Origin of the sequence: Cryobacterium sandaracinum (assembly GCF_004403415.1) — a bacterium.
GTDB classification, from domain to species: Bacteria; Actinomycetota; Actinomycetes; order Actinomycetales; family Microbacteriaceae; genus Cryobacterium; species Cryobacterium sandaracinum.
The window spans coordinates 1-115,343 of sequence record NZ_SOGO01000011.1; the positions used below are offsets into that span (position 1 = coordinate 1).

A 115,343-nucleotide genomic window follows, 5' to 3' on the forward strand; every position below is an offset into this window, starting at 1 on the left:
AATCTGCAAGTTTGAAACTGACAGAACAAATCATTACTGACTTGCTTTGTTGTTTAAATGTTTTCCAAAGGAATCTCTTCCGCGGTACCCCCTAGAAAGGAGCCCTACGACCGAGGTTTTTGGCATTTGACATTGTGCACGCTGTTGAGTTCTCAAGGATCGGACGCACTCGACTTCAAACCCACCAAGGGCTGTCGCTTCGAGGCAACTTGTATAACTTAGCTGCCCGGCCACACCCTGTCAAATCACGGAAAGCAGCCGATTCCAAGTGCGCCAAAGCGACTCGAACAACCACCCACCAGACCAAACACGCAGCCGGAGAGAGTTACCATCTTAGGCCTCCCCCACACCCACCTGAAACAGGAACAAGCATGAGACGAAGCGAAAAACTGTGGTTCCACATGAGGCCGGGAAGCTCTGCGGCTTTCCGCACCTGTGGGGTACGTTTGAATACATTACGGCCGACACACCGGACCGTCAAAACCAGCAACCGCCCGGGCGTGTCACGCCCCAACGGGGCGGAAACACGGCTTCCGTGCAGCCGGGACGGCACCCTATTTCAGCACAGCGGCAGTGCCGCTCGGGGCAAGAGTCTCGGCCTCGTCGTTCTTCACTTCGGCGGAAACCGAGGCATCCGCAACGGGGTGGGCGGCGCTCCTGTCCCCGCGGTACTTCCACAGGCCGATGCCGACCACGACGCCCGCGAGCAGGAGGGACATCAGGAGTTCCATGCGGGTGCGTTCGAGAATGGCCATGCCCGCGAGCAGTGCAACGATGGCGCCGATGGCCAGCCAGGTCAGGTAGGGGAAGGCCCACATCTTCAGGCTCAGGCGACTGGCGGCATCCGTGCCCATGCGCCGTCGCAGGATCAGCTGCGACACGGCGATGACGAGCCAGACGAGAAGCGCGATCGCGCCAGAGGTGTTGACGAGGAGAAGGAAGACCGTGTCGGGCGCGATGTAGTTCAGACCCACCGTGATGAACCCGACGACGGTGGAAGACAAGACGGCGGCGCGCGGCACGCCGCGGACGGAGATTTTCGACCACGCCGGGGGTGCGTCCCCGCGTTCCGACAGGGAGAAAAGCATGCGGCTCGCGGTGTAGAGACCTGAGTTCAGGCAGGAGAGCACGCTGGTAAGCACGATGATGTCCATGATCGTGCCGGCCCCGGGGATTCCGTAGAGCTCGATCACAGCGACATAGGGACTCTTGGCCACGGAAGCGCTATTCCACGGAAGCAGCGTGACGACGACGGCGATGGATCCGATGTAGAAGACGAGGATGCGCCAGACGGTGGATTTGACAGCCTTCTTGACCGCGTCGACCGGGTTCTCGGACTCGCCGGCAGCGATCGTGGCGATTTCGGCGCCGAAGAACGAGAAAACGACCACGAGCACGCCGCCGAGGACGGCGCCGCTACCGCTGGGGAAGAACCCACCGTTGCCGGTGAGGTTGCTCAGGCCGGGGGCCGCGACCCCGGGCATCAACCCGAGGATGGCCACGACGCCGAGCAGCAGGAAGACGGCGATGGCCGCCACCTTGATCGACGCGAACCAGAACTCGAATTCACCGAACATTTTCACGGAGGCGACATTGGTGCCCGTGAGGAGCACCATCAGTAGGAGTGCCCAGACCCACTGGTCGACCTCCGGCACCCAGCGGTGCACGATGGCGGCGCCGGCCGTGGCCTCGATGCCGAGGACGATGATCCAGAACCAGGCGTACAACCAGCCGATGCTCAGCCCCGCCCAGCGGCCGAGGGCTTTGTCGGCGTAGGTAGAGAACGAACCGGTTTCTGGATGCGCTGCCGCCATTTCGCCCAGCATCCGCATGACCAGGATAACGAGCAGTCCCGCGGCCGAGTAGGCCACGAGGATGCCCGGCCCGGCCTGCTGGATGGCAGCTCCGGACCCGACGAAAAGGCCGGCTCCGATCACGCCGGCGATCGCGATCATCGAGAGGTGTCGCGGTTTCAGGGACTTGGACAGCTGCTGGCCTCCCCCGCCCTTTTTTGCGGCAGTGCGGTCTGTGTCTGTCTCGTTGGCCATGTCACTCCAGTTTCAGTGGGATGCTGCCACCCCGACTGTGGGGCCGACTGCTATCCATTGGTGCTTCGTGAGTCAGCGTATGACCGGCGATTACCGGCGCCGAAATCAACCCGCGGGTGGAAACGTGCTTGTAACGTGCGATTAATCGGCGGGCATGAGTGCGAGGACTTCGTCGCGGATGCGCACCATCACCTCAGGGGTCCCGGCCTCCACGGTGAGTCGCAGCTCGGGCCGCACCTGCTTCTGTTGCTGCTGCGGCGCTCGCTCCGGCTCGGTGCGCGATGGGCGCACGTTAAACCACCAGAACGGTTCGTCGACGCTCGTGAGGCCGATGACCGTAAGGCCGTCGATCTCCTCGAAGTCGGCGGAACCCGTGTAGGCGTCGACGACGCGCGCGTAGACCCCGGGCAGGTCGTCGACGGCCATGCTGATCTCGCCGGAATGGGCGTAGGGCATGGCATCCGCCGCCAGCGCCGACAACGGGCGGGGCTGGAATCCGAGCTCCGCCAGAACGTGCAGGGCCGCGAGCAGACCGCTGTCGGCGCACCAGAACTGCGGGAAGTAGTAGTCGCCGGAATACCCGAACCCGAACACTGCCCCGGTGGCCCGCAACTCGGCCCGCATCAAGGATCCGCCGACCGAGGTGGGGACCGCGGCCGCGCCGGCCGCCTCGATCGTCTCCGCCACGAAGCGGGAGACGTTGAGGTCGTGCAGAACCGCCACATCCCGGCCAGGGTCCATAATCCGCGCGCTCGCGATGGCGCGCCGGGCGAGCACGGCGCCGATCGCGGACGAGGGCACGACGCACCCGGTCTCGTCGACCACCACGCAGCGGCCGCCGTCGGCGTCGAAGCCGAGCCCGAGGTCGGCCTCGTGCTGGATCACGGCATTCCGCAGATCGGTGAGGGTGGCCGGGTCGGCAGGGTCGATGGTGTGCGGCGGGAGGTCCGGGCCCTGATCGAAGAAGAGCGGGACGATGGTGAGGGCTGCTGGGCGCGGTGTTTCGGCGGGGTCCGCCGCCGCGGAGGCGCCGCCGGCCGGGTCTCCGGCAGCTTTGCGGACATCGTCGCCGAAAACGTAGGGCACCGTGACGGCGGCGGCGCCGCGGCCGGCGTCGACCACGACGGTGAGCGGGCGGATGCCGGTGAGCCCGACGAGCGCGCGCAGCCCGGCCGCGTAGTCGGGCAGCAGGTCGAACTCGCGGCGGCGGCCGGGTGTCGCCACCGGGGCCGGCCCGGCGGCCAGATAGCCGACGGCGCGGTCACGGATGGCGCCGAGACCGTAGTCGTGCCCGATCTCTTGGGCACCCGCCCGAAGCATGGTGAGCGAGGAGGCGGTGATCCGGGCGGCCGGGGCGTTTTGGGCTCCCGAGCCGAATTGAATTTCGTCGGTGGAGCACACGCCGAGGTCGACGACGGTGGCCCCTCGGGCTTCCGCACCCCGGGTGAAGGCGGCCACGAGCTCGCCCGCCTCGCCCCGGTCGTGACCGAGGAGTACCTCGCGGCTCTGCGCACCGACTTCGTCGACGAAGGCAGCGGCAAGGGCAGCCACCAACTGCGCGGTCAACGGTGCGGCAGTCGTGCCGCACACCTCGCCCGGGCCGACGACGGCGCCCAGGCAGGCGGCGGCATCCGTCTGGTCCGTCATTCCGCGGATCCCGACTCGGCGTCCGGCCCGGCGGCCGGCCCGGCGGCCGGCTGTGCGTCCGGCCCGTCGGTGCGGAGGCGCACCAGCTGCCAGCCCTGCGGGGCTGCGGTCAGCCGGGCGTGCCGGGCGCAGAGGTCGAAGGTGTGCGGCTCGCGCTGCACGGCAAGCGGACCGAGGACGGCCATCGCGTCGGCATAGTCGAAAGTGAGAGTCGCGGCGGATTCCTCCGAGCAGGCGACACGGGAGCAGGGCCGGAATGACATTGGCTACAGGATACCCGTCAACGGGTCGAACTAGGATGAGGGCATGTCTCGAGTTCGCCGTTCCGCCGTGTCGACGCCGGCCCCCGTTCAGCGCGGGCGAGGTCGGGACCGGCACGGCCGGGGCATCCGCAGCTCGGCGACCGGGCCTTATTTGCCGCCTCTGCAGACGCGCATCGACAACTTCGATATGACCGTGGCGTCAACCGTTGACTACCTCCGCTCGGTCTGGCCGGAGCAGCTGGGTGATGTGAGGTTCGTGGTTGCGGCCGGTCCTTCCTCGGTGCTGCCGGCCATCGGAGTGGAGCGCTGGGCCGTGAACGCCGCGGAGCGTCGCGTGGTCTTCTACCGTTTGCCGATCCAGCGCCTGACGCGGCTGCATCGGAACGACGACCTGCACCGGCGGATGGTGATCGAGAGCTGCGTGTTCCGCGCGATCGCCGAGCTGCTCGGCAAGGACCCGTGGGACCTGGCGCCGGATCGGTTCCGGCACTTCTAAGGTTCCGCTCGCGTCTTTTGCTGGCGGCGGCCGGGGTGCGCTCGGTCGCTTTTTTGTGCCCGGATCCCCGTAGTTACGGAGCTTGTGGCCGAAGTTTGCCCCAATTTGAACTAATTCCAAACCGTTTGACGGAGGGGACCGAACCTCATTCAGCACCAAGAACCGCTGAATCCCAACCACAGACCCTAAGGATTTTCTCATGCGCTCATTCACCAAGACCACGCTCAGCCTCGCCACCGCGGGCCTCCTCATCGCCGGCCTCTCCGCCTGCTCGACCACAGCCGATGCGACCGCCCCGGCCGAGAATTCCTCCTCCTCTTCCTCCCCTTCCTCCGAGGGAGCAACCCCCAAGGCCCTCGCTTCGATCCCCGCATTGTCGGGCGTCGACACGTCCGTTCTCCTCGACGCCGACTTCGCTGCGGCGCTGACCAGCCTCGGCCTCACCCCCGGCACCGTGGGCACCGCCACCCTGACCGACGGCAGCCTGCACTTCCCGATCACCGGTGGAAACGTGGACTACTACGACCCCGAAGAGGACTACCGGCCCTTCGTCCAGGGCTCCATCGAGCACGAGGGCTCCGGCTTCTCACTGACCGCCGGCGAGACCACGGTCGAATTGACCAACTTCACGATCGACCCGGGCACCAGCAAGCTGTTCGGTGACGTGAGCGTGAACGGAGAGTCAGCCGCCACCCAGGTCCTCCTCTTCAACCTCTACGGCGGGACCCTGAAGCCGCTCCAGATGGACGGCGATAACGCCATCCTCGAGGGCACCACCGTGCACATCTCGGCTGAGGCCGCCGGCCTGCTCAACGACACGTTCATGACGGATGCTGTCGCTGACCAGCTCCTGGTCGGCATCGCGAAGATCACGGTCGCCACCAAGTAACACCGCTTATCAGGAAGGGCCCGCTGCGCAGATGCGCAGCGGGCCCTTCCTTGTGTTGCTCGCGGTGGTCGAGACGCTGACCCGGCGGCCCGGCGGCCCGGCGGCCCGGTTCTGCCGCCCGGTTCTGCCGCCCGGTTCTGCCGCCCGCCCGGGGCATCCGGGGCGGCCGCGGTCGCAAACTGCGGGGATTTTCGCAACACGCCGCACACCCAGGCGCCACAACCGGCATTTCGCGAAAATCTCCGCGCTTACGTCACACAGCGGATGCGAGGTGAGGGCCGTGTGACCGATGCCAGCGGCGGACAGTTCAACGGATTGCGCCGTGGCCCCTCTTCTCCTTCACAATATGGGCGTCATCGGGTTATCCACAGAGCGATGACTGGTGCCGATCTGGGGCATGGAATGTCAGTGGGTACCCGTAGCGTCTCCCTCATGAAGCCCACTTACAGCGAGAAGTTCGAGTCCCGGGGCGACACTTCGAGGCGATTCAGGCGACGCAGGCGGAGTCCGCCCGAGTCGACGCCCGATTCGCCGCGCAGGTCAATGGAGCCCGCCGGTATTCCGAGATCACGGCCCGGACCGCGACTCGGGGGAGCTCCGTGCACCTGCCCGACGGGACGCTGAAGAAGACGTCACCGACCGGGCGCATCCTCCTCAGCGAACCAGCCACGATCATCCGCCCGGCGGGGCATCCGGCGGAGAAGGAGGAGAAGGTGGAAGAGTAGAAGGTGAAGAAGGCGCGGCAGCCGGATTCGGACGTGCCGGCGCCGTTCTGATCGGGCGGAACAGGCGTAGTGCCACCTCGGGGTGGGCGCGGTGGATCGACATGACGACGATGACGACGATAGCCGTGGCGATGGCCACCCGGGTAAGCGGAATCGACGGGACCAGCAAGCGGAGGGTGAGGGCCATCGGCACCAGAAGCCACTCCCAGCGGCCGCTGAGGGCGATGAACGGCAGCAGCAGCAGGGCATACCAGGAGTACCGCGGGCTCAGAATGAGCAGCGCACTGCCGATCATGACAAGTTGGCCCAGCCAGGGCTGGTCGGGGTCCGTCTTCCAGATCACGAGCACGGCGATGACGAAAAGCAGCACACCGGCAACGATGACGGCCGAGCCGCCCGGGGCGACCAGCGAGAGCAGGGCGAAGCGGGTGCCGTCCTCGTACCCTTCCTCGGAGAGGTAGCCGGGCAGATAGCCGAGCACCCCGATACCGGTGGTCAGCACATACGGCACGTACAGCAGCAGGAAGGTGGCCACGGCGGCCACGGCGACCTTCCACCCCTGGCGCCGCAGCATGGCAGGGGCCGCGAGCGCGGGAATCAGCTTGGTCGCGATCGCCGCGCCGAGCGCGATCCCACCGCTCCAATAGCGCCGGCCGGTGACCAGGAACACCGCGCTCAACGTGAAGACGACGCCGAGCATGTCGATGTGGGAATTCGTGACCGCTTCCGTGGCCACGAGCGGACACCAGGCCCAAAGCGCGGCGAACCGCTGGTCGATGCCGCGGCGGCGCATCCCGACCAGCAGCATCACCGTGGTGCCGACGCTGAGCAGGAGGCCCGTCAGTTGCAGGGGCCAGTACTCCGCATTCGGCCCGGTGACCGCCCGGACGCCGGCGAAGAAGATCTCGGCGGCCGGCGGATAGATCGTGGGCACTCCGGTGCGGTTCAGTGCCGAACAGAGAATCTCGTCGGACTCGCTTTTCAGCGCCGTCTGGATGCGTTCGCCGACGCACACGAGATCGCCGGCCGCGGTCAGCTCCGGAGCCGGAAACAACCAGTCGGGGCGCAGGGCGTCGAGCCGATCGTCGGCCGGCGTGTAGGCATACGGCGAAATGCCCGCGGTGGCGACGATGCCGTCCCAGGCGTAGCGCGCAGAGTCCGTGCTCGTGTTCGGCGGACCGACCATGGCCGCGGCCCCGATCCCGACCGAACCCGCCAGGATCAGCACGACCACGGCCCGGCCCCGCACCCCGCGCAGCAGGACCACGGCGAGCGCGAAAAGCAGCCACAGCCCGCTGGTGCAGATGACCAGAGGCACCGTGTCGCGTCCCGGCTTGAACAGGTCATACGCGAGCACGCTGAAGGCCGTCAGGGCCGCACTGGCGGCAAGGAGGAGGGAGACAACGGCGATACGCACCCTTCCATACTGACGGAACCCGGGCATTCGGGCCCAACCGTCCCGGTGCGCGTCACCGGACCGTAAGGATTGCACCGCCTCTCCGGGCACCCCGGATGATGCAATGGAACCATGAGACGAATGATGTACGAGGCCCAGCGCGCGCTGGCCTCCCCGGTGCGCAACCCCCGGCTGGCGGTCGTGATCGGCCGGCTGCTCGGCGCCGCGTTCATCGTCTGCTTCGGCACCGGCCTGTACAGCCATTTCCTGCAGGAGCCGCTGCCGTGGATGCGGTTCCCGACCCGGCCCGCGTCGCTCTACCAGATCACCCAGGGCACGCACATCGTGGCCGGCATCGCGTGCTTCCCGCTGCTGCTGGCCAAGCTCTACATCGTCTTCCCCGACCTGTTCCAGTCGCCGCCGGTGAAATCGTTCCTACACCTGCTCGAACGAGCGTCGATCGCCCTCTTCGTGGGCGCATCCCTGGTGCAGATCACCATCGGCCTGATCAACACCTACCAGTGGTACCCGTGGCCCTTTCCCTTCCGCGAGGTGCACTACGCCCTTGGCTGGGTGTTGGTGGGACTGCTGGTACTGCACATCGGCATCAAGCTGCCGATCATCACACGGTTCTGGAACGGGCGCGCCGCTGCCGAGCACGAGGCAACGGATGCCGCGAGCGACGTTGAGTCACCGGCCGACGTCGAGGCGGTGCGGCTCTGGGGCAGCGGACGTCCGTCCGGTGTGACGGGCCGGTTGATCGCCTGGATCGACGCCACGCCCTCGTTCGTGAGCGAGACGAAGACCGTGAGCGAGACGACGACCGTGAGTCGCCGGGGCTTCCTCACCACCGTCGGAATCGCCTGCGCCGCCGTGGTGGGGCTGACCGCCGGCCAGACCTTTGCGCCTCTGGACGCGGTGAACGTGTTCGGTCCGCGCAAGAAGGGCGTCGGCCCGCAGGGCCTCCCGGTGAACCGCACGGCCGAAGAGGCGAAGGTCACCGCGTCTGCCGTCGCCGCCGGCTGGGTGCTCACCCTCGCTGCCGGTGGCGTGGAGCGCAGCTTCAGCCGCACCGAGCTCGAGGCCCTGCCGCAGACCGAGGTGGAACTGCCGATCGCCTGCGTCGAGGGCTGGAGCCAACTGGCGCTCTGGCGCGGGGTTCGCCTGTCGGAACTGGCCGACCTGGTCGGCGCCGACACCGGCGCATCCTTTCGCCTGATCAGTCTCGAAGAGCGCGGCAGCTTCAAGAAGACCGAGATGGGACCGGAATACGTGCGGGACCCGCTGACTCTGGTGGCGCTCGAGCTGAACGGCGAGACGCTCGACCTGCAGCACGGTTACCCGGCGCGCATGATCGCCCCGGGACGGCCCGGAGTGCTGCAAACCAAATGGCTGAGCCGGATCGAGGCGATCACCGCATGAACACCGCAGGTATGACAGCAGCAAGCACGACCACCGCGCTCCCCCACGCCGGCGAACGACGGATGCGCGCAGCCCGCACCACGCTGATCCTGCTCGGCACGTCCGGGCTCCTCTTCGGCCTCTACGTTCTGGTCGACACAGTTCGGATCACCCGACTGCCCGGGGTGGCGCTCTGGATCGGCGCGGCGATCGTGTTGCACGACGCCGTGCTGGCGCCCCTGGTCTTCTTCTGCGGCCTCCTGCTGCGCCGCGCGGGGCGCCGCGTCACGGGCACGATCGTGCTGGTCGTGCAGGCCGCCATCGTGGTCGGCTCGATCATGACGCTGATCGTGGTGCCCGCGATCGTCGCCCGGTCTCTCACCTCGAACAATCCGAGCATCCTTCCGCTCGACTACGGTCGGAACCTCGCTCTGTTCTGGGTGGCCGTCGCCCTGGTCGCGACGGTCTGGTCGGTCGTGCTCTACGCTCGCAGCAGGCGCGCGAACCAGCGGCCGTCCAGCCGCCAGTCCTGAGTCACGACCAGACCGGTCGCTCCGGCACGGTCGCGGAGGCCGTCAATGCCGATTTCCGCCCAGGGGAACACGGCGCTGCGGCTCCCGGTTGAATCCTCGATGGTGCCGAGGTAGCTGTCGTCCCGGGCCGGGTCGTGGCTGAGTTCGACCAAGAGAACGCCGTCCGGCGCCAGCAGGTCGGCGCAGCGCGTGAGCAGAACGGATGCGTCGCCGCCGATTCCGATGTTGCCGTCGATGAGCAGCGCGGCCGCCCAGCCACCCTCCAGCGGCAGAGGGTCGAAGACGCTGCCCTGCAACACGTCGAGGCCGGCGTCTGCGGCCATGCGCACGGCGGTCGCCGACACGTCGAGGCCGAGCGCGGTCAGCCCCAGCCCCATGGCGGCCCGCACCATGCGGCCGGGGCCGCAGCCGATGTCGAGCACCGGGCCGGTGATCCCGTCGAGCAGGCAGAGGTCGGTGTCGTCGGCGTCGGCGCTCCACCGGCCGGCATCGATGGTGGCGTGCTCGCCGGAGGATATCCGGCGCAGGTAGAGCACGTTGTCGGCGTTCCGCAGCGCGGCGGCGTAGGGCTCCGCGCCGCCGGCACCGAAGGTGGTCGGTTCGGCCCACTCCCCCTCGAGTTGTGCGGCCAGCAGCGTCATCGGAAATTGTCCGTCGGGATCGGCGGCATCATGGCGGCCAGGGCCGCGGCGAATCTGCCGGTGGGCGCGATCCCCGCCACCCGGTGGGCGTCTTCGATGGTGTCCACATCGGTGAGGGTAGGCAGCAGGTTCACGCGCAACCCGGCATCCGTCAGCCGTTTCAGCTGCACAGCGCCAGTATCGTCCCGGGACATCGGCACGCCGCGGATCAGGTCGCCGGTCGGGTCGTTCAGGGCGAGCGCCCAGAAGCCGCCGTCGTTCGCGAAGCCGAACCAGGCATCCACGTCATCGGTCCAGTCGGTGAAGACGGGTTCAAGCAGGGCGGAGGTGACCTGCGGGGTGTCCATGCCGACCAGCAGCATGGGACCCTCGCAGGCGTCGAACACGGCCGCGAGCCGCAGGTCGAGGGTGCCCTCCACCTGTGGCAGGATCTCGTAGCCGGCGGCTGCGTTCGGCGCAATCACACCCTCGAAGGCCAGGATGCGGCGGGTCGCGGGCAGGGCGGCGACCGCGGCGAGAGTGTCGTCGAGGCTGGCCGCCGCCAGATCGGCGGCCTGTTCGAGGCTCAGCGGCGGGTGCAGCCGGGTCTTCACCCGACCGGGAAGGCATTCCTTGGCGATCACGACGATGGTCGTCATCGGCGCGTCTCCCGGAGGAGGGCGGACATGTCATTGACCGCGGTCAGGGTGCCGCGCACGGTTCCGGTCACCTTGCTGCGGCCGACCCTGGGCGAATACGTCGTGTCAACCTCGAGGATGCGCCAGTTCGCCGACGCCGCCTTCAAGAACATCTCCAGCGGATACCCGCTGCGGCGGTCCTGGAGATTGAGGTCCAGCACGGATTCGCGGAGCGCGGCGCGCATGGGGCCGAGGTCATGGATGTTCACCCCTGTTATTCGGCGCAGACGCCAGGACAGACTGGAATTGGCGAGGCGCGCGTGCAGCGGCCAGGATTTGGCGGTCGCGGGCCGGCGGCGGCCGAGCACCAGGTCGGCGGATCCGGCCCGCACGGGATCGACCAGGAGCGGCAGTTCGGCCGGGTCCATCGACGCGTCGGCGTCGCAGAAGGCAACAATCGGCGCGGTGGCCGCCAGGAGGCCCGCGTGGGCGGCGGCGCCGAAGCCGCGGCGCGCCTCGTGCACGACCTGGGCGCCGGCCATGGCGGCGATCTCAGCCGATCCGTCGGTCGAGCCGTTGTCGACGACGATGGCCCGATACCCCTCCGGGAGTCGCGACAGCACCCAGGGCAGGGCGTCGGCTTCGTTCAGGCATGGCAGCACGAGGTCCACCTGGAACACAGTCATGGGTCGACACTACGGGGGCCGGCTCCGCCGAAACGGCCAAAGAGATTACGGAGTGAGGAAGAAACGGTGTCGCCTGCTCCGGCCCGGCACACCCGGTGCCCGCCGCTCTATCCTGATTTCGTGCCTCCTTCCCTGCCCCCGGGCGATTTGCGCCCGCTACCGCCTCTCGAGCGCCGCATCCTCGTCGTCGACGACGACCCGACGGTGTCCGAGATCGTCTGCCGGTATCTGCGGGCGTCCGGGTTCGTGGTCGACGAGGCGGCAGACGGCTTGGACGGGCTCGCGAAAGCCGAACAGCTGCGGCCAGACCTGGTCGTGCTCGACCGGATGCTGCCACTCTTGGACGGAATCGAGGTGTGCCGGCGCATCCGCGGGGACTGGGAGATCCCGGTGATCATGTTGACCGCCCTCAACCAGGAGGAGGACCGCATCGACGGCCTCGAGGCCGGCGCCGACGACTACCTGACCAAACCGTTCTCCCCGCGCGAACTCGTGCTGCGGGTGCAGTCGGTGCTGCGCCGGAGCACCGCGCCCGCCGTGCCGGCCGGGCTGGTCTCGGCCGGCGACTTCGCCCTGGACGCGCAGGCGCACGAGGTGCGGCTGCGCGGCGAGCCGCTGGTGCTCACCGCGCGGGAATTCGACCTGCTGGCCCACCTGATCGGGCGTCCGCACACCGTGCTCAGCCGGGAGGACCTGCTTCGTTCGGTCTGGGGCTGGGAGTTCGGCGACCTGTCCACGGTGACGGTGCACGTGCGCCGGCTGCGGGAGAAGATCGAGGCTGACCCGGCGCAGCCCCGGCTGCTGAACACGGTCTGGGGGGTCGGCTACCGGTTCGACCCGGTTCCGCTGGCTCCCACGGGGCGGCAGTCATGACACCGGATGTGCTCCTCACGGTCTCCCTGTTCACGCTGGCCTGCGCGGTGGTCGTCGGCGGCGCCGGCCTGCTCACCCTGCGCCTGCTTTCCCGCACCTCCCTCGTACTGCAGCTGATGGTGATCGCCCTTGCCACGGTGGTGTCGGTCGTCGGCGGGATGGCGGCGGTCGCCTCGCAGACATACGTCTCCCGGCACGACCTCACGGTCTTCTACTCCGTGGCCAGTGTCGCCGGACTGGTGTCGCTGGCCATGGCCGCGGTGCTCAGCCGTCAGCTCGCCCAGGACAGCCGCTCCCTGCGCTCGGCCGCGGCCAGCATCGAGCGCGGCGAACGGGTCGCGGCGACCGACCGGCACGGCAACATCGAGTTCACGGCGCTGGCCGGGGAGCTGGCCGCGACCGGGGAACACCTCGCCGAATCCCGCGTCCGCGAGAATCAGATCGAGGAGTCACGGCACGAGCTGATCGCCTGGATCTCTCATGACCTGCGCACGCCGCTCGCGGGCATCCGTGCCATGGCCGAAGCCCTCGAGGACGGCATGGTCGAGGACCCGGAACGGTACTACACGCAGATGCGCGGGCAGGTGGACCGGCTCACGGGCATGGTCGACGACCTGTTCGAGCTGTCGAAAATCCACTCCGGCACCCTGCGCCTGAGGCTGCAGCCGGTCTCGCTCTACGACCTGATCAGCGACACCGTCGCCGGACTCTGGCCGATCGCCCAGGCCAAGTCGCTCGACCTGCGATTCGCCGGAGAGAAGGGGCTGACCATCCTCGCGGACCCGCGCGAACTGTCCCGGGTGGTCGGCAACCTCGTCATGAACGCCATCCAGCATTCGCCGGCCGGCAGCTCGATCGTGGTCTCGGTCACGGCCAGCACCGGATCGGGTGCCGGTGCCACCGACCACGCCGTGATCTCGGTAACGGATGCCGCTGGCGGCATCCCCGAGCAGGACCTCAGCCGGGTCTTCGAAGCCGGCTGGCGGGCGAGCGGTCCGCGCACCCCGGTGGCCGAACCGTTGGGCACCGGCGGCGCTGGCCTCGGCCTGGCCATCGTGCAGGGGATCGTGCGGGCGCACCACGGCGAAGTGCGGGTGCGGAACGTGCCCGGCGGGTGCCGGTTCGAGGTGCTGTTGCCGCGGCATCCGATCGCTACGCGCTGATCCGCGCCGGACGCCCCGAGCGAATTCGACGGAGATTTTGACTGAATCGGCGCCAGAAGCGCCGAAAAAGCCGGTTCACACGAAAATCTCCGTCGAATTGGTTCATACCGGGGCTACCGGGTGACTGCGGCGCGCAGGGGTGCGTTCGCGAAAGCGCGCATGCCCTCCTCGAATGAAATGCTGGGTGCCCAGTCCAGTTCGCGGCGGAGTCGCCCCGAGGAGGCAGTGATGTGGCGCACATCGCCGAGCCGGAATTGCCCAGTGACGACGGGGGTCGGTCCGTCGGTGGCCACGCTGAGGGCCGCGGCCATCTCGCCGATGGTGTGCACGACGCCGCTGCCCACGTTGAAGGGGCGGAAAGTGGACGGCTCGATGCCGGCGGTCCAGTCGAGCGCGGCGAGGTTGGCCGAGGCGACGTCGGCGACGTGCACGAAGTCGCGACGCTGGCCGCCGTCTTCGTAGACCCGTGGGGCCTCGCCGCGTTCCAGCGCCGAGCGGAACAACGACGCGACACCCGCGTAGGGCGTGTTCTGCGGCATCCCCGGCCCGTAGACGTTGTGGTAACGGAGCGCCGCGGCCCGGCCTCCGGTGGCGCGGGCCCATGCCGACGCGAGGTATTCCTGTCCCAGCTTGGTGCTCGCGTAGACGTTGCGCGGGTCGAGCGGGTCGTCCTCGGAGATGAGCAGTGGCTCGAGGGCCTCACCGGTGGCCTCATCGACGGGGTCGAACACGCCTCGCAGCAGATCGGCCTCGCGGCGCGGTCCCGGACGCGTGAAACCCTCCGGGCCGCGATAGCTTCCCTCCCCGTAGACCACCATCGAGGAGGCCAGCACGAACCGGTTGATCCCGGCCTCGGTCATCGCCGCGAGCAGAACGGCCGTGCCGACCTCGTTGCTGTGCACATAGTCGGGGGCGTCGGCGAAGTCCACGCCGAGGCCGACCTTCGCGGCCTGGTGACAGACGGCATCCGTGTCGCGGAGAGCGAGCGCGACGACGGATGCGTCGGTCACGTCGCCGACGATCACGTCAACACCGTTCGGCAGCACCGGGAGTCCACCGTGCACGTCACTGCGGAGGGAATCGAGCACCCGTACCTGCCAGCCGCGGGCGAGCGCGTCCCGGACGATCGCGCCGCCGATGAAACCGGCCCCACCCGTGACGAGCAGGCGCCGGGTCACGCGTCGGCTCCGGCCGGCGCGGCAGGGGCAGGTGCAGGACGACGATCGAGCACGACGCCGACCTGCTCGGGGGCGATCAGCTCGCGAGGGGAGAAATTCTCGGGCAGGGCACGCAGGATGCCGTCGATCGCGGCCAGGATCCGCGGCTGGGCGGCCCGGAGACGCGTGAAGACCAGGCTGGCGGAAACGGTATCCGGGTCGGCCTCGACCTCGGCCTGAGGTGTGTCGGTCTGAGCGGTGTCGGTTTGAACGGTGGGCACCGGGGCCAGGCCTGCGTCGGCGTCGGTGACGAAGGAGAGATTGACCGTGCCCATGTTGAGTTCGGCGGCCAGGACGACCTCCGGGTACTGCGTCATGTTGACGGTGTGCGCGCCCGCGGCGCGGAACCAGAGCGATTCCGCCCGGGTGGAGAACCGCGGGCCCTGAATCACGACGCAGGTGCCGGTGGGTGCGAAGTTCTCCTCCAGCGTCGCGAGCGCGCCGATCGCGAGGCGGCGCAACTCCGGATCGAACGGGTCGGCCGCGGCCAGGTGCGCGACCGTGCCCTGGTCGTAGAAGGTGTCGGCACGGCCCGAGGTGCGGTCGATGAACTGGTCGGTCACCACCAGCATCCCCGGCGGGTATGCGGGGCTGACGCCGCCGACGGCCGACGAGGAGATGATGGCCTTCACGCCCAGCGACGCGAGCGCCCAGATGTTGGCCCGATAGTTGATCAGGTGCGGCGCCACCGAATGGTCGCCGCCGTGCCGGGCCAGGAAGGCGACCCGCCGGCCGGCCCGCAATCCGATGGAGATCGACGCCGAGGGAGGGCCATAGGGCGTGATGATGTCGACGGATGTCTCGGTGCCGGCGTCGAAGAGCCGGTACAGTCCGGACCCGCCGATGACGGCGACGCCCACGTCGGCGGTGCTGGTGGTGCTAGTGGTGGTGCTGGTGGTCTCGATCACGGGATCTCCAGAGGTTGGAAGACGGTTAGCGGGGGTAGACCCGGATCGGGGCCGCCAGCGGCCCGGCCTGGCTCAGCGGGAATGCCGCGAGCAGCCCGTCGCCCGCGTAGGCCACCGAAGCCACGGTCGAGGTGCCGCCGGACACGAGGTAGCGCTGCGACTGCTCCAACGGCATCGTGGCCGAGCCGCCGGCCGGCACCGCCACTGTGCTGGATGTGCCATTGTCGGGGGTGGCCGTGTAGGTGGCGTCGACGGTGCCCATGTTGACCAGGTTGAGTTGCGGGGACGGGCCGTCGGCGGCGGCCACCAGGAACTCGTCGGCGAGAGCGTCGGACGACGCGAACCAGGCGAAGTCGCGGCCTGCGGAACCCGCCGCGGAACTCTGCGCCGCGGCCACGATCGGCTCGCTGGCGGTCAGTTCCAGCGAGTAGGTACCGGGCACGAGCCCGGTCAGGGGCACCTCGGTGGCAACCCCCGGCTGGATGTCGACCTGGACCGAGGCCCCGGCCGCCTGGCCGGTCGCACCGGTCACACCGACCTGGACCGTCGCCGCCACCGTTCCGGGAACAAGCACCCGCACCGAGGTGACGTCGTCACTAAGACCGCCGACCTCGTCGGGGGCATCCGATCCGGCAGCGTTGGAGACGATCACGCCGGCGATCGCCAGGGCTTCGGCGGGGCCGTTTGAGGGACCGAGGAGGTCGACGCCGCCGGGTTCCAGCCCGCGCACGATGCTCTGCTGCAGCGTGGCCGCCACCTGGCCGCCCTTGGATTGCACGTGCAGCACGGGTGAGCGGAGGTTGGGGGCCAGTCCGGCGAGGGAAACGACCCGCTGGGTGCCCGGCTGCACGAGGATTCCGGTGGAGCCGGGGGCATCCACCTGACCGGTCTCGCCGAACACGGCCAGGTCGACGGTGGCCACGACCGTGGTGGGGTTGCTGAGCAGCACGAGGCTGGTGCGGCCGATGTCGGTGGAACCGCCGACGAGCCAGCTATCACCGGCCGCCTCCCCGCAGCCCGCGACGGCCAGGCCACCGAGCGATTCGCCGCCCGCGATCTGGGACTGGCTGCCCGTGACCAGCGGTGCCGCCCCCGACCCGGGCGGGGTCGGAACGCGCAGCAACTGCGGTGCGCCGAACGATTCGGGGTTCGCGTTGTCCGGGGCCGCGATGGCTGTAACCTCCGGTTCGATCCACCCCGGCTCGCCCGACGCCGCATGGGCGCCGAAAACGGCTGCAGCGCTTCCGACGGAACTGGCTGCCTGTGCCTGGCTGGAATCCTCGGCCAGCACGAGGAGCGGCCCCGGGCAAACTCGTTGCTGCTCGCTCGGAGTCGGCGACACGATGATGGACGACGGCCCCTTCTCAACCGTGGGCCAGGTGACGAGGGTTGCCGCGCCGACGGATGCGACGACGACGCCGAGACCGACCAATCCGGCCACCGCCCGCGCCCCGAGCAGGGCGATTCCGCGTTTACTGGGCATGGTCGTGCTCCTCCGAACGGGCGCCGATTTCCGTGTCAGGTCCGGAATCGGGTCCGGTACCGGAACCGACGTCCGGTGACGTTCCAGGGACGGCTTCAGCCGACGTGACCGGTGCGGCTGTGTCGAAGGCGCCCGCCGCCGCGGGCGTCACGGCGCGCTCGGTGGAGGGCCGGAAGCCGGGCGCGGGCTTCCTACGGGCCGCCGCCTTGGCGATACGTTTGTTCTCCCTGGCGCGGGCCTTCGCCGTGTTGCGGATGGCGTCCCGGCTGGCCTGACGCACCGCCTCCGGCCCCGCGCCGGTGGGGATCGACAGGAGCACGGTGGCCCCGACCACAAGCACGGCGATGACGAGGAACACCAGACCGAGAGTGCCGCCGGCGTTGGCCGGGATGGCGCCGTTGGCCGCGGTGGGAACCGGGGCATCCGTCACCTCGTACTGCCAGAGCCGGCCGAAGACCGTGTCTCCCACCGGCGCCAGGGCGGCGTTGCCGTCGAGGGCGGTCGTGGTGCGGCCGGCGGTCTCTTCTGCCGCGGGGGTGACCGGCGCCGTGTTTCCGGGACCGGCCGGTGCGACGGCGGCCGGTCGAAGCAGCACGAAACGGATGCCGAAGTCGGCCAGGCCGGCCGCGGCGTCGAGCCCGCTGCGCGAGGCGAGGTTTCCGGCCAAAGTGGCCAGCTCCTCCTCCCGCGGGCTGAGGGTCACGTCGGTGCTGCTGAGGGTGGACTGGGTGTTCAGGGTGGCGCCGGGACCGCGCACGATGGTCGCGAGGATGCCCCCGTCGGGTTGCGGCACGATCTGCAGGGTGCCGACCCGGGCATCCGTCTGCGCCTCGGCGCTGACGAACGCGGGCTGGGTGCGGTCGATGCCCTCGGCCACGACACTGGTGCCGAGGGGCAGGGCTGCGACCAGCGGCGCCACCACGATCACGAGCAGGGCGACCACGGTGACCGCCGGGGCGATGGCGAAGCGGCGCAGGCCGCGCAGGGCGAAGACGACCGCGCCGACCAGTCCGAGCCAGTACAGGCTGAGCCCGGCGCCGGCCCAGATGCCGACCGGCTGGCCGCCGACCGAGGAAAGGGAGAGCTGGCTGGCGGCGATGGCCGTGCCCGCACCGAGCAGGGCGGTCAGCAGCGCGAAGCTCGCGCCGCGGGCCCCAGGCAGGAAGAGGGCAAGGGCGCCGAGTACGGCCAGCGGGATCAGGAGCACCGGCACGAGCACGGACGCGTCGACACCGGGCAGCCCGAGCGTCTCGAGCAGCGGGGTCCACCCGCCGAGCTCACCGGACGGGAAGCCGAGCAACAGCTGCCACACCGAGACGTCGGGGGCGGGCAGAGGCAGGCCCGGGTCCGCCAGCAGGGCCAGCCAGTTGCCGCGCAGTCCCTGATTCCAGATCAGAGGTGCCGCGAGGGCGAGCGCCGCCAGAGGGATGCCGATGAACCGCATACCGCTGCGCCCACTGAGCAGCATGGCGATCAGCCAGACCACCAGGAGCGCGGGCGCGAGCGACGGCGCCGCAGCCACGATGGCGGCGAACAGCAGGGCCGCGGAGCCGGACGCCGACCACGAGCGGGCGGCCATGAACCCGGCGAAGAACAGCCACGGCAGCAGCAGGTGCACGAGGATCGCAGCCGGACGCCCGGCAGCGAGGGCGCTGAGGAAGGTGGGCGACAGCATCCAGAGCACGGCGGCGATGGCGCGAATGGACGCGCGCTCGGAGAGGCGGGTCGCGGCAAGCCAGGCGCCGAGGGCGGCCAGCGGCAGGGCAAGGAAGTGGAGCAGGACGAGCGAGAAGGACGGCGCCCAGAAGGTGAGCGAGCCCAGCACCGCCAGCACCGTGGCGAATGGGTCGGCGCCGCCGACAAAGCCCAGGCCGATGTCGCGCCAGCCGTAGCCGATGCTCCCCCAGAGTTCGGCGGGGGTGTCCGACAGTGGCAGCAGCCCGCCGCCGGTGAGGGTGCGGGCGCCGATCAGAGGGCCCAGGACGATGAGGCCGGCCACCAGGGCGGCCAACACGGTCCACGCGCCGCCACCGGAGATGAAGCGGATTTCGGGCACCTCGCCGTTCACGCTGGTGAGGCTGGCCTCACGGCGGAGCGCCTGGCGGCGGCGCACCTCGACGGTGGGCACGCGCAGCGAGGCGATCGACGCCCAGCCCAGGGTGCGGGTGGCACCGAAGCGGCGCCGGGCAGCACTCACCCGCAGACCGCTGAAAGCCGCGGCGAACGCGGCGGAGTACTCACCCAGAATCGCCCCGGGTTCCTTCTGCAGCAACTGCCCGAACGAGCGCAGCACCGCGAGGGGAACCAGGGCCAGCCAGTGCAGAGGGATCATCCAGCGCGGGGAGTAGACAAGCCGGCGATGCAGCTGCGCGGCGCGCATGGCACGGAGGCGCTTGCGGCGCGCGCGGCCGCGGGAGGAGCCGCTGGTGCCGGCAACGCCGTCTCCGGCTGAGGCCACCTGAGCCGCGGCGACGCCGGAGACGCGGTAACCGGCCATCCGCACGCGCACACAGAAATCGAGGGAGTCGTCCGCGGACGGCAGGGCCGGGTCGAAGCCGCCGAGCTGCTGCCAGACGAGGTGGCGCACCAGCATGCCGCCGGCGCTCACAGCGAGCACGTCGCCCATTCCATCGTGCTGGCCCTGGTCGAGTTCGCTCTCCACCAGGGTGACGGTCGCACCGCCGGGCGTCAGGGACTGCCCGAATTCGTGGATATAGTCGCCGGCGTCCCAGTCCATGACCTTGGGACCGGCCACGGCAACGGATGGCGCAATCTCCAGTTCGCCGAGCAGGGCCGTCAGGGCGTCGGGTTCCGGCGCACTGTCCTGGGCGAGGAGCCACAGCATTTCGCTATCGGACTCGGCGGGCGCGATGACCCTCTCGGCCGTGACGATGGCCTCGCCGAAGCTGAGTCCGGCATCCGCTGAGATGAAGTGAGTCGGTGCGTAGGCAGCCAGAAGCGCGGCCGTAGTGTCGGTCGATCCGCAGTCGACCGTGATCACGACGTCGGGTTGACGTGTCTGGCGACTCAGCGCCTCGAGAGTGCGGTCGAGGTGCTTGGCGCCGTTACGGGCAACGAGGATGGCGGTGACTCTGGCATGCATATGGAGAACAGCCTAGATTGGTTCGGGCCCGATGAGGAGCAATGGGAGGGGCGAGCCTGAAAAACACTGCTTCGCCTCCGGTGCCGCAGCCGGCGTCGGGTCCGGATACGCATGCCGTGGGTCGTTTTACGGCCCGTCTGAGGCCTAGCTGGCCCGCTTGCGCAGTTTGCGCCGTTCCCGCTCGGACAGGCCGCCCCAGATTCCGAACCGCTCGTCGTTGGCGAGCGCGTATTGCAGGCACTGGGTTTTCACCTCGCACGAGGAGCAGATCTTCTTGGCATCGCGGGTCGACCCTCCCTTTTCGGGGAAGAACGCCTCCGGATCGGTCTGCGCGCAGAGCGAGTCCGATTGCCACGACAGAAGATCGCCGTCGCCCACTTCCTTACGGACCCCGGGAACACCCAGACGAACCGGGTCAATGAACCAGTCCTCCGGTATCCCGGCACGAGACTCTGATAGCGCCATATCGTCATCCACCCCACTGCAAAATGTGCCCAAAATTACGCGTCAGCCCTAATTACAGCCGTGTAATTCCTTGCCGTCAAGTCGCTGATACTAAACCGTCAATATTTGTTGGAGGGTTTCGACTCGCCCAAGAGCGAAAATCGGTGCGATTTGATTGGTCACAACGCTGAGACGGATGCCGCCTGCCGCGATTCCCAGGCGCTTTGCACCATCTCCTCCAGGCTGTGGCGCATGGCCCAGTCCAGATCGCGGGCCGCGAGTTCGCCGGAGGCGACGATCCGGTCGGGGTCGCCCGCGCGGCGCGGACCGATCACGGGCGCGAAGTCGATGCCGGTGACGGCCGCCACAGTGGACATGATCTGCCCCACCGACACTCCGTCGCCGCTGCCGAGGTTGTAGACGGGCAGCACCGGCTCGCCGGCGTCCAGGTGCCGGGCCGCGGCCACGTGCGAGAGGGCCAGGTCTGCCACGTGGATGTAGTCCCGCACGCACGTTCCGTCGGCGGTGGCGTAGTCGTCGCCGTTGATGCTCGGGATGCGGCCCTCCATCAGCGCGTTGAAGACGAGGGGGAAGAGGTTGTGCGGGCTGGTGTCGCGCAGGTCGAGCGCTCCGGACCCGACCACGTTGAAGTAGCGCAGCGCCGTGTAGCGCAGTCCGGCGGCGACGGCCTGGTCGCGCAGCAACCATTCGCCGATCAGTTTGGACTCACCGTAGGGAGATTCGGGGTTCTTCGGGGTTTCCTCGGTGACCAGGTCGGTGTGCGGGGTGCCGTAGACGGCCGCGCTCGAGGAGAACACCATCCGTTTGACCTCGCACTCCTGCATGACCGCCAGCAGGGTGGCCATGGCCGTGACGTTCTGCTCGTAGGTGTGCAGCGGGCGCTGCACCGAGACCCCGGCGTACTTGTAGCCCGCGACGTGCACGACGCCGGTCACGGTGTGCTCGGCGAAGGTGCGCATCAGCAGCTCGCGGTCGAGGAGGGTGCCGCGCACAAACGGCACGTCGGCAGGCACGAATTCAGCGTGCCCGCTGGAGAGGTCGTCGATGACGACCACCTCGATGCCCTCTTTCAGGAAAGCACGAACGATGTGGGAACCGATGTATCCGGCACCTCCGGTGACAAGCCACGCCATCTGAACCTCGCAAGATCTGACGGCAATCAAGCACTGCCGCTCTGCAAGCCTAGCCTCGGTGGCGGGGCTGTAGCTGGTCGATCAGCGCGGCAGGTCGTCGGGGCGGGTCGCCCGGACGCCCGGCGCAGCCTGCCGCTGCCCGGCGCGAGTTCCCGGAGGGTGGCGGACGCGGGGGCGGGCAGGGTCGGGCAACGGATGGGGCCGTGATCGCGACGCGCGCGGGTGCGCCAGGCGGCTCGACCGCGAGCTGATCGGGTGCTCGCCGCGGCGCAGGGGCGACACCTGATGCGGGGGCCGGGAACCGACCCGGGCCCTAGCCGAGACGGTGGCGCGCCCGCAGCATCCGCTCGTGGAACGGCGGAAACGCTGCCGACGGCTCGCGCTGGTAGTCGTACTCCAGCGCCGTGACCATCGCCCGCACACACAACCCCCACTGTTTGCGAAGGAGCGCGTAGCTGAACCTCAGGGTGCGCCCGTTCTGGCTTGCAACCAGCAGATCGCGTTCCCGGTCGACCTCGAAGGCGATCGGATCGTCATGCCAGTCCTTCCCATCGATCTCGACGAAGGTCGACGGCCCGATCTGGCCATCGAGATGCCCGACCCCGCTGACGAACGGTTGCGGAACGAAGGGGATGCCCGCGGCCAGGGCCTTGAGTCGGAATTCCGTTTCCCCACCCGCGGCGGCGCGTCCGTCGACCTCGTCGCGCCAGGACTGAACCCGCAGCGGCGCGCGGGCGAAGATCCAGCCCAGGTCGTCGCGGATAATCCCGACGCCGTTTTCCTGGGCGCTGTGCAACGCGGCATCCAGACACACGATTGCGGTGACCCGGTCGTGGTTGTGCAGAATGCGCACCGGGGCCTCGTGCACGCTGGTACGCCACACGCAGTCGCCCCGTCCGTCGATCGCGTCGTCGCTCCACGTCACGCGACACCGCACACCGTCGAGCACATCCAGCCGTGCGCGCATGTCCGTCGGGCGCCGCAACCCGCGCGCGGCGCTGGGGACGCTGACGTGGAGCCTGCCGGTGGTCGGGGTCCAGATCCCGTAGGACTTCAGGCAGCTCAATCCGGCCAGCCGGCCTCCGATCCGGAACGCCTCGACGGCCGACGGCGGCGCCGACGGAACCGAATACCAGCCCTTGCGCACCCGCACGACCGTTCCCCGGTTGACCTCGCCGCGGAGGTGCCCATCGCTCCAGCCTCGGGCGCGGAGTGCGGCGCGTTTGACGAAGAGTCCGTGGTCAAGGATGTCCCTGGTGGGTGAGCGCATGGCCCGCAGCCTCGCAGCGGAGTCGAACCCGCGCCGCGGCATCCGTCACCTTGGGGATAACACGACGCCCCCACCGGGTGGGGGGGCACCGTTTCCCGCCCGGACGCTACCGATCAGACCGCCCCAGCACCCCCGCGCTGCTGCGCGGAAGGGCGACCGCGAACGAATTCGACGGAGATTTTGCTCCGAACAGCGCACAAACCGGCAAATAGCGGGTTCGAGCGCAAAATCTCCGTCGAATTGGTGGGGAGCCAGGGCTAGGGGGTCGTGGCCAGGAAGACCTCGCCGACGCCGGCGAACGTGAGCGTGCCTTCGTCGGGCGTGATGTAGACGGACTCGCCGCGCTTGAGGGCGACGGATGCCCCCGCACCGGCCACCAGGAATCCCCCGGCCGTGCAGATGGCGATCGCGGGCCCCGTCAGCGTGAACTGCCGCATCGGCACTCCCGCGCGAGAAGCCCCAGCCGCACGAGCACCCGCATCAGCACCCGCACCCCCGGGAGAAGCCGCAGCCGCACCAGCACCCGCATCCCCGGCTTCCGCCGCGATGTGCACGAGCACGAAGTCGTCCACGTCGGGTCGGTACTCCGAGACGCCCGGAGACGACAGCACGGGCGGAAGGTACGGCACGGGCAGCGGTGTGAATTCGAGCACCTCGAGCAGTTCGTCGACGTCGATGTGCTTGGGGCTCAGCCCACCGCGCAGCACGTTGTCCGAGGCGGCCATCAGCTCCACACCGAGGCCGGACAGGTAGGCGTGGATGTTCCCGGCAGGCAGGTAGAGCACCTCGCCTCGGCGCAGCGACACCCGGTTCGTCAGCAGCGAGATCACGATGCCGGGATCCCCCGGGTAGGCACGGGCCAGGTCCCGCACGGTGGCGAGTTCGAGCGGGTAGTCGAGGATCGCGCCGCTCTCGGCCAGGTCGGCCGCGCTGACGGCGAGGGCAACCACCCGCTCGACCAGCCAGGCCACCTCGCCGGAATCGCCGCCGCGGCCGTCGCGCAACAACCAGTCGACGCAGTCGCGCAGAGCGTCGTCGCCGAGCAGGTGCCGCTCGAGCGCATCGAGCGCGCCGGGCTGCGGGTCGTCCGAGGCCACGTCGAGGGCGCGCAGCTCGCCCAGGATGCCGCGGATCTCGACCGGCTCGCGGAACCCGCAGAGGGCCTCGAAGGTGTCGCTCAGGGCGAAAATCACCTCGGGCTTATGGAACGGGTCGCGGTAGTTGCGGTCCGCCGCATCCTGCGGAATACCAGCCGCGTTCTCCAGGCCAAAGCCGATCCGTGCCCGCTCCGCGGTCGGGTGCGCCTGCAGCGAGAGCGGTCCCGCGGCGGCGAGGATCTTCAGGAGATATGGCAACCGCGGAGCAGCGGGCGCGGCGAGCGCGGCGCCGAGGGCCTCCTCCGGGGCTGCGTGGATCCAGTCCAGGAGGGTGTGGTGGCCGCCGACCTGCTCGGGGTCGGTGATGACGCTCGGCGATCCCGGGTGTGCGCCCAGCCAGAGTTCGGCCTCAGCTGTGCCCGACGGATCGTAGCCGAGCAGACCCGCGATGGCGGTGGTCGAACCCCAGGCATAGTGCCGCGGCGTATTGGTGATGCCCACAAACATGGCGCTCTCCTGCACTCTTAGGTTTAGACCAAACTACCAACCGCTTGCGGCGTGCCGGTTCCGCGACCGTAGGCTGCGAACATCCGCCGACCGCCGCACGCCGGCCGTCGCCACCTTTGCAATGGAGCACCTGATGACCTTCGAGCTACTTCCCAGCGACTTCTACGGCTACGAGAATCTGCTGACCGATCAGGAGAAGACCGCGCTCGCCAATCTGCGCGCCTACCTCGAGTCCGACGTTCGGCCCATCGTGAACGGATGCTGGGAGCGCGCCGAGTTCCCGGCCGAGGTCATCCGGCCGCTGGCGGCGCTCGGGGCCTACTCCTTCGGCTGGCCTGAGACCCGGCCCTTCCAGAACTCCGCGGTGTTCCGCGGCTTCGTGGCCCTGGAGACGGCGCGCGTAGACGCGTCCGTCGCCACGTTCGTCGGGGTGCAGAACGGCCTCGCCTGCGGAACCATCTCGGCGACCGGCTCGCCGGAGCAACGCGACGAGTGGCTGCCGCGCCTGGCGAGCGGGGAGCTCGTGGGGGCATTCGGGCTGACCGAGCCGCTCTCCGGCTCGGACGCGGCGCAGGGACTGCGCACGACGGCCACCCGCACCGGCGACACTTGGCTTCTGAACGGCGCCAAGCGCTGGATCGGCAACGCCACCTTCTCCGACATCACCATCATCTGGGCGAAAGACACCGCCGACGGCATGGTCAAGGGCTTCATCGTGACCACCGACACCCCCGGCTACAGCGCCACCCGCATCGAGGGCAAGATCAGCCTGCGCTCGGTGCAGAACGCCGACATCGTGCTCGAGAACGTGGTCGTGCCCGAAAAGAACCGGCTGCAGAACGCGAACTCGTTCAAGGACACCGCCAAGGTTCTGCGCCTGACCCGCGCCGAGGTGGCCTGGGCGGCCGTGGGAACGTCGATCGGCGCCTACGAGGCGGCCGTCGCGTACGCGAAGGAGCGCACGCAGTTCGGCAAGGAGATCGGCGGCCACCAGCTGGTGCAGGACCTGCTGGTGAAGTCGCTGGGCAACATCACCGCAAGCCTGGGCATGGTCGTGCGGGTCTCGCAGATGCTCGACGAGGGCAGCCAGCGCGACGAGCACGCCGCCCTGGCCAAGCTCTTCACGACTGCCCGGATGCGCGAAACGGTCGCCTGGTGCCGCGAACTATTCGGCGGCAACGGCATCGTGCTCTCGTACGACGTGGCGCGCTTCTTCTCCGACGCCGAGGCCGTCTACTCCTATGAGGGCACCCGGGAGATGAACACCCTGATCGTGGGGCGCAGTATCACCGGCCAGGCGGCCTTCGTCTAGGCGAGTCAGGGGCCGCGCCCGCCCTAGCCGCGAGCCCCGAGTCCCGAACCGCGAGCCCCGAGCCGCGAGCCGCGAGCCCCGAACGAATTCGACGGAGATTTTGGCCAAACCAGTCCCCAGAACCCCGAAAAAGCGCTTTTACGGGAGAATCTCCGTCGAATTGGTTCAACGCCGAGCGGGCCCGACTCGCGTCGGGAGGCTACGCCAGCGTCAGGAAGAGCTTCTCCAGCTCCTCGACCGTGAGGGAGTTCTCCCCCTGCGGGTTGTCGAGGCACTCGCGCATCGCCGTGGAGACGATGACGAAACCGGCCTTGTCGAGGGCGCTGGACACGGCGGCGAGCTGAGTGACGACATCCTTGCAGCTGCCGCCGGCCTCGACGGCGGTGATGACCGCCGCGAGCTGGCCCTGGGCCCGGCGCAACCGGTTGAGGATCTTCTTCTGGTTCTGTTCCCCAGCGACGTCGGCAGCAGCGACGTCGGCAGCGGTAGCGGTGATTTCGGTCATGCCGGAATCCTTTCAGACTTGGCGGCGATGACGGGCATCAGGCCGAGAGCGGTTTCGCCGGCGATCCAGGTGCGGTAGCCGCCGTCGAGGTTCTGCACGTCCAGCCCGTTCTGGCTCAAAATGCGTGCGGCCGTGTGTCCGCGCTGGCCCACCTGGCAGTGCACGATCACAGGTGCGTCGGGCAGCTCGGCCAGGCGGTCCCGCAGTTCGTCCACCGGAACGTTGATCGCGCCGGGAATGTTCCCGGCGGCGAACTCCGCCGCCGAGCGCACATCCACGAGCACCGCGCCCGCGGCCCGGGCGGCGACCAGCTCGTGCCACTGCAGCGCACGCGTCGTTCCCGCGGCAAGGTTGTCGGCGACATAGCCGAGCTGGTTGATCGGGTCCTTCGCCGACGCGTACTGCGGCGCGTAAGCCAGCTCGAGGCGGGTGAGAGCGGATGCCGTCAGTCCGCCGGTCATCGCCGTCGCCAGGATGTCGATGCGCTTGTCGACGCCGCTGCCGCCGACGATCTGGGCGCCGAGGATGGCATCCGTCGCCGGGTCGACCAGGAGCTTCATCGACATGCCCTCGGCGCCGGGGTAGTAGGTGGCGTGCGACGCCGGGTGGGTGTGCACGACCCGGTGCGCGCGGCCGCGCTGCACGAGACGCTTCTCGCTCCAGCCGACCATGGCCGCCGTCAGGCCGAAGATGCCGAGGATGGCGGTTCCGAGCACCGGGGAGGCCGACGCGGGCTCGCCGGCGATGCTGTCGGCGGCCGCCCGGCCGTGCCGGTTTGCGAGGCCGGCCATGGTGATCAGGATGCCGCTGTTGTCGACGGCGTCGATCTTCTCGACGCCGTCGCCGACCGCGTAGATCGACGGGTCGTTGGTCTGCTGACTGCCATCGACGGCGATACCGCCGCTCGCGCCGATCGTGATGCCCGCCCGGGCGGCGAGCGAGGTGTCGGGGAGCACGCCGACGGAGTCGATGACGAGGTCTGCCGGAACGACGGATCCGTCGCTGAGCTTGACTCCCGCGTCGGCGGCGGCGACGACGGTCGTGTTCAGGCGTACGTCAACGCCCCGCAAGAGCAGCTCGTCGAAGATCGGCGCGGCCATCTCGGCGTCGAAGGGCCCGAAGACCTGGGAGCCGAACTCGACCAGGGTCACGTGCACGCCGCGGCGAACGAGGTTTTCGACGGCCTCCAAGCCGATGAACCCGGCGCCGATGACGACGGCGGAGGCCTGACCCGTGACGCCGGCCAGCAGAGCGGTGATGTGGTCGACGTCGTCGACCGTGCGCAGGGTGCGAGTGGCGAGGCCGGCCGGGGTGATCCCGGTTCGGGCCGTCGCTCCGGCAGCCAGGATGAGGCGGTCGTACGTCTCGGTGATCTCGGCGCCGGTCTGCGTTTGGCGCACGGAGACCGTCTTCGCCTCCCGGTCGATCGCCGTGACCTCGTGGTCGACGCGCACGTCGAGGCGGAAGCGGGCCCCGAGGGATGCCGGGGTCTGGAGTAAAAGATTGCTGCGGTCCGTGATCACGCCGCCCACGTAATAGGGAAGTCCGCAGTTTGCGAACGAGACATAGTGGCCGCGTTCAAATACAATGATGTCTGCCGTCTCGTCCAGCCGACGCAACCGCGTCGCCGCCGACATTCCGCCCGCAACTCCACCAACAATGATCGTTTTCATTCGAACCTCCGGGGTAAGTATACCCTAGGGGGTATAGAAAATGATCGGTGACCGCCCCGGCACGCTCTAGCCTTAGACACATGCCCGCCGTCCAGAGCCGATTCGTCGTTCGCACCTTCGCGACGCTCGTCTTTTTCTCCGTCCTGGCCGGCCAGTTCTGGCGCAGCCTGTTCGGCTGGTGGGGCTACGGCGCGATCGCGCTGGTCATCGTCGTGAGCAGCGTCGTCGCCCTCGTCAAATTGAACCCGGACTGGATGTGGTCGCGGTTCCCGAAATCGCTCATCGCCTTCCTCGGTCTGGCCACCCTGTCGCTGGCCTGGTCGTTCTACCTCGGCGCCTCCCTGATCGGAGTCACCCTGCAGTGGGCAACCACGCTGGCCGCACTGTTCCTCGCCCTGTGCCTGAGTTGGGCCGAGCTGCTGCGCACGCTCGCCGCCGCACTGCGCTGGATCCTCGCCCTGTCCCTCGCCTTCGAGCTCATCGTCGCCCTGTTCGTGCGGCAGGCCGTGCTCCCCTTCTGGGTCGACTACGGCACCCGCAACGTGCCGGAGTCGTACTACTGGACCCGCGGTATCCTGCTGCAGGGCGGGCCAATCGAGGGCATCGTCGCCAACCGCAATTTGCTCGGGTTCGTGGCACTGATGGCCGTGATCGTCTTCGCCGTTCAGCTCGCCGCCGGCACCGTGAGCCGCAACTGGGGTCTGGCGTGGCTGGGCCTCGGGGCGTTCGTGCTGCTGCTGACCCGGTCCGCGACCGTGACGCTTGCTGCTGCCGCCGTCGCCGCAGCGCTGCTTTTCGCCCTCTGGGCCCGCCGCCGGCCCCCCGAGGGGCGCCGGCCGGTGTACCTGGTGGCCGCGGCATCCGTGGTCGTCGGCGGTGTCGGCCTGGTGGCCCTCACGCCGCAGCTCCTCGCCCTGCTCGGCAAATCCGCCGACCTCACCGGCCGCCTCGACATCTGGCGCAGCGTGGCCGGGCTGGCAGCCGAGCGCCCGGTGTTCGGCTGGGGCTGGGTGAGCTACTGGGCCCCCTGGGTCGAACCCTTCGAGGGTCTCGCCGTGCGCCGCGGCGTCGTCTACCTTCAGGCGCACAACGCTTGGCTCGACGTCTGGCTTCAGCTGGGCGTCCTCGGGCTGATCATCTTCGCCGCCGCCGTTTTCTCCACGCTGTGGCGCTGCTGGTTCCTCGCGGTCGACCGGCCCAGGCGCGCCCTCGCCGACACGGAACCCTACGCGGCCTCCGCCCTGCTCCCGCTGCTGCTCCTGGTAGCCCTGATCGCCCAGAGCCTGGCCGAAAGCCGCATCCTGATCGAGTCCGGCTGGCTGCTGCTGGTCGTGCTCGCCGTGATCACGAAGCGACAGCAGGCAACCAATCAACGGATGCCTTAGGCGGTAGCGTGGGAACGTCATGACCTACCGCGCGTATCCCCCCGCCGTGCCGGACCAGTTCACACGGCTGTTCGCCTCCCCCAAGTTCGCCTCCTCGCTGGCGCTGGTCATCATCGGCTTCGCCTTTTCGACCACTGCCCTGCGCGCCGTGATCGGCCCGCCCGGCGTCGTCGGCATTCTCGTGGGCCTCGTCGTGCTGGCCGCGTTCTCGCTCACCGCCCGCTGGGCCGGCGTCGACTGGCACGGGCTCCTACCGATCTCGATCATGGTCTTCGTGGGCTGGTGTGCCCTGTCGGTGCTGTGGTCCAGCTACCCGCTGCACACCCTCAGCGCCTCGCTCTACCAGCTCGCCTTCACCTTTTTGGCCATCTACATCGCCCTGGCCCGCGACACCATCCAGGTCGTGCGCGCCACTGGCGACGTGCTGCGGGTGCTGCTCGGAGTGTCCCTGGCTCTGGAAGTGCTCTCCGGCCTGCTGCTCGACACGCCCTTCGTCTTCCTCGGCATCCAGGGCAACATCGACTCTTTCGGGCCCGTGCAGGGCCTCTTCGGCTCTCGCAACGTGTTCGGGCTCGTCTCACTGATCGCGGCGGTCACTTTCGCGGTCGAGCTGCGGTCCCGGTCGGTGCGGCGCGGGCTCGGCATCGGCTCCATCGCCCTGGCCGTGTTCGGCCTGCTACTCACCCGCTCCCCCGTCATCCTCGTGGTGGCCCTGTTCGTGGGCCTCGCCGCGCTGGCGCTGATCTGGCTGCGCGCCACGCCCGCCGCGAACCGGTGGCTGCTGCAGATCGGGCTGCTCGGCGGCACCGTCGTGGCCGGCATCATCGCGGTTGCGGCCCGCGCGCGCATCACCGACCAGCTGAACGCGGGCAGCGAGTTCGAGGCCCGCACCACACTCTGGGGCGAAATCTGGCGTCTGGCCTTGCTGAACCCGCTCGAGGGTTGGGGCTGGGCCGGTCGCTGGCCCGTCGACGTCACGCCCTACGGCTGGCTCAGCTTCGTCACCGAGCGCCCGCAGGCCTCCGCGCTGAACGCGTTCCTCGACGTCTACTTCCAGGTCGGACTGGTCGGCCTCCTGTCGTTCCTCGCGCTCGTGATGCTCGCCTTCTGGCGGTCGTGGCTGCTCGCCTCGGACAAACGCTCGATGGTCTACGTCTGGTCGCCGCTGGTGCTGGTGACCCTGCTGGTCACCTCGGCGGCCGAAAGCACCGTTCTGGTCGACTTCGGCTGGCTGCTGCTGCTGATCTGCGCCGTGAAGGCCGCGCAGGGCAAGAGCTGGCGCAGCCTGTTGCAGCCCACCCCGCACCGGCACCCGGAGAACTGAGCAAGGGCCGAGCCCGCGCCGACAACGAAATCTAGGCCCGGCGGATGTCGACCGAGAGGATGCCGAGGAACATTCCCGACATCGCCGTCTGGAAGCCCAGCATCATGAACAGTGCCGCCGGCACCGCCAGGCGCATCGTGTCAACCGGGTCCTGAGGGCCGAAGCCCGATGCGCCCCACGTGGCCAGCTGAACGATCGCGACACCCAGGCCGGCCATGAAGAGAGTGAGCCCGACGACCGCTCCGCTTTCCAGGCTCGCTCGCTCGGCGAACCGCTCGAACGCCTGGCTCCGCGGGAGATGGAACCCCTCGTGCCGGGCGTAGAGCTTGGTCAGCAGGGCGAACAACACCGCCTGGTACCCGACGACCGTCAGTGCGGCCAGATACACCTGGCTGGAGACGTCCAGTCCGACCCGGCCGATCTCCAGTGGCCCGAACACCAAGGCGACGGTAGCGAGCAGACCGACTGCGAACGCCACCGACCCCGGGATCAGGAACAGCCAGCGGGGGTTGAACAACAGCAGGAATCGCAGGTGACGCCATCCGTCGTGCCAGCTCCGCAAATGCGGCGGACGGCTCCGGCCATCTCTGGACAGGGTGGTCGGTACTTCGCTGACGCGTAACCCGTCGAGGGTGGATTTCACGACGATTTCGCTGGCGAATTCCATGCCGGTGGTGATCAGGCCGAGGCTGAGGATCGATTCGCGGTTGAAGCCGCGCAGGCCGCAGTGGAAGTCGCGGATCTCGGAGCGGAACAGCATCCGCCCGATCGTCGACAGAACCGGGTTGCCGAGGTATTTGTGCAGGGGCGGCATGGCCCCGGGTTCGATCCCGCCGCGGAACCGGTTTCCCATCACGAGTTCATCGCCGGCCCGGAGCCTTGCCACAAAGGGGTCCAGGGTGCTGAAGTCATAGCTGTCATCCGCGTCGCCCATGATGACATAGGTGCCCCGCGCGCCGACGATCCCCCCCATCAGGGCGTTGCCGTATCCCTTCGCCGCGACGGGTACAACCCGGGCGCCGTGGTCGAGGGCGATCTGCTGGGATCCGTCGGTGCTGCCGTTGTCGGCGATGACGACCTCGCCCACAATCCCCGCGTCGGAGAGGTAGGCCTGGGCCTTGTCGATGCAGATGGCAAGGGTCTCCGCCTCATTGAGGCAAGGCATGACGATCGAGAGTTCGATCGCGACGACTGCGGATTCGACAGCGGATTCGACAGCGGATTCGACAGCGGATTCGACAGCGGTGGAGTCGGTCATGATGTCCTTTTGCGAGGGAGAACTGTGGAGATGGTGTGAAACGGGTGAAGCGATTGCAGCCTAACGGAGCGTGACCGCCACCGACTGCGGCGACCGAGACCGGGACCGTCGGAACGAGGCGATAACCACGCAGCAGGTGGTCACCGAATATCCTGCGATCACGCCGGCCGCGGCGGCGCCCGACCCGCTCCAGGCGGGAGTGCCGACGAGCATGACGACCAGTCCTGTCACCAGCCCGGCGATGGAGGCGAACGTCGCCACCATGGTTCGACCCGTCGTGAGTAGGAAGGCGGTGGCAACGAGGCCGATCGAAAACGCGAACACGCCGATCAGGAGGAGCGCCATGATCGGCCCCGCAGCCCGGTAGCCGGCTCCGAAGACGATGCTCACGATGAGGGGGCTGGCCAGCGCGACGGCCCCGAACACGATCCCCAGACCGACGAACATCACCCCGAAGACGCCCAGATAGTTCTTCAGTGCTGCCGCCGGGTCGACGGCCGCCCACTCTGAGAACCGCGGAATCAGAACCTGGGTCACCGCCTGGCTCAGCATCGACGCCGGTGTGGCGAGCGCCATCGCCGCCGCGAACAGCCCGGCCTGGGCCGGGGACTCGACGATGAACACGTAGACCATCGCGAACTGGATCAAGCCGTTCGAGGCCAGGAGCCCGAGCGAGTTCCAGGAGATGAGCTTCCAAATGCTGGCCGGTGCGGTGACGATTTCCTGCTTCAGGCTTTCGTGCCCTCGGTGCGCGCCGCGCAGGGAATGCAAGCCGAACAGGGCGTACCCGATGGCGAGCGGCCAGAGCAGGGCCCACGGCAGTTGCGCCGCCAGAACCACGATCAGCAGAACCATGGTCAGTGCGGAGGAGATGACATCCCACACGGCTGCCGAGGTGATTCGTCCCAGACCGACCTCGATGCCGCGCGCGAGAATGTAGCCGGAATATGCGACGATCAGGGCGGCGATCGCGGCCGCATCCGCCGGGTCCGCCCCCAGCGCGAAGATGCTGACCGGGATGCCGATGGCAAGAATGACCAGGCAGGAAATCCAAAAAGAGCGCTGAATCAGGCGCAGGGCGTGCACCGGGGAGTATCCGAGCGCCCGGGCATGGGAAAGAAAATGGGAGGCCGCGTTGCCCGCCCCGGTCGGCCAGAGCAGGGAGAGGATGAGCGACAGCGCGATCCACGCTGACACCTCTGCAAGCTCGCTCGGCCCCATAAACCGACCGATGAGCACCGTGTACGCGAAACGGGACAGGCCCTGAGCCAGGACGCCTACTGTGGAGAGAGCCGCCTGGGACATGAGCGAAGATGGTTTCACTCGTGAATGCTATCCGGCCATCACGGTGATCCGCCCACTCCGACCCTCGTCGGCCACGAAGGAGATCCCGGTGACACTCGACATCATGATGCCGTTCTACGGTCGTGTCGACCATTTTCAGGCTGCGGTGCGCAGCGTGCTCGCGCAGGTCGACCCGGACTGGCGGCTCGTGGTGATCGACGACCACGACCCCGACGAAACGGCCGGCCGGTGGCTGCGGGGGCTGGCAGACCCCAGAATCATCTACCGCCGTAATCCGATCAATCTGGGCATCAACGCGAACTTCCAGGCATCGATCGACCTGGCCGAGAACGAGTGGCTGACAATCTTCGGCTGCGACGACGTAATGCTCCCCGACTATGTCGGCCGGATCACCCAGCTGATCCAGGAGCATCCGACGGTGGCCTTCATCCACCCGGGCACACGCGTCATCGATGAGCACGGGCGGGTCAGCACACCTCTCGTCGACCGGGTCAAGTCCCTGTACCGGCCCCGGTTCCACGGTTCACTCGAACTCGCCGGGGAGCCGCTCGCGGTGAGCATCACCCGAGGGAACTGGATGAACTTCCCGGCGATCGCCTGGAACCGCTTCGCGGTCACGGCGGTCGGCTTCCGGCCGGATTTCAGCATTGTGCAGGATCTCGGGCTGGCCCTCGACCTCGCCGTGCGTGGCGGGAGCCTGCTGCTCGACGACCAGGTCATCTTCGAGTACCGTCGCCACGCGTTCAGCGTCTCGTCCTGGCGGGCGGTCGACGGAAGCCGCTTCGCCGAGGAACAGGGCTTCTTCCGCGGCCTCGCGGTCGAGTTCAACGGCCACGGCTGGCCCCGTGCGGCGCGAGCCGCACGCCTGCACCTGTCGTCCCGGGTGAACGCACTGACCCGAATCCCGGACGCCATCCGGGCCCGCCGCAGCGACGGCATCCGGATTTTACTGCGTCACGCCCTCGGGCTCACCGTCGCCGCGACGCCCAGAGGCTAGGGCGCAACCACCCGGTAGATCGAGAGGCTGGACTTCGGCAGGTCAAAGGTGCGAACCGGGGACAGGCAGTCCAGATCGAGGCGTTTGTCGTCGGCGAGCACGTAGCCGACCTCAGCCTGGGCGAAGGTGGAACAGGCATCGAAGCTCACGCTGATCTGATCGGCGGCGGGATTGGCAACGACCGGTTCGCCCGGCCCGGCCACCCAGCTCACGCCCGCCAGCCGGTTCCATTGCAGCGTGTACACACCGGCTGGATCGATGACGCCCCACATTCCGGCAGAGGGCGCGCCCTGAAAACCGTTGTAGGCCCGCACCCCGGACTCGAGCAGCATGGCCGTGGTCAGCCCGCCGCCGACGCCAACCCAGGTTTTCGGAGCCGCCTCGTCCAGGGCGACGACAGCCTGGGACACGTCAGTTTCCCGCAGGTCGAAAACGCCGCGGTAGATCGGATTGGTCAGGCCGGAGCCGGCAACGGTCACGATCAGAAACGCGGTCGCGGCGAGTTGTGGCCGGCGCCGAGCGACGAAGTAGATAGCCGCGGCCGATAGCAGCGCCCAGAGCCACCACAGCTGCACCGGCTCCAGCATGCCCGGCAGCCGTCGCCAGGCCAGGGCGCCGATGGCAAGCTGGGAGAGCAGGAAGGCGGCCGCAGCGGCTCCGGCGAGCCACTTGCCGGCCCGCGCCCGGTTCTGGTCGAGGTAGGCGATGACGTAGGCGACCAGGGCGATGGAGGCCAGCCCCATCCCGAGTCGGACCCGATTCGGCGTGGTCTTGTCGAGCAGCAGCAACCGAGCGATCGCATCCCAGCCGGGCAGGTAGAGATACGCCAGCAGCACCGCCACGGAAGTGGCGAGGCCGATCATCGCCCACGGAAGGGTTTTGTGCATCCTCGCCTCCCTGGCGATGATCCAGACGACGACAGGAATCAGGAAGATGCCCAGATAGAAGAACGTCGCGGCCTCGGACGAATTGCCACCGAGAAAACCAGCCCGCTGCTCATTCAAGGCCTGGGTGAACGAGGATCCAACGGCGGAGGCGAAACTCATCGGCCCGTTCCCACCCGTGGGGGTTGACCGGTTCCCCGGATACGCGGTGCCCAGAAAAGCCTGAACCGTTGACAGTTTGGTGGCCAGCCACACCACCGCCACGACGGATGCCGCCACGCCGCCGACGAGGACCGGGACAACGCATGCCAGCATCGCCCGCCACCTCGCGCCCCGGCGCAGTTGTTCGATCATCAGGGCAATCCCGAAGAACAAGACCACGACGGCGGCCGGCACGATGAACGGAACGTAGATTCCCATCGCCATCACGACGGTCAGGTAGGCCACGAGGGCGGAGAAGGTCCAGCGGGACCGTCGCGATGGGCTCCGGAATGCCCAGACCAGAGCCGTCATGGTGACAAGCGCCCAAACGGCCGGCCAGAGTGTGGTCGAGAGGTACCACCATTGGAACAACGGGCTGAAGAAGAATCCGACCGCAAGCATCGCCGACACCCCGGGTCGGCGCGGGATGACGGTGAGCAGGAATGCGTACGCTGCGGCTGCGAGAGCAAGCCCGGGCAGCCACCACTTGAAGGCTATGGCGTGGTCGACGTCCATCAGCATGAAGCCCCAGAGGTGAGGCCTGAAGGCGACGGACCAGTCCACCCGGGGGAGGTCCTGCGGCAGGGTCGCGTCCATGCCGCCCGGGAAGGTCTCGTTGGTTAGCGGAAGACCCTGTTCGACCTGCGCGATAGCCCACACCGTCTGCACGTTCCATTCGTCGGAGCGCGTGACCTGCGGGTGGCCGGCGATCAGGTCCGGGTCGGCGCCGTACGACACCTGGCTGAAGAACACGCCGGATGACGAACCGTTGATTCCGAGCGTGACGAGCACGATGCCGAGGATCAGCAGCAGTGCGGGGAATGCGAGCAGGATTCGTAGTCGCGGCAGGCCGTAGGGACCTGGGTCGATTGCGCGACGATAACCGTCCCGCCCTGCACGGTATCTGGAGCCCCAACCGACGGCACGCATTCGAGTGTTGTTCACCACGAACCTTTCAAATCCCTGTGCGGGACTCCCCCACGTCTAAGCCCGACCCCTGCCACGGCGCGGACTTGCCTTCTCAGAGTAAAGGATCACAGACGCTAGAGCGGCTGAACCAGATCCCGCAGAACGTCTTGGGGCCCCAGACCGAACCGCGCGTATCCACCGGTGCGCCACTGACGGAGAACCGGGAGCACACGGCGGAGCCCGGCGCTCGGCAGGGCGCTGCGGGCGCGCTCGTGCGCGGCCTTCGCCGTGATCAGTCGAAGGTACGAGTCGGGCGGAACCGGCATCAGGCCCCGTGCGCGTTCATCCAGCGCCTCGGCCCTGGCCAGCAGACGCGAGTTGCGTAGCGTGCGCGGCGTCCGCAGCCTGGACAGTCGGCCGGCGGCATCCAGACTGGTTACGCCGATCTGATTGCCGCCGTGTTGCCGGTAGTCGACCAAGGCGTCGTCCAGGAAATCCATGGTCCCCGTCGCCGCGGCGACGATCGCCAGCCATTCGTCGTGCACCCACGCTGCCGGGAACGGTCGTGCCCGCTGCACCAGCCCGCGGCGCAGCATCACGGTGGCGCCGGTGACGATGTTGCGGCGTAAGAGCACGTCGAATGCGCGCCCCTGATGCACGTCCCTCTTCTCGTCGGCCGTCACGCCGAGGGTCTGCAGGAGCGTGCTGCCCAGCGGCATCCCCCGGCCGTCGACCAGGCGTGCGTCAGAGTGGAGCAGTTGCAGTTCGGGGCGCCCGGCGAATTCTGCCGCCATGACCTCGAGCCGGCGGGGGTACCAGACGTCGTCCTGGTCGCTCAGAGCACACAACTCGCCGGAGCAGGCGGCCAGGGCCTGCTCGAAATTCGCCGCCACCCCGAGGGGAACCTGATTGCGGATGACCCGCAGGGTGGCGGTCGAATCCGGCCGGACGGAGCGCCATTCGGCGAACGCTCGATCGGCCACCTCGAGGGTGTCATCGGTGGAGGCGTCATCGGACAGGACTACTTCGTGGGGCTGCCGGGACTGGTTCAGGATGCTGAGCAATTGCTCCCGCAGATAGGGCGCGCCGTTGTGGGTGCACAGCGCGACGGACACGGTGAGGCTCAATTCGGTTCCGGTCACTGGTGGATCGTCTTCGGGGAATCAGTGTTCGGAGAAGCAGTGGTCGGGGAAGCGGAGGTTCTCCCGCCGGCGTCCTCCGGCGGGCGAACCTCGAGCGAGAATCGCCACAGGGCTCCCAGGTGGAACGCCAAACCGACGACGGGCCCGACCGAGAGCGCGAGCGCCGCCTTCGCGTCGAGTCCGACCGGCACGAACAACATCCCGATCGAGACGACGGATGCGAGTACCCACCCTGCTGCGTAGCTGCGGTGTCTCCCCCCGGCGAGCAGGGCCGGCCCGGTCACGCAGAGCGCCCCGATGAAGCCCGACGACACGACGAGGGGCACGAGCGCCGCGGTCGGGAGTGCAAAATCCGACCCGATGATCGTGGCGAAGGCCGCTGTGCCCCAGAGGAACGTCGCCACGGCGAGAACCGCCATGGTGAGCACGATCAGGCCGCACGCTCTGCCGATTAGGGGCCAGGGGCTGGCAGGGGACCCGGTGAAGCGGGTGACCAGATAGCTCTGCAACGCCATCAGCGGCACCAGCACCGGTGCCCGGGTGATCGTGATGGCCAGGATCAGCGCGCCCAGTTCCGCTTTCTCGTCCGGGGCGGCGAAGAAGGCCAGCACCAGGGGGAAGCCGTTGATGATCAGCGCCGTCGCCGAGGCAGCGAGCATCGTCTGGGCGGAGTTCGAAATGAGGCGTCGGTACGTCAGCGGTGACGCCGAGAACCGGATCAGCGGTCGCGGCGAGACGAGGAAGACCAGCCCCAGCGCGACGGGGAAAGGGATGATCACGGCCCAGGCGAGCGCAGCCGGATCTCCACCCAAACCGAGCGCGACGACAACGGCGAGAAGTCGCACGACACCATCGAGGGCGATGATCGCGGCCAGGTGACGCCAGAGTCTGGCCCCGGCCAGCACTCCGCTGAGGGTGGCCACGACGGCGTTGGCCGCCGAGCCCAGGGCGACCTGCACGACGAGAGCGGCATTGCCCGTTCCCAGTGTGCGCGGCGCCCACCACAGCCCGGTGAGCACAACGACGACGCCCACGACGAGGGCCACGCCACCGGCGAACATCCACAGGGAGCTCCGGCGCACCGCACCCTCGGGTCGCATCAGCGCGCTCGCCGTGGCACGGGTCGTCTCCTGCTGGATCCCGAACAGCACGCCCACGATCAGGAACAGTGCCGACCAGAACACACCGAAAACCGAGTAGTCCGCGGCGCCGAGCGCCCGGGCAACCAGCCACATCACCAGATAACCGGAGACACCGGAGACGAGGGTGGCGACCAGCACCCACATCACGGAGGGCGACGACGGAACGCGTGATCGGGTAGCCGACTCATCCGTCATGGGGTTCCTCCCTCCCGCAGGGCCGGAATGGTGTTCGTGGCAGTTGCCACGCGCCTGTGCACCGGAGCGGCCGCCCGATTCGCGGACGTCTCCCGGGGGAAACGTAGACTGTCGTAAGGATTGTCGACAGGCACGCACTCATGCTCTGCCGATGATCGCGTCGCTTCCATCGAATCCGTTAGAGAGTCTAGTCAGAATGCCACCACCGCTCCCGACGGCTCCGCCCTCGATCGACCTGATGATGCCTTTCTATGGCGACCCGGCGCTCTTCCGCCTGGCGGTGAAGAGCATCCTCGGCCAAACCGATCCCCTCTGGCGCCTCGTCGTCATCGACGACCAGTACCCGGACGACGAACCGGGACGGTGGCTCGAAGGGCTGGCCGACCCACGCATCAGCTATCTCCGCAACGAGACCAACCTGGGTGTGAGCGGCAACTTCAGGAAGTGCGCCGCCCTGGCCACCGCCGACTTCACCACCATCGTCGGCTGCGACGACCTGTTGCTGCCCAACTATGTGACCCGCCTTCGTCAGTTGCTGGCCACCTTCCCCCACGCGGACTTCGTGCAGCCGGGCGTGCGCGTGATGGACGCCGACGGCGCCGATTCTTTCCCGCTGGCCGACCAAGTCAAGCGCCTCTGCCGCCCACACGCCGACGGTCCGGTGGAACTGTCAGGGGAAGTCCTGGCCGCGAGCCTGATGCGTGGCACATGGACCTATTTCCCGTCCATCGCCTGGCGCACGAGCCTGCTGAAGAGGCACGGTTTCCGGGAAGACCTAGACGTGGCACTCGACCTCGCACTCGAGATCGACATCATCGTGAGCGGCGGTCGGCTGGTGTTGGACGACACGCCCAGCTTCCGCTACCGACGGCACTCCGGAAGCGTGTCCTCCTGGACCGCTCATGACGGCTCCCGGTTCGTCGAGGAGCGCCGATACTTCCTGGAATGTGCCGAGCAGATGACGGCGCTCGGCTGGAATCACGCAGCCCGAGTCGCGGTGCGCCACGTGTCTTCCCGCCTGAACGCGCTGACGCGCGTGCCGGCGTCCGTCAAGGCCGGAGACGTTCATGGTCTCCGGATCCTTGTGAATCACGCATTCGGCAGGCCCTATCTCCGTTCCGGGATCCGTTCCGCTGCTCCGAGGGCGGTGACCCCCGGTGAGTAAACTCGGTCCCATGTCGTCTCGCCTGGACCAAACGCTGATTGTGATGCCCGCGTTCAACGAGGAAGAAGCCGTCGGCGATGTCGTGCGGGAGGTGCTCGCCGCCCTGCCCGGCGTGCGCTGCCTGGTCGTCAATGACGGTTCCACCGACAACACCACCGAGGTCGCGCGGGCGGCCGGTGCCACGGTCGCCGAGCTACCGGTCAATCTGGGTGTCGGCGGGGCCATGCGCCTGGGCTTCAAATATGCGCTCGCCCACGGCCTGGACAACGTGGTCCAGATCGATTCCGACGGCCAGCACGATCCCGCGAATGTGCTGGCTCTCCTGGATCGACTGTACTCGGCCGATCTCGTGATCGGAGCGAGATTCGCCGGGGAGGGCGACTACGACGCACGCGGGCCCCGGCGTTGGGCCATGCGTTTCCTGGCCGCGATCCTGAGCCGTGTCGCGCGCACGAAGCTCACCGACACGACCTCGGGTTTCAAGGCCAGCGGTCCGCGCGCGGTACGGCTGTTCGCCAGCCACTATCCCGCTGAGTACCTCGGCGACACAATCGAAGCCCTGGTGATCGCGGCCCGGGCCGGCTGTGTGGTCGTGCAGGTTCCGGTCGCCATGCGCCCGCGCGCCGGCGGCGTCCCCTCCCACAATCCCTTTCGGGCCGCCGCGTATCTCGGGAGAGCGTTCATCGCCCTGGGTTTCGCGTTGGTTCGCCCTTCAGCCGCACTCCAACCCAAGGTGTAGTCGCACATGAATACCGTCAGTTACGTCTTCGGCATCCTTGCCGCCCTCTTCACGCTCGTCGTGGTGATCGAGATGCTGCGCCGCCGGCGCCTCCGGGAACGACATGCCGTCTGGTGGGTGATCGCGGGCCTGCTGGCCCTGATGGTCGGCATCTTCCCGAGCATCCTCGACTGGGCCGCGGCTCTGGTCGGGGTCGACGTTCCCACGAACCTGGTCTTCTTCGTGAGCATCACCGTGCTCTTCCTGGTCTGCATCCAGACAAGCGCGGAACTGACCGGCATCGAGAGCCAGACCCGCACCCTAGTCGAGATGTCCGCACTGCAGGATCTCCGGATCCGCGAGCTCGAAGCCCGGCTCGAGTCAGAGTCGTCCAGCCGGCCCGACGGCCGAGGTGAAATCTAGTTCATCGGGGCGGGCAGATCTCCCAGAACGACGGTGTACTTCGACGTCGGACAGGCCTCCTCGAGCTCAGCTTGCAGTTTCCCGTCCCTGGTATGGACATTGACGCCACCGCCCCAGGTATCGATCATGGCGCAGAGCTGGATCGGCTCCGTCGCGTTCAAGTAGTAAGAGTGGTACCGGATCGGGTCCTCGGCTGAGGATGCCGAGAGTTGCAGCAACCATCCGTTGACGAAGTAGTCGTCTGAAGGATCCTGGGCATACCGGGCGACAACATTCTTCTCCCCAGGTGTACTCAGTGTGAACAGGGTAGGGATGGCCGCATCGCGCGCGCTGGCCCCGAGCCCTCGGACAATGTCGGCAAGAGGAACCAGTGCCCCGATCCGATTCAGTGAGGGAGGCACACTCCCCAGCACTGCTCCCACGAGCACGAGGATACCGACAACACCCGCGGACGCATTGAGCCCCAGCGTGGAGCTATGACTGAGCCGGCCCAGGACTATGGCGAGTAGCACCACGACAAGTAGAATACTCAGGAACCACACGAACTTTGCTGGGTAATAGCCCCACCACTTCGTGGCCGCATCCCGAAGTTGCCAACCGAGGTAGCCGTAGGCGAGCAGGCCGGCCAGGGAGATCAGGGTGGCCCCGACGAGTTCGTGCCGCGACGTGGCGTCCCCGGTGCCGATCGCACCGGCGAAGACGACCGCGCCGATCAGAATGAACAGGATCGCGGGGATGACCGGGGCCATCGCGCCACCGCCAGAGAGAGCGCCACCGTCGCGGCGCAGGTCGTCGAGCGTCACGAAGACGACATAGGCAGGGACCTGAAGAACCGAGGACGCGTAAATCGCTCGGGTGGGCAACGATGCGTGCCTTAGTTCCGGCCAGGAATATCGGAGAAAACCGACGATCCCCAGAAAAAGGGGGGCGACTGCCAGGGGCGCCCAGGACGCCAGCAGAACGGTTGTGAGCAGAAAGAGGAGGGCAGCCGCCCACAATCTCGCCTGAGGGAGTTCGGTCCAAAGCAGCCAGCAAAGGAAGAGGAGGGCGATACTCGGCGAGACGTTGTAAAAACCGTACTGAAACGAGAATCCAGCCACATACCAGGAGGTGACGAACCCACCGGCAAGCATCGTCGCAAGAAGGCGCAACCACGGATGTTGCCCACTCACGGATCGGGCCACGACAAGGCCGGCAAGAAAACTGGCTACGAGGATGGCGAGGACCCAGAGCTGGGCCGCTCTCGTCACATCGTGATTGAGCAGCTCTGTCGCAGCGGTTGCGTTCCGCCCAGGAGCGAACGATGCGGCCATGAGAACCCCCGTCAAGGGGGAGGAGTTCGGGTGCACCCCCGGGAGCAGTCCCCCGTCGATGAACAGGTTCCGGGCCGTCACCGTGTTCCAGATCGCATCGCTGTTCATCGCCCACGACAGCATGCGGCCGCTCGTGCCGACGCTGAGCAGCACTGCGGCCAGCCCCCCGGCCGCTGGAACGATCGCCGCCAGACCGGCGGTCCGGAGCCCCGCACGGGACGGCCTGCACAGTGGTGCTCCCTGGGCGAGCAAACCAACGACGGCTGTGAGCCCCAGCGCGGCGAGCACCACCGTGTTTCCCTCGGCGAACCCGATACCCAGTATCGGGTACACACGGACTGCGCAAATCAGGAGCAGGAGCGGAATGACCAGGGAAAAGGCGATTGCCACGATCCAGCGAGTGTATTGTCCGGCCCACAGACAGAGCGCGATGCCAGCTGACGCGACGAGCACCCACACGGTCAGCCCGCTCAGTGAAAGCGCCGCACCGGCCGCGATCAGGGCCACGCAAACCCCTGCTAGGCCTGGAAATCGGCCTGCCCGACGGATGGCCACGAGATGTGCCTTTCGATTGGTCTGAATCGTCGACGGAATCGACCATCAACCGGTCTCGACTCTACAATATGAGGGCGCGGCTTCCGTTCGGAGAGCCCTGGATCGCACGCCCCGGAGCCATGCCTAGAACCTATTCGACCCGTGCATCGCACATTCGCCGCTCGCGCCTTCTGACGTTTCTGCTCAGCTTCGCCATGATCTTCGCGCTGACGCTCATCTGGGCCGTGGCGACACCGCCCATGGCGAGTCCCGACGAACCCGCGCACGCAATGCGTGCCGCGGCCGCCGCGCTCGGACAGCTCGAAGGCACACCCTCGACGACGGTTCCGGGATCGGCAGACGTCACGGTGCCACGCTACTTCGCCGAGGCAGAGGAACACCTCAACTGCTACCGACGCCAGATCCTCGTCACTCCCTCCTGCGTAACACCCGTCGGTGACCCGACGGCACTCGTCATCGGCCACACGACTGCGGCGGCTCTCAACCCTCCCCTGTTCTACGTCACCGTCGGGTGGCCCGCTACGTTCCTGGACGGCGCGAAGGCCCTGTACGCGATGAGGGCACTGAGCGCGCTGGTCTGCGCGGCTCTGCTCGCCGTCGCTTTCACAGCCCTGCGTCGCTCCAGCTGGTCCGTCCTGGCCATGGCCGTGGCAACGACACCGATGGTCCTCTTCCTATCTGGCACAGTCAATCCGAACGGGATGGAAGCATGCGCGGCGGTGGCGGCTTTCGCCCTTCTCACGACCACACTGCGCACCGAATCGACCGGATGGATCTTGATTCAGCGCGTTGCTCTGATCACGATGAGCTCGATCCTCCTGATCAATACCCGCAGCCTCTCCCTCGTCTGGTTGTTGATCATCGCCGTGGTCTCGCTGCTACTGGCCAAGCCGGATGTCCTCCGCAGCGTGCTCCGGGCCCCCGCGACCTGGCTGGGTTCCGCACTCATCGGGGCGACGGCCGTCTGGGCGCTCCGGTTCTATCTCCGTCCCCAGGATCTCACTCTGACGTACAGTCCCATTGGCGCCGGAGGCAGCTGGGAGTCGGGATTCTTCACCACCCTCGACCGCACCTTCGAATACGGCCTTGGCTGGATCGGCCATTTCGGCTGGCTGGACACACCGGCTCCCACGTTCACGCTCCTCATCTGGACCCTGACCGCCGGAATGATCATTCTGGCTGGGCTGGTCCTCGGCTCATGGCGCGTACGCACGGGTCTGATTCTCATCGCCCTGGTGATGATTCTGCTGCCGGCTTTGCTTCAGGCCGCTCTCGTTCAGGACGTCGGCTACGTCTGGCAGGGCCGCTACACCATCGCGTTGTTCATGGTGGTCCTCGTTGCGGCTGGAATCGGTTTGGGCGACTCCGTGGTCTTTCCGACTGCCGGATCACCCACTTGTCGACTGATCGTTGCCGGTGCGGTCGCACTCGGACTCGGTCAAATTGCAGCGTTCGTCTGGGCGCTCAAGCGCTACGTGGTCAGCTTGTCCTGGGACCTTACCTGGATCGATATGCTGACCAACCCGACGTGGCTGCCCCCCGGTGGTTGGATACCCCTCGGACTGGCCTATTCCGCTCTGATCGCTGCCGGTACGTTCCTGCTGATCGCGGCTGCAGCCTCATCAGCCCAACTAGGCGAAGAGGACCGCGCCGGCGAAGACAGTGCCGCCGATCGCGAGAGTGACCCAGGGTCCAGTCCTGGAAAAGCGTGAAAAGTACAGGGCGATGCACGCCATAAAAGCAGGCAGGAGCGCCATCCCGTATCTGGCCGGCAAAGGGAAATAGAACCCGGCGCTCAGATAGACGGCCATGGCCAGCGCTGGCCCCAACAGAAGCGCAGCAACCAGCGTGGCCACAGCGAGGCTGGTCGTCGTCGCGGGCCGAGACTGCCACTCGACGATCAGCCCGATGACCGAGGCGATCACCACGAGCGTCAAGGTGTTCGTGAGTACGATCCCGAAAGTGGTCGGCACGGCGTCTGTCTGCCCGACCGTGCGCAGGAACCTGAAGACCTCGTCCAGAAGTCCCTGCAGCGACAGCGGCAACCGAACCGAGTCAACGACTGCGGCCGGTACCCCCGGAACGGCGTTTGCTGATCGAACCAGGAGCCAGCCGACTTGCGCCGCGGCTCCGGACACAACGGCCAGGATGGCACCCAGGACGCGCTTGTCCGTGACCAGTCGGGTCAGAAACCCGCGCCCGGAGGCGCGGCTCTGAGGCCCAAGAGCCTCAAGGAGTCCGAGCACGAGCAGGGCTATCCCCGCGACGATCACTGCGGCCAGATTCTGCACTTTGAATAGCACGGCGACAATACTTATGGCGGGAAGCCAGAACAGATTGATTCGCCGCTTGGCAACGAGCACTGCAACGCACCCCACCGCCGCAGCGATTCCGAGGGTAGGAGCGTCCGTGCTGATGTACACGCTCGCCCAGAGGACCGCCGGGGTCGACAAGACGACCAGCGACAGACCGAGAGCACTCAGACGGTGGATGCGCAGAAGCCGGAGAAGAACGTACACGCCGACGGTTCCCAACGACAGCCAGAGGCCTCCGATGAACCGACCCGCATCCAATAACCCGACGCCCAGGAGCGTCAGCGGCTGGGCTGCGGCCCAGGTAATCGCAAAATACAATGGCGCGTAGATGCTGGCGCCTGTTCCACCGTCGTAGGGATACTTGCCGTCGTTGTTGTGAAAACCGGTGTCACAGCCTTCGCCGTATGCCCCGTAATACTGAACACCGCGGCAACTGATGGCGTTTCGTGCTTCCGCGCCGGTCTCATCACCGGTGTAGACGATTCCCTGAGTGGGTACCTTGGCCAGATAGTCCAGATAAACGAACTCATCGAAGGGAGAAAAGGCAGTCTGTTCGGCCACATGTGACGAGACGAATCCGACGCTGGCGAGGATCAGAACAATGATCGGGAAAACGGCGGAACGTACGATCTTCATTAGCGTGGCTCTCACTGGTCCTACCGTAGCCGACGTGCCGGATTCTCCGTACCTGGTTCGCTGGCGCACGAGCGGGCTCACCGCGTGTGGCGGATGCGGCTCTTGACCTTCTTGAGCACGACGCCTGGCCCCCCGTTGCGGAGGTAGTGGACGAACAGGCCTGCGTCATGGCGAAGTCCGTGCTTCTTCCGCCGCACGGCGGGGCGACGCGAGGAAAGATCCCCCGCACCGACCACGCCGCTGGCCACAAGATCCGCCGCATGAGCTGGCTTCCCCACGAAATCGACGAGGGGAGCGAGCACCGTGTCCCATTCATAGTCAGCTCGCACACGGGCGATGTTCTTCCGGGCTGCCTCGATGAAGGCCTCGTCGAAGAGGACCGTCTCAAGTGCCGAGGCAAGCGCGGCAACGTCGGCCGGCGGCACGACGATTCCCAGTTGCTCCCTTGCAACGAGTTCCGCGAAGTGGTCGCCCTCGGTGACAACCATGGGCAGGCCGGCCCACAGATAGTCGAGGATCCTGGTGCGGAATGAGAAGGTAGTCTCCACATGGGCGAAATGCGTGCTGACACCCGCATCAGCCTCACCGAGGAAGTTGTGCCGGTCAGCATAGTCAACCCAGGAGGGGTTGAAGAAGACGAATCGGTCCAGCGAGCCCAGCTCGCTCGCAAGCGCGCGGGACTCCGCAACGATCCCCATCTCGGGTACCCCAGGGTGCGGGTGCTTGGTGCCTTGGAAGAACAGACGGACGTTGTCGTGCCGCTCCGCCACGTCAGCAACCGCACGAATGAGCGTCTTGGGATCAAACCAGTTGTAGAGGCCCCCGCTCCACAGCAATACCTTGTCCTTGGCTCCAATACCGGGGAGAACGCCCTTGAGTACGGGCTTGGTCGCTGGAGGGAAGATCTCATTGAGGCCGAAGGGAACCACGCTGATCAGGTCGGTCAGATCAGGATCGTTGGCGTAGTTGGCGGGATTGACACGGCCGAGTGCCGCAAGCTGACCCAGGTAGAAGTGCCGCTGACGCTCCGACGCACACAGGAAGAAATCGCCGCGGCTGAGCTGCTCATTGAGCACGTCCGTCGCATCGACCACCTGCTTGTTCCACTGAACTGTTCCCTGCTCTCTGCCCTGCTCAAGCTGCTCAAGGTGCATGGGATCGTAGATGTCGGCGACGATGATCTTGGTCGAGTTTCGAAGCGAATCGAAGAGGGCCATCGCAAGCCCCTGGAAAACGATCACGTCGGCCGACTGTTCCAGGCGGCGCATGGCTCGATCGTCCCCGGGGCGCACATGAACGATGTCGAAGGGCGCGGACACCGGTTCGGCACCGGCGAGGGTGACGAGGGTGACGACGTTGTTGCGTGACAGCGCCTCGGCCATGTTCCAGGCACGGATGGCCGGACCGGCCATCTTTGCGCCAATGGGGTCACCCGTGATGATGAGTACGCGGGTGACCACCGGAGAGGCGGTGACACCGAACGTCGTGACGATCTTGTCGTAGCCCTCGAGGTAGTGCTCGGATTGGTATGACGGAGCATCAACCTCGCCGAACAACTCCCAGATCCGGTTATCGGCGACGACCCGCGAGGACTGGACCTTGTCTCGGGCCTGCTTGAGGGACGGAAGGTTCTCGACGAACTGGTCGATGGCGTAGACGCCCGCCACGGTCTCGCGGGAAATCTGCATGTCCGGCTCGTTGTCACCCCCCTTTCGCAAATCGAATGAGGTCGAGTCGAGGTCGCCGCGCGACACAGCCCGCCGTACTGCCAATGCCAGGGTGGCGGGCAGGAGCCGGGCCAGGGCTTCGTCGCCCAGATTCTTGTATTGCGCGAAGAGTGCATTGCGCTCGAGCAGGTAGGTCTCCTTGAAAGAGCCGAAGGAAGACATCGATGCGTGGTGTTTGTGGAATGCCAGGGAGGCAGGTTCATACACGAACCGCCACCCTCGCAAGTTGAGTCGCCAACCTAGGTCGACATCCTCGAAGAACATGAAGAAGCGCTCGTCGAATCCCCCGAGCGCGTCGTACACGCTTCTCCGGACAAACATCGCGGAGCCCGTCCCGAAGAGCACGTCGTGCACCTGGTCGGGCTGGGACGGCACTTCCTGAGCGGTGAGCGGCTTATAGCCCTGGCCGAACCACGTCATCGCGGAGCCGATGTAGTCGACGAGCTTGCCGTCCCAGTCGAGCACCCGGCTAGCCACGGCACCGATTGCCGGGCTCTCCTCGAAACGCGCGACGGCCGAACGGATCCATCCCGCATCCGGCTTCGCATCGTTGTTGAGGAAGGCGAGAAACTCTCCTGAGGAGGCTTTCACCCCCAGATTGCATCCGCCCGCGAACCCGAGGTTCTTCTTCGACTCAATCAATTTCACCTGGGGAACAGCAGCGCGCAGGCGCGTCACGCTGTCGTCCCCGGATGCGTTCTCGACAACGATGATCTCGAGCCGCTCTGACGGCCAGTCCAGACCGCCCAGTTGGCGGATCGCCTCGATCGTGTCGTCTGTACCCCGAAAATTGACTAGAACGACGGAGACAACTCCCTGTTGCGGGTTTGACATGCAAGCCTTCCTGTTGAGTGCGGCAGGAGCGACTCTACCAATCCGTGCCGATCACGGGACCGTCACGGTCTGGCAGCCGAGCAGTTCCTCGGTGCCGTTCACACACACGGTGTGGGTGCCGGCAGGCTTCGGGACCGTGACGTCGAACCCGTGATTCGGTCCGCTTCCGGGATAGTACGACTCGAACCAGCTCAGGGGGGCGTCTGCCTTAAACGGGCCGCCTTCGCCGTTCACGTTCACCCAGATATACGAGGTCTGGGAAGTGGTGAGGTCCACCGACCAGCCACGGATGCGCACCCCGCCGGGAACGGCTTCCACGGAATCCAGGTGTCCATCCGCCGATTTCTCCACGGTCACGGTGCGACAGCCTAGCTGCGCGACAGCTCCACTGACACAGACTCGGTGGCTTCCCTTACGGGCAGGAACCCGAATTTCAAAGCCGTTGTTCTGGCCGATCCCGGGCAGGTAACCGGGCAACCAGGACAGGGCCTTGTTGGTGCGATAGGCCGACCCGTTGCCGTCTACATCGACCCAGACAAACGAGGAATCCGGCCGGGTGTAGTCCGCCGACCAACCGGACACGACGAGACCACCGGGCACACTCGTCGCGGAGTCAAGCGCCCCGGTTCCCCGCGGGACGGTGACCGTCCGGCACGAGATGAGTTCGCTCACGCCGCCGTAGATGCCGTACGCACAGATTTTTCTGGCTCCCGGGGCGGCGGGAACCTTCACCTTGAAACCGTGATCGGCCCCGGCGCCCGCAAAGAGGGAGTTGATCCACGGCAGGTTGACATCCGCCTTGTAGGCACTGCCCACCCCGTCGACATTGACCCAAATATATGACGGCTGTACGGTGCCGAAGTCCACGGCCCACCCGGATATATCGGCCCCGCCCCAGGTGCCGACAACGGTGTCCAACGAGCCCTGGCCGGCAGGGACAGTGACCCACTTGCAGGAGATCAGACTGTATGTTCCGTAGACACACACCTCATGGTCACCAGCTGTGGCAGCTATCGTCTCCGCGAATCCGTGGTTCGGGCCGAAGCCGGGAAAAACGCTGTCGAACCAAGACAGCGACTTGTCGGCCTTCACGGGGCCACCCTGCCCGTCGACGTTGACCCAGGCATATGCCGAGGCGGCGTTGTTCGGGTCGATGGACCAGCCCGAGATGGCGATGCCTTTGTAGACACCGATCGCACTATCGAAACTCCCGTAGCCGTTCGCGGACGTGGACCCGAACCAGTCCGTGTACATCCGCCAGAAGTTGCGGTTTCCGTAAGCTGAGCACGCATCGCCGGAGCCGTAGAGATTCCCCATGGCCGCGCCGTTCGGCTGGTAGGGCGTGTAGTAATACAGCGCGGCGGTGGCGGCATTTCGAATCCGAACGGCCGTCGACCCACAGGCGCTGTTGGGGTGGAAGAGCACGTTCGAGGCAGCCCCGACCGGGAACCACGTGAAGCGCTGAGTCGTTCCAGGCGGGTTCGCGTAGCGCTTGAATTGCCAGGCCGAGTTATAGACCTGGTTGTAGAAGCCGAAATACTGAGCATCACAGGGGGCCGTGTCCGGGCAGGCGTAACCCATGGCCCGGTCGTACCGGGCCGCCGACGGCGCACTCGCCGAGATCAACGACTGTTCCTTCTGCAGGGTTACCAGAAGCACCTTCGGGCTGATTTTGCAGGCCTGGGCGACTTTGGCGATGATCGCCGCCGAAGTCTCATTGCTGCCGCCCTGGTATGAGGCACACATGGCGTCAGCGGGTCGAGACCAGGTGGACTGACGATAATCCTTGATGCAGGTATAGCCGGCGGCACAAACCGAGCTCTTGTTGTTCAGGAAACTCTGGATCTCGGACTGCGACATTGAAGAACCCGCATAGAAATTCTCATCACTGATGATGTAGCCAGGGTCGAAGTCACTCCCGTTCGCGGCTGTGGCGGGCTGGGATCCAGTACTGAGCGAGAGAGGAACAAACAGTGCGACGAGAAATACCAGCGCCACTGACAGCCCAAAAATCCTTTTCATGCACAACTCGTCTCGCTCGTGTGAATACTCATCTAATCGGTGTGCATTTACCGGGTGCGTCGGAGTTCGACCCTGAAAAAGATCCCACTTGACCCTACGTCAGCATCCGGCACGCCTCCGACCCCCCGTTCTGGGCGCTTGCCAAGGGCCCGAAGACCAGCCGATCGGCAGCGATAGTATTCTTAGTCATGTATGCCTATCGAAACTGACGCGACAGATCGGTTCCAATGTCAAAAGATTCAAGTTCACGGCCAGACGGTGCAAGTGACGCCTTGCTTTCCGCTGAATTGCATGAAGCCCGACTGGAAATCCGTGCCCTTCGGTCTGAACTGGCACAGGTTGCACCAGTCATTGCAGACCTGAAGCGGCAGGTTGTCGCCGCTAAGGCGCAGGGCGAACGGTACCGACGCCAGGTCGAGATTCTGCGACTCTCGCTGTCCTGGCGGGTCACCCAGCCCCTGCGCGTGCTTCGGCGGCGAGGAGCGAATGCCAACCGCTAAGCCAGCGCGGATGTCCGCGCAACGGGTCCTCGAGGCCACCAAATCCTCCATTCGGTTTGATCGCGGCAGCCCTCGGCTCCCGGTCACGGATCGCGTGGCCATAGTGGCGAGCTACGGCCCAACCGCGTCCGTATCGCTGTCACTGGTGACTCTGACCGCAGAACTCGAGCGAAACGGCTACACGGTCATCATCGTGCGGGCATCGGCTGATGACACGCCGCTCGACTGGCCCGCCGACGCAGCATCGAATCCCATCATCGTGCGCCGGTCGAATGTCGGATACGACTTCGGCTCCTGGTCAGTGGGACTTGATCTCTTCCCGGCCGTACGCAAGAAACCCTTCGTCATTCTTGCAAACGACAGCCTCGTCGGCCCGTTCGCCAGCCTGGATCCTGTGATCCACGATTTCGAAACCAGCTCCACTGATGTGTGGGCCGCCACGAACACGTCCCAACTGTTCGACCACGTTCAGAGCTTCTTCGTCGGATATCGCGCGGGCATCCTCAACAACCCTGCGCTGAGGCAGTTCTGGTCGTCCTTGACCGTGGAGACAGACAAGAGCCTCATCATCGACCGGTATGAACTCGGATTGAGCCGAATGCTCTTCGCAGAGGGGCTCACCACTTCCGTCTGTTTCGAGTCGGAACGGCTGGTCTTCCCCACTGAGAATCCGACCATGCAGGGGTGGCGAGACCTGCTCCAGCTGGGCTTCCCCTTCATCAAGCGGGAACTCCTGACCAACCCGGCCGTTGTCGCCGATGGCGGAGACGTTCCCTCCGAAGTCGAATCACGCTACGGAACCGACCCCCGAGATTGGCTGTAGGCCGAGGCGCCTGAGGACTGACATATGAAATCACGCAAACTTCCGCGCGTCCGACGCGAGCTGAGCCGAAGCTTCGGGTTCCTGGCCCGCACTCTGGCTGTGCCGACGGCACACGCATCCATTCCATCCCATCAGGCGGACTTCGCCCGGTGGGTCGAACGGCGTTCGGGCCGACTTCGCCCGAGCATCCCCCAGCCGTGGGTCGGCATGCCCCACTCGCCGGAGTCTCCGGCGCGGATCGCAGTTCTGCTCCACGTGTATTACACGGACCTCATCGACCAGGTCCTTGCAGAACTGCAACACATCCCCGTCGCCTTCGATCTGATCGTGACGAACGCGACCGGCAAGCCGCTCAGCCTCCGGACAACTGAGCTGGACAACCTCTCCCACCTGACGATGCTGGACGTCGAGAACCGGGGCCGGGACATCCTGCCCATGGTCTCCGTCATCAACGCCGACCTACTCGAGCCCTACGAGCTCGTTCTGAAAATCCACACCAAGAAGAGCGAATGGCGGCGGGATCACGCCGAGCTCGGCGGCGACGGCGATGCCTGGCGTGATGGCTTCATCACCGGCCTGCTCGGCTCTCGACCCAACGTGGAGAGGATCCTGTCCGAGTTCGCCGAGGACCCGCGTCTGGGCCTTCTCACCACCGATGGCAACGTGCTCGGGCCGGCCTTCTGGGGAGGCGATCGACGTCTCGCCCGCGAGTTGCTGCTCCGGCTCCAGCTCGAGCTGGATGAAGAGAGCCTCCGCTTCGCGGCCGGTTCCATTTATTGGGTGCGCGGCTTTATTCTTCAGGCGCTGCGGTCCCTCAGCCTCGAAGCTGACGATTTCGACAAAGAAACCGCTCAAGTAGATGGAACGACCGCACACGCGGTGGAACGCCTGATCGGCGTCCTCGCCCTCGAGGCCGGCTATGAATTGCGTGAAACGGGTGAACTGCTCGCCGGCGCTTCCGAGGGATGGTGCCACTTCGAGGAGTCGCAGGAGCGACTTCCGCGTGCCCGCGTCATTCCCTTCTATTTGCCTCAGTTCCATGCTTTCCCCGAGAACGAGTCGTGGTGGGGAGCGGGCTTCACGGAGTGGTCGAACGTTGCCGCTGCCACTCCCGTCTTCCGCGGCCACAACCAGCCGTTCCTCCCCGCGGACCTGGGCTTCTACGACCTCTCGTCCGACACCGTTCGATCCCGGCAGTACGCCCTCGCCCAGATGGCAGGGATCGAGGGCTTCATGTATTACTACTACTGGTTCGCCGGAAAAAAACTCATGGACATGCCCATCGAGAACCTTGTGGCTACCGACGATGATGCGCCGTTCTGTCTCATGTGGGCCAACGAGAACTGGACCCGGCGCTGGGACGGCAGCGCTCAGAACGTGCTGATCGCCCAAGACTACGCCGAGGTCCCGGCGACCCAGTTCATTCACGACGTGCTGCACTTGATCACGGACCCCCGCTACATCCGCGTCGACAACAAGCCCCTCATCTCGGTTTATCGAATCACGCAGATTCCCGACTACGCGAACGTGCTCGACTACTGGCGGACCGTCGCAATGGAGGCCGGACTCGACGGGCTTACGATCATCACAGTGGACGTCGGACATAGCATGGACGGAATCGAAGGCGACCTGGATGCGCATGGTCTCGATGCCTTCCTTGAATTCGCACCGCACAATCGACGTTGGACACCACAATCCCGCGAGCACCTGACAGTGGACCCCCGATTCGGGGGAAATATCCTGAGCTACGCCGCAATGGCCAGCGACTCCGAATTGCAGCTACGGGGCCCCGTAAGCGACCAACGGTTCCCAGGAGTGATGGTCAACTTTGACAACACCGCCCGGCGCCAATGGCAGCCCGACCTGTGGTACGGCTCCAATCCCTTCACGTTCCGACGTTGGCTGAATTCTGCGGTCTCTGCCATCGCGGATCGCGATCGTGATCATCGACTCGTGTTCATCAACGCCTGGAACGAGTGGGCTGAAGGCACCGTGCTGGAGCCTTCCCAGCGTTTTGGGCGCACCTACCTGCTCGCCGTCCGAGACGTTCTGTTCCGCTAGGGACCTCCCCTTCGAGGGGTTTCTGACACAATTACGACGGGCGACGTCTGTCGCCCGCGGCACCAAATGAAAGTTGTTTATGAAGATCGCGATGACCATGATGGTTCGTGACGAAGTTGACATCATCGCTCCCATGATCGAACACCATCTTCGCCAGGGCGTGGACGTCATCATTGCCACCGACAACGGATCGGTGGATGGGACGACCGAGATCCTCGAAAAATACGCCGCCAGAGGGCACGTTGTTCTGCGCCACGATCCGGTTCACCGCAAGCAGCAAGGTGTTGTCGTAACGCAGATGGCGCGGGACGCAGCGTCCATTTACGGCGCAGACTGGGTCTTGAATGCGGATGCTGATGAGTTCTGGATGCCGAAGGACCCAGCCCTTACACTGCGCGATGTGTTCGTCAATCTAAATAAGGGCATCCAGTCATTCCTAGTTGAAGTCGTAGATATGACCGGACCACCCGCGCTGGCCGGCACCGGTCTGCAGCGCCTCCTCTACCGGGACCTTCGCAGCACCAAGGAGTTGAACGCGGTCGGCCTTCACTCTCATTCGACTCCTAATGCCGTCCACGTCGGTGATCCCAGCGTCACTGTCGTGCAGGGGAATCATCTGGTGAGCCTCGCGAGCCTCGGCACGCCACCGCCGGAACTCGCCATCGAAGTGCTCCACTTCCCTTGGCGGTCATGGGCGCAGTTCAGCCGCAAGGTCGACAACTCTGGGCGCGCGTACCTCAATGCCAGCGGACTGACTCCCAGCCCGAACCATCACGGCATGCGCGATTTCCATCGTCTTCAGGACGGGACACTGTTCGCGTCCTACCTGTTCCGACACCCGACGTCGGAGGACCTCGCCGAGGGCATCGCCTCCGGTTCCTACGTAGAAGAGCGGCGGATCGCCGACACGACGACGTCTCCTGCTCCCGACGTCCCGGTCGACCAGGAGAAAAGCGCGAGAGAATGGGCGTTCGGCAAGGTCATCGGTGGTCTGGAGTACCGCGTGCGAACGCTCGAAACTGAAGTCGCCGCGGCGGGTGACCGCAACGCCGAACTGGCCGTCGGTATCCACGAACTCGAAGAGCGGCTGGGTGAGGAAAAGGTGGCTCGAATTCGTGCGCAAACGACCCTTGAGACCACGCTCAATCGGCGCGTCGTGCGGGCCGCCGATCGAATCGTGCACGCCGTTCATAGTTTGCGCCATCGCTGACTACCCTCACTGCGCGGTCTCTCCCTGAGACTGCCAGCAGGCTGGACGAAGAAGTCAGCGCGTATACTTGGCCAGTCCTCTCCTCGAAATGAAGTGAAATCTATGTCTGCTCAAGAGCGATTCACCGCACTCGCCCAACAAAAGCTGGTGATTGTCGGATCAGGTTCACGGAAGGGGCTCGGAACCTGGGACTCCGTGCGCGAGATCTTCACGCAACGCGAGATGCTGGCACTCCTGATCCGCCGCGACCTGAAATCCCGGTACAAGGACAGCACGCTGGGATTCGTCTGGACGCTCGTTCGACCTCTCACGCAACTCTTCATCTACTACATCGTCATCGGCAAGTTCTTGGCCGCAGAGCGGGGTATCCCCGACTTCGCGATCTATGTCTTCACGGGTCTAACCGCCTATGGACTACTGAGCGAAATCATCGGCGGTGGCACGGCCTCCATCGTTGGCAATAGCGGCCTGATCAAGAAGATCTACCTCCCGCGCGAGGTCTTCCCGCTCGCCAGCGTCGGTTCTGCACTGTTCAACTTCGCCATCCAGATGGCAATCATCGTTCTGGCGACGCTCGCGCTCGGCGCATTCCCCGCCACCACCGACATCGTGTACCTGTTTCCCGCGTTCATGGTTCTGGCCGTGTACGCGACCGCCTTCGGCCTCCTGCTCGCTGCAGTCAACGTGTACCTGCGCGACGTGCAGTACCTGGTGGAAGTGCTTCTGATGCTCGCACTCTGGGCCTCGCCCGTCGTCTACTCCTGGTCGATGGTCAAGAACATCCTGGGCGAGGGGCTCGCTCTGGACATCTACACGAACAACCCGATCACGCTGGGCGTTCTCGGCTTCCAGCGTGCCCTGTGGCTCGCCGGGCAGGGCGTCGCAGAGTACCCGCCGGACTTGATGATGCGGTTGGGCGTCGCGTTCGTGATCGGGGTCGTGTTGCTCGGCATCTTCCACCGAGTGTTCGCCCGACTCCAAGGCAACTTCGCCCAAGCACTATGACCAGCAATTCGGAGAACATCATGACGTTTGCAGTCGACGGGGCACCCAGCCTTGACGCATCCCCTGACATCGTCGTCATTGAGAACGTTTCCAAGCGGTTCGTCTTGCGCAAGGACAACTCGCTGAAGGAGCGTCTGGTCACTTTCGGTCGACGTGGTCGCCGCCACCGGGAAGAATTCTGGGCGCTGCGCGACGTGAGTACCACTATCCAGGCCGGCCACACCGTTGCTCTCATCGGGCACAACGGCTCTGGCAAGAGCACCCTGCTGAAGGTCATCGGCGGGATCCTTGATCCGTCATCGGGTCAGGTCTCACGGCGCGGCCGCATCGCGGCCCTCCTAGAGTTGGGCGCAGGGTTCCACCCTGACCTCACCGGACGCGAGAACGTGTTCCTCAACGCTTCTATCATGGGACTCAGCCGGGCCGAAACCGAAGCCCAGTTTGACGACATCTTGGCGTTTTCCGGGATCGGAGAGTTCATCGACACGCAGGTGAAGTTCTACTCCTCCGGGATGTACGTGCGGCTGGCATTCGCTGTGGCCGTTCACACCAACCCCGATCTGCTCCTTGTCGACGAAGTGTTGGCCGTCGGCGACGAGGCGTTCCAGCGTAAGTGTCTCGATAAGATTCGTTCCTTCCAGGAGGAAGGCCGCACGATCGTGCTCGTCACGCACTCGCTCGGACAGGTCACCGAGTTGTGCGACCGTGCCATCCTTCTCAACAAGGGCGAAGTCGTCTTCGACGGGGACCCGCGAGAGGCCGTCGTTCAGATGCGCGATATCCTCGAAGACCGCAGGATCGCCGAGGACACCACCGCGACCAACCCCGCGCCCTCCCGGGAAGCGAAGATCGTCTCCGCCACAGCTGGGCCGGCGCATGGTGCCGCCGGCGAGGCCATCCGACTCGGGGACGACCTCGTGATCAGCATGGATCTCGAGTTTTTGGATGCGCCGGAGGACTGGTCCTGCGCCATCCAGATCGACAACACACTCGGCCAAGTCGCTTACGGGACCACCACCAAACGGATGGGCATCAAACTCGACCGGCTCTCAGGCACGCACACCGTCGCGTTCACTCTCCGCGACACACGCTTCGGCAACGGCAAATTCTTCATCAATATTTCCCTGATCGACTCGGCTGGCCGACACTTCGCCGACCTCGCCCAGGCATGTTCCTTCGACGTGAAGGACAACCCCCTGGCCGTGGGGATGACATACGCGGAGCCTACTTTCGCACTCATCAACTCCTAGATCTTAACGCGGTCTGGCGCTCACGCCGAATGATCCGTGAAAGGCAACATGTCTCAGTCCGTACTCGTCATCACCGTGGTCTACAACACCGGTGACGTACTGGGTTCTTTCCTGGACTCCCTCGCGGCTTCCACTGATTTGCCACCCGACGTGATCGTCGTCGACAATGCGTCGGCGGACCTCGCCGTTGAGCGCGAAGCGGTGCGCGCCCACGGCGCCCGCCTGATCGAACTGCCTGACAATGTGGGCTACGGCGCGGGAATAGCCGCCGGCGTGCAGCAAGCAGGAGCTGGCTACGACTATCTACTGATCACGAATCCCGATGTTGTCTTCACCGTAGGTGCCTTGGACGCCCTCGTCGCCGCCGCGTCAGACCTGCCGAACGCCGGCTCCCTTGGTCCTCGCATCCTCGACGCAACCGGCGCCGTCTATCCATCGGCACGCGATCTGCCTTCACTGCGCACGGGCATCGGTCATGCCGTGCTCGGCAGGGCCTGGCCGAACAATCCATGGTCGCGTAGTTACCGATCAGATCGGAGCTATGGTCCCGAGCGCCGCGCGGCCGGTTGGCTGTCGGGCGCTTGTCTGCTCGTTCGACGCAGCGCGTATGAAGCGGTTGGCGGCTTCGACCCCAGCTACTTCATGTATTTCGAAGATGTCGACTTCGGCGCACGATTGTCCGAGGCCGGGTGGGAGAACGTGTATGTTCCCGCCGCGGTCGTCACGCATACCGGTGCCCACTCAACCTCGCGCAGCGCACACCGAATGGAACGCGTGCACCACGACAGCGCTTACCTGTACCTGTCCCGCAAGTACTCGGCCTGGTATCTCCTCCCCGTGCGCGGCATCCTCAGAGTCGCCCTGGCGGCACGACAGTGGTGGGTGGTCCGGTGATATCTGTCGCCAACGGTAACGGACGCATGCCGTCGATCCTGATTATCACCCCCGACACTGTCGGTGAACGCATGGCTGGCCCGGCCATCCGTGCCTGGGAAATCGCCAAGGCACTGTCGTCTCTGGCCGAGGTGCGCCTCGTTTCCACGATCGGCGCCACCGTGACACACTCGGACTTCACGGTCGCGTTCGCCGCCCAGGATCATTTGAAGCCCCACGCGGCCTGGGCAGACATCATCATCATCCAGGGTCATATTCTGCGCAGCCATCCATGGCTCAAGTCCCTCCCGACCATCATCGTGGCCGACATCTACGACCCGCTTCACCTCGAACAGCTCGAGCAGGGCAAAGACCTCTGCGAGGCAGACCGATACGCGGTTGCTCTCGATTCGGTGGAAGTCATGAACGACCAGATGGAACGCGCCGACTACATGCTGTGCGCGTCCGAGAAACAGCGAGACTTCTGGCTCGGGCAACTCGCCGGACTCGCCCGAATCAACCCGGCGACCTACGATCAGGATCCCAGCTTGCGCGCGCTGCTGGATGTGGCTCCCTTCGGCGTGGAGGATCTGCCCCCTGTACAGACTGCTCACGGCATCCGTGGAATCGTCGAGGGCATCGGCCCGGACGACAAGGTCATTATCTGGGGCGGTGGGATCTACAACTGGTTTGACCCCATTACCCTCATCAAGGCTGTCGCCCGAGTCTCCACGACTCATCCGAACGTGCGGCTCTTTTTCCTGGGGGTCAAACATCCCAATCCGGACGTTCCGGAAATGGAGATGGAACGCCGGGCGCGAGAACTCGCCGAAAGCCTGCAGCTCACCAACCGAGTCGTCTTCTTCAACGAAACCTGGGTGCCCTACCGAGAGCGCGCCAATTTTCTTTTGGACGCGGATCTCGGTATCAGCACCCACCTGGATCATGTGGAGACCGCCTACAGCTTCCGAACCCGCATCCTGGACTACCTGTGGGCGTCCCTGCCGATTATTGCCACCGACGGTGACACGTTTGCCCCGATAATCCGCGGCAATGCGCTCGGCACTGTCGTTCCTGCCAAGGACGTCGATGCGCTGGTCGAGGCCATCGAGACCCTGCTCTTCGACGATGCCGTCCTCGCCACGACGAAAGCGAACGTGAGAGCTCACGCCGTGAGCATGACCTGGACGTTGATGCTGCAGCCACTCATCGAGTTCTGCCGGAATCCCTACCAGGCGGCCGACCGCGAGCGCGGCGTTATCTCCCAGCGCAATCAAATCGTGGCTGACCTGCGGAAGCGCATCAGCGGCATCGAAGCCAGTTCGTCCTGGAGGATCACCGCACCTCTCAGACGGCTCACGGCCCGGCGCACGAAGCAGTGATCTGCCTGGTGGCTAGCGCGGATAGAGGAAGTCGAAGAACTCGCGTTTGAGGTCAGCCTGAGTGTGGTGCTGGTTGGACTCTGCAAGAACGAATTCGATCTCCACAGGCAGCTTGGCGAGACTGTATCCACGCTGCTTCACGAAATAGCTGAACCACAGGTCGTCCAGCATCCAGAACTGCTCGGGCAGGGTCGTGAAGAATTTCGGGTCACGGAAGAATTCCGCGTTGCACACCATTCCACCTGGGCCAACATGGTCCACTCGCCCGCCGATTTCTGATGGCGCTCGATCGTAGTAGGACTCACCGACGGCGAAGGCCCACCAACCGCTGGCGACCCGGGGATGGTAGCTTGCCACGCAGGTTGAAATGAAGTCGGCGGTGAAGTTCTCATCATCATCGATGACCACGAGCGGGCCGGTCTGGCCGGCGAGGGCGAGCTTGCGTGCCCAATAGAAACGCCCGATCGATCCCAGGTTGAACGGTGTCTTGGCGATGGTGACCCGTTTAAGCGAATGCCTGGCCGTGAACGACGCCAGGGCCTCGAGATACGTGGCGTGGTCAGTGCGGTTGTTGTTCCACAGGAACAGTTCGATACCGTCCGCAAAATCCTGTTCGTCGAGCAGCCGCAGGACATCGTTGATCCGCTCCGGCCGGTTCCACAGGCACATCAGCACGGGAATCTCCCGGCCTGACACCACGCCGAATCGGAAGGCCTTCGAGCGGAACTTCCCGCCCAGGAGACGGCGTTTGACGGCCCGCTTCACGCGGGGCATCACCCGCAACTTGATCTTGTTGAGGAAGATCATCCGAGGTCTCCAAACCCACGAGAGGGCTGGAAGTCCAACCAGCGTCGCGCGGAGTCGATTTGTGCACAGCTGTAGCTGGACGGTGCGCTGAACACGGTGTACCGAGACAGGTCGATGTCCAAATCCGCTACCAGCCGGCGATTACTCGTCGGGACGCCCGACCCGATGTTGAAGGTGGCGTGGTGGTGTGGGAGCGGCGCGGTCAGACCCGTGCCGATGGCATCCGAGACGTCGTCGACGTGGACGTAGTCCCTCACGAAGGTGTCGAGGCCTCGGAGGCCCACCGGCCGATCCGGGCCCGACTCGGCGAGCTGGGTGACCAGCGAATTTGGCATTCCGGGGCCGAACACGTTGAAAATGCGCAGGCTGACGGTTTCGATGCCATCTGCGTCACCGAGAATGCGCTCCGCGGCATACTTGGTGCGAGCGTACTGAGACCCCAGCACAATGGGTGCCGACTCCGTGACCGGTTCGTCGTATTGATCCCCGTACAGTGCTGACGTCGACGCGAACACGATTCGGCTGATACCGAGCTCGCGTGCCACAGAGGTCAGGGTGTCGACGGAGTCCACATTGATGTGCTGGGTCCGCTGCCGATCCAGATCGCACGCCTGACCGGTCAGCGACGCCAGGTGCACAACCACATCCGGCCGGATCATTTCGAGGGAAGCCCGAAAGGCTTCACTGTCGCCGATATCCACGGCCAGACCTCCCCCGGTCGGCTCGGTGCGGACCGAAACCAGAGAGATCAGATCGAGGTCAGACCGGTTTTGCAACGACTGGGCGACCCTGCGCCCGATGACACCTTGCGCGCCTGACAGGAGCACTTTCACTGGAGCGCAAATCCAAGCTGTTTCAGCATGGCCACAGCCTGCGGTGGCGTCACCGAGTACGCGCTGGTTTGCTCCAGGAGTGCTTCGACGGACTCCATGAAGGCGGATTCGTCGAAGTCCCGCGCGTCCCGGACGACGAAGATCTTGGGGTTCCGAGTCGTGCCGACATTGGACGGCTCGTAGCTGAGTTCCTCGAACATCTTCTCGCCAGGACGGAGCCCGGTGATCTCAATGGTGAGGGTGGGATCGACGGCCTTGACCAGGCTCTGTGCCAAATCAAGAATCTTGACCGGCTCCCCCATGTCGAGAACGAAGATATCGCTGTCCCTGCCGATCATCGCTGACTGGATGATGAGCTGGCTGGCTTCGTCGATGGTCATGAAGAACCGCGTCACATCGGGATGGGTGACCGTCAGGGGCGCCTTCTTCGATATCTGGCTCCGGAACGTCTGCATCACCGAGCCGTTGCTCTGAATCACATTTCCGAAGCGGACGGCGTTGAAGGTGGTCGAGTGTGATCCGCCGGCGAGGGTCTCCATGATCATTTCGCCCAGCCGTTTCGTCGCCCCCATCACGTTGACGGGGTTGACCGCCTTGTCAGTGGACACGTAGACGAAATTGGGCACAGCGTGTTCGATGGCGAGACGCATGAGGGTGAGAGTGCCCCCTACGTTGTTGTTGATAGCCTCGAGCGGGTTCGCTTGCATAAGAGGAACGTGCTTATACGCCGCCGCGTGAAAGATGATGTCGGGTCGAAATTCCCGGATGATCCGCTCGAGAAGACGTTCATTCTTGACATCGGCGATGTGGTAGCTGACCTTCTCGTTTCCCTGCAGGCCCTGCCCCAGGAAGAAGATGCCGTTTTCCCACCAGTCGACACACGCGATCGCTTCGGAGTTCATCCCTGCAATCTGCCGCACCAGCTGCGATCCGATCGACCCGGCCGCGCCCGTGATGAGCACGCGCTTGCCCTCCAGGAATCGGGCGGACGATACGAGGTCCTGCTTCACCGGTTCGCGCCCCACCAGGTCGAGCACGTCGATGTCGGTGAGGTCCTCGATGTCGACCGTCTCTCGCGTCAGGATGCTGTACGTCCGTGGGACGATCGCGATCTCGACGTCGTCGGTCTCGATGCTGTTGACGAAGTCTCGGACGGTCTTGGAACCGACCGACGGTATGGCGAAGTAGACTATCGCAATCTGCCGCTCGGCGATCACGGAATTGATGTCACTCAGCCGCCCGAGCACCTCGGGCGCGCTGGAAGCGTCGTCGAGGTACCCCGCAACGCTGCCTCCGCGTTTGGCGATGTTTCGCGCCAAGGCCTTCCCCGCGGTGCCATGCCCGACGATGAGGATGGGCTTGTCGATCCGTTCCACAGCATTCACTCAGGTGACCCGACGCGTGCTAACTACTCAGCCCGAGCGGAGAGAAGGAGGTTCTCGAGATACAAACCATAGCCACTCTTGACAAGGGGGGCCGCGATCGCTGCGAGCCGCTCGTCAGAAATCCAGCCGGCACGCCAAGCCACTTCCTCGATGCAGCCGATTTTGAAGCCCTGGCGGTCTTCGATCACGCGCACGTATTCGGATGCCTGCATCATTGACTCAAAAGTGCCGGTATCCAGCCAGGCTGTGCCGCGGTCCAGTACCTGCACGTGCAGGGTGCCCTGCTCGAGGTAGCGCTCGTTGATCGTGCTGATCTCGAGTTCGCCACGGGCACTGGGCTCGATGGTCTTCGCGATCGCGACGACGGAGTTGTCATAGAAGTAGAGCCCGGGCACGGCGTAGTTGCTCTTGGGCTTGGCGGGCTTCTCTTCGATCGAGAGCGCCGTCATGCTGTCGTCGAATTCGACGACGCCGTACGCCGTGGGGTTGCTGACGTGGTAAGCGAAGATGCGTGCGCCCTCGAGATCGGCATTGCCGCGAAGCGAGGCTCCCAGGCCTGCACCGTGGAAGATGTTGTCGCCGAGCACCAGAGCCACGCTCTCGTCGCCGATGAACTCCTCGCCGATGATGAACGCCTGCGCCAGACCATCGGGCGACTCCTGCACCGCATATTCGATCCGGATGCCAAGCTCAGAGCCGTCTCCGAGTAGAGCCCGGAACTGGTCGTTGTACTCCGGCGTCGTGATGATGAGAATCTCGTTGATGTCGGCCATCAATAAGGTCGACAAGGGATAGTAAACCATCGGCTTGTCGTAGATCGGCATGAGCTGCTTGGAGATGCCCTTGGTGATCGGCCAGAGGCGCGAGCCCGAGCCACCGGCCAGAATGATGCCGCGCATCGGTTATCTCCCCTCGTTCAGAGACGCGTAGAACGCACGCGTGTCGGCCCAGGCCGGGAGCAGTCCGCTCGCGGCCGCTTCGGCGAGGCCCGGTGCCCCGGTGTCCTTCGGCGAGAGGAGAAGCTCACCGGCTTCGCTAGGGAAGACAAGTCCGACGTCACTGTCGAGGGGATTGATTCCGTGTTCACGGGAGGCGTTGAAGACATCCGTCACCAGGTAGCTGACGGTGGCGTTCTCAGTTAGGGCCACGAAGCAGTGGCCGAGCCCCTCGGAGAGGTAGATTGCCTTGCGGTCGACGTCGTCGAGCAGCACGGAGTCCCACTGACCGAAGGTCGGCGAACCGACGCGGATGTCGATGACGTAGTCGAGAACGGCACCAGATGGTGCCGTGACGTACTTGGCCTGCCCCGGCGGAATGTCAGCGAAGTGGATACCGCGCACGACGCCCCGCTTCGACACCGAAGTGTTGGCCTGGCGGAGGTTCAGCGAATGGCCGATCGTCTCCTCCAGCCGGTCAAAACGGTACCACTCGAAGAAAACACCGCGATCATCACCGTGCTGTTTCGGCGTAATCTCATAGGAATCGGGGATCGAAAGCTCACGAATTTGCACATGTGGAGTCTAGCAACCCCTCCGCAGTGTCCTCCGGTCTGCCCGGGGCCGGCGAATCACGTGCGGCTAACGAAGGTAGGCGTTCAGTTTGCCGGTCAGCTCGGCTGTCACGGACGAGGTGCCGCCCAGGACCACGATCTTCGCCGGCTGCAGCCGCTTCAGTTCGGTGGCAATCGACGTGGGGATGCTGTCAGCCGTGACCAGCAACACCGGGCTGCGGTCCTTGCCGGCGACGGGCGCACCCGACAGGGCGTCCGGGAACGTCAGTCCGTTCGCGAGATACACTACCGGAACGTTCGGGCCGAAGCTCGTCCGGGAGATCGCCGCCGACGCCTCGAAGCGGTCGGCTCCGTCCCACCGCTCCACGGTGCCGGTGGTGAAGGGGCGCAATGCCGTCTCCACGGCCGCACTCACCGACGCCGGGCCTCCCAGAACCACGATCCGCTGTGGATCCAGACGGCCCAGCTCGGCCGCGATCGACGTAGGGATACCGCCGGGCGTCACGAGCAGGATCGGGGAACCGTCCTTCGCCGCGACCGGTGCTCCCGACAGGGCATCGGGGAAGTTAAACCCGTTGGCCACGTAGACCACCGGAACGTTCGGGCCGAAGCTCGTCCGGGAGATCGCCGCCGACGCCTCGAAGCGGTCGGCTCCGTCCCACCGCTCCACGGTGCCGGTGGTGAAGGGGCGCAATGCCGTCTCCACGGCCGCACTCACCGACGCCGGGCCTCCCAGAACCACGATCCGCTGTGGATCCAGACGGCCCAGCTCGGCCGCGATCGACGTAGGGATACCGCCGGGCGTCACGAGCAGGATCGGGGAACCGTCCTTCGCCGCGACCGGTGCTCCCGACAGGGCATCGGGGAAGTTAAACCCGTTGGCCACGTAGACCGTGGCCACATCCCGGCCGAAGCTGGCGCGTGAGATGGCCGCCGACGCGTCGAACCGGTCGGGCCCGGAGCGGCGGTCGATCATGGAGGATCCGAACCAACCGTTGTAGATGCCCCAGAAGTTGCGGTTGCCGTACTCCGAGCACTCGTCCCCGTCCCCGAAGAAGTTCGTCAAGGCGGCGGCGTTGGGTTGAAAGGGCGTGTAGTAGTACAGCGCGGCGGTCGCCTTGTTCTGGATCGTCACGGCCGGGCTGGCACACTCCCGCTCGGGGTGGGACGAGTACTTGATTTTGCTGGCTGCCCCGACCGGGAAGTAGGTGAGGGTGGTGTTGGCCGGACTGCTGTAGAACTTGAACTGACGGGCTGCACTGAAGAGCTGCTTGAAGAAGCCGAGGTATTCCGGATCGCACGACGTGGTGCCGGGACAGTTGTAGCCGACCGCGCGGTCGTACTGATTCTGCAGCGGCCACGTGTCGGTGACGAGCCCCTGCTCCTTCTGCAGTAAAACGAGAAGTACCTGCTGGCTGATCCCGCAGGCGAGCCCGACCTTGGTGATGATGCGCGCCGCGGACTCCCCGTCGGCTCCCGCGTATGCCCCGCACACGGCGTCCGCAGCCTTGTTCGACGTGGTCTGCCGGAACAATTTCAGGCAGGTGTACCCGGCACGGCAGGCGGGCACCTGAGTGCTCAGGAATTTCTGGACCTCGAACTCGGATAGCGCCGATCCGTTGTAAAAGTTCCCGTCGCTGATCAGATTGCCTGCCCTGAAATCGGCACGGGAGATGGCGAGCGTCTCGGCGGCCAGCAGGTTGCTCAAATAAGGCTGATCGGCATCCGGCGCAGCCTGCGCGGGGGCCGCCGGCTGGAGTGACGCGAGCCCGGACGCAATGATCACGACTGCCAGCACCATGCCGACCAGGCGTCCGCCGAGCCCGCCTGCGCCGCTCCGGCGCCTCCGCACACAACAGCTCATGGATGTTCCCCCGGTTAGACGACCAATGACACCTGACCCTACTCCCGTTGCGACCCCCGGGAGGCCGTCCAGCGTCGAACGAATTCGACGGAGATTTTGGCTCCCCTGCTGTATCCGTGGGTGTTTCGGAGCGCCTTAACGGCCGCACGCCGCTTCCTGTCTAGGTTTCTGACTGTCAAAGGAAAGAAACTTTATAGGCGGGAAAACGGCGTGCGGATTCTAACAATATGGCGGACTTTGCTCGGTGTCGACAAGACAGTGGTCGAGGACGTTGATCTCGACCTCGTAGCGGGCGTTTTTGTTGCGTCGGTGCGACTGACCAGGTCGATGCGGAACCGGTGCGGGAGCTGCCAGAAGCGCTGCCCGCGCTACGACGAGGGGGCGGGGCGGCGCCGGTGGCGGGGATTGAATTTCGGCTCGACCCGGGTCTTTCTGGAGGCGGATGCCCCGCGGGTGTCGTGCCGGGAGCACGGGGTGATCGTGGCCGCAGTCCCGTGGGCCAGGCACCAGGCCGGCCACACGCATCACTTTGACTCTCAGGTCGCGTGGCTGGCCACTCAAACCTCTAAGGCCGCGGTCACCGTGTTGATGCGGATCGCATGGCGCACGGTCGGGGCGATCATCACCCGGGTGTGGGCTGACACGGAAGAGCTCCATGATCCCTTCGCCGGGCTCACCCGGATCGGGATCGATGAGGTCTCCTACAAGCGCGGCCGGAAGTTCTTGACCGTGGTCGTCGACCACGATTCAGGGCGCCTGGTCTGGGCTGCACCCGGCCAGGACAAGGCCACCCTGGGCACGTTCTTCGATGCGCTCGGCGCGGAACGATCCGCCCTGATCACGCATGTTTCCGCGGATGGGGCCGCGTGGATCGCGTCGGTCGTCGCAGCACGCTGCCCGAACGCGGTCCGCTGCGCGGACCCGTTCCACGTCGTGAAGTGGGCCACGGAAGCCCCCGACGAAGTTCGCAAGGCCGCCTGGACCGAGGCCCGCAAACAGGCCCGCCTAAACGAGTCCCGCACGGTTGGCCGGCCCGCGCACGACGCCCCGGCCCGGCCTCACAGCGAGCACGCGAAGTTGATGATGAACTCCCGCTACGCGCTCTGGAAAAACCCCGAAAACCTCACCGAGAAACAACAGATCAAGCTGGCCTGGGTCGTTCACACCAACCCGGCCCTGGGCCGGGCCTACTACCTCAAAGAAGGCCTCCGGCTGGTCTTCAAGCTGCCCCGCGACGAAGCCGCCGAGGCCCTGGACAAGTGGGTCGGATGGGCCCGCCGCAGCCGAATCCCGTCGTTCGTGAAACTCCAACGCTCCATCGTCAAGCACCGGGCCGCGATCCTTGCATCGATCGAGCACGGCCTCTCCAACGGCCGCATCGAATCCATGAACACCAAGATCCGACTACTCACCCGCATCGCCTTCGGCTTGAAATCGCCCGACGCCCTCATCGCCCTCGCCATGCTCAGCCTCGGCGGCCACAAACCCGCACTCCCCGGCCGGGATTAACCCACGGTTACGACAGGAGAGCCAAAATCTCCGTCGAATTCGTTCGGGGTGTGGCGGAGCGGCTCGCACGACCGGCTATCCGGTCAGGGGAGGTAGCCCGCGAGCTGTCTGGCGACCGCCTCCGAGACGGAGGCTTCCCCTCCCAAAACGATGATCTTCCCGGGCTTGAGGCGGAGGAGTTCCACCCGTATCGACTCCGGGATGCTGTCGGCCAGCACCAGGAGTATCGATGCGCCGTCCTTGGCCGCGACCGGCGCCCCCGACAGCGCATCCGGGAACTTCAGCCCGTTCGCGATGTACACCGCGCCACCCGTCACCGGGAATTTCTGCTTCGAGATGTCCGCCGATGCGGAGAACCGGTCAGCGCCCGCCAGCCGGGTCACCTGGCCCGGCGCCCAGCGCGTCAGCGCCGTCTCCACGGCCGCATTCACCGATGCCGGACCCCCCAGGATCACGATCTTCGCCGGGGCCAGCCGATCCAGCTCGGTCCGGATCGTTGGCGGAATGGCGTCGGCTGTCACCAGGAGAACCGGCGCGCCGTCCCTGGCCGCGACCGGTGCCCCCGACAGCGCATCCGGGAATTTGAGCCCGTTCGCAATGTAGACAGTCCGTCCGGCCTCCGTGAACGTCGCCGCCGAGATGGCCGCGGACGCGGCGAAGCGGTCAGCGCCTGCCAGCCGAGTCACGCGGCCGAGAGTCAAGGGAACCAACGCTGTCTCGACGGTCGTGCCCACGGACGCCGGACCACCCAGAATCACGATCTTCCCCGGTTTGAGTCGCTCCAGCTCCGTCTTGATCGAGGCCGGGATGCTGCCTGGCAGCACCAGCAGAATCGGAGCCCCCTCCCGGGCCGCAACCGGCGCCCCCGACAGCGCATCCGGGAAATTGAGCCCACTCGCCACGTACGCCGTGTCAACGCCGGGAGCGAAGTTCGCCGCGGAAATCGCCGCAGATGCCGAGAACCGGTCTGCCCCTGACAGACGGGGAATCGGACTGAGCAGGGAGACCGTCACCGAAACGGTGCCGCCGGAGATGACCCCCACCGTCACCCTGACACCCTGGGACCGCGTTTCGAGGCTCTGGCCTGCCGACAGGTAGAGCTTGTGGCCATCGATGCTGCCGGCATCCGGACTCAGGAGAACGACGGACGATCCGTCGTCGCGCAGGGTCAGAACCCGCACGCCCGTGCTGATGCCGTAGCCACCGAGCTGTCCCCCCGCATACAGGGCACCGGTGTCGGAGCCGCCGCCACCACGGAAGTCGACAAAGTAGATGCTCCCCGTGACCGGATCGGTGATGGCCAGGGCCCGACGCCCGGATGCCGCCCCGGTCGTCGAGAGTGAGGTGACGACCTCCAGGGTGTTCCCACCTGCGGGCAGGGCGATCGCCTGGACCTCACCGTCCGACAGCGCGCCGAGCCGCAGTTTGTGCGTGACATTCAGCGCGGTGGGCACCACATTGGACACGCCGTTCATGGTGAAGGCCAACCCCATCACGTCGTACAGGTCCATATACAGATCGTCAAAGCATCCGTCCGAGAAAGTTCCGGTGGAGGAATCGAGCTGGCCCTCGCTGGTCGTTGCGTCCGGACAGAAATGAACATTGGAGTGATTCAGCCCCAGGTTGTGGCCGAACTCGTGTGCGACCACATCCAGGTTGGTGGCACCGCCCACGGAGACCCAGATGACGCCACCGTTGTTGCCGCTCACCGGAGCCGAAAAGCTGCCGACGGAACCCACGCCGGTGCCGCCGCAACCGTCCGGCACCAGAACCATCAGGTGGCGGGCCGCGGTGGACACGTAGTGACCGAGGTCCGGATGCCCGAAGGCTGCTCCCGCTTCCTCCCAGATCGTGTGCAGCTGGTCGCACACGTTACCGCTGGCATAGCGACGGATGCTGGGATCGGGTGTCAGCGACACCACCTGGTTCTTCGACTGGGCCTTCCAATACGCGCCCGTCTCGGCAACCAGCTGGCGGACCGCCGCGTCCGTGATGAACGTCGACGGCCCCGCAGCGTCGGCGGGCATGACGACGGCAACATCGATCGTGTGCGCTGCGGCTGCGAAGTCGGCGACCGAAAATTCCGGCGGGGCCGCCGACCGCGCCTCCGGGCCGACCGGGACGCCCAGGAGGTCCGCCGGGCTCACCGTGTCGTCAGCGAGGTCGTGCGCGCGCACCGGGCCGGACTCGGCCGTGAGCTTCGGCGCGGCGAAGGCCCCGGCGGTTCCGCCCTGGAGCAGGGCAAGGCACAGGAATAGTGACGTCGCTATCGTGAGACGCGACCCTGCTACTTGTGAAATGGCCATGGCAACTCGTTCCCCGCGCGTCGAGTACGACCCAGTGCCGTGCCCCCCCTCGAATCCAAGCAGCATTTCAACGACAGGGGAAGGCACCCGTTCGGGCGCCCTCAGGAAGAGCCGCGCGCGCCCGGTAGTATAGGCGCGGCACTTTACGTTTACAGACAGGGCACACACATATGAAGATCCTCGTCACCGGCGGAGCCGGTTTCATCGGCTCGAACTTTGTTCGGCGCACCCTCGAAGACGCCTACCCGGGCCTCGAAGGAGCCGAGGTCGTCGTGCTCGACGCCCTCACCTACTCGGGCAACCTCGAGAACCTGGCCCCCGTCGCCGGGTCCCCGCGTTACTCGTTCGTGCACGGCGACATCCGTGACGCCGCACTGCTCGACGAGCTCTTCCCTTCTCTCGACGCCGTGGTGCACTTCGCCGCCGAGTCCCACGTGGACCGCTCGGTGCGCGACGCGTCGATCTTCGTCGAGACGAATGTGCTCGGCACGCAGCAGCTGCTCGACGCGGCGCTCCGCCACGACCTGGCCCGGTTCGTGCACGTCTCCACCGATGAGGTCTACGGCTCCATCGCCGAGGGATCGTGGAACGAGGAGCGCGCGCTGGAGCCGAACTCCCCCTACTCCGCGTCGAAGGCCGGCAGCGACCTGCTCGCGCGCAGCTACCACCGCACGCACGGTCTGAATATCTCGATCACGCGCTGCTCGAACAACTACGGGCCGTACCACTTCCCGGAGAAGCTCATCCCGCTGTTCGTCACCAACCTGATCGACGGCTTGCACGTTCCCCTCTATGGCGAGGGAAACAACATCCGTGACTGGCTGCACGTGGACGACCACACCCGCGCCATCGCGATGGTGCTCGTCGGCGGCCGCGCCGGTGAGATCTACAACATCGGCGGCGGCACCGAGCTGACCAACAAGGAGCTCACGCAGATGCTGCTCGACTCCACCGGCAAGGACTGGTCCTACGTCGACCGCGTCGCCGACCGCCTCGGCCACGACCTGCGCTACTCCGTGGATATCTCGAAGATCCAGGCCGAACTCGGCTACGCGCCCCTCGTTCCGTTCGAACAGGGACTCGCGGACGTCGTGCAGTGGTATCGCGACAACCGCACCTGGTGGGAGCCGCTCAAGGCCCGTGCGGCATTGAGCTGATGACCCGCTATCTGATCACCGGCGCGGCCGGGATGCTCGGACGCGACCTGCAGGCCGCGCTCGCCGGCCGCGACGTCACAGCGTTCGACCGCACCGAGCTGGACATCACCGACCGGGCCGCGGTTCTGGCTCAGGTCGTCGGCTACGACGTCATCATCAACGCCGCCGCATACACGCAGGTGGACGACGCCGAGACGAATGAGGATGCCGCGTACGCGATCAACGCGACCGGCCCCCACAACCTGGCGCTGGCCGCATCCGCCACCGGGGCGAAGCTCGTGCAGATCTCCACCGACTACGTGTTCGACGGCAGCGCCACCGCACCCTACGCGGAGGACACCGAGATCGACCCGATCTCCGCCTACGGCCGCACCAAGGCCGCCGGCGAGGCGTTCGTAATGCAGGAACACCCGGCGGGCAGCTACATCGTGCGCACGGCCTGGCTCTACGGCCAACACGGCCCGAACTTCCCCAAGACCATGCTGAAGCTGGCTGCAGCCCGCGACACCCTCAGCGTCGTCGACGACCAGGTCGGTCAGCCAACCTGGACCGCCGACCTGGCCGCGCAGATCGTCACCCTGCTCGATTCCGACGCGCCCGCCGGCATCTACCACGGGACCAGCTCCGGCGTGACGAGCTGGTTCGGCTTCGCCCAGGCCGTCTTCGCCACGGCCGGCCTTGACCCTGAACGGGTCACTCCGACCGACAGTTCGCAGTTCGTGCGCCCGGCCCCCCGGCCCTCGTATTCGGTGCTCGGCCACGATGCCTGGGCTACCGCCGGGCTGTCCCCCATTCGCGACTGGCGCGAGGCTCTGGCCGCGGCGGCCGAGCAGGGGATCTTCGCGGACCAATGACCACACTGAGAGTCGTCCTGGACCAGATGATTGCACCGGTCCCGGGTGGCATCGGGCGTTACACCGAAGAACTGACCCGGGCCCTGATCGCGGCGGCGCCGGCCGGTTGCGACGTCGAAGGAATCGTGTCGTCGTCGTCGGCCGAGCACTACGCCAGGGTCGAAACGTCCCTGCCGGGTCTGGCCAGTCTGCACAAGACCACGTTGCCGCGGCGCGAGCTCACGGCGGCCTGGCAACTGGGCATCGCCAACAGTTCCGGGTCGGGCATGATCCATGCCCCCTCCCTGCTGGCGCCCCTGCGCAAGCACAGCATCGTCAACGACGGCACCCAGGTGACCGTCACCATTCACGACGTGCTGGCCTGGACGCATCCGGAGGCGCTCACTCCGGCGACCGTCGCCTGGACGAAGGTCATGGTCAAACGCGCCCGCAAACACGCGGATGCGATCGTGGTCCCCAGCCACGCCGTGGCCCACCAGCTCGCGAACATCGTCGACCTCGGCGACCGCGTGCGGGTGATCGGCGGCGGAATCGGAAGCGGCCTCCGCCTTCCGTCGAACTCCTCCGCGACGGAGATCATCGCGGAACGCCTGGCGTTGCCGAACGAGTACATCGTCACCGTCGGCACGCTCGAGCCGCGGAAGGCCATCACGGCGCTGATCACCGCCCTGGGCCTGCCGGGAGCGCCGGATCTCCCGCTGATCGTTCTGGGACCGGCCGCCTGGGGTGAGCTCGACGTGGCATCCGTCGCCGACGAGGCCGGCCTCCCGTGGGGCCGGGTGCGCGCCCTGAACGGGCTGACCGACGAAGAGTTGGCCGTGGTCATCTCCCGGGCGGCAGTGTTCGTCTACCCCAGCCGGGAAGAAGGCTTCGCCGGGCCGATGATCCAGGCGTTTTACCTGGGCACCCCGGTCGTGCATTCGGACGCCCCGGCCCTGGTCGAGGCCGCCGGCGACGCGGGGCTGGTCGTCGAGCGTGAGGATGCATCCGGGTACCCCGAGCGACTGGCTGCGGCCGTCACCCAGGTGCTGAGCGACACCACTCTCGCAAACCGGCTGCGCATCTTCGGTAGCGATCGAGCCCAGGCCTTCACCTGGCGCGATTCCGCCGAGCGCATCTGGCTGCTGCACGCGGACCTGTAACAGCACCACCGAGTCCGGGGCCGTTCGACCGAACCCGAACCCAACCGACCCTACGGAGCCGGTTCCGCCGTGGGCGGCGGAATCAGGGCGGCTTCGATCAGGCTGCGGATGACGTCGTAATCGGGATCCTCCGGGTCGACGTCGTTTTCCGGCACCAACTCGACGGACTGGATCGGCAGCGCCTTCGTCTTCGACGCCAGGTGCGTGAAATAGCCGAGCATGCCCTGAGGGATGTCGGTCTTCACGACCTGGCTGCCGGCCGATGCAACCGCCTGGAACTTCGTCAGCACGTTGGCGGGGCTCGCCTGCTGCAGGATCGCCTCCTGCACCTGCCGCTGCCGCACCATCCGGTCGTAGTCGCTCGTGTCATGGCGTGAGCGTGCGTACCAGAGGGCGTGGTACCCGTCCATGTGCTGCCTGCCGGGCTCGAACCAGAAGGCAACCTCGGTGAAGGTCTCGTCGGTATGCACGGGGACACGGTGGTCGACGTTGATGTCGACTCCGCCGAGCGCGTCGACGAGGTCGGAGAATCCCTGCATGTCGATCAATGCGTAGTACTGGATCGTCAGCCCGGTCACGCCCTGGGCCGCGTCGCGCATGCCTTCGATGCCCGGTTCGCTGCCGCTGCCGACAGCATCCGGGTACATCTCCGGGCTCTTCACCTCCACCTCGGTGTAGATCGAGTTCAGCATGCACGCGGAGACCTCACAACCGTCGATCGACCCATACCCTTCCGGGTACAGGTCGGCGAGTGGCCCCGCAGAGAACGGCACGTCCTCCAGGTTGCGCGGCAAGCCGATCATGCTGGCCTGGCCGGTCTCCGCATCGATGCTGACCACGGAGATGCTGTCGGGGCGTAGACCCTCACGGTCGGGGCCGGCGTCGCCGCCGAGCAGCAGGATGTTGTAGCGGCCGTCGGAGGGCGGCTCCGTCGGGCCTGCCACGAAGACCGAGGAGAGGAACCCGCTGGCCGTCGTGGCCACGTACGCGCCGTACCCGGCCGTGCCGACCACGCCCACCATCAGCACCGTCGCGAGCCCGGCGATGATCGGGCGGGCCTTGGGGGTGGCGCGCACGAGGCGCACGAGGCGCAGCGTGTCCAGGGACAGGATCAGCCAGACCACACCGGAGAAGGCCAGCAGCAGGGCGGCCGCCCACAGGCCGATCGAGTTGGTGAACACGGTCAGAGCGACGGCAGGCCAGAGAGTGTAGACGACCCCCACGACCACCGCGAGAGCGAGCAGCGTGAGCGTCATGCCGAGGCCGAACCGGCCGAGCCGACGGTTGCCGGCCAGCACCTGCGCGGAGCCGGGCAGCACGAAGTTGAGCACGACGAGCCACCAGGCCCGTTTGGTCATGATCGGGGCGGACCCGAGATCCGGATGCCGGATCGGCGTGCGTGCACTGATCATAGTTTTGCTTGGAGGTCCAGGTTCTTCTGCTCGACTTGTGCGGCGAGCATCTCCCGATAGGCGAGCAGCTTGACCCGCAGGGAGTCGTCGGCGATGGCGAGGACCTTGACGGCGATCAGGCCGGCGTTGCGTGCTCCGCCGATGGAGACGGTGGCCACGGGCACCCCGGCCGGCATCTGCACGATCGACAGGAGCGAGTCCAGGCCGTCGAGCCGACCCAGCGGAACGGGCACGCCCACCACCGGCAGGGTGGTCACGGCCGCGAGCATGCCGGGCAGGTGGGCGGCGCCGCCGGCGCCGGCGATGATCACCCGGATGCCGCGCGCATGGGCGCTCTGGCCGTAGGCGATCATCTTCTCCGGGGTGCGGTGCGCGGAAACGACCTGCACCTCGAAGGGAACGTCGAAGTCGCGCAGGAGTTGCGCCGCGTCGCTCATCACCGGCCAGTCGGAATCGGAGCCCATCACGACGCCGACCAGCGGCACCAGGGCGGTCTCGCGCGGGGCGGTCTCGAGCTCAGGGTTGTCTGTCACGCAGTCGATCCTATTTGGTCAGTCCTGAAAAACTGCCGCTGCGGCCCGCGCCTGGTACGCGACGAGGTCCAAATCGTCCCCACCGACGGTCACGTGGCCGACCTTGCGCCCCGGCCGGGGGTCCTTGCCGTAGGTGTGCACCTTGGCGGCCGGGTAGGCCTCGAACGCGGTCGGGTAGCGCGCGGACAGGGGCTCCGACGCCGGCCCGCCGAGGATGTTGACCATGACCGTCCACGGGTCCCTGACGTCGGTCGCCCCGAGGGGAAGGTCGAGCACGGCGCGCAGGTGCTGCTCGAACTGGCTCGTCGTCGACCCCTCGATCGACCAGTGGCCGCTGTTGTGTGGGCGCATCGCCAACTCGTTGACCAGGATGCGCTCATCCGTCGTCTCGAACAGTTCGACGGCCAGCATGCCGGTGGCGCCGATGCCCTCGGCGATGCGCACGGCGATGTCGGCGGCGGCCCGGGCCAGCCTGCCCTCGGACTGGGGTGCGGGCGCGATGACCTCGGCGCAGACGCCGCCCTGCTGCACGGTCTCCACCACGGGCCAGAGCGCGATCTGGCCGGACGGGCGTCGCGCGACCAACTGGGCGAGCTCGCGACGGAACTCGACCAGCTCCTCCACCAGGAGGGCGCCGTCGTTGCCGTCTTCGGCGAGCGCGGCGAACCAGTCGTCGGCCTCGTGCTCGTGGGTGACCAGCCGAACGCCCTTGCCGTCGTAGCCGCCGCGGGCCGTCTTGACTACCCCGCGACTGTTGTGCGCGGCCAGGAACGCGCCCAACTCGGCGGCGTTCTCGACCCGCACCCAGTCGGGCACGGGCAGACCCAGCTCGCTCAGGCGCTGACGCATCAACAGCTTGTCCTGGGCGAAGAGCAGCGCGTCGGGGCCCGGGTGCACGGCCACGCCCCTGGCCACGAGCTCGCGCAGGATCCCCTGCGGCACGTGCTCGTGGTCGAACGTGACGACGTCGACGGTGTCGGCGAAGGCCAGCACCACGTCTCGGTCGCGGTAGTCGCCCACCTGCACCGCGGCCAGGTCGGCCGACATGCCCTCGTTCTCGGCCAGCACCCGGATCCGGATGCCCAGGTTGACGGCCGCCGGAATCATCATCCTGGCCAACTGGCCGCCGCCGATAACGCCCACAGTCGTGTTCATCGCTCCACCAATTCCTTGGTACCGGTCATTGCCGGTACGGGTTCTCTCAGGCTGCAGGCTGGACCTCGCCGTAGACTCGGGTTCTCGACTTCTATCTTTGCCCATCATTCGGAGGGATGCATGCCGAGTACACAGCGCCGATCAGCACGGCTTCTGGCCTTCGCCCACCAACTCGGCAAGTTCGGGGCTGTCGGCCTCGTCGGTTTCGTTGTGGACTTCACAGTCTTCAACCTGCTGCGCACCACGGTCTTCGACCCCGCCGTGGTGGAGTCCGGACCGATCTATGCCAAGGTCGTGTCGACCACGCTGGCCATCATTGTGAACTGGATCGGCAACCGCTTCTGGACCTTCGGGGCCAACCGCCAGTCGCGCACGCTGCGCGAGGCGGCCGAGTTCTTCGCGGTCAGTCTCGTCGGCATGGCCATCGGCCTCGCCTGCCTCTGGGTCAGCCGCTACGGGCTCGGCTACACCAGCCTGCTCGCCGACAACATCTCGTCGAACGTGATCGGGCTGGGGCTGGGCTCGGCCTTCCGTTTCGTGCTCTACCGGCACTGGGTGTTCTCCCCGCGGCGCGCGGCGACGGCCGACTCGGAGCGGGCGCTGGCTGCCTAGCGGGAGCCCCAGTGCGCGGTCTCGTCGGCGAGTGCTGACTGTTCCAGGCGGCGCAAGCCCATCAAGGTACGCGAGGACTCCATCAGGTCGTGCAACACCTGTTGCACCAGGGTGGCGTTGGGCACGTCTTTCAAGACGAGCGGATGCTCCAGCCCGGCGCTGATCAGAACGTCACCCGAGTGGGCCAGCGACTGCAGCCAGTTCTGGCGCAGGGTCACATCGTAGCCGCGGCTGTGCAGCAATTCCTGGCGGGTGCGCACGAAGAATCCGTGCCGGAAGATGATGCGCCGGGTGGTGATCGTGTAGCGGTTGTTCAGCCACGACATCAGCGGCAGCAGCCAGAGCAGCAGCACGAGGGCGGCTGCGGCAGCCAGCAGCGCGATATTCTGCCACGGCTCCGGCAGGGAACCGTAGAAGTACCCGGTGGCCGCGGAAATGGCCAGCAGCGCCAGGGTGGGCCAGAACAGGATTCGGGCGTGCGGCCGGAGCCCGGCCACGACCGACTCGGCCGGGGGAAGCACCTCGGCCGCCCCGAAGCCCGCTGTCTTTGTCATAATCTATTAATACCGCAGGTGGGTGACATCCCCGGCGGCGACAGCCTGCAATTCGCCGCTCGCCTGGTCTTCGACGATGAGCCGGCCGCTCCGGTCGAGCGCAACAGCGGTGCCGACCAGGTCGGTGCCACCGGGCAGTTCCACCCGCACGACCCCGCCGAGCGTGCCGCACGCTTCGGTCACCGCGCGCAACAGCCCGCTTTGGACCGGGTCGCCCTCCGCGTCGAGGAAGGCCCGGGTGAGCTGCCGCAGTTCGGTGAGGTAGCGGGCGAGCACGGCATCCGGATCGGGGGCCGAACCGGTCACCAGCAGCAGCGACGTCGAGGTGAGCGTGGGCAGGTCGTGCTCGTCGAGGGACACGTTCAGGCCGGCGCCGATAACCAGCCCCTGCGCGCCGGGCAGCAGCTCCGAGAGGATGCCCGACACCTTGTAACCGTCGATCAGCACGTCGTTGGGCCATTTCAGGGTGACCTCGTGCCGGGGCGCCTCCTCGCCGGGTTCGTCCACCCGGGCTGCCAGGCTCGCCTCGACGACCGCGCGCACGGCCCGGGTCATCGCGGCTCCGGCGAGCAGGGGGAACCAGCCGAAGTGGTCGATCGGGAGCGGGGCGGCCGAGGCTCTCGGGCGGAGCAGCACCGAGATGGCGAGCGACTTTCCGGTGGGGGCGAGCCAGGTCCGACCCAGTCGGCCGCGACCGCGGGTCTGGTTGTCGGTGACGACCGTCGACAGGTCGGGCCAGGCTGCGGCATCCTTGCCCGCAGTGTGGGCGACGAGCACGTCGTTCGTCGACCCGGTCTCGGGTAGGTACTCGAAACGCGGCACGACCTCGCGGCTGAGCGGAAACTCCATCTGATTCTCTCTCCCTGTGGCTAACTCCTGTAATTCTGGCGAATACGAGCGCAAATGGCACAATTCCGGCCCGAATCCGCCAATCCTTAGGAGTTGGCCACAGGAAGGCAGACGCACCCGACCAGCAAACCGGCCGGTTTTTGTAGACAATCGTCAACGATCGGGAGCAGGGGCTGGCCGGTAGAGTGAACCGCGTGACTGAGAACTCGCCCCTTGCGGGCCCCGACCTGTACACGACGGCTGGAAAGCTCGCCGACCTCAAGCTGCGCTATCACGAAGCCGTGACCGCCAGCGGCGAGGCCGCGATCGAGAAACAGCACGCCAAAGGCAAGATGACCGCGCGGGAACGCATCAACCTGCTGCTCGACCAGGGCTCCTTCGTCGAGATCGACGAGTTCGTGCGGCACCGCACGCACGCATTCGGCATGGAGAAGAAGCGGCCCTACGGCGACGCGGTCGTCACGGGCACCGGCACCATCCACGGCCGCCAGGTCTGCGTCTACTCGCAGGACTTCACCATCTTCGGCGGCTCGCTCGGCGAGGTTGCCGGCGAGAAGATCATCAAGGTGATGGACCTTGCCCTCAAGACCGGGGTGCCCATCATCGGCATCCTCGACTCCGGCGGAGCGCGCATCCAGGAGGGCGTCGTCGCCCTCGGCAAGTACGGCGAGATCTTCCGCCGGAACACGGCCGCGTCCGGCGTCATCCCGCAGATCTCGATCATCTGCGGCCCCGCCGCCGGCGGCGCCGTCTACTCCCCTGCCCTGACCGACTTCGTGATCATGGTCGACAAGACCAGCCAGATGTTCGTCACCGGCCCCGACGTGATCAAGACCGTCACGGGCGAAGACGTCGGCATGGAAGAGCTCGGCGGCGCGCTCACGCACAACACGATCTCCGGTGTGGCGCACTACCTGGCTAGCGACGAGCCCGACGCCCTCGACTACGCCCGCACCCTGCTCAGCTTCCTGCCGGACAACAACCTGGCCGACCTGCCCGTCTTCGACAGCGACATCGAGCTCGAGACGACGGATGGCGACCGGAACTTGAACACGATCATCCCCGATTCCGCGCACCAGCCCTATGACGTGAAGACCGTGATCGAGCACATCGTCGACCACGGCGACTTCCTCGAGACGCAGCCGTTGTTCGCCCCGAACATCGTCGTCGGCTTCGCCCGCGTCGAGGGACGCTCGATCGGCATCGTCGCCAACCAGCCCAACGCCATGGCCGGCACGCTCAACATTCCGGCCGGCGAGAAGGCCGCCCGGTTTGTGCGTTTCTGCGACGCGTTCTCGATTCCTATCCTCACCCTGGTCGACGTGCCGGGCTTCCTTCCCGGCACCGACCAGGAGTGGACCGGAATCATCCGCCGCGGCGCCAAGCTGCTCTACGCCTACGCGGAGGCGACCGTGCCTCTGGTCACCGTCATCCTGCGCAAGGCCTACGGCGGCGCGTACATCGTGATGGGCTCCAAGCAGCTCGGCGCGGACATCAACCTGGCCTGGCCGACCGCGGAGATCGCCGTGATGGGCGGCCAAGGCGCCGTGAACATCCTGTACCGTGCCGAGATCAAGAAGGCCGAAGCAGCCGAGGAGGATGTTGCCGCCGTGCGCACCCGGCTGGCCAACGAGTATACCTACAACGTGGCGAGTCCGTTCCTGGCGGCCGAGCGCGGCGAACTGGACGGCATCATCGAGCCGGCCACGACCCGCGTCGCGGTGACCAAGGCCCTGCGCGCCCTGCGCACCAAGCGAGCGAGTCTGCCGCCCAAGAAGCACGGGAACATTCCGCTGTAGGCGGGTGCTATGACCGATTCATCGAATGTTACGAGCGCCCCGAGCGCCCCGAGCTCAGCCGAGGAGACCGAGTCTGCGTCGCCCGAGGTTCCCCCGGTGCCCGGGCTGCGTTTCCTGACCCGCGGCGTCTCCCCCACCGAGGCGGCCGCCGTGTCGGCCGTGCTGCACGGCCTGGTGCGCGAGGAGGGCGACAACCTGCGCCAGGCGCCGGTGCGCGGCCAGAGCGCGTGGCAGCGCAGCCAACGCAGTGTCCGGGTGGCTCTGACCCCCGGCGCAGGCCGCTGGCGCGGATTCTCGGCCTGACCCTTCGGTTCCCAACCGTCGGGCGCTCCCGGTCCCCCTAAATGCCGACTTTTTTTACCGAACCGGTTCGACCAGTATTGGCATTGCTCGGTGATGCTCTTAAGAGTTCACGACTAAAGCCCGTCGACTAGGGTAAGCAGTCGGGTTTTGGGGGCGCGTCAGGGTGACATTCGGGTTGTCGCCCTGGCACGAAAGTCGAAAGGGATCAACCACGGTTGGTCCCTTTCGCATTTGCCGGCGTGGCCCGGGTGTAACCCCGTCTCGAACGAATTCGACGGAGATTTTGAGGAAAACGGCCCCAAACACTCCGAAAAAGTGGTTGCAGACGAAAATCTCCGTCGAATTGATGTGCGCTCGGCGCACGGTGCTCCGCGTGCTGACCAGCTAGCCCGGGCCGGAGGACGTCAGGACCGGGTTGCGCGGGATCTCCAGCCACAGGTGCACCTCAGGTTCCGGTGACTCCTGGCCGAGGGCGATCAGCTTCGCGTCTGCGCTGCTGAGACCCACCACGGTGACCGCGGTCGCGGACCCGTCGCCGGCGGTCCGGGCGATGATCGTGTCCGCCAGGGTGGAGTCGATCGCGGTCGCCAGAGTGTTGAGCACCGATTCCAGCTCCGCGCCGCGGATGTCGTCGATACTGCCCTCGTCGAGCAGGGTGACGATGGCGCCGCGGCGACGCGCGGCCATGATCGCGTCACGCACGGCGTCATTGAGCAGCTTCCGTCCGCGGATCTCGTCCCGCACAGCCGCCTCCAGGTAGCGGGACTCCTGACGCTGCTCGTCGTTCAGCACCCCGCCCTGGTCGATGATCCGGCGCAGCATCGGGGCCGCAAGCCGGATGGTCTGGGCGAGCCGAACCTGGCGCTCGTAGAGGTGCGCGTCCTGGGCGGCCTGCCACTCGGTGGCCTCCTGCTCGGCCAGGGCGTACTGCCGGGCGTCGCGGCCTGCCTTGGCCAGCGCCCGCGCCAGGATGACCGCGACCGCGACCCAGACCACACTGCCGATGACGCCCATGGAGCCCAGGGCCGCCGGGCCAGCCCAGAAAATCGTGTGCACGACCAGCGTCGCGGCGCCGACCCAGGCCAGGCCTGGGCGCCGGCGGGTGGCGGTAATAGTCATCAGGGTGCCCACGGCCGCGACATTCCAGGTGGCGTAGCCGTTGTCGACGGAGCCGTCGAGCTGGCTCCCCACGAGCAGCGGCAGCATCGCACAAACAGCGACGTTGAAGAACGCCAGCCACACCGGCATCCGCATCGGGCTCGTCGGCCAGAGGCTGAGCACGGTCGCCACACCGTAGACGAGCAGCGCCAGGATCGCCGGCACCGGGCTGCGCGGTTGGCCCAGCGAGTAGAAGCCGAGCACGATGTGGTAAGCGGAGAACATTGCGGCCAGGGAGAGCACGAGTCCGCGCGGAACGGTGATCACTCGGGACGTCCTTTCTGGGCCGGCGGCCACTCGATGGTGATCGTCGTTCCGCGGCCCACCCCGGCGCGCACGCGCACGGATCCGCCGGCGCTGGCCACCCGGTCCTGGATCGAGATGCGCAGTCCGAGCCGTTCCGCCGGCACAAGCTCTGGGTCGAAGCCCACGCCGGTGTCGGCGATCGTGATGGTGCAGCCCCCCCGGGCGTTCCCGCTCATCGTGAGGGCGCGGTCGGGCTCGAAGCTCGGCGTGCCGGCATGCTGGGCGCTGTTCACCATGGCTTGCACGCTCGCGGCGAGGATCGCCTCGCTCGCGTGGACCGGGAGGCGCAACCCGTCGATCTCGCACTCGTCGACGGTGAACGGCACCGGCAGCCGGTCGGCGGCGGCCCGGATCTGCGCACTGAGCTCGCTGAAGGCAACCGTGCTGTCGTCACCGGCAGGCACGATGGCGGCGTCGTTGAGCCGGGTGAGGGCATCAGAGGCCATGCCGGAGGCCAGCTCGGCCGCCTTCGGGCTGCCGGCCGCGGCCGCGGCGAGGAACGTGGCCAGCACGCTGTCGTGCACGATCGAGTCGACCTGCACGCGCTCGACCTCCGTCGCGTGCTGCCGCACGGCGTTCCCATACTGGTGCAGCGCGTTGGTCTGCGCGTTGTCGACCGCGAGGGCCGTCTGCCGCAGCATGAAGATGATGATCAGGATGACCTGGCCGAGGATTATCGCGTAGACCGTGTCCAGAGACGACAGAAGAACATCGGCGTCGCCGCCGGACGGTGTCGACCGCACCACGCCGTAGACGATCGGCACGACCACCGTGTAGATGACGGCCCAGAACACCGGGAAGGCCAGAGCGGCGCAGGCCGTTGCGATGGTGCACATGTACCAGAGCCACGGTTTGCCGTCGAGCACGGCCGCGGGGTCACGCATCAGCATGGGCCAGGCCAGCAGCGCCGCCAGATAGAGCATCGCCACGGTTCCGGCGGATGCCCGCACCCCGACCTTGGTCACGGCGGCCACCACGACCGCCGCCAGCGACAGACCGAGCAGCAGCGGCGCGAGCAAACCCATCACCGGCACCCGCACCGGGGCCTGCGCGAGCATGATCGGCATCGCCTGGAGGGCGAAGACCACGCCGACGCCGGCGACGGAACGCGAGGCCACGACTTCGATCCGGGTGCGGCTGATCGGGTTGCGCGGCTGTTTGGGCCCCACGATCGGGTCGGAATCGAGCAGCTCGGCGTCCGAGTGCGCCGCGGTGGAGCCCAGAGGGCCGGAGCCCGCGGGCTTACCCGCGGGCATCTCCGCCATCCGGGTCGAGGCCCGGCAGGATTCCGTCTTCGACGGCGCGCCGGAGCAGGTCCACCTTGGTGGGTGCCGGACGGCCGACCTCCACGTATTTCACCCGGATCCGGTCGAGGTACTCACGGGCGGTCGAGTGCGCGATGCCAAGCTGCATCGCCACCATTTTGAGGGGGAGCCCCGACGCGTAGAGGTGCAGCACGTCACGTTCGCGCCGGCCGAGCTGGGCCTTGGCGAAGTCGCGGTCGGCGTCGATGGCCGTGGCCCACTCGAGGTTGTTGAGAACGTCGCCGCGGGCCACGGATGCGACGGCCGCCATGACCGTGGTGGTGGGGGACGATTTGGGGATGACGCCGGCCGCGCCCGCGGCAAGCGCCTCGCGCACCAGGGCGACCCGATCGGCGATGCTGTGCACGAGGACCGACGCGCCCGTGCTCTGGGCACGGTGCACATTGTCGGTGACGCGGGATCCATCGCCCAGCGACAGATCCAACACGATGACGTCTACGGCGCGGCCGTCGATGCCGTTCACGAGCTCCTGCACGGTGGGCGCGGTGAAGACGACCTCGTAGCCGACGTTCTCACAGGCCGCCTTGATGCCCAGGCGCACCGACTCGTGATCGTCGGCGATGCCCACCCGCACGGGATGGCCGAGTTCGAGGGCGCCGGGAATTCCCGGGGCCGAGGGGAGAGGTGTTGCTGGCTGGTTCACGGTTCCTACATCCTCACGTTGTCGTACAGGTCAACGATAGCTACCGGGACAGGAGCGCGACGGCTTCGACATGGTGGGTATTGGGGAACAGGTCGAAGGCACGCAGCCGGCGCAGGATGTACCCGTGACCGGCGAGGAGGGCGATGTCGCGGGCCAGGGCGACGGGGTCACAGGCCACGTAGACGATCTGGGCCGGTTCCACGGCGCCGAGCAGGTCGATGACCTCCTTGCCGGCGCCGGAGCGTGGCGGGTCGAGGATCACCGTGGCGGCCGACTGGCGAGCCTTCTCGGCGGAGCTCGAATCGCGCACGAGCGCGTTCAGGAACCGGTCGACGCGGGAGGTCTGCACGCTGGCCCCCACCCACTCGGCGAGGTTCTCAGCCGCGAAGTCCGTGGCCTGCGGGTCGCTCTCGACGCTGGTCATGCGCACCGTGCTGCCGAACCGGTCGCCCACGGCGGCGGCGAGCAGGCCGACCCCGCCGTAGAGGTCCAGGTTCGCGGCCCGGGGGTCGAAGGCGTCCGCGTCGATGATGTCCTGCACCGCGCGGTAGAGGGTCTCGGCGGCGCTGGTGTGCACCTGCCAGAACCCAGCGGCGTCGAGGCGGAACTCGCGCTCGCCCACAACCTCGCGGATCAGCGTTTTCGGGGTGTGCCGGCGTCGGCCCTTGTCGTCCTGCTCCGCCACCAGGATCTGCACGGTGCCCAGGCTCGGGGCGACGATGTCGACGGATGCGGCGCCGGGAAACATTTTGTCCAGCGGCGCGGCCGCCTCGAGCAGGCGGTCGGCCAGCGGCAGGTCGCCGACCGGGATCACCCGGTGCGAGCGGGCGGCATAAGGGCCGACAGAGCCGTCCTCGTCAACGTGCAGGCGCACGCGCGTGCGCCAGCCGGTGCCGTCGGCGGCGTCGCCGGGCGAGGCGTTGGGGCCGACCGGGACCGGCTCGACCATGACCTCGGACTCGATACCGGCCATCCGTTTCAAGGCGTCAGCCAAAACCTGGCGCTTCAGCTCGCGCTGGAAACCGAGCTCGATGTGGCCGAACTCGGCGCCGCCGGCGCGGTCTACGGGGTCGCGGTCGAGGGCGGCGGCGGCCCAAATGTGCGGCTGACGCTCCGGTGCCGGGGTGAGCACTTCGACGGTCTCCGCCCGCCAGAAGCTTTTGTGGCTGGCCGAGGTCAGCCGGGCGCGCACGCGCTCCCCCGGCAGTGTGTCACTCACGAAGACCACGCGGCCCTCGTGCCGGGCGATGAAGATGCCGCCGTGGGCTACGTTGGTGACGTCAAGTTCGAGTTCCGTGCCCACTTCTGCGGAGTGCCCGTTCGAATCTGCCTGGATGTCATTGCTGGAGCCCATCCTTCGATGATCCCACACCACGTGCACCCCCACCGAAGGAAACCCATGCGCTTGTACCTGGCGTCCACGTCTCCGGCCCGGCTGATGCTGCTGCGCACCGCGGGGATCGAACCTGTCACAGTTGCGCCCGACGTCGACGAGGACGTGGTCGCCGCCGACGCGGCCCGGTCGGGCGGCGGACCGCTGACTCCCCACCGGGTCGTGGAGCTGCTGGCGCGGGCCAAGGCGGAGGCCGTGTCCCGCGTGTTGACCGACAGCGGCGACATCACCGACGGCCTCGTGCTCGGCGGCGACTCGGTCTTCGTGATCGACGACGTCATCTACGGCAAGCCGCACACCGCCGAGAAGGCGCGGGAACGCTGGCACCTGCAGCGCGGCCGAACCGGGCAGCTGTATTCGGGCCATTGGCTGATCGACCACGCGGCCGGCGTGGCCGGGCGCGGTGTCGGCGCCGTCGCCGTCGCGGACGTCACCTTCGCCGACGACATCGAGGATGCGGAGCTGGACGCCTATATCGCCACCGGCGAGCCTCTGCTCGTGGCCGGGGCCTTCACCATCGACAGCCTCGGGGCGCCGTTCATCACCCACATCAGCGGGGATCCGTCCACCGTCGTCGGGCTCTCGCTGCCGACGCTGCGCCGGCTGGTGACCGGTCTCGGGCACGCGTGGCCGAGCCTGTGGAACCGCACCGACAACTGACAGATTGCTGGTTATCGAGGTTGTTTGTAGGCATCCGCACCTTTCTCCGGCCTCTTTTTGTGGGAGAGAACCAAAAACCCGGTCGCTCTGCCCCATAAGCTAGGGCACTGTGCCCCCAATAACGAAGGTCCTCATCGCAAACCGGGGCGAAATCGCCGTCCGGGTGATCCGAGCCGCAAAAGACAGCGGCATTGCCTCGGTTGCCGTCTACGCTGACCAGGATCGCGACTCGATGCATTCGCATCTGGCCGACGAGGCCTACGGTCTCGACGGAACCACGAGCGCCGACACCTACCTCGTCATCGAAAAGCTGCTCTCCGTGGCCCGACGGTCCGGCGCCGATGCCGTGCACCCCGGCTACGGGTTCCTCGCCGAGAACGCCGACTTCGCCCGCGCCGTGATCGGGGCCGGCCTGATTTGGATCGGCCCCTCCCCCGACGCCATCGAGAAGCTCGGCGACAAGGTCTCCGCACGGCACGTCGCCGAGAAGGTGCATGCGCCGATGGCGCCCGGCACCCTCAACCCGGTGGCGGATGCCGCGGAGGTGCTCGATTTCGTCGACCTCCACGGCCTGCCGGTTGCGATCAAGGCGGCCTTCGGCGGCGGCGGTCGCGGCCTCAAGGTCGCCCGCACCCGCGAGGAAGTGCCCGAGCTCTTCGACTCCGCCACCCGCGAGGCTATTGCCGCGTTCGGTCGGGGCGAATGCTTCGTTGAAAAGTACCTGGACAAGCCGCGCCACGTCGAGACCCAGTGCCTCGCCGACGCATCCGGCACGGTCGTCGTCGTCTCCACCCGCGATTGTTCCCTGCAGCGTCGCCACCAGAAGCTGGTCGAGGAGGCCCCCGCGCCGTTCCTGACCGACGCGCAGCGTAACGAGATGTATCGCGCGTCCAAGGCGATCCTCGCCGAGGTCGGCTACGTGGGCGCCGGCACCTGCGAGTTCCTGATCGGCCAGGACGGCACCGTCTCGTTCCTGGAGGTCAACACCCGGCTGCAGGTCGAGCATCCCGTGTCCGAGGAAGTGACCGGAATCGATTTGGTGCGCGAGCAGTTCCGCCTGGCCGAGGGCGGTCGCCTCGACTACCCCGACCCGGAGCCGATCGGACACTCCTTCGAGTTCCGCATCAACGGCGAGGATGCCGGCCGCGGCTTCATGCCGGCCCCCGGCCCCGTGCACGTCTTCAAGCCCTCCGGGGGCCCCGGGGTGCGCGTGGACAGCGGCGTCACCGCCGGCGACGTCATCTCGGGTTCGTTCGACTCCCTTCTCGCAAAGCTCATCGTCACCGGCGCCACCCGCGAGGAAGCGCTCGAGCGTTCCCGCCGGGCCCTGGACGAGTTCGAGGTCGCGGGTCTCCCCACCGTGCTGCCGTTCCACCGCCGGATCGTGCGCGACCCCGCGTTCGCCCCTGCCGACGGTGAGCCGTTTACGATCTTCACCCGGTGGATCGAAACCGAGTTCGTCAACGACATCGAGCCGTGGAACGGCTCGCCGGAAGTGCTGACCGGCCCCGCTAAGCGCCACAACGTCGTCGTCGAGGTGGAGGGGCGACGGATCGAGGTCAGTCTGCCGGTCCGCCTGCTGCCCGGCGCCGCCTCCGAGAACACGGCCGGCCCGGCACCCCGTCGGCGCGGCGGCTCCCCCTCCGTCAGCTCGGCCACCGGCGACGCCGTACACGCCCCGATGCAGGCGACCATCGTGAAGCTGGCCGTGGCCGAGGGCGACCTCGTCGTCAAGGGTGATCTGCTGCTGGTGCTGGAGGCCATGAAGATGGAGCAACCACTGACCGCCCACAAGGACGGCATCGTCGGCAACGTGGGGGCGATCATCGGCGCGACCGTGGCCTCTGGCTTCCTGCTGATGGCCGTCATGGACGCCGTTGAAGCCGTGGACGCCGTTGAAGCCGTGGACGCCGTGGAAGCCGTGGACGCCTGACCCGCGTCACCGGCTGACACGTCAACGCCCTCGTTCCAAGAACGAGGGCGTTGTCTTTTCTTTCGTTTGTGGTGTCTCTCGAAGGCGTCAGAGCACGATGTGCATGGCGCGGGCGGCATCCGTGATCGAATGCGTCAGCGACGGGTAGACCGGGAACGCTCGTGCGACCTCGTCGACGGTGAGCCGGTGCTCCACGGCCAGGGCGAGCGGGAAGATCAGTTCGCTGGCCTTAGGGGCCACGATCACGCCGCCGATGACGGTGCCTGTGGTGGTGGTGGCGAACAGCTTCACGAAGCCGTCCTTGATGCCCATCATCTTGGCCCGAGGGTTCGAAGCGAGCGGGAGCTTGTAGATGCTGCCGCGAGTGAGGCCGTCCTCGATCTGCTTCTGGGTCCAGCCGACCGTGGCGATCTCCGGCTGCGTGAAGATGTTGGCCGCGACGTTGCGAATCTCGATCGGGTTGACCGCGTCGCCCATGGCGTGGAACACGGCCGTGCGGCCCATCATCGAGGCGACGGATGCCAGCGGCAGCTCGGTCGTGCAGTCCCCGGCCGCGTAGATGTTCGGCATCGACGTGCGCGCGACCCGGTTCACCCGGATGTGACCGGAGTCGGTGAGCTGCACGTCGGCTTCCTCGAGGCCGAGGCCCTTCGTGTTCGGCACGGACCCGACCGCGATCAGGCAGTGGCTACCCTCGACGGTTCGGCCGTCGGCCAGCGTGGCCAGCACTCCACCCACCGTGCGCACGACGGACTCGGCGCGGGACTTGCTGAGCACGACCATGCCGTTGCGCTTGAATACGTTCTCGACCACGTTCGCGGCGTCGGCGTCCTCACCGGGCAGCACGCGGTCGCGGCTGGAAATCAGGGTGACCTTGGCACCGAGGGCGCGGTAGGCGGAGGCGAATTCGGCCCCGGTCACCCCGGAGCCCACGACGATAAGGTGATCGGGTACGGCCCGCAGGTTGTAGAGCTGCGTCCAGGTGAGGATGCGCTCGCCGTCGGGGAGCGCGGTGGGCAGGATGCGCGGGGTTGCCCCGACGGAGACGACGATCGTGTCGGCCTCGATCCGGTCGAAGTCCGTGCCGGAGCCGTCTTCGGCCGTGGACACGATCACGCCGCTGGTACCGTCCAGCCGGCCGTGGCCGTGCACCAGGTTGACCCCGGCGCGCATCAGGGTGGACTTCATGTCTTCGGACTGCTGCCGGGCCAGTGCCAGGAGCCGCTTGTTGACCGCGGCGAGGTTGATGGCCACCTCGGGGCGGGCCGGCTTGCCCTTTTCGCCGCGCACGAACAGCTGTACGCCGAGCTCGGTCGCGTCGTGGATCGAGTTGGTGGCCTCGGCCGTCGCGATGAGGGACTTGGACGGGACGACGTCCGTGATCACGGCCGAACCGCCGACGCCGACACGCTCGATCAGGGTGACCTCGGCGCCCTGCTGAGCGCCGGCCAGGGCGGCCTCGTACCCGCCGGGGCCTCCGCCGAGGATAGCGATGCGCTGCTTGCGTTCGAAGTCGTAGGCCATGCTCATATTCTCCTGCCCCGGCGCGCCCGCCGCCAAACCCCGGGGCTCCGCTCCCCCGTCGACGAACCAATTCGACGGAGATTCTGCCCAAAATTGACGTTCAGGCCCCTTTTTCGCCGTGAAATCCCAAAATCTCCGTCGAATTGAACAAGGGAACGGTCCCGAAATCGGCGGGCAATTAGAGTAGGGGGATGCTGAAGACCGACAATAACTTGCTTGACGCGCCAGAAACCGATCCGTTTGATGTTGCACGGACCGCCGCTTCTGAAATCGCCGAAGTCACGGGCGTAGCCCGCCACGACATCGCCCTGACCCTGGGCAGCGGATGGGGCAAGGCCGCCGATCTCATCGGCGAGACCACGCACACCCTCGACGCGCAGTACATCACCGGTTTCAGTGCACCCGCCCTGGCCGGCCACGCCGGCACTCTGCGCTCGGTGCTGCTGCCCAGCGGCAAGCGCGCCCTCCTCATCGGCGCCCGCACGCACTATTACGAAGGCCACGGCGTGCGCCGGGTCGTGCACAGCGTGCGCACCGCCGCCGCCACCGGCGCGACGACCATGATCCTCACCAACGGTGCCGGCGGCATCCGGGAGACCTGGAAAGCCGGCACCCCCGTGCTGATCAGCGACCATATCAACCTCACCGCCGACTCGCCCCTCGAGGGCGCGACGTTCGTCGACCTGACCGACCTCTACTCGCGCCGCCTGCGCAACCTGGCCCGCACCATCGACCCATCGCTCGACGAGGGCGTGTACTGCCAGTTCCGCGGCCCGCACTACGAGACGCCGGCCGAGGTGCAGATGGCCAAGGTCATCGGCGGCCACATCGTCGGCATGTCGACCGCCCTCGAGGCGATCGCCGCCCGCCAGTCGGGCATGGAGATCCTCGGTCTGTCGCTGATCACCAACCTCGCGGCCGGAATCCAGCAGGACCCGCTCAGCCACTCGGAGGTGCTCGAGGCCGGAAAGCTCGCCGAGCCCGTCATCAGCGCGCTCCTCGCCCGGATCGTGGCCGCACTGTGAGCCTCGACAATACCGACCCGCAGATCACCGGCCGGCATTCCGCCGCCGCCGCCGCTGCTCCCGCGTCCGCTGCCGGTGCCGATGCCGCCACCGGCACCGGCGCCACCGAAACAGTCCTGCCCGACACGATGGTCATCAACACCATCGGCGCCGACGACGACACAGGCACCGGCACCGGCACCGGCACGGATGCCGTGAGCGGCAGCGAGACCGGCACCGACTCCGCTCCGGCCGCGGCTGCCACGCCGACCGTGATCGCCGTGGCCAATGCCTGGCTCAGCCAGGACCCCGATCCCGAGACCCAGGCCGAGCTGCGCCTCCTGCTGCGCGGGGCCGGCGACGGCGACGCCGTCGCACTCGCGGAGCTGCACGCCCGCTTCGACGAGCGCCTCGCCTTCGGCACGGCGGGTCTGCGCGGCGCCATCGCCGCAGGCTCCAACCGGATGAACCGCGTACTCGTCTGCCAGGCAGCCGCCGGCCTCGCCGCGTTCCTGACGAAGAACGCCGCCCCGGGCCGGGTCCCCTCGGTCGTCATCGGCTATGACGGGCGCAAAAACTCGCAGGTCTTCGCCACTGACTCGGCCGCGATCATGGCCGGTGCAGGGGTACGCGCCATCCTGCTCCCCCGTTTACTACCGACCCCCGTGCTCGCGTTTGCTGTGCGCCACCTCGACGTCGGCGCGGGCATCATGGTCACCGCCTCGCACAACCCGCCCAACGACAACGGCTACAAGGTCTACCTGGGCGGCGCCAACCAAGGCTCCCAGATCGTTTCGCCCGACGACGCCGCGATCGCGGCCGAGATCCTGCGCGTCGCCGCGGAGGAACGGGTTCCCGACCTGCCCCGGGCACCCTACGAGACGGCGCCCGAGTCGATCGTGCAGGCCTACATCGACGCGACGGCAGGTCTTGCCCGCCGGCCCCTCGCGCAGGTCAACACGGTTTACACGGCCCTGCACGGCGTCGGCTGGGACACCACCCGCCGGGTGCTTCAAGCCGCCGGCTTCGACCTTCCCACGCTCGTCGACGCCCAGATCGCCCCGGATGCCGCCTTCCCCACGGTCTCCTTCCCCAACCCCGAAGAACCCGGCGCGATGGACCTCGCCTACGAGACGGCCCGTGAGACCGGCGCCGAGCTGATCATCGCCAACGACCCCGACGCCGACCGCCTTGCGATCGCCATCCCGCAAGAGGGGTCCCCCGACGGGTACCGGCGCCTCAGCGGCAACGAGGTCGGGGCGATCCTCGGCTGGCGAGCCGCGGAACTGGCCGCGAGCGTCACCGGTGACGGCGGCGCCACCGGCACCCTCGCGTGCTCCATCGTCTCCACCCCGGCGCTGGAGGCCGTGGCGAAGGCTTACGGGCTGCGGTTCACCGACACCCTCACCGGCTTCAAGTGGGTGTCGCGCGCGCCCGACCTGATCTTCGGCTTCGAGGAGGCCCTCGGCTACCTCGTTAACCCCGAGACCGTGCGCGACAAAGACGGCATCTCCGCCGCCGTGGCGCTGCTCTCCCTGGTCAGCAATCTGAAGGCGGAGGGCGTCACCCTCGCCCAGCACCTCGACCGTTTCAGTGAACGCTTCGGCCACTTCGCCTCCGGCCAGATCTCGGTGCGCGTCACCGACCTGACCGAGATCGAGCAGGTCATGGCGCGGCTGCGCGAGACACCCCCGGTCTTCGTCGGCAGCATCGCCGTCGACCACATCGACGACCTCTCCGGGGGCTTCAACGGCCTGCCGCCCAGCGACGTGCTGCGCATCCGGCTGGCCGACGGCTCCCGCGTCATGGTGCGCCCGAGCGGCACCGAGCCCAAGCTCAAGGTCTACCTCGACACCAGCAGTTCCGTCGGCACGGTCGCCGAACGCCGGGCCGCCGCCGAGGCAACCCTCGCGGAGCTCGACCGGGGCATGCGCGACCTGATCGCGTAGCCCCGCGAAACGCGGTGCAGCATCCGTTCGCACGGCGCGCGGGTGTTGCGCCGTTGCGCGGGTGGCGTGCCTCGCGCGTAACGGCGCAGCTGCAGCGCACCGCCGCGAGGGCGTCAGCCCAGGGCGGTCTCCAGCTTGGCGGTGAGCTCGTCCACATCGAAGTAGTTGTCGATTACGACGATATCGGCATTGGTCTTGCCGATGGCGTCGACCAGCTCCGACGAGGTCAGGATGACCTGGGCATCCGCCCCGACCGTGCTCACCCCGGCGATGTCGGTGGCCGTGACGAAGGCTTCGATATCGAGGCGTTTGAGCGCGCGCTCGGCGTTGATTTTGAGGATGGCGGAGGTTCCCACTCCCACCCCGCAGAGTGCGACGATCTTCATGAGGGCTCCTCTGTTGCGGTCGGCACGCCGAGCAGGGCGCGGATGGCGTCGGCATCCGTGGCCGCGGCGAGCGAGGGGATGACGTGCGCGTCGTTGAAGACGTTGGCCAGCTCGGCCACGAGCAGCACGTGCTCGTCGGAGCTGGTGACGGCGAGCCCGAGCACCACGCTGACCGGGTCGTTGTGCGGATGTCCGAACGCGACCGGGTCGGCCAGGGTCACGATGCTGAGACCCTCGGTGTGCACATCGGGTCCGGGTCGGGCGTGCGCGAGCGCCAGCCCGGGGGCGATGACCACGTAGGCACCGAATTCCTCGATGACGGCGATCATGCGCTTCGTGTATTCGGGGGCGGTGGCGCCGGAGCGCTCGAGGGCGTCACCGGCGGCGGCCACCGCGCCGCGCCAGTCGTCGACGTGGACGCCGATCGCGATGGCTTCGAGGGGCAGGGGCGGAAGGGGCATGGGAACTTTCACGGGGTAGGGGGTCGGCTTTCGCGAGTCGCTCAGGCGCTTTCGAAACCGGCGACGATGGCGTCCGCCAGCTCTTCGCGTTCGTCGAGCGGAAGGAACGCGGCCTGCGCCGCGTTGAGCTGGAAGACCTCGAGGTCGTCGATGTCGTAGCCGAACGCATCGCTGAGCAGCGCGAGTTCCTGGGTCAGGGTGGTGCTGCTCATCAGGCGGTTGTCGGTGTTGACCGTGACCCGGAAGCCCAGCTGGTAGAGCAGGTCGAAGGGGTGGTCGAGCAGGTCCGCGCCCCACGCGGCGATTGCGCCGGTCTGCAGGTTGGACGACGGGCTGAGCTCGAGGGCGATGTCGCGGTCGCGCACCCACTGCGCCACCGGGCCGAGCGTGACGTAGGTGTTCTCCGCGTCTTCGCGGCCGATCACGATTTCCTCGGCGAGTCGCACGCCGTGGCCCAGGCGCAATGCCCGGCCGTCGTAGAGTGCCCCGCGGATGCTCTCCAACCCGTCAGCCTCGCCCGCATGCACGGTGACGGGCAGGAAGGCCTTCGCGAGGAAGTCGAACGCGTCCCGGTGGTGGTGGGCCGGGAACCCCAGTTCGGCCCCGGCGATGTCGAAGCCGACAACCCCGTTGGAACGATGCCGCACGGCGAGTTCCGCGATCTCCAGGCTGCGCTCGGCATGCCTCATGGCCGTGATCAGCTGGCCGATCCGAATGCGGGACCCGGCACCCGCGACCAGCGCGATGCCGGCCTCGATGCCCTCCTGCACCGCCTCGACGCTCTGGTCGAGGGTGAGGCCGCGGGCCAGGTGCTGCTCGGGGGCCCAGCGGATCTCCCCGTAGATCACGCCGTCGGCGGCGAGGTCCTCCACGAATTCGCGGGCCACGCGCACCAGGGCCTCGCGGGTCTGCATCACGCCGACGGTGACGTCGAAAGTCTTCAGGTAGTCGACCAGGGTGCCGGAGTCGGCCTGGGTGCTGAACCAGGAGCCGAGCGATCGGGCATCCGTCGCCGGCAGCGCCAGCCCGACCGCGCCGGCCAGCTCGATGATGGTCTGCGGGCGCAGGCCGCCGTCGAGGTGGTCGTGCAGGGAGATCTTCGGCAGTGCGTTGATGCTCGTGCCGGCACCGGGCAGCAGGTAGTCCTCAGGGCTCGTGTTCACCCCCCTAATCTACCGGCTGGGTGCTGAGAGTCACACTGCTGGCTGAGCCGGCCCGCACATCCGTTCAGATGCACGGGCCGAGACCGGCCGGGCGGTTCAGCGACCGATACGCTCGGCGATCAGCGGGCCGCCGTCCTGCACGGGCTCGCCGGGGTCGCCGATGCGATATGCGCCGTCCACGGCCTCCAGGGCCCGCGCGAAGCGCTCGGGTTCGTCGGCACTGAGGGTGAACAGGGGCTGGCCGGCGCGCACGGTATCGCCCGGCTTGGCGTGCAGGTCGATGCCGGCGGCGTGCTGCACCGGATCCTGCTTGCGGGCGCGGCCGGCGCCGAGGCGCCAGGCGCCGATGCCGAACGGCAGCGCCTGCTGCTCGACGAGCACACCGTCGCGCAGGGCGGTGACGACGTGGGTCTCGCGGGCCACGGGCAGCGGGGCGTCGGGATCGCCGCCCTGGGCACGGATCACGTCGCGCCACTTGTCCATGGCGCGTCCGTCCGTGAGAGCGGATTCCACGTCGACGTCGGTGATGCCCACCAGAGCGAGCATCTCCCGGGCCAGGGCCACGGTGAGCTCGACGACATCCGCCGGCCCGCCGCCGGCGAGAACCTCGACCGATTCACGCACCTCGTTGGCGTTTCCGATTGCGAGCCCGAGCGGCACGTTCATATTGGTGAGCAGAGCGGATGTCGCCACGCCGGCGTCCTCGCCGAGGGCGACCATGGTGCGGGCGAGCTCCCGGGACCGTTCGATGTCTTTCAGGAACGCGCCCGACCCGAACTTCACGTCCAGGACGAGGGCGCCGGTGCCCTCCGCGATCTTCTTCGACATGATCGACGACGCGATCAGCGGGATCGCCTCGACGGTGCCGGTGATGTCGCGCAGCGCGTAGAGCTTGCCGTCGGCCGGGGCCAGACCGCCGCCCGCAGCGCAGATCACGCCGCCGAATTCCTGCAGCTGCGCGAACATCTCCTCGTTGGTGAGGTGCGCACGCCAGCCGGGGATGGATTCGAGCTTGTCGAGGGTGCCGCCGGTGTGGCCGAGGCCGCGGCCGGACAGCTGCGGCACGGCCGCACCGAAGACCGCCACGAGTGGCATCAGCGGCAGGGTGATCTTGTCGCCGACGCCGCCGGTGGAGTGCTTGTCGGTGGTCGGCTTGCCGAGTCCGGCGAAGCTCATCCGCTCGCCGCTGCTCAGCATCGCCATGGTGAGATCCTTGATCTCCCGGCGATTCATGCCGTTCAGGAAGATCGCCATGGTCATGGCGGCCATCTGCTCGTCGCCGACGTAGCCGCGCGTGTACGCGTCGATCAGCCAGTCGATCTGCGGCGTGCTGAGCTCACCCCGATCACGCTTGGCGTGGATCAGGTCCACGGCGTCGAAGGCCTCGATACGGTTCTGATTGGTGCTCACAGCTACTCTTCCTGGTATTCGGCGAGCTGCCTGGGCCCGAAGGCGTCCGGCAGCACTTCATCGATGGTGCGCACACCCGACACCGTCTCCAGCAGCATGCCGGGCGCGGAATGTTCGTACAACAGCTGGCGGCAGCGGCCGCAGGGCATCAACGTTCGGCCGTTGCCGTCGACGCAGGTGAACGCGACGAGGTGGCCTCCCCCGGTCAGGTGCAGCACGGAGACGAGGGCGCATTCGGCGCAGAGGGTGAGCCCGTAGGAGGCGTTCTCCACGTTGCATCCGCTGATCACACGACCGTCGGTGACCTGCGCCGCGGCGCCGACCGGGAACTTCGAGTACGGCACATAGGCCTGGGCCATCGCCGTCGTCGCGGCCTCCCGCAGCGCCGCCCAGTCGATGTCGCCGAACGCTGGCGAGGCGCCGTGGCTCACGCCGGTCACGATTTGATGTAGGGCTTGCCGGATGCCGCCGGTCCCCGCGACGTTCCGACGAACCCGGCAACGGCGGCGATGGTGATCAGGTACGGCAGCATGAGCATGAACTCGCTCGGCACCGGCGAACCGATGACACTGAGCACGTTCTGCAAATTGCTCGCGAACCCGAACAGGAGGGCGGCCAGCGTGGCCCGGATCGGATCCCAACGGCCGAAGATCACGGCGGCCAGCGCGATGAAGCCGGCTCCGGCGGTCATCTCCTTGCCGAAAGCGCCCACCGAACCGAGGGTGAAGTAGGCGCCGCCGAGGCCGACGATCGCGCCGGCGAGCGACACGTTCCAGAACCGGGTGCGGCCGACGTTGATGCCGACGGTGTCTGCCGCCTGGGGGTGCTCGCCCACGCTGCGGAGGCGCAGGCCCCACCGGGTGTGGAAGATGCCGTAGTACACCAAGGCGACGGCCACATACATGATGTAGACGATCAGGGTCTGCCGGAACAAGACCGGTCCGATGATCGGGATCTCGCTGAGCAGCGGGATGTTGATCCGCTCGAATCGAGGCGGCTGGTTGAGCAGGGCCGCGTTGGGCGCCATCACCTGGGAGTAAAGGAAACCGGTGACGCCGATCACGAGAACGTTGAGCACGACACCGACGATGACCTGGTCGACGAAGTACTTGATCGAGAACGAGGCGAGCACCATCGAAACGAGAACGCCGGCGAACATGGCCGCGACGAGGCCGAGGATGGGCTGGTTGGTCAGGGACGCCACCATGGCCGAGGTGAACGCCCCGGCGAGCAGTTGCCCCTCAATGGCGATGTTGACCACGCCGACCCGTTCGGAGATGACACCGCCGAGAGCACCGAAGATCAGCGGTACAGCCAGGCTGAGCGAACCGAACAGCAGCCCGGGCACCGGGATGGACTCGCCGGCGGCGGCCCAGACCAGGAATCCGATCAGGAAGAGCACCGCGTAGACGGAGATAAGCCAGATCGGCACCTGACGCCGGGACTGCACCAGCCACACGCTCACGCCCGTGATCACAAGCAGCAGCACACTGATGACGATGCCGGTCAGCCGGGTGGGCAGCAGGAGATCGGGAAGCTGGATCAGGTCGCTCGAGGTGGAGAGCCGCATGGTGCTGACGCCCTCGCGGCCGAAGGCCACGAAGAGCGCGAAGGCGACGACGGTGAAAATCGCCAGGGCGATGGGCGACTTCCAACTCTTCACGATTTTGAAGTCGGGGCGATCGTCGGCGGTCGACGATACGGGCTGGACGGCCGGGGCAACGGTGCTCACTGTGCAGCCACCTCCTGGGAAACGTTGGGCAGTGCCCGGCGGGGCGCGGAGCCCGGGGCCGGCAGTCGGAAGATGGCCCGCACGAGAGGCGGAGCCGCGATGAAAAGCACGATCAGTGACTGCACGACGAGCACGATGTCGATCGGCACACCCTCGGCCGCCTGCATCGAGAAACCGCCGGCCTTGAACGCGCCGAACAGGATGCCCGCGGCGAACACACCCCAGGGCTTGGAACGGCCCAGCAGCGCGACCGTGATCGCATCGAAGCCGATACCGGAGTCCAGTCCGGCGCCGAAACCACTGGTCGTGGTGCCGAGCACCTGGTTGATGCCGGCCAGGCCGATCAGTCCGCCCGAGAACAGCATCGCGTAGACGTAGATGCGCTTGACGCTGATGCCGGCGACGCGCGCCGCGTGGGGGTTCAGTCCCACGGCCCGGAACTGGAAGCCCAGGTTCGACCGGGACAGCAGCCACCAGGTGAAAACCGTGGCGGCGATGGCCAGGATGAAGCCGAAGTGCAGCGAGTACGTCGAGCCGAGAAGGTCGGGGAAGACCGCGGTGACCTTCGTCGCCGGGCTCTTCGGGTTGTTCGATCCGGGGGTCTTCAGGAAGCCCTCACGCAGCAGGTAGCTGACCAGGTAGAACGCGACGTAGTTGAGCATGATCGTGGTGATCACCTCATGGGCGCCGGTGCGGGCCTTGAGCAGACCCACGATCCCACCCCAGAGGGCGCCGCCGAGCACGCCGGCCACGAGGGCCGCGACCATGTGCAGGCCGTAGGGCAGGTCGACGGCGAAACCGACCCAGCCGCCGAGGGCGGCGGCGATCAGCATCTGGCCGCGGCCACCGATGTTGAACATGCCCACCCGGAAGCCCAGCGCCACGCCGAGCCCCGCCATGATCAGCGGGGTCGCGAAGGTGAGCGTCTCGGTGAGCGGCTTGATGCCGGCGGCGAAGCTCGGTCGACGGAAGTTGTAGACCGACCCCTGGAACAGGGCCGAGTAGGCGCCGGACACGGAATACCAGACTTCCCGCAGCAGGTCGCCGGGCCGGGAGAAGAAGTAGCCTGCGGCTTCCTGAACGCCCTCGTTGGTGAAGGCGATCATGATGCCGCCGACGAAAAGCGCGAGCACGACGGCGAGCACGGAGATGATCGCGTTGCCGGTGGTGATCTCGCGAAACGCCTGGTTCCAGCGGGACGGCTGTTCGGGGGCCGGGATTGACGGCGTTCCTGACTCGGTCGTGGGACCCTGTGTCGCGCTCACGCGGCAGCTCCTTCTCCGGCGGGCGTTTCGCCGGCCATCATCAAACCGAGTACGGCGCGCGGCGTGTCACCGGGAACGATGCCGACGATGCGACCGCGGTACATGACCATGATCCGGTCCGCGAGGGCTGCCACCTCGTCGAGCTCCGTCGAGATGACGATCACGGGCGTGCCGGCATCCCGGGTGGCCACGATGCGCTCGTGCACGAACTCCACCGAGCCGACGTCGAGCCCGCGGGTGGGCTGGGCTGCGACGAAGAGGCGCAGATCGCGGCCGAGCTCGCGGGCGAGCACGACCTTCTGCTGGTTGCCGCCGGAGAGCTTGCCGACCGGGGTCTCGATGCCTTGGGCGCGCACGTCGAACTCTGTGACTTTTTTTTCGGCGAACGCGGCGAGGAAGGCCCGCTGCACGTTCCACCGTTTGACGAAGGGGAGCTTGTTCGAGCGGTCGAGCATGAGGTTCTCGGCGATGGTGAACTCACCGACCAGTCCGTCTTCGTTGCGGTCTTCCGGCACGAATCCGACTCCGGCGTCGAGTACCTGGCGCACCGAATGCCCGCGCAGCGACTTGCCGTCGAGGGTGATCTCCCCGGAAACCCGCGATTGGAGCCCCATCATCGCCTCGGTGAGTTCGGTCTGGCCGTTTCCCTGCACCCCGGCGATGGCCAGGATCTCGCCCTTGTGCACCTCGAAGCTGACGTTGTTGACCAGGATCTGACCGTGCGGGCCCAGCACGGTGAGGTTCTTCACCGACAGAACCACCTCACCGGGCAGTGCCGGGGACTTGTCCACGGTGAGGTCGACCGCACGGCCGACCATCTGGGTGGCCAGCTCGACGTTGCTCGCGGTCGGGGACGCCTCACCGACGACCTTGCCCAGACGGATGACGGTGATCCGGTCGGCGACTTCGCGCACCTCGCGCAGCTTGTGGGTGATGAACACGATGGAGGTACCGCTCGCCTTGAGCTGGCGCATGATGACCATCAGCTCGTCGGTCTCCTGCGGCGTGAGCACGGCGGTGGGCTCGTCGAAGACGAGCACCTTCGCGTCGCGCGAGAGCGCCTTGATGATCTCGACCCGCTGCTGCACGCCGACGGGGAGGTCTTCGACGAGCGCATCCGGGTCGACGTCGAACCCGAACCGTCGGGAGATCTCGCGCACGTGCTTGCGGGCCGCGGGCAGGTCGAGGCGACCGCCCGCCTTGGTCTCCTCATGCCCGAGCATGACGTTCTCGGCGACGGTGAACACCGGGATGAGCATGAAGTGCTGGTGCACCATGCCGATGCCGGCGGCCATGGCGTCGCCGGGGCCGCTGAAGTGCTGCACCACGTCGTCGAGGAGGATATCGCCCTCCTCGGCCCGGTACAGGCCGTAGAGCACGTTCATCAGGGTGGATTTCCCCGCGCCGTTTTCGCCGAGCAGTGCGTGGATTTCTCCGGCCTCGACGGTGAGGTCAATGTGGTCATTCGCGACCAGGGCACCGAATCGCTTCGTAATGCCTCGAAGTTCGAGCTTCATGTCGTCGATTCTATTCAGTGACGAGCGAAAGTTGACGCTCTTGCTCATATGTTGGCGGGGTGGCGCCGTTCGCTTGGGTGTGCAGGCATCCCGGCCGACGACATCCGCCCACAGACGCAGTCGGGGAGGCCCGCAAGATGCGTGCCTCCCCGACTGCGTCTGAGTGCTGCTTCGGTGCTACTTCGGGGTCGCGGGCGACTCAACCTTGAGAACACCACTGATGATGTCGGCCTTGATGGCCTCGATCTCGGTCATGACCGCGGGGTCGACCTTGGACTCCCAGTCGTGGAGCGGGGCGATGTCGACGCCCTCGTTCTCGAGCGTGCCGACGTAGGGGGTGGACGAGAAGTTACCCTCAGCGTCGTCGAGGATGATCTGCTCGGTGGCATCCGTCATCTGCTTGAGCACCGAGGTGAGGTAAAGCGAAGCGAACTCGGGCGTGGTCTCGAACAGGTCGCTGTCGACACCGATGATGGCGACGTCCTTGCCGGAGTCCTGAATGGCCTGCGCGGTGCCCTGGAAGAGCGGTCCGGCAACCGGGAGGATGATGTCAGCGCCGGCGTCGATCAGGGTGGTGCTGAGCGCCTTGCCCTGGTTGATGTCGTCGAAGCCACCGGCGAACAGGCCGGTCTGGGTGGTCTTGTCCCAGCCGCTGACGGTGACGTCGGTGCCCTTCTTCTCGTTGTGGTACGCGACGCCGTCGACAAAGCCGTCCATGAAGATGGTGACCGACGGGAACTGAAGTCCGCCATAGGTGCCGACGACTCCGGTCTTGGTGGTGCCCGCGGCCAGGTAGCCGGCCAGGAACGCGGCCTGCGCCGTGTCGTACAGCACCGGCTTCACGTTGTCGAGCGTCAGCGGGCTGAAGTCGTCATTGGAGAGCGCGGAGTCGATCAGCGCGAAGTTGGTGTCGGGCGCGGCCTGGGCGGCATCGCGGGTGGCGTTGGAGAGGGCGAAACCGACGGTGAGGACGAAGTCGCAACCCTGGTCGACCATGCTCGAGACGTTCGGACCGTACTGGTCTTCCGACTTGGACTCGGCCTGCTGGAATTCGATGCCGAGCTCGTCGGAGGCCTTGGTGATGCCCTCGAAGCTGGACTGGTTGAAGGACTTGTCGTCGAAGCCGCCGAAGTCGGAGACGATGCAGGGCAGGTAGTCGGATTCGGCACCGCCACCAGCGGTTCCCTCATCGGTCGGCGCCGGCGCACAGGCTGCGAGAAGGGCCACGACGCCCAACGTGGCAAGGCCGCTGAATGCGACCCGTCGTTTCATGATTGTCAAAATGACCTCCAATGGTCGCCCGGCGCGGGTTCGCAAGGGGCTGTATTGGTTTACACGCTATCGAATGATTCTCTGCTCAGAGGAGCAAAACGGGCCCGTGGGCGAAAGGTTATCAAGACGCGATACTGGTCCGCGGCAGGCCCGCCGGACGCCCCGGCCGAATCGGGCCCGAAAATGCCCCCGATCGGGGGGTTTGATGCCGATTAGAGCACGTCGTTGCTGCCGGACAGCTTTAGCGCGTCGACGACGGCCTTGACCTTCTGCGCGTTGGCGCTGGTGGTGATGAGGAGGGCGTCCGGGGTGTCGACCACGACGATGTCCTCGACGCCGATCAGGGCGATCATGCGCCCGGTGTGGCTGACCACGATCCCGCTCGAGGAGTCCGCAAGCACCCGGGCACCGTCGCCGAGGATGGCGAGATCGCGCTTGCGGCCGTTGGCGTGGATTTTCGCGATCGATGCGAAGTCACCCACGTCGTCCCAGTCGAACTGGCCGGGGATCACGGCGAGCCTGCCGCGGGCGGCCGCCGGTTCGGCGACCGAGTAGTCGATCGCGATCTTCTTCAGGCGGGGCCAGACGCGGTCGACCACGGCGCCGCGGCGCGGGGTATCCCAGGCCTCGGCCAGTTCGAGCAGCCCGGCGAGAAGTTCGGGCTCGGACGCCCCGATCTCTTCCAGCAGGCGGTCGGCGCGGGCGATGTACATGCCGGCGTTCCAGAAATAGGTGCCGTTGGCCAGGTAGTCCTGGGCGGTGGCAAGGTCGGGCTTCTCCACGAAGGAGTCCACCGACAGGGCGCTGGCGGCGCCGGCAATGTGCAGCGCGCCGGCGGTCTTGATATAGCCGAAGCCGACGGCCGGCTCCGTGGGCTGGATGCCGATGGTGGCGATGTAGCCGGCGTCGGCGGCGCGCACGGCCTCGGCGACCGCCTGGCGGAACAGGTGGTGTCCCTTGATCACGTGGTCGGCGGCGAAGGAGCCGATGATGACGTCCGGTTCGCGTTTCTCCAGAATCGCCGCGGCCAGGCCGATGGCGGCGGTGGACTCGCGCGGCTCGCTTTCGAGCACCACGTTCAGGTCGGCGAGCTCGGGGAGCTGCTCCTCGACGGCGGCGCGGTGCGCGCGGCCGGTGACCACCATGATGCGCTGCTCGCCCGACAGAGGTGCGAGGCGATCCCAAGTGGCCCTGAGCAGGGTCTGGCCGGAGCCGGTCAGGTCGTGCAGGAATTTGGGGGCGTCGGCGCGGGACAGCGGCCACAGCCGGGATCCGATCCCACCGGCGGGAATCACGCTGTAGAAACGATCGAGTGGTTCCGTGGAAGGCAGCATTCGGCCAGACTACCGCCCGGTCCACGCCGTTCACGGTGCGTTCACCTGCGCGCCGGAGGGCGTGCCTAGGGTCACCCTCATGAGGGTTGCACTCATCACCGAAAGTTTTCTGCCCACGGTCAGCGGAGTCACCACGAGCGTGTGCAAGGTGCTCGAGCATCTTTCCCGCACGGGCCACGACGCGATGGTCATCGCCCCGGCCGGCGCCCCGGCCGAGTACGCCGGGTTCCCCGTGCACGGTGTTCCCGCGGCACGCTACCGGCAGTTCCCGGTGGGAATGCCCAGCCCGCAGGTGCACCGCCTGCTGGCCGATTTCGCCCCGGACGTGCTGCACGCTGCGTCGCCGTTCCTGCTCGGCGCACAGGGCATCGCGGCCGCGAACCGGCAGGACGTTCCCAGCGTCGCCGTTTTCCAGACGGATGTCGCCGGCTACGCCCGCCGCAACCGGCTCGGCCCGGCCGCGCAGTCCGTCTGGCGTTTCGTCAAGTGGGTGCACGAGGGAGCCGACCTCACCCTGGCTCCCTCCTCCGCGTCGATGGCGGACCTGCGCCGCATCGGCCTGCGGCGGCTGGCGCACTGGACCCGCGGCGTCGACCTGGTCGGCTACCACCCCAACCGGAGATCCGACCCGGAGGCGTCGGCGCTGCGGAGCCGGCTGGCCCCGAACGGGGAGGTCGTCGTGGGCTACGTCGGCCGCCTGGCACCGGAGAAGCAGGTGGAGAGGTTCCGGGCCCTGCGCGGGCTGCCCGGCATCCGTCTCGCCCTCGTCGGCGACGGCCCGTCGCGGCCGGCGCTCGAGCGGGAGCTCGCCGGGATGCCGGTGACCTGGCTCGGCCGCCTGGACGGGGCGGATCTCGCCCGGGCTTACGCGAGCTTCGACCTGTTCCTGCACGCGGGCACCGAGGAGACCTTCGGCCAGACCCTGCAGGAGGCGCACGCCGCCGGGCTGCCGGTCGTCGCACCGCGGGCCGGCGGCCCGATCGACCTGGTCAGCCACGGTGAAAACGGTTTCCTCTTCATTCCGGACGACGAGAGAGACCTGCGCCGCTGCGTCGCCCGGCTGGTCCTGGACCCTGCGCTGCGGCGGCGGATGGGCGAGGCGGGACGACGGAGCGTGCTCGGTCGATCCTGGGAAAACGTGTGCGGCGCGCTGCTGGCGCATTACGAGCAGGTCGTCGACGAACGAGCCGCCGTTCGCGCCATGGTTGCGGTTCCGCTGTCAATGCAGCGCTAGCCGGACATTCGCGTTTTATCTCGGCACAGAGACACTTATAATTGTTCCATGCGCGCACGGCGCATTGTCGGCCAGCTTCGTCGAGGCCGCCACACAGCCAGGGAGGGTTGGTCATGCCAGAGCAGGCAGCGACACTGACATCCCAGCAGAAGACGACATCACGTCGCCCCGCCGGAACCCTGTATCGGGGCCGTGAGGGCATGTGGTCGTGGGTCCTCCACCGCATTACGGGTGTTGCGATCTTCTTCTTCTTGCTGGTTCACATCTTGGACACCGCGCTGGTGCGCGTCAGCCCGGAGGCCTACAACGCGGTCATCAGCAGCTATCAGACGCCGATCATGGGCCTCGGCGAAACCGCGCTCGTCGGGGCCATCGTGTTCCACGCCTTCAACGGGATTCGGATCATCCTGATCGACTTCTGGAACGCCAAGTACCAGAAGGCCATGTTCTACGTCGTGGTCGCCCTGTGGGTGGTAACGATGCTCGCCTTCGTGCCGCGCCACCTGATCAACGTGTTCAGCCACTAGAACGGGGAGAGCCATGACATCCACAATCGAAGCTCCCCGCAGCCCCTACTCCCGCGCGCCGCGCTCCCGCGGCGTGAACTGGGAGAAGTGGGGCTGGATCTACATGCGCGTCTCCGGCGTCGTGCTGGTCGTGCTCATCTTCGGACACCTCTTCGTCAACCTGATGGTCGGCGAGGGCGTCAGCGCCCTCAACTTTGCTTTCGTCGCCGGCAAGCTGACCACCCCGTTCTGGATGGTCTGGGACGTTCTCATGCTCTGGCTCGCCCTGATCCACGGCGGCAATGGCATGCGCACGCTGGTCAACGACTACGCCACGCAGCGTCTGACCCGCGGCATCCTGAAGTCCGCCATCCTGGCGGCCGTCGTGATCCTGATCGTGCTCGGCACGCTCGTGGTATTCACGTTCGACCCTTGCCCGGCCGGTTCGCCCGCCGATCTTCTTCCTTCGTTTTGCTCGGCCATTTAGGAGCTGCTAAAACCCATATGACTACGGATGCTTCAACCGCGCCCTCAGAGTCCACCGTCATCGACGGTGTGCACTACCACCAGTTCGACATCGTCATCGTGGGAGCCGGGGGTGCCGGTATGCGTGCCGCCATCGAAGCCGGCTCCGGCGCCAGCACGGCCGTGATCTCCAAGCTGTACCCGACGCGTTCGCACACGGGTGCGGCGCAGGGCGGGATGGCCGCGGCCCTCGCCAACGTCGAAGAAGACAACTGGGAATGGCACACCTTCGACACGGTCAAGGGTGGCGACTACCTGGTGGACCAGGACGCGGCCGAGATCCTCGCCAAGGAAGCCATCGACGCGGTCATCGACCTCGAGAACATGGGCCTGCCCTTCAACCGAACGCCGGAGGGCAAGATCGACCAGCGCCGGTTCGGCGGCCACACCAGCGACCACGGCAAGGCACCGGTACGGCGGGCCTGCTACGCCGCCGACCGCACCGGCCACATGATCCTGCAGACGCTCTACCAGAACTGCGTCAAACGCGGCATCAACTTCTTCAACGAGTACTACGTGCTCGACCTGGTCATGACACCGGTCGACGGGGTCGACCAGCCCTCGGCCGTCGTCGCCTACGACCTGTCCACCGGCGAACTGCACGTCTTCCAGGCGAAGGCGTTCATCTTCGCCACCGGCGGGTTCGGCAAGATCTACAAGACCACCTCCAACGCGCACACCCTCACGGGCGACGGCGTGGGCATCGTGTGGCGCAAGGGCCTGCCGCTCGAGGACATGGAGTTCTTCCAGTTCCACCCGACCGGACTGGCGGGCCTCGGCATCCTGCTCACCGAGGGCGCGCGCGGAGAGGGCGCCATCCTCCGCAACGCGGCCGGCGAACGGTTCATGGAGCGCTACGCGCCCACCATCAAGGACCTCGCCCCGCGGGACATCATCGCCCGTTGCATGGTCAAGGAGGTCGCTGAAGGCCGCGGTGCCGGTCCCAACAAGGACTACCTGTACCTCGACTGCACCCACCTCGGTGCCGAGGTGCTCGAGACCAAGCTGCCCGACATCACCGAGTTCGCCCGCACCTACCTGGGCGTCGACCCGGTCACCGAACCGGTGCCGGTCATGCCCACCGCGCACTACGCGATGGGCGGCATCCCCACCAACGTGAACGCGGAGGTGCTGCGCAACAACACGACCGTCGTGCCCGGCCTCTACGCGGCCGGCGAATGCGCCTGCGTGTCCGTGCACGGCTCCAACCGCCTCGGCACCAACTCGTTGCTCGACATCAACGTCTTCGGCAAGCGCGCCGGCAACAACGCCGTCGCCTATGTCACGACGGCCGAGTTCACGCCGCTGCCGACCGACCCGGCCCGGGGTGTGCGGGAGCTGCTGGAAGGAATCCGCACCTCGACCGGAACCGAGCGCATCGCCGTGCTCCGCAAGGAGCTGCAGGAGACGATGGACGCCAAGGCGCAGGTGTTCCGCACCGACGAATCGCTCTCCGACGTCACCAACGTGATCCACGGCCTGCGCGAGCGGTACAAGAACATCGGCGTGCAGGACAAGGGACGCCGGTTCAACACCGACCTTCTCGAGGCCGTCGAACTCGGCTTCCTGCTCGACCTGGCCGAGGTCGTCGTGTACTCCGCACGCAACCGCAAGGAGAGCCGCGGCGGGCACATGCGCGACGACTTCCCCCTGCGCGACGACGCAAACTACCTCGTGCACACCATGGCCTACCTGACCGGAGACCCGCTCTCCGCCGACGCCGCCGACCACATTGCGCTCGACTGGAAGCCGGTCACCATCACGCGCTACCAGCCGATGGAAAGGAAGTACTGAGTTGAGTACCGCAACCGCTACCGCTACCGCAACCGCACCGACAACTGCGAGTGCGCCGGTCGTGCCGGAGGAAATCCAGTCCTTCACCGTGACCCTGATCATCCGCCGGTACAACCCGGAGGTCGACGACGAACCGCACTGGGACGACTTCGACGTACAGATGTACCCGACGGACCGCGTGCTCGACGCTCTGCACAAGATCAAGTGGGAGCAGGACGGCTCACTGAGCTTCCGCCGCTCCTGTGCGCATGGCATCTGCGGCTCGGACGCCATGCGCATCAACGGCCGCAACCGCCTGGCCTGCAAGACCCTGATCAAGGACCTCGACATCACCAAGCCGGTATACGTGGAGGCGATCAAGGGCCTGCCGCTGGAGAAGGACCTGATCGTGGACATGGAGCCGTTCTTCGAATCGTTCCGTGCCGTGCAACCGTTCCTGGTGGCGAACAACGCCCCCACCGATGGCAAGGAGCGCATCCAGACCGTCGCCCAGCGCGAACGCTTCGATGACACGACGAAGTGCATCCTCTGCGCCGCGTGCACGTCGAGCTGCCCGGTGTTCTGGACCGACGGACAGTACTTCGGTCCGGCCGCGATCGTCAACGCGCACCGCTTCATCTTCGACTCGCGCGACGACAACGCCGCCGTGCGCCTCGACATCCTGAACGACAAGGAAGGCGTGTGGCGCTGCCGCACGACCTTCAACTGCACCGAGGCGTGCCCCCGCGGGATACAGGTCACGCAGGCCATCTCCGAGGTCAAGCAGGCCATGCTGCGCGGCATGGTGTAGCCGGTCCGAACCCTGGGGCCGGTCTTGTCACGACGTTTCGTCGTGGCGATACCGGCCTTTCGCTTTCTCCGCTGCCCGGCTGCCGCTTAGGCTGAGCGGGTGAACACTCCCACGGCGATCGACCGGATCAAGACCCTCATCGCGCGGGTCATGCGCTCGCGCCCGGTGCGGGTCTTCACCCGGTTCGGTGAAAGCGGCGGCGGCATCCTGGCCGGCGGCATGTCCTACCAGGCCATCTTCGCGACGTTCGCGGCCCTCTGGCTGACCTTCTCCATCGCCGGACTGTGGATCACGACCAATCCCGACCTCGAGCTGACGCTCTACTCCTTCATCAACCAGTCCGTGCCCGGGCTGATCGGCGAGGAAGGCGTGATTGACCCGAGCGTCCTCGCCGACGCCAGGGTCCTCGGCTGGTCCGGCGTCATCGCACTGGTCGGTCTGCTCGCGACCGTGCTCGGCTGGCTCTCGACAACGGCGCAGGCGGTGCGCACGATCTTCCGGATGCCGCCCGACAAGACCTTCATCCTCCTCGTCAAGCTGCGGGAGCTGGGCCTCGGAGTGCTGTTCGCGGTCGTGCTCGTGGTATCGGCGTTGATCTCGATCGCGAGCACCGAGGCGCTCGGGGCCCTGTTCGGGCTTTTCGGGGTGTCCCGGGATTCGTTCTGGTTCAACGGCGCCGCCCGAGCGGTCGGCCTGCTCCTCGTGCTCCTGATCGACACGATCACCCTCGCCGCACTGTTCCGGGTGCTGTCGCGAGTGCGGATCCCCGTCCGCCAGCTCATCACCGGCTCCATTCTGGGCGCGGTGGGCCTCGGTGTCCTCAAGGTCCTCGGCAGCACACTGCTCGCCGGCGCCGGCCGCAACCCGCTGCTCGCCGCATTCGCGGTGATCATCGGACTCCTGATCTGGTTCAACCTGACCAGCACCCTGACACTGCTCGCGGCATCCTGGATCGCCGTCGGCATGGACGACGCCGGGTTCTCACCGCGACGGATCAGCGCGGATGAGGTTGCCACCGAGAAGCGCCGGCAGGAGGAGGAGGCGTTCCGCGTGGTGGTGCAGGCCGAGCTTCGGGAGGCCCGCCTCGCGCACGACACCGCGGCCTGGCCCCAGCGGCTGCTCACCACGCGTCGCCTGCGCGCCGCCGAGAAGCGAGCCGCTGAGCTGACGAACGACGGCCCCAAGGCCTGAGCCAAAGTAGAATTGGGGAATGCCTTCCGCCTCGACTGCCGCTTCCACCCCGGCCGCGTCCGACCCTGCTTCCTCCGCCGCCTCCGCCGACTCCGCTGTGTCCGCGGCTTTCGCCGGCGAGCGCCTGCGGATCGCGAGCGTGAACGTGAACGGCGTGCGCGCCGCCTTCCGCAAGGGAATGGGCGACTGGCTGTCCGAACGCGACGTGGACATCCTCGCCCTTCAGGAGGTGCGTGCCTCGACCGAGGACCTCGAGGGTCTGCTCGGGCCGGGGTGGAGCATCCTGCACGACGCCGCCACCGCGAAGGGCCGGGCCGGGGTGGCCCTGGCCAGCCGATCGACCGCGGCCATCCACCGGGTCGAGCTCGGTGCCGCCGAATTCGACAGCGCCGGCCGCTGGCTCGAAGCCGACTACGAGGTCAACGGCAAATTGATCACCGTCGTGAGCACCTATGTGCACTCCGGCGAGGTGGGTACCCCGAAGCAGGTCGAGAAGTACAGGTTCCTCGACGCCATGCTCGAACGACTGCCCGAGCTCGCCGCGCACAGCGACCGGGCCGTCGTGCTCGGTGACCTGAACGTCGGGCACCGCACGCTCGACATCAAGAATTGGCGCGGAAACGTGAAGCGCGCCGGGTTCCTGCCCGAGGAGCGCGCCTACTTCGACCGCATCGTCGGCGCCGAAGACGCCCCGGACTACAACGCCGGGGCCGGACTCGGCTGGATCGACGTGGGGCGCCGGTGGTCCGGCGAAGTGGACGGGCCGTTCACCTGGTGGTCGTGGCGCGGCCAGGCGTTCGACAACGACACCGGCTGGAGGATCGACTACCAGCTGGCCACATCGGCGCTCGCGGCATCCGTCACCGGCTACGTCGTCGACCGCGCGGCCGCCTACGACCAGCGCTGGTCCGACCACACCCCCGTGGTCGTCGACTACACCATCTGACTTCCCCTTCAACTCGCGCCTTCGGCCCGGCCGGCGGCCACACGCTACGAAAAGATCTGATCCCATGACCAAGCCCCGCCTCTACTCGGGCATGCAGCCGAGCGCCGATTCCCTGCAGATCGGCAATTACATCGGCGCCCTCCTGAACTGGAAGGCGCTGCAGCAGACCCACGACGCGTACTTCTCCATCGTCGACCTGCACGCCCTGACCGTGGCGCAGGACCCGGTGAAGCTGCGGGAGAACACCCGCCGCACCGCCGCCCAATACATCGCGAGCGGCATCGACCCGTCGGCGTCGACACTGTACGTGCAGTCGCATGTCGCCGCGCACGCCCAGCTGGCCTGGGTGCTGAACACGATCACCGGTTTCGGCGAGGCCAGCCGGATGACCCAGTTCAAGGACAAATCCGCCCGGCAGGGATCGGACGCGACCACCGTGGGACTGTTCGCCTACCCAATGCTGATGGCCGCGGACATTCTGCTGTACGACACCGAGATCGTGCCGGTCGGCGAGGACCAGCGTCAGCACGTCGAACTGACCCGCGACCTCGCGGCGCGCTTCAACGCCCGGTTCGGGCAGACATTCACAGTGCCGGAGGTCGCCATCGTCACGGAGACCGCCAAGATCTACGACCTGCAGAACCCGACGTCGAAGATGTCGAAGTCGGCCGAGTCGCACGCGGGCGTGATCTGGCTGCTCGACGAGCCGGCAGTGACGAATAAGAAGATCATGCGCGCGGTCACAGATGCCGAGGGCGGCGTGGTCTTCGACCGCGAGAACAAGCCGGGCGTGGCCAACCTGCTGACGATCTACTCGGTGCTCGCGGAACGCTCGGTGGGTTCGATCGAGGACGAGTACGCCGGCCGCGGCTACGGCGACCTGAAGAAGGGTCTCGCCGAGGTGGTCACGGGCACGTTCGGGCCGATCCGGGCGCGCGTTCTCGAGCTGCTCGACGACCCGGCCGAACTCGACCGACTCCTCGCCCTCAACGCGGACCGGGCGGCGACGGTGGCCAACGAGACGCTGGCGCGCGCCTACGACCGCGTCGGCCTGCTACCGCGGCGCTAGGGCGGTGGTGGCGATTGTGGTGAGCTCGCTACTGATGGGGCGGGGCCGGCCCCTCGTCGTCATGTTCGTCATGGTCGTCGACGTCGTCGTTGACGTCGTCGTTGACGTCGTCGTCGGGTAGCGGATGTCCGCGCCCGCGCCCGCGGTCGTTCTGTTCGACCTCGATGACACCCTGTTCGCCCATCGCGGTGCCATGGCCGACGGCATCCGCGCCTACCTCGGCTCTCTGGGCGGCACCTTCACCGACGCCGACCCCGGCGCGGCGCTGGCGCTCTGGGACGACCTGGAAGAGCGGCATTACCACGCCTACCTCGCCGGCAGTCTGGACTTCGCCGGGCAGCGCCGGGAGCGGGCCCGCGACTTCGCGGCGGCGCACGGCGTGACCCTGACCGGGCCGGCTGCGACGAGCTGGTTCGATGCGTATTTTCTGCACTATCGGGCGAGCTGGCGCCTCCACACCGATGCGCTCCCCTGCCTCGACGCGCTGGCCGTCGCCTTTCCGGGCGTGCGGATCGGGCTGATCACCAACGGTGAGTCGACGCCTCAGGGGCACAAACTGGCGGACACCGGGCTCGACGTGCGGTTGGAGCACGTGATCGCATCCGGCAGCCTGGGCTTCGCCAAGCCGGATCCTCGCATCTTCCGGCATGCCTGCATGGTGTTCGGGTCGGAGTCGGAGCAGACCGTCTACGTGGGCGACCGGCTGCGCACGGACGCGATCGGAGCCGCCGCGGCGGGGCTGACCGGAGTCTGGCTGGACCGGACCGCGGCCGGGGCTGGGGGTGGTGCTGGAGGTAGTGGTGCCGGGGCCGGGGCGGATGCGGCCGAGGCCGCCCGGCTGGGCATCATCCGGATCACCAGCCTCGCCGCGCTGCCCGGGGCCCTCGCGGCCCGCAGCCTCGCCCCACTGACCGCCGGCCCCCGCTGACGGCTGGCCTCCGCCCCGCTGACGGCTGCCCCCCCTGACGGTGCCGCTGGGGTCCCCCTGGCCTGCCCCGGTGTGGCCAACTCAGGACATCCGTCGCATTCGTTTCTATTTGACCCGGAAACACGCGGGTCTGATACTACGATTCGGCAGATCTCCTGAGTTAGCCACACGAGGGTGGGTCTCGACCGCAAGGAGGTCGGGTCCGCGGGCGGGCCGCCCCGCTGCGCGCGCCGCCCGGCCACGCTGACGGCAACGCCGGGCTCGAAGCAGGCACGGCTCCTGCCTGCGTGGCCAACTCAGGACATCCGTAATATGCGTTCCTCTTCGCCCCGGAAACACGCGGGTCTGATACTGCGATTCGGCAGATCTCCTGAGTTAGCCACATGGGGGTGGGTCTCAACCGCATGACCGGCAGGTTGGGTGTCCGCCGAGCCGGACCCGGCAGCCCCGCGGGAGCGGATGTCGGCTTGCCGCGAACCGACTAGACGATGGAGGTGCGGGAGCGGATGTCGGCTTGCCGGGAACCGACTAGACGATGAAGGTGCGGTAGTGACTGGTCGACGCCAGAAGGCCGGTGAGCGCGGCGATGACGCGCTCCGGGTGGTGGATGATGTCCCGGTAGAGAACCCGCAGAGTCAGGTACCCCCGCATGGCGAGGTCGCAGTCGCGGGTGCGGTCGCGCGCGTGCGCCTCCCAGCCGTCGTGGAACTGCCGGCTGTCGGCCTCGACCGCTATACGCCCCTCGACGATCATATCGACGCGACCGACGCCCCCGATCTCGACCTGGATCTCGACGTCGAAGCCGGCTCCCGTGATCACGAGGCGGAGCACGGTCTCCTGGCCCGATTCGCTGCGACAGTCGATGAGCGGGCGCAGGGACTGCAACTCCGCGGGCAGGGCTGCGAAGATCTGGGCCACGGCCTGCTCCGCGAGCAGTCTCTTGTACAAGGCGTTATCGAGTGACGCGATCGCGAATCTCGGTTCCTGGCACCGGAAAACCTGGACCAGCGCATCGGCCAGCCCGATACGGAACTCGGTGCCGCCGCAGGGGTCGAGCAGCTGACCCCAGTGGAGTTCCACACCGTCTCGGTTGTGAGCGTTGAGCTGCTGAAATCGATCGTGCGGCGCCCGCAACCGGGAAGCGGTGGGGTCGACATGGATGTGCGCGAAGGTGCTGTCCAGGGCGAAGATCCCGGTATTCGCAACCGCGGAGACGCAGGCGAGTCGCCCACCCAGCCGCACCGCTTCGAGGATGTGCGCATCCGTATCGGGAAGCGCATAGTGCCCTCGACGCGCCCTCACCAGATATCCACTCTCCACGGCCGCCCTCAGCACCCGCCAATTGGCGCCGGCGGCGTTCAGCGCCCCGGTTTCGGCGATCTGCACATTGTGGACGCGGAAGTACTCTGCCCAAGTCATGTCGACAGTGTGGACAGCGCGGGCCCCGTCTGCCGCGTCGGCTGCCCACCTGTGGCCTGCTCCGGTCAGCCTGTGCTGTGGAGGATCCGAGGTGTCGCCGCCGACCCGTGGCTAATTCAGGAGAAACGGCTGTGAAGCGAGGGACAAACTGCACCAGTCCGGCATCCGTTGGCGCCGCCGGGGTAGATCTCCTGAGTTAGCCACACACACCACCCACGGGAGCTGCCCTCCGGGAAGCGCCACGAAGGAACTGTCCGATGGGGCACGGATGCCGGCCGGCGCGAGGGGAAGACGGGGACCGGCACGGGCACGGGGAACGGGGCACGGGGAACGGGGAACGGATGCCGAAACCCGGCGGCCAGGGGCGGCCGCCGGGTCTCGGTGGGGTGCGTCGTGCGCGCGCGGGAACGCGGGGGGAAGAAGGGGGCGCGGGCTAGATCACGTCGGCGTCGACCCAGTCCAGGGACTTGGTGACGGCCTTCTTCCAGTTGCGCAGCAGACGGTCGCGCTCGGCGATGTCCAGGCTCGGCTCCCAGCGGGCGTCCTCCTGCCAGTTGGACCGCAGCTCACCGAGGTTGTTCCAGAAACCGACCGCCAGGCCGGCCGCGTAGGCGGCACCCAGGGCGGTCGTCTCCGCCACCACCGGGCGCACGACAGACACGCCGAGGATGTCGGCCTGGAACTGCATCAGCAGGTCGTTGGCCGAGGCCCCGCCGTCGACCTTGAGCTCGGTCAACGGAACACCGGCGTCGGCGTTGACCGCGTCCAGCACCTCGCGGGTCTGGTACGCGATCGCCTCGAGGGCGGCGCGGGCGATGTGGCCCTTATTCACGTAGCTGGTGAGGCCGACCAGGGCACCACGGGCATCCGCACGCCAGTACGGCGCGAACAGGCCGGAGAAGGCGGGCACGAAGTAGGCGCCGCCGTTGTCCTCGACCGACAGGGCGAGTGCCTCGATCTCCTCCGCAGAGTTGATGATGCCCAGGTTGTCCCGCAGCCACTGCACGAGCGAGCCGGTGACCGCGATCGAGCCCTCCAGGGCGTAGTGCGGTTCGGCGTCGCCGAGCTTGTAGCCGACCGTGGTGAGCAGACCGTTCTTGGAGTGGATGATTTCGGTGCCCGTATTGAAGATCAGGAAGTTACCGGTGCCATAAGTGTTCTTCGCCTCACCCTGGTCGAAGGCAGCCTGCCCGAACGTCGCGGCCTGCTGGTCACCCAGGATGCTCGCAATCGGGGTTTCGCGCAGCAGGCTGTGGCCGCTGGCGATGCCGTAGACCTCGGAGGAGGAACGGATCTCGGGCAGCATCGACTTGGGCACGTCGAACGCCGCGAGGATCTCGTCGTCCCACTGCAGGGTTTTCAGGTCCATGAACATGGTGCGGCTGGCGTTGGTGACGTCGGTTGCGTGCACACCGTCCTCGAGGCCGCCGGTCAGGTTCCAGAGAATCCAGGTGTCGGTCGTGCCGAACATGAGGTCGCCGGCCTCAGCCTTCTCTCGCGCCCCTTCGACGTTCTCGAGGATCCAGACGATTTTGGTGCCGGAGAAGTAAGTCGCCAGCGGCAGGCCGACCTGGGCCTTGAAACGATCGACACCGCCGTCGGCGGCGAGTCGGTCGACGATGGGCTGGGTGCGAGTGTCTTGCCAGACAATGGCGTTGTAGACGGGGATACCGGTGTGACGGTCCCAGACGACGGCGGTCTCGCGCTGGTTCGTGATGCCCACGGCCGCGATGTCGTGGCGGGTCAGGTTGGCCTTGGCCAGAGCCTGACCGATGACCTCACGGGTGTTGCTCCAGATCTCCAACGGGTCGTGTTCGACCCAGCCTGCCCGGGGAAAGATCTGTTCGTGTTCGAGCTGACCGGTCGAAATGATCGACCCGGCCTTGTCGAAAATGATTGCACGGGAACTGGTGGTTCCCTGGTCGATTGCGATGACGTATTGTGCCATTTTTAACTCCTTTGTCAATGCTGGGTACACGGGTATTCAGGAATGGAAAAAGAAGAAGCGAGCGGTGCCTACGCGAGGATCGGCAGGAGGAACGCGGAGGTCCAGCCGGCCAGCAGGCCACCGATGACGGGACCGACGACGGGCACCCACGAGTAGGCCCAGTCGGAGGAACGCTTGCCCTTGATCGGCAACAGGAAATGCGCGATGCGCGGGCCGAGGTCACGGGCGGGGTTGATCGCGTAGCCGGTCGGTCCACCCAGCGAGGTGCCAATCACGATCACGAGCAGGGCAACCGGAAGGGCGCCAAGGGCGGCCAGGCCGCCGCTCTCGCCCTGGCGCCCGCCGCCGAACGCGATGACGACGAAGACG

At 66.9% G+C, this 115,343-nt stretch carries 97 protein-coding genes (1 of these 97 running past the window's edge); 41 read left to right on the forward strand and 56 right to left on the reverse strand.

Annotation, left to right across the window (positions count from 1 at the left end; translation table 11 throughout):
- Window positions 1-554 precede the first annotated feature (554 nt).
- The 3 genes from E3T25_RS03410 to E3T25_RS03420 all read right to left on the reverse strand — a co-directional run bounded on the left by E3T25_RS03410 (window position 555) and on the right by E3T25_RS03420 (window position 3,958).
- On the reverse strand, window positions 555-2,048 hold the full coding sequence (locus E3T25_RS03410) for an amino acid permease (RefSeq protein WP_134372189.1): 1,494 nt from the start codon (window positions 2,046-2,048) through the stop codon (window positions 555-557).
- Between the two features lie 141 nt (window positions 2,049-2,189).
- Window positions 2,190-3,695, reverse strand: coding sequence for a phosphohexomutase domain-containing protein (locus E3T25_RS03415; RefSeq protein WP_134372191.1), 1,506 nt, complete (start codon window positions 3,693-3,695; stop codon window positions 2,190-2,192).
- Window positions 3,692-3,958: a DUF3499 family protein gene (locus E3T25_RS03420; protein ID WP_134372193.1), complete on the reverse strand. Its 267-nt coding sequence runs from the start codon at window positions 3,956-3,958 to the stop codon at window positions 3,692-3,694. The genes E3T25_RS03415 and E3T25_RS03420 overlap by 4 nt, the downstream gene beginning before the upstream one ends.
- Window positions 3,959-4,001: 43 nt before the next feature.
- On the opposite strand from E3T25_RS03420, the gene E3T25_RS03425 reads away from it, so the two are divergent.
- Together E3T25_RS03425 and E3T25_RS03430 are read left to right on the forward strand one after the other, a co-directional pair.
- The gene (locus tag E3T25_RS03425) at window positions 4,002-4,454 is read left to right on the forward strand and encodes a metallopeptidase family protein (RefSeq protein ID WP_104099184.1); all 453 of its coding nucleotides are present in this window, start codon (window positions 4,002-4,004) and stop codon (window positions 4,452-4,454) included.
- A gap of 199 nt (window positions 4,455-4,653) precedes the next feature.
- Window positions 4,654-5,343 carry a hypothetical protein gene (locus E3T25_RS03430; RefSeq protein WP_104099185.1) on the forward strand — a complete coding sequence of 230 codons (690 nt, stop codon included), beginning with the start codon at window positions 4,654-4,656 and terminating at the stop codon, window positions 5,341-5,343.
- A gap of 672 nt (window positions 5,344-6,015) precedes the next feature.
- Here the strand turns inward: E3T25_RS03430 and E3T25_RS03435 are convergent.
- The gene (locus E3T25_RS03435) at window positions 6,016-7,485 is read right to left on the reverse strand and encodes a glycosyltransferase family 87 protein (RefSeq protein ID WP_166785934.1); all 1,470 of its coding nucleotides are present in this window, start codon (window positions 7,483-7,485) and stop codon (window positions 6,016-6,018) included.
- 111 nt (window positions 7,486-7,596) lie between these two features.
- On the opposite strand from E3T25_RS03435, the gene E3T25_RS03440 reads away from it, so the two are divergent.
- Both E3T25_RS03440 and E3T25_RS03445 read left to right on the forward strand, forming a co-directional pair.
- Window positions 7,597-8,886 (forward strand): molybdopterin-dependent oxidoreductase, encoded by a 1,290-nt coding sequence (locus tag E3T25_RS03440; protein WP_134372197.1) that lies wholly within the window; start codon window positions 7,597-7,599, stop codon window positions 8,884-8,886.
- An 11-nt stretch (window positions 8,887-8,897) separates the two neighbouring features.
- Entirely contained in the window at window positions 8,898-9,398 is a 501-nt protein-coding gene (locus E3T25_RS03445; RefSeq protein ID WP_241980589.1) for a hypothetical protein, read from the forward strand.
- Here the strand turns inward: E3T25_RS03445 and E3T25_RS03450 are convergent.
- The 3 genes from E3T25_RS03450 to E3T25_RS03460 are packed head-to-tail and all read right to left on the reverse strand — an operon-like array spanning window position 9,347 to window position 11,342.
- Window positions 9,347-10,039 (reverse strand): class I SAM-dependent methyltransferase, encoded by a 693-nt coding sequence (locus E3T25_RS03450; protein ID WP_134372199.1) that lies wholly within the window; start codon window positions 10,037-10,039, stop codon window positions 9,347-9,349. The genes E3T25_RS03445 and E3T25_RS03450 overlap by 52 nt on opposite strands.
- Entirely contained in the window at window positions 10,036-10,677 is a 642-nt protein-coding gene (locus E3T25_RS03455) for a TIGR04282 family arsenosugar biosynthesis glycosyltransferase (protein ID WP_134372201.1), read from the reverse strand. Before E3T25_RS03455 ends, E3T25_RS03450 begins: the two co-directional genes overlap by 4 nt.
- Complete coding sequence (locus E3T25_RS03460) at window positions 10,674-11,342, reverse strand: glycosyltransferase family 2 protein (protein WP_104099192.1); 669 nt, start codon at window positions 11,340-11,342, stop codon at window positions 10,674-10,676. Before E3T25_RS03460 ends, E3T25_RS03455 begins: the two co-directional genes overlap by 4 nt.
- A 120-nt stretch (window positions 11,343-11,462) precedes the next feature.
- Here E3T25_RS03460 and E3T25_RS03465 point away from each other — a divergent pair, with 120 nt between their 5' ends.
- Together E3T25_RS03465 and E3T25_RS03470 are read left to right on the forward strand one after the other, a co-directional pair.
- Complete coding sequence (locus tag E3T25_RS03465) at window positions 11,463-12,215, forward strand: response regulator transcription factor (RefSeq protein WP_241980590.1); 753 nt, start codon at window positions 11,463-11,465, stop codon at window positions 12,213-12,215.
- Window positions 12,212-13,378: a sensor histidine kinase gene (locus E3T25_RS03470; protein WP_134372203.1), complete on the forward strand. Its 1,167-nt coding sequence runs from the start codon at window positions 12,212-12,214 to the stop codon at window positions 13,376-13,378. The genes E3T25_RS03465 and E3T25_RS03470 overlap by 4 nt, the downstream gene beginning before the upstream one ends.
- Before the next feature lie 113 nt (window positions 13,379-13,491).
- Here E3T25_RS03470 and E3T25_RS03475 read toward each other — a convergent pair whose 3' ends face one another.
- From E3T25_RS03475 to manA, 8 genes are all read right to left on the reverse strand, one after another.
- Window positions 13,492-14,556 (reverse strand): NAD-dependent epimerase/dehydratase family protein, encoded by a 1,065-nt coding sequence (locus E3T25_RS03475; RefSeq protein ID WP_104100296.1) that lies wholly within the window; start codon window positions 14,554-14,556, stop codon window positions 13,492-13,494.
- On the reverse strand, window positions 14,553-15,503 hold the full coding sequence (locus tag E3T25_RS03480; RefSeq protein ID WP_134342639.1) for an MTAP family purine nucleoside phosphorylase: 951 nt from the start codon (window positions 15,501-15,503) through the stop codon (window positions 14,553-14,555). Before E3T25_RS03480 ends, E3T25_RS03475 begins: the two co-directional genes overlap by 4 nt.
- 25 nt (window positions 15,504-15,528) lie before the next feature.
- A complete protein-coding gene (locus tag E3T25_RS03485) occupies window positions 15,529-16,986 on the reverse strand; it encodes a DUF5719 family protein (RefSeq protein ID WP_134342640.1) in 1,458 nt (485 codons plus the stop codon).
- A complete protein-coding gene (locus tag E3T25_RS03490) occupies window positions 16,976-20,089 on the reverse strand; it encodes a glycosyltransferase (protein WP_134372205.1) in 3,114 nt (1,037 codons plus the stop codon). The genes E3T25_RS03485 and E3T25_RS03490 overlap by 11 nt, the downstream gene beginning before the upstream one ends.
- Window positions 20,090-20,233: 144 nt before the next feature.
- Window positions 20,234-20,554 (reverse strand): WhiB family transcriptional regulator, encoded by a 321-nt coding sequence (locus E3T25_RS03495; protein WP_134372312.1) that lies wholly within the window; start codon window positions 20,552-20,554, stop codon window positions 20,234-20,236.
- Window positions 20,555-20,712: 158 nt separating this feature from the next.
- Entirely contained in the window at window positions 20,713-21,687 is a 975-nt protein-coding gene (gene galE / locus E3T25_RS03500; RefSeq protein WP_134372207.1) for a UDP-glucose 4-epimerase GalE, read from the reverse strand.
- Window positions 21,688-22,000: 313 nt separating this feature from the next.
- Window positions 22,001-22,957: a hypothetical protein gene (locus E3T25_RS03505; protein WP_134372209.1), complete on the reverse strand. Its 957-nt coding sequence runs from the start codon at window positions 22,955-22,957 to the stop codon at window positions 22,001-22,003.
- Between the two features lie 257 nt (window positions 22,958-23,214).
- A complete protein-coding gene (manA, locus tag E3T25_RS03510) occupies window positions 23,215-24,561 on the reverse strand; it encodes a mannose-6-phosphate isomerase, class I (RefSeq protein ID WP_134372211.1) in 1,347 nt (448 codons plus the stop codon).
- 133 nt (window positions 24,562-24,694) lie between these two features.
- On the opposite strand from manA, the gene E3T25_RS03515 reads away from it, so the two are divergent.
- A complete protein-coding gene (locus E3T25_RS03515) occupies window positions 24,695-25,873 on the forward strand; it encodes an acyl-CoA dehydrogenase family protein (RefSeq protein WP_134372213.1) in 1,179 nt (392 codons plus the stop codon).
- Window positions 25,874-26,072: 199 nt separating this feature from the next.
- Here the strand turns inward: E3T25_RS03515 and E3T25_RS03520 are convergent, their stop codons facing one another.
- Window positions 26,073-26,378: a metal-sensitive transcriptional regulator gene (locus E3T25_RS03520; protein ID WP_104100304.1), complete on the reverse strand. Its 306-nt coding sequence runs from the start codon at window positions 26,376-26,378 to the stop codon at window positions 26,073-26,075.
- Complete coding sequence (locus E3T25_RS03525) at window positions 26,375-28,051, reverse strand: FAD-dependent oxidoreductase (protein WP_134372215.1); 1,677 nt, start codon at window positions 28,049-28,051, stop codon at window positions 26,375-26,377. The genes E3T25_RS03520 and E3T25_RS03525 overlap by 4 nt, the downstream gene beginning before the upstream one ends.
- 80 nt (window positions 28,052-28,131) lie before the next feature.
- On the opposite strand from E3T25_RS03525, the gene E3T25_RS03530 reads away from it, so the two are divergent.
- Both E3T25_RS03530 and E3T25_RS03535 read left to right on the forward strand, forming a co-directional pair.
- Window positions 28,132-29,436 (forward strand): O-antigen ligase family protein, encoded by a 1,305-nt coding sequence (locus E3T25_RS03530; protein ID WP_134372217.1) that lies wholly within the window; start codon window positions 28,132-28,134, stop codon window positions 29,434-29,436.
- Between the two features lie 19 nt (window positions 29,437-29,455).
- A complete protein-coding gene (locus E3T25_RS03535) occupies window positions 29,456-30,760 on the forward strand; it encodes an O-antigen ligase family protein (protein ID WP_134372219.1) in 1,305 nt (434 codons plus the stop codon).
- A gap of 31 nt (window positions 30,761-30,791) precedes the next feature.
- On the opposite strand, the gene E3T25_RS03540 is transcribed toward E3T25_RS03535, so the two are convergent.
- Both E3T25_RS03540 and E3T25_RS03545 read right to left on the reverse strand, forming a co-directional pair.
- The gene (locus E3T25_RS03540; protein WP_198415633.1) at window positions 30,792-32,018 is read right to left on the reverse strand and encodes a glycosyltransferase family 2 protein; all 1,227 of its coding nucleotides are present in this window, start codon (window positions 32,016-32,018) and stop codon (window positions 30,792-30,794) included.
- Window positions 32,019-32,078: 60 nt separating this feature from the next.
- Entirely contained in the window at window positions 32,079-33,341 is a 1,263-nt protein-coding gene (locus E3T25_RS03545; protein ID WP_134372221.1) for a lipopolysaccharide biosynthesis protein, read from the reverse strand.
- A gap of 70 nt (window positions 33,342-33,411) precedes the next feature.
- Between E3T25_RS03545 and E3T25_RS03550 the strand changes: the two genes are divergently transcribed.
- Window positions 33,412-34,320, forward strand: a complete 909-nt coding sequence (locus tag E3T25_RS03550) for a glycosyltransferase family 2 protein (RefSeq protein ID WP_134372223.1) — start codon at window positions 33,412-33,414, stop codon at window positions 34,318-34,320.
- Here E3T25_RS03550 and E3T25_RS03555 read toward each other — a convergent pair.
- The 3 genes from E3T25_RS03555 to E3T25_RS03565 form a co-directional block, all read right to left on the reverse strand.
- Window positions 34,317-36,350 carry a DUF7657 domain-containing protein gene (locus E3T25_RS03555; protein WP_134372225.1) on the reverse strand — a complete coding sequence of 678 codons (2,034 nt, stop codon included), beginning with the start codon at window positions 36,348-36,350 and terminating at the stop codon, window positions 34,317-34,319. The genes E3T25_RS03550 and E3T25_RS03555 overlap by 4 nt on opposite strands.
- Window positions 36,351-36,448: 98 nt before the next feature.
- Window positions 36,449-37,456, reverse strand: coding sequence for a glycosyltransferase family 2 protein (locus E3T25_RS03560; protein WP_241980591.1), 1,008 nt, complete (start codon window positions 37,454-37,456; stop codon window positions 36,449-36,451).
- On the reverse strand, window positions 37,453-38,793 hold the full coding sequence (locus E3T25_RS03565; protein WP_174843917.1) for a lipopolysaccharide biosynthesis protein: 1,341 nt from the start codon (window positions 38,791-38,793) through the stop codon (window positions 37,453-37,455). The genes E3T25_RS03560 and E3T25_RS03565 overlap by 4 nt, the downstream gene beginning before the upstream one ends.
- Window positions 38,794-38,989: 196 nt before the next feature.
- Here E3T25_RS03565 and E3T25_RS03570 point away from each other — a divergent pair, with 196 nt between their 5' ends.
- Genes E3T25_RS03570 through E3T25_RS03580 form a run of 3 tightly spaced genes read left to right on the forward strand, consistent with a single transcriptional unit; the run spans window position 38,990 to window position 41,099 of the window.
- Window positions 38,990-39,958 carry a glycosyltransferase family 2 protein gene (locus E3T25_RS03570; protein WP_198415634.1) on the forward strand — a complete coding sequence of 323 codons (969 nt, stop codon included), beginning with the start codon at window positions 38,990-38,992 and terminating at the stop codon, window positions 39,956-39,958.
- 10 nt (window positions 39,959-39,968) lie between these two features.
- Window positions 39,969-40,697 carry a glycosyltransferase family 2 protein gene (locus E3T25_RS03575; RefSeq protein WP_134372227.1) on the forward strand — a complete coding sequence of 243 codons (729 nt, stop codon included), beginning with the start codon at window positions 39,969-39,971 and terminating at the stop codon, window positions 40,695-40,697.
- 6 nt (window positions 40,698-40,703) lie between these two features.
- Window positions 40,704-41,099 carry a DUF2304 domain-containing protein gene (locus E3T25_RS03580; RefSeq protein WP_134372229.1) on the forward strand — a complete coding sequence of 132 codons (396 nt, stop codon included), beginning with the start codon at window positions 40,704-40,706 and terminating at the stop codon, window positions 41,097-41,099.
- Here E3T25_RS03580 and E3T25_RS03585 read toward each other — a convergent pair.
- Complete coding sequence (locus E3T25_RS03585; RefSeq protein ID WP_134372231.1) at window positions 41,096-42,919, reverse strand: hypothetical protein; 1,824 nt, start codon at window positions 42,917-42,919, stop codon at window positions 41,096-41,098. The two genes, E3T25_RS03580 and E3T25_RS03585, sit on opposite strands and share 4 nt — an antisense overlap.
- Window positions 42,920-43,086: 167 nt before the next feature.
- On the opposite strand from E3T25_RS03585, the gene E3T25_RS03590 reads away from it, so the two are divergent.
- Window positions 43,087-44,679: a DUF2142 domain-containing protein gene (locus tag E3T25_RS03590; protein ID WP_166785935.1), complete on the forward strand. Its 1,593-nt coding sequence runs from the start codon at window positions 43,087-43,089 to the stop codon at window positions 44,677-44,679.
- Here the strand turns inward: E3T25_RS03590 and E3T25_RS03595 are convergent.
- The 3 genes from E3T25_RS03595 to E3T25_RS03605 all read right to left on the reverse strand — a co-directional run bounded on the left by E3T25_RS03595 (window position 44,599) and on the right by E3T25_RS03605 (window position 50,339).
- Complete coding sequence (locus E3T25_RS03595; protein WP_134372235.1) at window positions 44,599-45,918, reverse strand: hypothetical protein; 1,320 nt, start codon at window positions 45,916-45,918, stop codon at window positions 44,599-44,601. The two genes, E3T25_RS03590 and E3T25_RS03595, sit on opposite strands and share 81 nt — an antisense overlap.
- A 77-nt stretch (window positions 45,919-45,995) precedes the next feature.
- A complete protein-coding gene (locus tag E3T25_RS03600) occupies window positions 45,996-48,479 on the reverse strand; it encodes a glycosyltransferase (protein WP_134372237.1) in 2,484 nt (827 codons plus the stop codon).
- 51 nt (window positions 48,480-48,530) lie between these two features.
- On the reverse strand, window positions 48,531-50,339 hold the full coding sequence (locus E3T25_RS03605; protein ID WP_241980592.1) for a hypothetical protein: 1,809 nt from the start codon (window positions 50,337-50,339) through the stop codon (window positions 48,531-48,533).
- Between the two features lie 807 nt (window positions 50,340-51,146).
- Between E3T25_RS03605 and E3T25_RS03615 the strand changes: the two genes are divergently transcribed.
- The 7 genes from E3T25_RS03615 to E3T25_RS03645 all read left to right on the forward strand — a co-directional run bounded on the left by E3T25_RS03615 (window position 51,147) and on the right by E3T25_RS03645 (window position 59,605).
- Window positions 51,147-51,824 (forward strand): rhamnan synthesis F family protein, encoded by a 678-nt coding sequence (locus E3T25_RS03615; protein ID WP_166785936.1) that lies wholly within the window; start codon window positions 51,147-51,149, stop codon window positions 51,822-51,824.
- Between the two features lie 24 nt (window positions 51,825-51,848).
- Complete coding sequence (locus E3T25_RS03620) at window positions 51,849-53,885, forward strand: glycoside hydrolase family 99-like domain-containing protein (protein WP_134372245.1); 2,037 nt, start codon at window positions 51,849-51,851, stop codon at window positions 53,883-53,885.
- 79 nt (window positions 53,886-53,964) lie between these two features.
- A complete protein-coding gene (locus tag E3T25_RS03625) occupies window positions 53,965-55,095 on the forward strand; it encodes a glycosyltransferase family 2 protein (RefSeq protein WP_241980594.1) in 1,131 nt (376 codons plus the stop codon).
- A 102-nt stretch (window positions 55,096-55,197) separates the two neighbouring features.
- A complete protein-coding gene (locus E3T25_RS03630) occupies window positions 55,198-56,100 on the forward strand; it encodes an ABC transporter permease (RefSeq protein ID WP_134372247.1) in 903 nt (300 codons plus the stop codon).
- A gap of 20 nt (window positions 56,101-56,120) precedes the next feature.
- The gene (locus E3T25_RS03635; protein WP_134372249.1) at window positions 56,121-57,350 is read left to right on the forward strand and encodes an ABC transporter ATP-binding protein; all 1,230 of its coding nucleotides are present in this window, start codon (window positions 56,121-56,123) and stop codon (window positions 57,348-57,350) included.
- Window positions 57,351-57,398: 48 nt separating this feature from the next.
- Complete coding sequence (locus E3T25_RS03640) at window positions 57,399-58,244, forward strand: glycosyltransferase family 2 protein (protein ID WP_241980596.1); 846 nt, start codon at window positions 57,399-57,401, stop codon at window positions 58,242-58,244.
- A 26-nt stretch (window positions 58,245-58,270) separates the two neighbouring features.
- Window positions 58,271-59,605, forward strand: a complete 1,335-nt coding sequence (locus E3T25_RS03645) for a glycosyltransferase family 4 protein (RefSeq protein ID WP_134372253.1) — start codon at window positions 58,271-58,273, stop codon at window positions 59,603-59,605.
- Between the two features lie 12 nt (window positions 59,606-59,617).
- Here E3T25_RS03645 and E3T25_RS03650 read toward each other — a convergent pair whose 3' ends face one another.
- The 6 genes from E3T25_RS03650 to E3T25_RS03675 all read right to left on the reverse strand — a co-directional run bounded on the left by E3T25_RS03650 (window position 59,618) and on the right by E3T25_RS03675 (window position 65,941).
- A complete protein-coding gene (locus E3T25_RS03650) occupies window positions 59,618-60,412 on the reverse strand; it encodes a glycosyltransferase family 2 protein (RefSeq protein WP_134372255.1) in 795 nt (264 codons plus the stop codon).
- Window positions 60,409-61,245, reverse strand: a complete 837-nt coding sequence (locus tag E3T25_RS03655; protein ID WP_166785937.1) for an NAD-dependent epimerase/dehydratase family protein — start codon at window positions 61,243-61,245, stop codon at window positions 60,409-60,411. The genes E3T25_RS03650 and E3T25_RS03655 overlap by 4 nt, the downstream gene beginning before the upstream one ends.
- Window positions 61,242-62,630, reverse strand: coding sequence for a polysaccharide biosynthesis protein (locus E3T25_RS03660; RefSeq protein WP_134372259.1), 1,389 nt, complete (start codon window positions 62,628-62,630; stop codon window positions 61,242-61,244). The genes E3T25_RS03655 and E3T25_RS03660 overlap by 4 nt, the downstream gene beginning before the upstream one ends.
- Before the next feature lie 23 nt (window positions 62,631-62,653).
- Window positions 62,654-63,529, reverse strand: coding sequence for a glucose-1-phosphate thymidylyltransferase RfbA (gene rfbA, locus E3T25_RS03665; RefSeq protein WP_134372261.1), 876 nt, complete (start codon window positions 63,527-63,529; stop codon window positions 62,654-62,656).
- A gap of 3 nt (window positions 63,530-63,532) precedes the next feature.
- A complete protein-coding gene (locus E3T25_RS03670) occupies window positions 63,533-64,141 on the reverse strand; it encodes a dTDP-4-dehydrorhamnose 3,5-epimerase family protein (protein WP_134372263.1) in 609 nt (202 codons plus the stop codon).
- Window positions 64,142-64,207: 66 nt separating this feature from the next.
- The gene (locus E3T25_RS03675) at window positions 64,208-65,941 is read right to left on the reverse strand and encodes a cell wall-binding repeat-containing protein (protein ID WP_134372265.1); all 1,734 of its coding nucleotides are present in this window, start codon (window positions 65,939-65,941) and stop codon (window positions 64,208-64,210) included.
- A gap of 273 nt (window positions 65,942-66,214) precedes the next feature.
- Between E3T25_RS03675 and E3T25_RS03680 the strand changes: the two genes are divergently transcribed.
- Complete coding sequence (locus E3T25_RS03680; RefSeq protein ID WP_134372267.1) at window positions 66,215-67,513, forward strand: ISL3 family transposase; 1,299 nt, start codon at window positions 66,215-66,217, stop codon at window positions 67,511-67,513.
- 83 nt (window positions 67,514-67,596) lie between these two features.
- On the opposite strand, the gene E3T25_RS03685 is transcribed toward E3T25_RS03680, so the two are convergent.
- The gene (locus E3T25_RS03685; RefSeq protein WP_166785938.1) at window positions 67,597-69,819 is read right to left on the reverse strand and encodes a cell wall-binding repeat-containing protein; all 2,223 of its coding nucleotides are present in this window, start codon (window positions 69,817-69,819) and stop codon (window positions 67,597-67,599) included.
- A 170-nt stretch (window positions 69,820-69,989) separates the two neighbouring features.
- Between E3T25_RS03685 and rfbB the strand changes: the two genes are divergently transcribed.
- Genes rfbB through E3T25_RS03700 form a run of 3 tightly spaced genes read left to right on the forward strand, consistent with a single transcriptional unit; the run spans window position 69,990 to window position 72,972 of the window.
- Window positions 69,990-70,976 carry a dTDP-glucose 4,6-dehydratase gene (rfbB, locus tag E3T25_RS03690; protein WP_134342657.1) on the forward strand — a complete coding sequence of 329 codons (987 nt, stop codon included), beginning with the start codon at window positions 69,990-69,992 and terminating at the stop codon, window positions 70,974-70,976.
- Window positions 70,976-71,830 (forward strand): dTDP-4-dehydrorhamnose reductase, encoded by an 855-nt coding sequence (rfbD, locus tag E3T25_RS03695; RefSeq protein ID WP_134342658.1) that lies wholly within the window; start codon window positions 70,976-70,978, stop codon window positions 71,828-71,830. The genes rfbB and rfbD overlap by 1 nt, the downstream gene beginning before the upstream one ends.
- Complete coding sequence (locus E3T25_RS03700; RefSeq protein WP_134342659.1) at window positions 71,827-72,972, forward strand: glycosyltransferase family 4 protein; 1,146 nt, start codon at window positions 71,827-71,829, stop codon at window positions 72,970-72,972. Before rfbD ends, E3T25_RS03700 begins: the two co-directional genes overlap by 4 nt.
- Before the next feature lie 50 nt (window positions 72,973-73,022).
- Here the strand turns inward: E3T25_RS03700 and E3T25_RS03705 are convergent, their stop codons facing one another.
- The 3 genes from E3T25_RS03705 to E3T25_RS03715 form a co-directional block, all read right to left on the reverse strand.
- Window positions 73,023-74,384 carry an LCP family protein gene (locus tag E3T25_RS03705; protein WP_338145461.1) on the reverse strand — a complete coding sequence of 454 codons (1,362 nt, stop codon included), beginning with the start codon at window positions 74,382-74,384 and terminating at the stop codon, window positions 73,023-73,025.
- Entirely contained in the window at window positions 74,381-74,848 is a 468-nt protein-coding gene (purE, locus tag E3T25_RS03710; protein ID WP_134372322.1) for a 5-(carboxyamino)imidazole ribonucleotide mutase, read from the reverse strand. Before purE ends, E3T25_RS03705 begins: the two co-directional genes overlap by 4 nt.
- An 87-nt stretch (window positions 74,849-74,935) precedes the next feature.
- Complete coding sequence (locus E3T25_RS03715; RefSeq protein ID WP_134372271.1) at window positions 74,936-76,072, reverse strand: 5-(carboxyamino)imidazole ribonucleotide synthase; 1,137 nt, start codon at window positions 76,070-76,072, stop codon at window positions 74,936-74,938.
- A 120-nt stretch (window positions 76,073-76,192) separates the two neighbouring features.
- Between E3T25_RS03715 and E3T25_RS03720 the strand changes: the two genes are divergently transcribed.
- On the forward strand, window positions 76,193-76,684 hold the full coding sequence (locus tag E3T25_RS03720; protein ID WP_134342660.1) for a GtrA family protein: 492 nt from the start codon (window positions 76,193-76,195) through the stop codon (window positions 76,682-76,684).
- On the opposite strand, the gene E3T25_RS03725 is transcribed toward E3T25_RS03720, so the two are convergent.
- Together E3T25_RS03725 and E3T25_RS03730 are read right to left on the reverse strand one after the other, a co-directional pair.
- Window positions 76,681-77,238 (reverse strand): PH domain-containing protein, encoded by a 558-nt coding sequence (locus tag E3T25_RS03725; RefSeq protein ID WP_241980598.1) that lies wholly within the window; start codon window positions 77,236-77,238, stop codon window positions 76,681-76,683. The two genes, E3T25_RS03720 and E3T25_RS03725, sit on opposite strands and share 4 nt — an antisense overlap.
- 6 nt (window positions 77,239-77,244) lie before the next feature.
- Window positions 77,245-78,087, reverse strand: a complete 843-nt coding sequence (locus E3T25_RS03730; RefSeq protein ID WP_134372273.1) for a biotin--[acetyl-CoA-carboxylase] ligase — start codon at window positions 78,085-78,087, stop codon at window positions 77,245-77,247.
- A gap of 185 nt (window positions 78,088-78,272) precedes the next feature.
- Here E3T25_RS03730 and E3T25_RS03735 point away from each other — a divergent pair, with 185 nt between their 5' ends.
- Both E3T25_RS03735 and E3T25_RS03740 read left to right on the forward strand, forming a co-directional pair.
- Window positions 78,273-79,886, forward strand: coding sequence for an acyl-CoA carboxylase subunit beta (locus E3T25_RS03735; protein WP_420898221.1), 1,614 nt, complete (start codon window positions 78,273-78,275; stop codon window positions 79,884-79,886).
- A 9-nt stretch (window positions 79,887-79,895) separates the two neighbouring features.
- The gene (locus tag E3T25_RS03740; RefSeq protein ID WP_233191318.1) at window positions 79,896-80,189 is read left to right on the forward strand and encodes an acyl-CoA carboxylase epsilon subunit; all 294 of its coding nucleotides are present in this window, start codon (window positions 79,896-79,898) and stop codon (window positions 80,187-80,189) included.
- 384 nt (window positions 80,190-80,573) lie between these two features.
- On the opposite strand, the gene E3T25_RS03745 is transcribed toward E3T25_RS03740, so the two are convergent.
- The 4 genes from E3T25_RS03745 to E3T25_RS03760 form a co-directional block, all read right to left on the reverse strand.
- Window positions 80,574-81,614, reverse strand: coding sequence for a hypothetical protein (locus E3T25_RS03745; RefSeq protein WP_104100331.1), 1,041 nt, complete (start codon window positions 81,612-81,614; stop codon window positions 80,574-80,576).
- Window positions 81,611-82,909 (reverse strand): sensor histidine kinase, encoded by a 1,299-nt coding sequence (locus tag E3T25_RS03750; protein WP_134342663.1) that lies wholly within the window; start codon window positions 82,907-82,909, stop codon window positions 81,611-81,613. Before E3T25_RS03750 ends, E3T25_RS03745 begins: the two co-directional genes overlap by 4 nt.
- The gene (locus tag E3T25_RS03755) at window positions 82,896-83,582 is read right to left on the reverse strand and encodes a response regulator transcription factor (RefSeq protein ID WP_104100375.1); all 687 of its coding nucleotides are present in this window, start codon (window positions 83,580-83,582) and stop codon (window positions 82,896-82,898) included. The genes E3T25_RS03750 and E3T25_RS03755 overlap by 14 nt, the downstream gene beginning before the upstream one ends.
- A gap of 79 nt (window positions 83,583-83,661) precedes the next feature.
- The gene (locus E3T25_RS03760; protein ID WP_134372277.1) at window positions 83,662-84,975 is read right to left on the reverse strand and encodes a class I SAM-dependent RNA methyltransferase; all 1,314 of its coding nucleotides are present in this window, start codon (window positions 84,973-84,975) and stop codon (window positions 83,662-83,664) included.
- Between the two features lie 45 nt (window positions 84,976-85,020).
- Here E3T25_RS03760 and E3T25_RS03765 point away from each other — a divergent pair, with 45 nt between their 5' ends.
- Together E3T25_RS03765 and E3T25_RS03770 are read left to right on the forward strand one after the other, a co-directional pair.
- Complete coding sequence (locus tag E3T25_RS03765) at window positions 85,021-85,674, forward strand: Maf family protein (protein WP_134372279.1); 654 nt, start codon at window positions 85,021-85,023, stop codon at window positions 85,672-85,674.
- Window positions 85,675-85,783: 109 nt separating this feature from the next.
- Entirely contained in the window at window positions 85,784-87,607 is a 1,824-nt protein-coding gene (locus E3T25_RS03770; RefSeq protein ID WP_134372281.1) for an acetyl/propionyl/methylcrotonyl-CoA carboxylase subunit alpha, read from the forward strand.
- Between the two features lie 87 nt (window positions 87,608-87,694).
- Here E3T25_RS03770 and E3T25_RS03775 read toward each other — a convergent pair whose 3' ends face one another.
- Window positions 87,695-89,131: an NAD(P)H-quinone dehydrogenase gene (locus E3T25_RS03775; RefSeq protein WP_104100336.1), complete on the reverse strand. Its 1,437-nt coding sequence runs from the start codon at window positions 89,129-89,131 to the stop codon at window positions 87,695-87,697.
- Between the two features lie 191 nt (window positions 89,132-89,322).
- On the opposite strand from E3T25_RS03775, the gene E3T25_RS03780 reads away from it, so the two are divergent.
- Window positions 89,323-90,156, forward strand: coding sequence for a purine-nucleoside phosphorylase (locus E3T25_RS03780; protein WP_134372283.1), 834 nt, complete (start codon window positions 89,323-89,325; stop codon window positions 90,154-90,156).
- A gap of 128 nt (window positions 90,157-90,284) precedes the next feature.
- Window positions 90,285-92,084 (forward strand): phospho-sugar mutase, encoded by a 1,800-nt coding sequence (locus tag E3T25_RS03785; protein WP_134372328.1) that lies wholly within the window; start codon window positions 90,285-90,287, stop codon window positions 92,082-92,084.
- Between the two features lie 113 nt (window positions 92,085-92,197).
- Here the strand turns inward: E3T25_RS03785 and E3T25_RS03790 are convergent, their stop codons facing one another.
- The 10 genes from E3T25_RS03790 to E3T25_RS03835 form a co-directional block, all read right to left on the reverse strand.
- Window positions 92,198-92,470 (reverse strand): PTS sugar transporter subunit IIB, encoded by a 273-nt coding sequence (locus tag E3T25_RS03790; protein WP_104100338.1) that lies wholly within the window; start codon window positions 92,468-92,470, stop codon window positions 92,198-92,200.
- Window positions 92,467-92,931, reverse strand: coding sequence for a PTS sugar transporter subunit IIA (locus tag E3T25_RS03795; RefSeq protein WP_104100339.1), 465 nt, complete (start codon window positions 92,929-92,931; stop codon window positions 92,467-92,469). The genes E3T25_RS03790 and E3T25_RS03795 overlap by 4 nt, the downstream gene beginning before the upstream one ends.
- A gap of 41 nt (window positions 92,932-92,972) precedes the next feature.
- Window positions 92,973-94,094 (reverse strand): adenosine deaminase, encoded by a 1,122-nt coding sequence (locus E3T25_RS03800; RefSeq protein WP_104100340.1) that lies wholly within the window; start codon window positions 94,092-94,094, stop codon window positions 92,973-92,975.
- A 96-nt stretch (window positions 94,095-94,190) separates the two neighbouring features.
- The gene (locus E3T25_RS03805; protein ID WP_134372285.1) at window positions 94,191-95,504 is read right to left on the reverse strand and encodes a thymidine phosphorylase; all 1,314 of its coding nucleotides are present in this window, start codon (window positions 95,502-95,504) and stop codon (window positions 94,191-94,193) included.
- Between the two features lie 2 nt (window positions 95,505-95,506).
- A complete protein-coding gene (locus tag E3T25_RS03810; protein WP_255572964.1) occupies window positions 95,507-95,944 on the reverse strand; it encodes a cytidine deaminase in 438 nt (145 codons plus the stop codon).
- The gene (locus tag E3T25_RS03815) at window positions 95,941-97,236 is read right to left on the reverse strand and encodes an ABC transporter permease (RefSeq protein ID WP_369827948.1); all 1,296 of its coding nucleotides are present in this window, start codon (window positions 97,234-97,236) and stop codon (window positions 95,941-95,943) included. The genes E3T25_RS03810 and E3T25_RS03815 overlap by 4 nt, the downstream gene beginning before the upstream one ends.
- Entirely contained in the window at window positions 97,233-98,501 is a 1,269-nt protein-coding gene (locus tag E3T25_RS03820) for an ABC transporter permease (RefSeq protein WP_174722148.1), read from the reverse strand. The genes E3T25_RS03815 and E3T25_RS03820 overlap by 4 nt, the downstream gene beginning before the upstream one ends.
- Entirely contained in the window at window positions 98,498-100,018 is a 1,521-nt protein-coding gene (locus tag E3T25_RS03825; RefSeq protein WP_104100342.1) for an ABC transporter ATP-binding protein, read from the reverse strand. Before E3T25_RS03825 ends, E3T25_RS03820 begins: the two co-directional genes overlap by 4 nt.
- A 177-nt stretch (window positions 100,019-100,195) precedes the next feature.
- Complete coding sequence (locus tag E3T25_RS03830) at window positions 100,196-101,290, reverse strand: BMP family lipoprotein (protein WP_134372330.1); 1,095 nt, start codon at window positions 101,288-101,290, stop codon at window positions 100,196-100,198.
- A gap of 212 nt (window positions 101,291-101,502) precedes the next feature.
- A complete protein-coding gene (locus tag E3T25_RS03835) occupies window positions 101,503-102,624 on the reverse strand; it encodes a mannose-1-phosphate guanylyltransferase (RefSeq protein ID WP_134342668.1) in 1,122 nt (373 codons plus the stop codon).
- Window positions 102,625-102,703: 79 nt separating this feature from the next.
- Between E3T25_RS03835 and E3T25_RS03840 the strand changes: the two genes are divergently transcribed.
- From E3T25_RS03840 to E3T25_RS03880, 9 genes are all read left to right on the forward strand, one after another.
- The gene (locus tag E3T25_RS03840) at window positions 102,704-103,858 is read left to right on the forward strand and encodes a glycosyltransferase family 4 protein (RefSeq protein WP_134372287.1); all 1,155 of its coding nucleotides are present in this window, start codon (window positions 102,704-102,706) and stop codon (window positions 103,856-103,858) included.
- A gap of 113 nt (window positions 103,859-103,971) precedes the next feature.
- Entirely contained in the window at window positions 103,972-104,385 is a 414-nt protein-coding gene (gene sdhC, locus E3T25_RS03845; protein WP_104100346.1) for a succinate dehydrogenase, cytochrome b556 subunit, read from the forward strand.
- A 13-nt stretch (window positions 104,386-104,398) separates the two neighbouring features.
- On the forward strand, window positions 104,399-104,851 hold the full coding sequence (locus tag E3T25_RS03850) for a succinate dehydrogenase hydrophobic membrane anchor subunit (RefSeq protein ID WP_104100347.1): 453 nt from the start codon (window positions 104,399-104,401) through the stop codon (window positions 104,849-104,851).
- A gap of 17 nt (window positions 104,852-104,868) precedes the next feature.
- On the forward strand, window positions 104,869-106,683 hold the full coding sequence (gene sdhA / locus E3T25_RS03855; RefSeq protein ID WP_104100348.1) for a succinate dehydrogenase flavoprotein subunit: 1,815 nt from the start codon (window positions 104,869-104,871) through the stop codon (window positions 106,681-106,683).
- A 1-nt stretch (window position 106,684) separates the two neighbouring features.
- Window positions 106,685-107,473: a succinate dehydrogenase iron-sulfur subunit gene (locus E3T25_RS03860; protein WP_174843019.1), complete on the forward strand. Its 789-nt coding sequence runs from the start codon at window positions 106,685-106,687 to the stop codon at window positions 107,471-107,473.
- A 99-nt stretch (window positions 107,474-107,572) separates the two neighbouring features.
- Window positions 107,573-108,664 (forward strand): YihY/virulence factor BrkB family protein, encoded by a 1,092-nt coding sequence (locus tag E3T25_RS03865; RefSeq protein WP_134372289.1) that lies wholly within the window; start codon window positions 107,573-107,575, stop codon window positions 108,662-108,664.
- Between the two features lie 19 nt (window positions 108,665-108,683).
- Entirely contained in the window at window positions 108,684-109,610 is a 927-nt protein-coding gene (locus E3T25_RS03870) for an exodeoxyribonuclease III (protein WP_134342671.1), read from the forward strand.
- 64 nt (window positions 109,611-109,674) lie between these two features.
- Window positions 109,675-110,679, forward strand: coding sequence for a tryptophan--tRNA ligase (trpS, locus tag E3T25_RS03875; RefSeq protein ID WP_134342672.1), 1,005 nt, complete (start codon window positions 109,675-109,677; stop codon window positions 110,677-110,679).
- 124 nt (window positions 110,680-110,803) lie between these two features.
- Window positions 110,804-111,607 carry an HAD family hydrolase gene (locus E3T25_RS03880; RefSeq protein WP_134372291.1) on the forward strand — a complete coding sequence of 268 codons (804 nt, stop codon included), beginning with the start codon at window positions 110,804-110,806 and terminating at the stop codon, window positions 111,605-111,607.
- Between the two features lie 528 nt (window positions 111,608-112,135).
- On the opposite strand, the gene E3T25_RS03885 is transcribed toward E3T25_RS03880, so the two are convergent.
- From E3T25_RS03885 to E3T25_RS03895, 3 genes are all read right to left on the reverse strand, one after another.
- Window positions 112,136-113,026, reverse strand: coding sequence for an endonuclease domain-containing protein (locus E3T25_RS03885; protein ID WP_134372293.1), 891 nt, complete (start codon window positions 113,024-113,026; stop codon window positions 112,136-112,138).
- Window positions 113,027-113,459: 433 nt separating this feature from the next.
- Window positions 113,460-114,974 (reverse strand): glycerol kinase GlpK, encoded by a 1,515-nt coding sequence (gene glpK / locus E3T25_RS03890; RefSeq protein ID WP_104100354.1) that lies wholly within the window; start codon window positions 114,972-114,974, stop codon window positions 113,460-113,462.
- Window positions 114,975-115,042: 68 nt separating this feature from the next.
- Window positions 115,043-115,343, reverse strand: the end of a protein-coding gene (locus tag E3T25_RS03895) for an MIP/aquaporin family protein (RefSeq protein ID WP_134372294.1). It continues 464 nt past the right edge of the window; 301 of the gene's 765 nt are visible here — the last part of the coding sequence; its start codon lies beyond the right edge, outside the window — the gene reads right to left on this strand; its stop codon occupies window positions 115,043-115,045.

What these genes read in the sequence shown, in the direction of transcription:
- E3T25_RS03410 (WP_134372189.1), bottom strand. Translation starts at nt 2,048, where the DNA reads ATGGCCAACGAGACAGACACAGACCGCACTGCCGCAAAAAAGGGCGGG.
- E3T25_RS03415 (WP_134372191.1), bottom strand. Translation starts at nt 3,695, where the DNA reads ATGACGGACCAGACGGATGCCGCCGCCTGCCTGGGCGCCGTCGTCGGC.
- E3T25_RS03420 (WP_134372193.1), bottom strand. Translation starts at nt 3,958, where the DNA reads ATGTCATTCCGGCCCTGCTCCCGTGTCGCCTGCTCGGAGGAATCCGCC.
- E3T25_RS03425 (WP_104099184.1), top strand. Translation starts at nt 4,002, where the DNA reads ATGTCTCGAGTTCGCCGTTCCGCCGTGTCGACGCCGGCCCCCGTTCAG.
- E3T25_RS03430 (WP_104099185.1), top strand. Translation starts at nt 4,654, where the DNA reads ATGCGCTCATTCACCAAGACCACGCTCAGCCTCGCCACCGCGGGCCTC.
- E3T25_RS03440 (WP_134372197.1), top strand. Translation starts at nt 7,597, where the DNA reads ATGAGACGAATGATGTACGAGGCCCAGCGCGCGCTGGCCTCCCCGGTG.
- E3T25_RS03445 (WP_241980589.1), top strand. Translation starts at nt 8,898, where the DNA reads ATGACAGCAGCAAGCACGACCACCGCGCTCCCCCACGCCGGCGAACGA.
- E3T25_RS03450 (WP_134372199.1), bottom strand. Translation starts at nt 10,039, where the DNA reads ATGACGCTGCTGGCCGCACAACTCGAGGGGGAGTGGGCCGAACCGACC.
- E3T25_RS03455 (WP_134372201.1), bottom strand. Translation starts at nt 10,677, where the DNA reads ATGACGACCATCGTCGTGATCGCCAAGGAATGCCTTCCCGGTCGGGTG.
- E3T25_RS03460 (WP_104099192.1), bottom strand. Translation starts at nt 11,342, where the DNA reads ATGACTGTGTTCCAGGTGGACCTCGTGCTGCCATGCCTGAACGAAGCC.
- E3T25_RS03470 (WP_134372203.1), top strand. Translation starts at nt 12,212, where the DNA reads ATGACACCGGATGTGCTCCTCACGGTCTCCCTGTTCACGCTGGCCTGC.
- E3T25_RS03485 (WP_134342640.1), bottom strand. Translation starts at nt 16,986, where the DNA reads ATGCCCAGTAAACGCGGAATCGCCCTGCTCGGGGCGCGGGCGGTGGCC.
- E3T25_RS03490 (WP_134372205.1), bottom strand. Translation starts at nt 20,089, where the DNA reads ATGCATGCCAGAGTCACCGCCATCCTCGTTGCCCGTAACGGCGCCAAG.
- E3T25_RS03495 (WP_134372312.1), bottom strand. Translation starts at nt 20,554, where the DNA reads ATGGCGCTATCAGAGTCTCGTGCCGGGATACCGGAGGACTGGTTCATT.
- galE (WP_134372207.1), bottom strand. Translation starts at nt 21,687, where the DNA reads ATGGCGTGGCTTGTCACCGGAGGTGCCGGATACATCGGTTCCCACATC.
- E3T25_RS03505 (WP_134372209.1), bottom strand. Translation starts at nt 22,957, where the DNA reads ATGCGCTCACCCACCAGGGACATCCTTGACCACGGACTCTTCGTCAAA.
- manA (WP_134372211.1), bottom strand. Translation starts at nt 24,561, where the DNA reads ATGTTTGTGGGCATCACCAATACGCCGCGGCACTATGCCTGGGGTTCG.
- E3T25_RS03515 (WP_134372213.1), top strand. Translation starts at nt 24,695, where the DNA reads ATGACCTTCGAGCTACTTCCCAGCGACTTCTACGGCTACGAGAATCTG.
- E3T25_RS03520 (WP_104100304.1), bottom strand. Translation starts at nt 26,378, where the DNA reads ATGACCGAAATCACCGCTACCGCTGCCGACGTCGCTGCTGCCGACGTC.
- E3T25_RS03525 (WP_134372215.1), bottom strand. Translation starts at nt 28,051, where the DNA reads ATGAAAACGATCATTGTTGGTGGAGTTGCGGGCGGAATGTCGGCGGCG.
- E3T25_RS03530 (WP_134372217.1), top strand. Translation starts at nt 28,132, where the DNA reads ATGCCCGCCGTCCAGAGCCGATTCGTCGTTCGCACCTTCGCGACGCTC.
- E3T25_RS03535 (WP_134372219.1), top strand. Translation starts at nt 29,456, where the DNA reads ATGACCTACCGCGCGTATCCCCCCGCCGTGCCGGACCAGTTCACACGG.
- E3T25_RS03540 (WP_198415633.1), bottom strand. Translation starts at nt 32,018, where the DNA reads ATGACCGACTCCACCGCTGTCGAATCCGCTGTCGAATCCGCTGTCGAA.
- E3T25_RS03565 (WP_174843917.1), bottom strand. Translation starts at nt 38,793, where the DNA reads ATGACGGATGAGTCGGCTACCCGATCACGCGTTCCGTCGTCGCCCTCC.
- E3T25_RS03570 (WP_198415634.1), top strand. Translation starts at nt 38,990, where the DNA reads ATGCCACCACCGCTCCCGACGGCTCCGCCCTCGATCGACCTGATGATG.
- E3T25_RS03575 (WP_134372227.1), top strand. Translation starts at nt 39,969, where the DNA reads ATGTCGTCTCGCCTGGACCAAACGCTGATTGTGATGCCCGCGTTCAAC.
- E3T25_RS03580 (WP_134372229.1), top strand. Translation starts at nt 40,704, where the DNA reads ATGAATACCGTCAGTTACGTCTTCGGCATCCTTGCCGCCCTCTTCACG.
- E3T25_RS03590 (WP_166785935.1), top strand. Translation starts at nt 43,087, where the DNA reads ATGCCTAGAACCTATTCGACCCGTGCATCGCACATTCGCCGCTCGCGC.
- E3T25_RS03595 (WP_134372235.1), bottom strand. Translation starts at nt 45,918, where the DNA reads ATGAAGATCGTACGTTCCGCCGTTTTCCCGATCATTGTTCTGATCCTC.
- E3T25_RS03600 (WP_134372237.1), bottom strand. Translation starts at nt 48,479, where the DNA reads ATGTCAAACCCGCAACAGGGAGTTGTCTCCGTCGTTCTAGTCAATTTT.
- E3T25_RS03605 (WP_241980592.1), bottom strand. Translation starts at nt 50,339, where the DNA reads ATGTCGCAGTCCGAGATCCAGAGTTTCCTGAACAACAAGAGCTCGGTT.
- E3T25_RS03620 (WP_134372245.1), top strand. Translation starts at nt 51,849, where the DNA reads ATGAAATCACGCAAACTTCCGCGCGTCCGACGCGAGCTGAGCCGAAGC.
- E3T25_RS03625 (WP_241980594.1), top strand. Translation starts at nt 53,965, where the DNA reads ATGAAGATCGCGATGACCATGATGGTTCGTGACGAAGTTGACATCATC.
- E3T25_RS03630 (WP_134372247.1), top strand. Translation starts at nt 55,198, where the DNA reads ATGTCTGCTCAAGAGCGATTCACCGCACTCGCCCAACAAAAGCTGGTG.
- E3T25_RS03635 (WP_134372249.1), top strand. Translation starts at nt 56,121, where the DNA reads ATGACGTTTGCAGTCGACGGGGCACCCAGCCTTGACGCATCCCCTGAC.
- E3T25_RS03640 (WP_241980596.1), top strand. Translation starts at nt 57,399, where the DNA reads ATGTCTCAGTCCGTACTCGTCATCACCGTGGTCTACAACACCGGTGAC.
- E3T25_RS03645 (WP_134372253.1), top strand. Translation starts at nt 58,271, where the DNA reads ATGCCGTCGATCCTGATTATCACCCCCGACACTGTCGGTGAACGCATG.
- E3T25_RS03650 (WP_134372255.1), bottom strand. Translation starts at nt 60,412, where the DNA reads ATGATCTTCCTCAACAAGATCAAGTTGCGGGTGATGCCCCGCGTGAAG.
- rfbA (WP_134372261.1), bottom strand. Translation starts at nt 63,529, where the DNA reads ATGCGCGGCATCATTCTGGCCGGTGGCTCGGGCTCGCGCCTCTGGCCG.
- E3T25_RS03675 (WP_134372265.1), bottom strand. Translation starts at nt 65,941, where the DNA reads ATGGTGCTGGCAGTCGTGATCATTGCGTCCGGGCTCGCGTCACTCCAG.
- E3T25_RS03685 (WP_166785938.1), bottom strand. Translation starts at nt 69,819, where the DNA reads ATGGCCATTTCACAAGTAGCAGGGTCGCGTCTCACGATAGCGACGTCA.
- rfbB (WP_134342657.1), top strand. Translation starts at nt 69,990, where the DNA reads ATGAAGATCCTCGTCACCGGCGGAGCCGGTTTCATCGGCTCGAACTTT.
- rfbD (WP_134342658.1), top strand. Translation starts at nt 70,976, where the DNA reads ATGACCCGCTATCTGATCACCGGCGCGGCCGGGATGCTCGGACGCGAC.
- E3T25_RS03700 (WP_134342659.1), top strand. Translation starts at nt 71,827, where the DNA reads ATGACCACACTGAGAGTCGTCCTGGACCAGATGATTGCACCGGTCCCG.
- E3T25_RS03705 (WP_338145461.1), bottom strand. Translation starts at nt 74,384, where the DNA reads ATGATCAGTGCACGCACGCCGATCCGGCATCCGGATCTCGGGTCCGCC.
- purE (WP_134372322.1), bottom strand. Translation starts at nt 74,848, where the DNA reads ATGGGCTCCGATTCCGACTGGCCGGTGATGAGCGACGCGGCGCAACTC.
- E3T25_RS03715 (WP_134372271.1), bottom strand. Translation starts at nt 76,072, where the DNA reads ATGAACACGACTGTGGGCGTTATCGGCGGCGGCCAGTTGGCCAGGATG.
- E3T25_RS03720 (WP_134342660.1), top strand. Translation starts at nt 76,193, where the DNA reads ATGCCGAGTACACAGCGCCGATCAGCACGGCTTCTGGCCTTCGCCCAC.
- E3T25_RS03725 (WP_241980598.1), bottom strand. Translation starts at nt 77,238, where the DNA reads ATGACAAAGACAGCGGGCTTCGGGGCGGCCGAGGTGCTTCCCCCGGCC.
- E3T25_RS03730 (WP_134372273.1), bottom strand. Translation starts at nt 78,087, where the DNA reads ATGGAGTTTCCGCTCAGCCGCGAGGTCGTGCCGCGTTTCGAGTACCTA.
- E3T25_RS03740 (WP_233191318.1), top strand. Translation starts at nt 79,896, where the DNA reads ATGACCGATTCATCGAATGTTACGAGCGCCCCGAGCGCCCCGAGCTCA.
- E3T25_RS03750 (WP_134342663.1), bottom strand. Translation starts at nt 82,909, where the DNA reads ATGCCCGCGGGTAAGCCCGCGGGCTCCGGCCCTCTGGGCTCCACCGCG.
- E3T25_RS03760 (WP_134372277.1), bottom strand. Translation starts at nt 84,975, where the DNA reads ATGGGCTCCAGCAATGACATCCAGGCAGATTCGAACGGGCACTCCGCA.
- E3T25_RS03765 (WP_134372279.1), top strand. Translation starts at nt 85,021, where the DNA reads ATGCGCTTGTACCTGGCGTCCACGTCTCCGGCCCGGCTGATGCTGCTG.
- E3T25_RS03775 (WP_104100336.1), bottom strand. Translation starts at nt 89,131, where the DNA reads ATGGCCTACGACTTCGAACGCAAGCAGCGCATCGCTATCCTCGGCGGA.
- E3T25_RS03780 (WP_134372283.1), top strand. Translation starts at nt 89,323, where the DNA reads ATGCTGAAGACCGACAATAACTTGCTTGACGCGCCAGAAACCGATCCG.
- E3T25_RS03785 (WP_134372328.1), top strand. Translation starts at nt 90,285, where the DNA reads ATGGTCATCAACACCATCGGCGCCGACGACGACACAGGCACCGGCACC.
- E3T25_RS03790 (WP_104100338.1), bottom strand. Translation starts at nt 92,470, where the DNA reads ATGAAGATCGTCGCACTCTGCGGGGTGGGAGTGGGAACCTCCGCCATC.
- E3T25_RS03795 (WP_104100339.1), bottom strand. Translation starts at nt 92,931, where the DNA reads ATGCCCCTTCCGCCCCTGCCCCTCGAAGCCATCGCGATCGGCGTCCAC.
- E3T25_RS03825 (WP_104100342.1), bottom strand. Translation starts at nt 100,018, where the DNA reads ATGAAGCTCGAACTTCGAGGCATTACGAAGCGATTCGGTGCCCTGGTC.
- E3T25_RS03830 (WP_134372330.1), bottom strand. Translation starts at nt 101,290, where the DNA reads ATGAAACGACGGGTCGCATTCAGCGGCCTTGCCACGTTGGGCGTCGTG.
- E3T25_RS03835 (WP_134342668.1), bottom strand. Translation starts at nt 102,624, where the DNA reads ATGCTGCCTTCCACGGAACCACTCGATCGTTTCTACAGCGTGATTCCC.
- E3T25_RS03840 (WP_134372287.1), top strand. Translation starts at nt 102,704, where the DNA reads ATGAGGGTTGCACTCATCACCGAAAGTTTTCTGCCCACGGTCAGCGGA.
- sdhC (WP_104100346.1), top strand. Translation starts at nt 103,972, where the DNA reads ATGCCAGAGCAGGCAGCGACACTGACATCCCAGCAGAAGACGACATCA.
- E3T25_RS03850 (WP_104100347.1), top strand. Translation starts at nt 104,399, where the DNA reads ATGACATCCACAATCGAAGCTCCCCGCAGCCCCTACTCCCGCGCGCCG.
- sdhA (WP_104100348.1), top strand. Translation starts at nt 104,869, where the DNA reads ATGACTACGGATGCTTCAACCGCGCCCTCAGAGTCCACCGTCATCGAC.
- E3T25_RS03870 (WP_134342671.1), top strand. Translation starts at nt 108,684, where the DNA reads ATGCCTTCCGCCTCGACTGCCGCTTCCACCCCGGCCGCGTCCGACCCT.
- trpS (WP_134342672.1), top strand. Translation starts at nt 109,675, where the DNA reads ATGACCAAGCCCCGCCTCTACTCGGGCATGCAGCCGAGCGCCGATTCC.
- E3T25_RS03880 (WP_134372291.1), top strand. Translation starts at nt 110,804, where the DNA reads ATGTCCGCGCCCGCGCCCGCGGTCGTTCTGTTCGACCTCGATGACACC.
- E3T25_RS03885 (WP_134372293.1), bottom strand. Translation starts at nt 113,026, where the DNA reads ATGACTTGGGCAGAGTACTTCCGCGTCCACAATGTGCAGATCGCCGAA.
- glpK (WP_104100354.1), bottom strand. Translation starts at nt 114,974, where the DNA reads ATGGCACAATACGTCATCGCAATCGACCAGGGAACCACCAGTTCCCGT.